This is a genomic window from Sutcliffiella cohnii (genome assembly GCF_002250055.1).
Classification (GTDB): Bacteria; Bacillota; Bacilli; order Bacillales; family Bacillaceae_I; genus Sutcliffiella; species Sutcliffiella cohnii.
In genome coordinates, this window is sequence record NZ_CP018866.1 from 1304559 (window position 1) to 1419901 (window position 115343).

Genomic DNA, 115343 nt, shown 5'->3' on the forward strand with positions numbered 1-115343 from the left:
GTATCGTTTTTGCAACTCGTTGCGTCAGGAGAAGTGAGAGAGGCGTATAGAAAGTACATTGGTCCGAATTTTCGTCATCATAACCCCTTTTTTCGCGGAGATGCTGATTCGCTTATGATTGCAATGGAAGAGAACGCTATTGAGAGTCCCCTCAAAATTCTTGAAGTAAAACGTGTTATAGAAGATGGTGAGATTGTTGCGGTTCACTCGCATATAAAACAGAATCAAGCTGATCTAGGTGCTGCAGTAGTACATATATTCCGTTTCGAAAACGAACTCATCGTAGAATTGTGGGATGTGGGGCAGCCTGTACCGGAAGATTCACCAAATGAAAATGGCGTATTTTAATTGTAATAATCCGTATTTTTTGAGAGGTGTAAAAAAGGATTGTTCCTATATTCTCCATAAGGTATTTCGGTATGCTAACTAAAGTCTTATTTCCAAAATTTGTGTGGACGAGGGACCTGTCCCTCCGTCCACAGCCCGCCTATGAATCGCGAATTATTCCCCCGTTAACATGTATGACTTGGCCGGTTACGTAATATGATTCTTCTGTTGCTAGATATACGAAGGCCGGAGCGATTTCGAAAGGTTGTGCGGCTCGCCCCATCGGGATATCTGTACCTAGTGTAGAAACATGATCTGCAGAGTATGTGCTAACAGTTAGCGGAGTCCATGCAGGACCTGGTGCAACTGCGTTTACACGAATCCCTTTGTCTACCAATGACAAAGCCATTGTGCGAGTGAACGAAACGACCGCGCCTTTCGAAGTAGCATAATCAATAACGTTTTTATCCCCTTCGTATGCCACCCTTGAAGCAGTACTAATAATGGAGCTTCCTTTTTTTAAATAGGGGAGGGAAGCTTTTGTCATGTAAAACAACGGGTACACATTCGTTCGAAACGTATCATCGAGCTGTTCATTTGATACATCCATAATATCTTCCGTAAAAGGCTGTACAGCAGCATTATGAACGACAATATCCAAACGTCCATATTTATTTATCGTCTGATTTACCGCAAATTCAGATGTTGATGGATTTCGTAAATCTCCTCGAATAAGTAGACAGCTGACTCCGAACTTTTCAACGTATTGCTTTGTTTCATTCGCATCATAATCCTCATTCAGATAGACAATAGTAATGTTTGCGCCTTCTTTTGCATAGGCTACAGCAACTGCACGACCTATCCCGCTATCTCCACCGGTTATAAGAGCTATTTTTCCTTGAAGTTTCCCACTACCTTTAAATCCAGCATAATCATAAATTGGTCTAGGATACATTTTCCACTCTAAGCCAGGTGCCTCTTCTTGGTGTTGAGGAGGAAAAGCAATCGGCTGCTTTACCACCTTTTTTTTATAACCAATGTACGGGTAAACTGGATAATTTCGATCCATTTTAAACATCCTTTCACACTATATTATATCGGTAAAAAATAAACCGATTCCCTTCTTATTTCTACATAAAGCAATTTAAGTATAGTTTATGATACATAGACAATTGTCGTGTATGTAGGTTACAGAATATTATTTGGACTATATACAAAGAGTGAAGTTAGTTGTTTTTACATAAACTAAATCTACTGAAGGAAACACCTATTTTTGTTATACTAGTATATTAGTTATTACTGTTATAGGTAGTTATTATGAAAAGGAGGAGAAAAGATGGAATTTATTGATAAGAAGCTTTTATCTTATGGGATGGATCCAACAATAGCTGAATATTTAACTATGATAATAATGATACTTTTTATCGCGCTCATATCTGTCATAGCGAATTTTATAACGAAAAAAATAATAATAAGAGTTATTACACACTTTGTGACGAATAACAAATTCACCTGGGACGATATGCTTTTGGAACGAAAGGTTTTTCATAGGATATCTCATGTGGTTCCGGCGATTATTATTTATTTCTTCGCATCGGCATTTTCTGATTATGAAACTGTTATCCAAAAACTAGCGGTAACGTATATTATTATTGTAGCTTTAGTAGTAATTATTAGCTTATTTAATGCGCTGAATGATATATATCAAACGTTTGAAATTTCGAAGACGAGACCGATAAAGGGATACATACAAGTAGCTAACATAGTGATCGTCATTCTAGGTGTTATTTTAGTCATCTCAAACCTAATCGGACAAAGTCCTCTTATTTTATTAAGCGGGATTGGAGCATTGTCAGCTGTACTTTTGTTAGTCTTTCGGGATTCGTTATTAGGACTTGTCGCAGGAATTCAGTTAACTTCAAACGATATGGTACGTGTTGGAGACTGGATTGAAATGCCTAAGTATGAGGCCGATGGTGATATAATTGATATTTCCTTAAATACGGTAAAGGTGCAAAATTGGGATAAGACAATAACGACCATTCCAAGTTACGCTTTAATTTCCGACTCCTTTAAAAACTGGAGAGGAATGCAAAATGCAGGTGGACGTCGCATTAAACGGTCAATCTTTATCGATACTGGTAGTATTGCTTTTTGTGATGAACCGATGATTGAGAAGTTTAAACATATCCACTATCTTTCCGAGTACATCGAACAAAAGGAAAAAGAAATAGAGGAATACAATATTAAAAACGAGATTAATAGAAACAACCGAGTGAATGGTCGTGCTCTTACCAATATAGGAGTCTTTAGAGCCTATATTAATAATTACTTGAAAAATCACCCTGGTATTGAGCAAAATATGACGATGATTGTAAGACAGCTCGCTCCAAGCGAATTCGGATTACCAATTGAAATTTATGCATTTACGAACGATATTCAATGGAATAATTATGAATCCATCCAATCCGATATTTTTGACCATCTCCTCGCCGTGGCACCAGAATTCGGACTTCGCATATTCCAAAACCCTTCAGGTAGCGACCTAAAAGGAATATTTATGGACACTGGGACAGGTCCCTTGTCCACACAATTTTTACCAAATCGAGATTAAAGAGCGTTATTTTTACGTTATAGAATAGTTAATTGTTATGAAAGGGAGAGTAGATTAAGTTACTCTTCTCTTTTTTATGCATCGGTGACGAACCCGTCCATAATTAAGGCTATGTATCTAGTATTAATAGGAGGAATAACCCTAGTTACAATATTTTAACTATTATAAAATTTAGTAGAATCAAAAAATACTAAATTTTTCCTAGGGGGTTATTATGAAAACGAAGAAGTTATTATCCATCACACTTGCTACATCGTTAGCGTTAGGAGCTTTAAGTGTTCCAGTTTTTGCACAACAACCGGCCGCTCAACACGAAATAGTAAAAAATCCGTTAGATAATAAGGTAATCAATAAAATCAACGTTGATAACATTTACAACATGATTGATTACTTGCAACAAACTCCTAGAGTAGCCTCCACACCAGAGGAATTTGCAGCAGTTCAGTATATAAAAGACCAGTTTGAATCGTATGGCTATGACGTGGAAATTCAAGAATTTGAATATTTTGGTTACACAACACCGCATACAGTTGACCTACTAATAGATGGGACAAGCCTAAGTCCACTTGCGTTCACCTATACTCCTAGTGGGGATGTTCAAGCACCGTTAGAATATGTTGGACTAGCAACACCGGATGAGTTGGAAGGAAAAGATTTATCTGGAAAAATTGCACTAGTACAGCGCGGTTCTATTCCTTTTGGTTAAAAAGTAATTAATGCTGCTGAAAAGGGTGCAGTAGGTGTTATTATCTTTAATAATGCTGCTGGTACGATAAATGGTACCCTCGGTGGAGCTGACGATCGTTTCGTACCTACTGTCTCTATAACGCAAGCGCAAGGAAACAACCTAGTTTCAAAGCTTAATAATGGAGAAACAGTACAAGCTTCTTTAAAAGTTTTAGGAGCATCTGCGGGACTTCGTTCATCACATAATGTTATTGCCTCCAAGCTACCTACTAATAAAAACAGGGACAATGGAAATGTAATCACGTTAACATCTCATCATGATTCAGTGCCAGGTGCACCTGGTGCAAATGATAACGCTTCTGGTACAGCAATGGTACTTGAGTTAGCAAGAGTATTTAAAAATTTACCAACTGATACAGAAATCCGTTTCATTACATTTGGTGCGGAAGAATTGGGATTACTTGGGTCGAGACACTATGTACGAGATCTACCCCAAGAAGAACTGGACCGTATTGTGGCGAACTTCAATCTTGACATGGTCGGTAGCCGCGACGCAGGAAGCCTTGTCATGAATACAATTGACGGGCAACCGAATTTAGTAACAGAATTATCCCAAGCATCAAGCTTACGTCTAAATGGTGAGCCGACAAGATTTGGACGCGGAGGAAGCAGTGACCACGTTCCATTTGGAGAGGCAGGCATTCCAGCAGCGTTGTTTATTCATAGTCCATTAGAGCCTTGGTACCATACACCGCAAGACACGATTGATAAAATTAGCAAAGAAAAACTTCAAGATGTAGCGGAAATCGTCGGGACGGCCATTTATGATTATGCTCGCTTTGACAACCAAACGCCAAAGCAACCGCAAAGAGCAAGTAAGCAAAACGTGCCTCAACAAATGTACTTTGAAGAGAGTGTAGAATAAACATAAAGAACCAGCTCATTTGGCTGGTTCTTTTTAATTTATATGAACTAATACAAGTAATTTCATTGTTGAGGCTCATCAATACTATATTTAGATTGTTCATTAGCTTTATAACGATTTAAATATAGTATTAGGTATGCCTTGTAAATATAACACGGTTCGTATTGCTCCTAAAACGATTGCTTATGTAACGGACCCCTATACATGCTAGTACTCAGCAGCTAGTGTATAATCTCCAATAATTAAGTTAATGCCACTTTCCCTATTATGATACCTTTCGTAATCTAATACCTCCAGGCAACAGAGCAAGCTGAATGAAAATCAAACCAGCAACTCCTACTCCAAAGAAAATGATCCCCATGATATAAGAAGATACATAATGCCCAATGATTAATCCTAAGCCTCCCCCAAGCATAGCGATATGATACGTTAAACCATTCATCGCCATGTAAGCCCCTTTAGCATCATCCTTTATGAGAGTTGCTAGCATCGTTTGGCGAATCGGTACTGTGAGTAATTCCCCAAATGTAAAAAGGACAGTTGCCATAATGAGAACGTATGGTGATTTGCTAAAGGCTAAAATAGCAAAACCAATGGCATAAATGATGATACCGTTTTGAAGAATGGATTCGTTCTTAAAACGGGAAAATAGCTTTTCTGTCTTCAGCCCTAACATAACGACTAGAGCTGTATTAATAATAATGATGATACTGACCATCCTTAAGCCGTCCAGTGAGATGGAAGCGAAGCTCATGAAAAACTCCGATTGTAAACGAACAGCTATATATTTATCTAACTGAAATTCTAGTGTTAATATAAGAATAGAACCAGCACTGAAAAGAAGGAAACGAAAATCTTTTAAAATCTTTATATAGCTTGTGAGCATAGAAGTGAAGCTGATTGTTTTTTTAGCAATTTCTCTTTTTACCGGTACTTCATGAACCATGAACAGGATGACGAATAGGGTAATGATACTGAAGATAGAGAAGCCTATCAGTAAAGCAAATTTATAATGTTTAAAAAATAAACCTCCAAGTACAGCACCGATAGCAATGGCAATGTTTCCAGACCAGTACATGATATTATAAATATAAGGGCGGGTCTCTTTTGTGCTCGCATCGACAATCATCGCTTCTGCCGCTGGGTTCATCATCCCGATACTTATGCTACTTAATAGAAACATAGCAAATGTTACCCATGCACTCTCCAACCAAGGTGAGTTAGCAATCGCCATGAAAATAAACGAGAACACTTGTAGGAATTGTGCGGTCACCATTATTTTTTTTCGGCCAATGTAGTCCGATAAATGGCCTGCGTAAAAACCGACAAGAAGAGATACGAGAACATTAAGGATTAATAATGTACCTGTAATAGATGGTCCAATTCGCTCCGCAAAATAGATCGCCATAAAAGGAATGATACTCATGGCAGCTATATCGGTGATAAAATCCGTAACGACACGAATTTTTATATTTGGATGTAATTGTTGAAACTTCATTCGGAGTTCAGCCCCTTTTCCTATACATTAGATAACCGCCGCTAATCGCGACTCAGCAAACTTTTTAATAAAGGTATATAACATTCTCTATACGCATGAAGGTTTAAACCTTTTATAAGTTGAAAATAACATGATAAAAACTAGCAAAAAAGCGAAATTAAAATAAATTCTTTTCATATTTTGGAGGAAACATGAAGCTAATAGAGCATTACGTATTGTTAAGAAGTGCCTTCTCACAAGTGAAAGAAGGAGAAATGGTAGAGGCGATGACAGAGGAAATTTCCTCAATATTGTCTTGTACGTTTAGGAACGCACAGCTTCTATTAAAAAGGATGGAACAAGAACAATGGATTACGTGGAAAAGTAGGAGAGGAAGAGGGAGGAAGGCGACGTTAAGTTTTCATCTTTCTCTTAGAGATAGCGCCTTAACACGATTAAAGGAATTAATAGATAAGCAGAATATTCAAGCGTGTCTCGATTATATTCATCATACGAACTTGCCTACAAGTATCCGAGAAGAACTAACCCTCTATTTGAAGAATTACTTTGGTTATAAACAAGATAGTAGTGGACGTAATGATATGTTACGACTTCCATTAAAACAGGAAATTTATACTTTGGATCCGAGTCTCGTTTCTACTGCAGATGAAGCCCATCTCGTTACACAAATATTTGATCCGTTAGTAATCTATCATGAGAAAAATCAAACGTTTGAACCACATTTAGTGTACGGATGGAAAGTGAAGGACGATGGGAAAAGGTGGATCTTTTATATACAAAAAGGAATCGTGTTTCACAACGGCAGAACTTTATGTGCAAAGGACGTTATCTATACTTTTTCTCGATTAAAAGATGGGTCAGGAAATTATCCGTACTTTTTCCAGCATATACTTGAGATAAAAGAAATAAATGAGCTTGTCTTAGAAATAACATTCTCACAGCCAACCTATCAATTTTTGCATCATATAGGTTCATTTTATGCCTCCATTCTTCCATATGACATTGGTTTTATAGAAGAAAGTCCGATTGGTACAGGGCCTTTTAAAGTAGAAATGAGAAATGAAAACATAGTCCGGTTAGAGGCAAATCTAGCTTACTTTCAAGGACGTCCCTTCCTAGATAAAGTAGAGCTTTTGAAAACGGAGATGGATATACATATGCTCGATACGTTGGAGAAAAAAGCGGATTTTGATACATCTTCGAGCATTGAATTTATAGAGAAAGGAAGCAACTTCTTACTTGTAAACTTACAGAAGGTTGGCCCTCTTCAAAATAGAGAAAATAGAGAAGTTCTTTATGCACTTGTAGATCAAAGAGCGGATGACAGTTGAGCTAGGTGGATCCCGTCATTCACCAGCATATGGGATTGTCCCGACAGAAAGAAATCGTAATACCTCTCCCCATTTACATAACGTCCTTTTAACGGAAATGAGGATTACGATTGGTGTGTTAAACTTTCCGTCCCTAGTGGCGGATATAGAATGGGTGAAGACTCGAGCAAAGGAAAAGGGTGTAATAGTGGAAGTAATACCGGTTGAATTATCTACTATTTATGATGTAGATTCTCTCCTAACGTTTGATGCATTTTACACAGGCGAAACGTTTGAGAACAATTTATTCTCAAGTCTTCTCGTTTTTTATTATGGCCAAAATAGTGTACTTCGAAATTACATATCCAGTGACTGGAAAGCGATGCTAGATTCGGAGTATGCTCAAATCATGGCAATGGAAACGAAGGAAGAATCTACACTATTAGCACGTATTAGGTCAATTGAGACGCAATTGGTTGAACATAAACTACTCATTTTTACGTACCATACGAGCGAAAAGCAGACGTTCCGAAGCTACTTAAACGGAATCGCAATATCAGGTCTAGGCTGGCCGAATTTTCAACGAATTTGGTTTGAAAAGAATTCGAACAACTCGATGTATTGGAAGTGAAGAGATAAGATGTTGTGACATATCTTTATCCAAGCGAATAGTTGAAAATGTCCCATAAGTTAAAGAGCGCCATAGCCATTCTAAAGGTCGTAACGCAAATATTAGTGGAAAATTAACAAAGGACAGAGGGACAGGTTTATAATCCTGTCCCTCCGTCCACTATAGATCGTTGAGGATGCGTTTCCATGTTTCGGAGGGAACCATACCGTTTGCTTCGATAGTGCCGTCGCTTTTGATGTAAAATTCAAGGCGATTTGGTATGGCTTTGAGACTATTTTCAATAGACTTGTATCTGTCCGTTAAAAAGTGGATGCGTTGATTTGTGGAACCAATCCACGGTCGGTCCTTATCGGGCTTATCGATTTCGAACGGTCCGTCAATAAACAGGTCGGTTGCACTTAATAAATCTTCCCAGCCAGGCTTATTCATTTCCGTTAACTGCTCTTTATAGTAGCCGCTAAATGTCATAACAGATAAACTGGCCGCTTGCGCTCGTTTTGCTAATACACTTAACGCTTCAGCTTGTTCAAACGGCTCTCCACCTAAAAGGGTAATCCCTTCAATATCGTGCTCATGCTTACTTTTCAAAATTTCTTCCCATAAAAGTTCCACAGAAGTAGGTGTTCCTTTGTTCGGATTCCACGTCCAAGGAACACCACATCCTTTACAATGAATCGGACAGCCTTGTACCCATATACATGCTCTTTTCCCAGGCCCTTCGGAAGTTGTGTACGGCAAAAAACGATGTAAAATAACTTCCATTAGTAATCGACAATCCTTCCTGAAATGGACTCCTTCTTTCTAGATGGAGAAGAATTAGGTTTGTTTTGTTCTTCGTCGTTACTAGGTTCAGCAGATGTAGGAGCTTGCTTTTTTACATTCCCAAACGTTATATACGGTTTTGCTTTTGCGATAATGTGTGGCTTCATATTCGTTTCCTCAATTAAATGTTCAAGAGATTGAAACGCTCCGACTCTTTCACGAATTTGAACAATTTGTCTCGCTAAAATATTTCCGATGTAAGGGTGTGAAGCAATTTCTTGTAAACTAGCTTTATTAACATTAAAAGTAAAAGGGACTTTTTTATCCGCTACTGGAAGTTCCGCCTTAACTTTTTTTACATTTTTAATGTTAGTAAGCGGCTGTTCTTCTGTCGGAAAAGGATAATGTGTCTTCACCCGATATGGTGGTGTTGGTTGTAAAGGATCATTCATAATTCTTACTGCTAAAATACGTAAATACTCTCTTCTTGCTTGGAAAGCGTGTACCCACGCAAAGACCCAACCACCAAGCACGAGCATTATCGAAATATCGAATGTCGTAGAGTTGATATCATAGCTTGAAAAATAAAAGAAGTATTGCGCCATTAAAATAAAATAAATTGCTCCATAGAAAAGCCATTTTTTCTTGTTTGCACGAATTCCTATATATATAAAACTAATAAATCCTGTAAGCAAAAATGGGCCAAATAACCAATTCATCCACATCGAATGTCTATATTCCCACTTCCGTCCAAAAGGGGTAATTGGATCCATATTTATCTACTCCCTCTTTAGATGACTACGTTTGTGAACATTTTCCTGTTGTTCTACTTTAGTCTCATAATACTCTTCTGTAAAGCTTGAATCAACCGTTGTAGCATCGGCTAATCTTTCAATCAATTCGACGTAATTAAGGCATTCTTCGCCCTTCATCCCAATCGTTTTCACACGAATTTCTCCAGTTGGGGTAATTTCAAACTTTATTTTTTTACTCATTGTAGAGCTTCTCCTTTACTTGAAAAGTCAACTGAATAGTGTTATCATCCGTCGTATTTTCATGCTCTAAAATTAACCCTTCCTGTCTAGCGCGGGCAATTAATTTTTCATAAGTGCGGTTTTGGACGAGTCGTACATACTCTTTTTGCACGTCTTGTAAAAATTCTTGTGCTTCTTCTGTTGACACACTTTCATTAAAAATCCCACTAAACGTACCATTTTCTTGTTGTTGGAATGCCATTTGAATGTCCCCGATGGAAGAATGAAAAGATTCTTCATTGAGATCTACGTTACAGCCAAAGCTTTTTAATGATTCTTCTAGCAAAATTTCATCCTTCATATTAGTCTCGATTTTGTACAAAACTCCTTCTTCCACTTTTTCTCTTAGTGCAAAACTAACAGCCGAACTTGCAGCACCTAGCGCAAGCGGAACTAGGACAACAGATAAACTCATAACATAACCCTCGCTTTCCTATTAAAAATCTAACGTTCTTCCTCCACGGGAACGGTAAATGTCTTCATCTCCAGGTATTTCTTTCGGTTCTTCCTGTTCCACAACATGGCTATAATCTGCTCGATCATCTTGAAGAGTCGCAGCAACAGCTCGAACATTTGCCCATTCCCGAATGGAACGGATTTGCTCCGATTGAGTAATCGACAATGGAACGGTTCTTTCAATCGCCTTTAAAATATCTTCTTCATTAATAGAGCGCTTTTCCGAATATGCTTCGAACAGTCCAGAAATAACAGCTTGCTCAATTTCTGCTCCGATGAAACCTTCCGAAACGTTGGCTAGTTTTTCGTATGTTTCATCTCTAAGCTGGAAATTTCCTTTTACTTTATCAGATTTTAAACGTTTCTCAATGTGAATTTTAAAAATTTCTTTTCGTTCTTTATGAGTAGGAAGATCGACAAAGAAAATTTCATCGAAGCGACCTTTTCTAAGTAACTCAGGAGGTAATGCTCGAATATTATTTGCGGTGGCAACTAAGAAAACAGGCTTCGTTTTTTCTTGCATCCACGTTAGTAACGTACCGAAAATACGTGTAGAAGTACCACTATCACCACTAGAATTCGTACCACCTAACCCTTTTTCAATTTCATCAATCCAAAGTATAGAAGGGGAGATCGCTTCTGCCGTTTCAATCGCTTTCCGCATATTTTCTTCACTGCTACCTACTAATCCACTGAAAATTTTCCCCATATCTAGTTTTAAAAGGGGTAGCTTCCATAAGGAACTAACAGACTTAGCAATTAAACTTTTCCCACAACCAGGTACTCCCGTAATTAACAAGCCTTTAGGAGCGGGAAGACCGTATTCACTAGCAGATTCTAACCAGGAATTGTCACGTTTTCTTAACCAACGCTTTATGTTTTCCAATCCACCGATATCTTCCATACTCGGATCTTGCGGAATGTACTCTAGTAAACCGTTCTTTTTAATAATTTGTTGCTTTTCAGCAAGCACATGACCAACTGTATTAATATCTAGTTTGCCATCATGAACCATCGACAATGCGAATGCATTTTCTGCTTCTTGTATCGTAAGGCCTAATGCTGCTTTAATAAGCTTTTCTTCTTCTTCATCGTTTAAGTTGATCTGAATTCGAGAGTTATTTTTATTAACCTCAATCATTTGGTGTAACACTTTTTTTATTTCATCATATGTAGGCAATCCATAATCCACAATTATAATATCTTTTTGCAATTCTAAAGGAATAGAGAAAGTAGGTGCGACAAAAATAACGTTTTTCGGTACAGGACTGTTCACCAACACAGATACAAGATCTCTAATACGGCGAACAATATTAAAGTCAGGATTTCTATTTTCCCCACCTAAATAAATATGAAAATCTTTCAAAATAAATACAGAAGGCTCTTCCGTTTTTTCAATCTGATCAAGAGCAGGTAGGGGTTGCTTCGTATTATGCTTTCCTTTCCCATCCTCATCAACTAACCCTTCCGTTACACTCCACGTATACACTTTACGTGTCGTTTTAATTAACTCAGGATTATAACAAACCTCTTTAATATCACGAATAAGACGATCCTCTTCCCAAGTCGTTATCGACAAAAAAGAAAATCGAGCCCGTAAATAATTCGCTAACAGAACAGAGAAATTTTCCTTCATCTAACATACACCTCATCAATCCTACATTGGTAAAATATTCATGCCTATATTTTATCACAAATGGGACAGAGGGACAGGTCCCTTGTCCTCACATTTTTTTCCAGTTCAACAAAGTCACATAGGTTTGCACGCTAGTTAGTTGCTTTATTTTTAGACTTCCCAGAAAATTTTATAAAATAAACCACGAAAACATTCTAGCTATCTAGTAAATGTATTAGAATGGATAATAGGAGGATGTTGAAGGGGGGTGGGTACTTTGGTTAACAGTGTGTAACAAAGATATCCAAAAGTAAGAACTTTATAAGTTGTAAATATAACAATCTGAAAGACCATGTATTCAATCAATTATTGAGGAGGTTCAATCATGAAACAAATTACCGTTATTGGAGCCGGGGTAATGGGCCATGGAATCGCACAAGTTTATGCTACTGCAGGACATAATGTTGTTTTGTATGATACCCAAAAACATGCATTAGAAAATGCTCTTAAAGCTATTAGAAAAAGTTTGGAATCGTTCTTTGAAATAGGAATGATTGCGTATAATGATATAGATGAAATAGTTAATAGAATTAGAACAACAACAGATTTAGAGGATGCTGTCAGAGAAAGCGATTTCATTACGGAGGTAGTTCCAGAAATATTAGAATTAAAACAAGCATTATACGAACAAATTGAATCCATTTGTAAACCAGAGACGATTATTGCCTCGAATACATCGACTTTTCCATTATCGACGTTGACTGCCAATGCCCAAAAAAAGAACCGGATGATCATTACACATTTCTTTAATCCTGGGCAAATTGTTCCACTTGTGGAGGTTGTGAAACAAGATATAACTGCCAAACACGTAATAGACGAAACGGTTCAACTTTTAAAAGAAGCGGGGAAGACACCTGTTATTTTACAAAAAGAAATACCTGGGTTCATTGCAAATCGACTACAAGCCGCCGTTGTCCGAGAAGCATTTTCTTTAGTTGAACGGGGAGTTGCTTCAATTGAGGATATAGATTTAGCTATTACACATGGGCCAGGGTTTAGGTGGGCTTTTGTCGGTCCGATAGAAACTACCGATTTTGGAGGTTTAGATACGTGGCAGAGAGTCTTAGATCAACTATGTCCAAACCTCGATGATCGGAAATCAGCTCCAGATGTAATTAATAATATGGTTGCGAATGGACAGTTGGGAGTGAAATCTGGAAAAGGACTTTATGAATACAATCCGGACACTGTATTGGAACGAATCGAAGAGAGAGACCGCAATTTTTTAAAACTATTACAATTAAAGAGTGTGGAATAGGGGATAGGTTTGTCGTCAAGTCCACACGGAAATGATTTTAGTAACTTCTTTTCCTTGAGGTAGGTATGGAGTTATTTAAATAGTAAGGGAGACTTAAAATGACACTACATATAAGTAGAGAATCAAATAAAAATGATAAGCAATATATTGACGACGAACTTTACAAGTTCAATTTAAAACACTTTCCAGAAGATTTGGGAGGTAGATATGAAGAAATCAATCTTATCCTTAAGGATGAAAACGGCAACGTTCGTGGTGGAATCCTAAGCGCAGTATGTTGGAATTGGTTGGAAATTTATACATTCTTTTTAGATGAGGATATTCGACACTCTGGGTATGGGACTAAATTATTATTAGAGTTAGAGAAAATTGCTGTAGATAAAAAATGTGATTTCATAAAAGTAGATACGTTGAGCTTTCAGGCGTTAGAGTTTTATAAAAAGAATGGATATGAAGTGTTTGGTAGCATAGATAATGTAGGTAGAGATTTTACGCATTATTATTTAAAGAAGGGATTGGATGTTAAATCATAAATGCTATACAAAGAAAGGCATAATGTAGCCCTCTGTTAAGTAAAAATATCACAAAGTTAAATATATAAAATAACCTGTTAAGAAAATTCCGCAACTTGTTAAGTAAATCAGAGGATCTGTTAAGAAAATTTCGCAGCTTGTTAAGTAAATCAAAAGATCTGTTAAGAAAATTTCGTAATTTGTTAAGTAAATCAAACAGCCTGTTAAGAAAACTTTACAACTTGATAAGTAAATTAGACCACCTGTCAAGAAAACCAAATTTTAATCAAAGGGACAAGAGCATTAATCAATTATTATTTCCTAGAAAATGTAATCAGCCAGCAAAACGTAGCTAATAAAAAAGGGGTGAGTCACTCACCCCTTACAAAAATTGCTTGCAATTAACGAAACGTCTTAACCTCAACTGTATGTTTCAGCAATTCATCCCGATTCACGTCATAACCAATCCCTGGTTTCGTCGGTACTTGCAAAATTCCATCCTGAACGGTTACTTCTGGTTCGATAATATCTTTCTCCCAATATCGAGAGGAAGCTGCGGTGTCACCAGGAAGTGTAAAGTTTGCTAGACTAGTAATCGCGATGTTATGAGCTCGCCCGACTCCAGATTCTAGCATGCCTCCACACCACATCGCGATATTTTCTTGAACGCACAAGTCATGAATTCGCTTTGCTTCGGATAAGCCGCCAACTCTACCAATCTTCAAATTTATAATGCGTCCACTACCGAGTTCGATTGCTTTTCTTGCATCATCGTAACAATGAATACTTTCATCTAAGCAAATAGGTGTTTTTATTTCTTTTTGTAGTTTCGCATGGTCAATTAAATCACCAGCGGCTAAAGGTTGTTCAATCATCATTAAATTGTACGGATCTAACTTCTTTAATGTCTCGATATCGTCCAGTGTATAAGCCGAATTCGCATCCACCATTAATGGTATGTCAGGGAAATGTTCACGGACTTTGTCGATAACTTCTACATCTTTTCCAGGCTTGATTTTCACTTTAATTCGCTTATAACCTTCTTCGGTTTTCTCTCGAATATTTTCTAAAAGAGTCTCGATATACTCTTCAATTCCGAGGCTAATTCCGACTTCAATCGAAGACTTCACGCCCCCAAGTGCTTCTGATAGAGAAATACCTTTTGATTTTGCATATAAATCCCATACAGCACCTTCAATAGCCGACTTCGCTAAATGGTTTCGTTTAAAAACGGAAAACAGTTCATGTACTTCATCAGGATGTTCTATATCTTTTTTTAGAATCATAGGGATGAGGAACTTATTCAGCATAATCCAACTAGATTCTGTAAACTCTTCGATATATAACGGGCTTTCCGATGCTGTACACTCGCCCCAACCTGATAACCCATCTTCATTTTTTACTTCTACTAAAAGAAAAAGACGATCATGTTCGGTTCCAAAACTCGTTGTAAAAGGATTTTTCATACGCATATTTATTTTATAAACAATAATTTCATCTATTTTCAAAAATATCTCTCCATTCTCCTTTAACTCTTAAACTATTACATTGGCCCCCAATTTATCATCATCGCAATAACGATAAAGATAATCCCAATCACATACCAAATTAACACAAGTGGAATAGCGAACTTAATCCATTTCGTCCAAGGAATCCCTGCAATTGCTAAGTTAGCCATCAGCACACCAGATAGGGGGGTGATAATATTAGTAAACCCATCTCCCATCGTATAAGCTTGAACAACTACTTGACGAGGAATGTCCATAATATCCGCAAGTGGTGTCATAATTGGCATGACGATTGCAGCTTGCCCACTTCCTGAAGAAACGATTAGATTAAATAATCCATTTCCGATTAACATAGCAATCGCACCCATCGTACTAGAAAATGGTTCTAACATAATAGCCATTCCGTGTACAACTGTATCTAAAACCATTCCGTTTTCTAAAATAACAACAATCGATCTTGCCATCCCGATAATTAATGCACCGTAAACAACAGCTTTAGCACCATTCATAAATTCAGATACCATTTTATTGGCACCCATCTTACTAAGAATCGCTGTACCTGCAGCAATCATAATAAAAATAGCAGCCATTTCATTTGTAGACCAGTTCAGTTGGAACACACCATATACATATGTACCGATACCGATGACTAGTAAAGCAATTACAAGCTTATGTGTTGAAGTTAAAACGCTAGATACGGCTTCCATACTTTTTTCATCAAGTTTAGGAAAACGATTTTCACCTAAAATACTATTCTCTGGATTTTTCTTCACTCGATTAGCATACCAGAGTACATACGCAAGTGTTCCAGCAAGTACCGTAATATAAATAACCATTCGCAACCCAATTCCTGAGAATAATGGAAGCTGTGCAATTTGCTGTGCAAACCCAGTTGTTAAAGGATCTAAAAATCCGATTGCAAAACCAGCATAGGCTCCTAAGTAGATAATAGAGACACCGACAATCGCATCCATTTTCATCGCTCTTGCTAAAATAATCCCAATTGGAATAAAGGCGATAACAGCATTAACGATAATTCCTAATCCTCCAAAAACAGAGAATAATGTTGCAACGATAATAATTAAAAGCCATTCTTTGTTTTTCGTTTTATGAATTGTTTTCATAATTAAAGTGTCAATCGCTCCAGTACTTTCAATTACTCGGAACGTTCCACCAATAATCAATACTAGAAAAATTAACGGTGCGCCACCAATCATCCCTTCCTGAATGGACCGGAAGATAGCTATTAAACTAGCAGGCTGTTGATCAATCGTCTCATAACTATTTGGAACAATTACTGATATCCCATTATCTGCAGTTTCTCGTTCAAACGCCCCCGCTGGAATAATATAAGTAAGTAGTGCTGCGATAACTAAAATGCCAAATAAAATAACATAGGCATCAGGTAATTCCCTTTTTTTCTTCTGTTGTACTACTACTTTTTCCTCATTTAACTTTGGTGGTTCACTCATAATGTTTCCCTCCCTGATTGTCTAAAAATATTTCTATAAAACTTGAAAATAATTATTATGAAGTCTATACTTTAAATCAATATAAAATATTGTGAAAACTTCGAAAAGGTGAAAAAATGAAATATTATTATGCCGATAAAACAAAAGAAAAATTACCGTTCCTTACAAAAGGGTTAAAAAAAGTAGCAAACCATTTATTAGAGGATCCAATGGTATTTGCCACGCATCCAGCTAAAAAAGTAGGAAGTATAATCGGGGTTAGTGAAACGATGGTTATTCGGTTTTGTAACCAAATAGGCTATTCGGGATATAGTGACTTACAAAAAGAAGTTCGTGAAAATTTATTAAATTTAAGTAGAGATGCATATCATCAAAAAGAAACCGAAAATATAGAATCTAAAAAATTTCTTCATAGCATGTTGGATGATCTTTCTTTATTAAAACAAAATATCGACCGTATAGACGAAGCGGCTATGGGGGAAGCGATTGAGCTAATCATCGACAGTGAAAAAATATTAGTCGTAGGATATTATCATTCCTTTTCATTCGCACATTGGTTTTCCTATAATTTGAATTTAGTAAAAGGCAATGCTGACCTTTATCGACCTGAAAATGACGCTGATCTACTAGATTTCCTTCCTGAAAATTCTTGTCTCATTATTTTTTCATTTTATCGTTACGCATTAGATACAATTCGAATTGCAGAGGCAGCGAAGAGTAAAGGAATTAAAATTGTCGCCATTACAGATTCATGGACATCACCGATAACGGAATTTGCAGATATCGTCATATCATTATTTACGAGTGATCATAAAACGTTATTGAACAAAGGACCTGTTACGATCTCTTTTATGAATTCGATGTTATTTGAAGTGATTAAAAGAATGGAGGGACATGGAAAAATACAACCAACCTACAAATATTTTATAAAGGACGGAGAAAATTAATGGGGAATACGTTAGAACAACGAGTACAAGAAACATTTGACTACCTTCATAAACATCCAGAAATAAGCTGGGAAGAAAAAGAAACAACGAACTATATTAAGAGTTTGTTAGAAAACAGTGGGTGTAAAGTTACGGTTTTTGACGATTGTACTGGAGTAATTGGAGAATATGGAAATTTTAATAGCGATTTACCGGTAGTTGGTGTACGAGCAGATATTGATGCGTTATGGCAAGAAGTAAATGGTGAATTTCAAGCTAATCATTCATGTGGCCATGATGCGCATATGGCCATCGTTTTAGGTGTATTATGGAAACTGGAACAAGAACTAGAGTTAAAGGATAAAGTGGCGATTAAGTTTATTTTTCAACCAGCAGAAGAAACGGGAACTGGTGCACTTCAAATGATAGAAAAACAAGTAGTGGCAGATGTTGATTATTTGTTTGGTGTTCACTTGCGTCCGGAACAAGAACTGAAAATGGGGCAAGCATCACCTGTCATTGTGCATGGTGCATCTAAAATGTATAGTGCTACCATTAAAGGTGATGGCGATGCCCATGGCGCAAGACCTCATTTAAATCATAATGCAATTGAAATCGGGGCACAAATTGTAAACATGATCAGCCAAATTCATTTAGATCCACGTGTTCCACATTCGGTTAAAATGACAAATTTTCATGCAGGTGGTAAAAGTACGAACATCATCCCGGGAAACGCATCGTTCGCTCTTGATTTAAGAGCGCAATCGAATGAGTTAATCGAACAATTAGAAAGAAAAGTGAAAAACATCTTTCACTCCATTCAAGAATTGTACGATGTAGAGATTAAAATTACGAGCGAAAACGGGCTCCCTGCAGCCGAAACGAATGAGGAAGCAATTTCTATTATGAAAAAGGCAATCTCTGAAACACTAGGTGAAGAAAATACGATGCCATCACTAGTTACACCAGGTGGAGATGATTTTCATTTTTACACGATTAAGAAGCCTTCATTAAAAGCTACGATGCTCGGACTAGGCTGTGACCTAACACCAGGCCTTCATCACCCGTACATGACCTTTAACAAAGAAGCCCTACAAAACGGCGTTGACATTTTGTCCAGGGCAATACTAAACACTTATAAAATTTAATGAGGACGGAGGGACTGTCCCTCGCTCACATATTTTTTTCCATCCTAACAGAAAAAACTTCCAAAAAGTACCACTTTTCTTCTTAACGGAGCAAAGTAGGTGCTTTTTTGTGGTAGTAAAAGGGGTTCTCACCTTTCAAAAAGTAATAGGGACGAATACTTGGAATAAGGCTACCCTATAACGGAAACAAAAACTTTTTATCTCTTATAAAAAAAGAATAAGATTCATCTTCTCACTATTCCTGGTGGGGAACAAAATCTATGTTTCTTTCCGCACTCTGTAAAATAAAAAATAATATCGATTAATATGCCACATACAATGTGATAATTGTAAGATGCAAGACCTCATTTTAATTGAAGGGATTTCAAGCCCTACGAAAAAACACTTACCGATAACAGGAAGCAAATGGTAAGTACGTTAGAATAGAAATGTGAAAGATTTTCTCATAAACTAATATTATAAGTAGAAAGAAGGGAACGAGTTGATTCAACTAAACACGACGTTCAAAGCGTATAGTGTGTTTTTAGTTAGCATCTTTCTCATGGGCCTTGGAATTAGTCTCGTTACATTAGCTCATTTAGGCACAACGGCGATCACGAGCACGCCGTACGTACTTAGCCTTTTCACCACACTCAGTTTTGGCATGTACACAATGTTGTTCAACACGATGTATGTACTTATTCAAATACTTCTACTAAAAGGAGATTTTCCGAAAATACAGTATTTACAATTATTAGTCGGTCCTGTATTAGGCTACTCCATAGATTTCAGGTCCCCATATATTTCATTAATTGAAAAACCAAATTACTTTTTCCAATTAACGATGGTATTAGTCGGCTGTGTCATTATAGCTTTCAGTATCGTAATCCAACTAAAAGCAAACGTTGTAAATAACCCAGCAGAAGGTGTAGTAAAAGCAATTGCGTTTAAAGTGAACAAAAACTTTGGAACTATTAAAATATGTTTCGATGTCAGTTTAGTATTGATAGCAGTAATTATATCGGTTGTGGCGCTAGGAAGTATTAGCGGAATACGAGAAGGAACCGTCATTTCGGCCGTTTTCATTGGCCTACTTGTCAAAAGGATGCAAAATCTTTCAAATAGAAATATTAGGAGAAGAGCCTCTGCCCATTATCAATAATATAAGGAAGATTAAACACTATCGTGTCCGGGAATAATAGATATAAAAAATAGAATAGGAGTGTAGTTGTGAAGCGGTTTATTTTACTAGTAGTAATTGTGTTTCTCGGTTATGTTTCGAAGCCGTTATGGGAAGAACCAGTTCAACAACTAATTCCTTCATCGATATGGGATTCGGTTCATCAGACGGTCGAACAGGTAAAAGAAGATCCTAACGTAAATATTATAATAGATAATCTTACTGAGCGATTTAATTCACTACTAGAAGATTTTGATACTAAACAATTAGAATCGAATGATACAAATATAGCAACGCCGGAATTATTAGAACCAACTGAAGAAATGTTTAGTATTCATAATATTGAGTTGGGAGATTCAAGAGCAGAAGTGGAGCAAATTATAGGTCATAGCCCGAAGCGCAGCACGCTAAATGAATATGGTGTGCATTGGGATGCTTATCACGAAAACTATCAAAATTTTATAATGGTTGCATATGATGAGGAAGATATTGTTCGCGGCCTTTATACAAATCAAGACTTGATTGCCTCTTCAACAGAGATAATGTTAGGCAGCTCGATGGAATTAGTTCGAGAACAGCTCGGTAAGCCGGAAACAATCATACCATATCGTTTGTTTCATTACGCTATTAATAGTAATGGTGAATATGATGTTTTTCACCTCGACAACAGCTACGTCACGATTTTTTATGACCAACACGAAAATGATACCGTTACTGCGATTAAAATTATAGATGAAGAACTGGAACGTGGCAAAAATACTTTATACTCTGAACCTAGCGAGCAACTACAGGTAGGTTTTGAATATCAGTTGTTTGACTTAACAAATGCTACAAGAAGTAATCATAATTTACCTCTTTTATCTTGGGATGATCAAGTGAAAGAAACGGCTAGGAAGCATAGTATGGACATGGCAGAAAATCAATATTTCAGTCATACCAATTTAAAAGGACAATCCCCATTTGATCGAATGGAGGAAGACAACATTCCATATACGACAGCAGGGGAAAACTTAGCATACGGCCAAATAAGTAGCATATTTGCCCACGAAGGATTAATGAATTCATTAGGACATAGAAAAAATATCCTCCAAGAAAGATTCCGAAAGTTAGGCGTCGGAGTGGCATTTAATAATGAATCACAGCCATACTATACAAAAAAATACTTTAGTAATTGATGGGACAGAGGGACAGGTTCCTTGTCCACACATTTTTTTCCAATTGATAAGAAAAAAGAAAAACTAAACGCTATAAAAACAAAAGTACTACTTCTAATTAAAAAAGTAGTACTTTTATTTAATTAGCATAGTTAGTCTTTGAAAAGAAAGCCCATACACAAAAAAATTAACTACCTAACGACCGTCAAAACCTATTAATAAAACCTCTTAAACCCTTCAAAATGTTTTTTCCAATAAGAGTCATTTAAATTAGTAATAACAACGCCGCTGTTAGAAGCGTGGATGAATTCGTTGTTGCCAATATAGATTCCAACATGGGAAATACCAGCTTTATACGTTCCTTCAAAGAAAACTAAGTCTCCAACTTCAGGTGTAGTGACATAATGGGAGCGCATATGGTAGCCTTCGCTTGAGTAGCGGTTAATATTTAATCCTGCTTCTCTATATGCGTAGTAAATGAATCCACTGCAGTCAAAACCAGCTGGTGTAGCGCCACCCCAAAGGTATTTAGCTCCTAGTTGGCTTCTAGCTGTACTAATTAACTTATCGACATTGTATTTAACCTCACTTGGTGGAGTTTCAACTTTAGGAGTTTCTACTTTCGCTCCATCGCCGATATTAAGCTTTTGACCAATATGAATTAGATCTGATTTCAAGTTGTTCCATTTTTTAAGGTTTGCAACCGTAACCTTATATTCGAGTGCAATTCGAGACAAAGTGTCACCAGACTTTACTGTATAAACAGTAGCGGATTGAACCTTAGTTTCTTCAGGCTTCACTGTTTTCTCGGCAGTAGAGTTAGTAGGCTTCTCCGGTGTTGTTGTCGGTGTTGAAGTTGGTTTACTGACGACAAACACATTTCCGGGGAATATAATAGTAGAATTCAACTTATTCCACGTCATTAATTCATTAATAGAAATTTTATGTTTCAAGGCAATGCCACTTAATGTATCACCAGATTTTACAGTGTATGTAGATGATGTTGCTGTACTACTCTTTTGAGCTTCTTCTTTCTTTGCAGGCTGTGTACTAGTTGAATTGTTCGTTGATTTAACGTCTGTCTTAAGTACTTGATTTGGAAAAATAAGATCATTTGTTAAATTATTTAATGACTTCAATTGTGAAACAGACAAACTATGCTTTTGAGCAATCTTCCACAGTGAATCACCACTTTGTACTTTGTACGTGCTCGCCTCAGCATCTTGCGCACCTAGCAGCGCAGAGGCAATAAGTGCAGTCGTAGTTACGGTCAAGTATTTTTTCTTGTTACCCAACGTTTGTACCCCCATTTCCAATCTATCATTCTACTAAAACATTATACTATAGTCCTATCTTAATTTGTAGATTAATGTGGAATTGTAGGGATTGATAACCAATTATGGAGGTTGAAATACCTATGTTTTTTCATTATTTTCATTGAAGTAGAAATAATATAGGTATTTAGGGAGTGTTCGGTAGGGGTTGATAGACCTAGAGTTTACGTGTTTTTACCACGCGATAATTTTAATTAAGAGAAACTGTGAAAAAAGTACTGATTTTTACGGTTTGATTTGGAGAGTGGTGAGTATTTTCCACTAGACTATTTACGTAAGATTATGTCCAGAGTGCTATTTTTCAATCAAAATGTTGACTAATGTTTGTTTATATTTTTTGTTAACATTTTATTCATAAAAATATGGGAAAATAAAAGAGAGGAGTGAAGACATTGAAGCATCCAATTAAAATATTAACGATAGAAGATGATCCGAATATCGTGGAGTTAATTCAATTATATATGGAAAAAATGGGCTTTTCCTGCACGGCTGCTTATGACGGGGAGGAAGGTTTGGAAAAATTTTATAATGAGTCGCCTGACTGCATTCTATTAGATTTAATGCTACCGAAAATGAATGGCTGGGAAGTTTGTAAAATGATTCGTATCGAAAACAAACATGTTCCTATCATCATGCTAACAGGGAAAGGTGAGTCGTATGACATTGTTCAAGGCTTAGAAATGGGGGCAGACGATTATATCGTTAAACCGTTTGACCCAAATGTATTAATGGCACGGGTAAAATCAGTGTTAAGACGTACGATATTATCGGATAGTGAAAAAGGCAATCTCCAGTTTTCTAATATCGTTATTAACTTGAAGGAATATCGAGTGCTCATAGATGGCAAGCAAGTAACGCTGGCGCCAAGAGAAATGGAATTGTTCTATTACTTAGCGATGAATCCGAACCAAGTTATTTCTAGACAACAGCTATTAGACCGTATTTGGGGATATGAGTTTGATGGAGATCCAAGAACGGTTGATGTACATATAAAGCGAATTAGAGATAAGCTAGTAGCGAATAATGCCCATTGGTCGGTCATTACCATACGGGGCGTTGGCTATCGATTTGAGGAGAAAATCCATGCGTAAGAAAAACACTATCTTCTCTAAGCTTTTTATCAGTTATTCGTTTATTATCGTAACGTCTTTATTACTGTTTATTGGAGTGTTTTTTTATTTATTTCATTTAAATTTATATAAAAAATATGAAGATACGTTTCAACATCATTACGAACAATTAGCACCTCAGCTACAAAGTCATGAGAAGTTTGCTTTAATTAAAGACGAAACCGCGGAAAGCTTAAGTTATGCTTTCAATCAGCCGGATTATCATATTTATATTGTAGATGAAGAGCGCCGACAAATATACGGCCCTGATCCAGAGGGGACTTCTAATCAAGTGGAGGTTTCTGAGGAAATGATTCAGCAAGTGTTAGCAGGAGAAACAGTTTCAGAAGGAGGCTTTTACAATGGCGAACTTCGTTATATTGTCGCTTCTACGATAAATTCCAACGTACAAGGGATTCAAACACCGATTATGGTCATGATTTTTCATGACTTAACGCACGAATATCAACAAGTCATCTTCATGATTATATTAACATTCGTCATTTCGATTGTGTTTGCTGGCATCATTTTATGGTTTATTTCAAAAAAAATTACCGCGCCGTTAAGAGAGATGAATAGCATTTCAGCACATTACGCGAAAGGGGACTTTTCTAAATCTGTTCAATACGAATCCGATGATGAAATAGGACAGTTAGCAAAATCTTTTACGTATATGGCGAAAGAATTAAATCATTTAGAAACAAGACGTAAACAATATATTTCAAACGTTTCTCATGAGCTACGTTCTCCGTTAACATCGATAAAAGGATTTTTAATCGCATTGTTAGACGGGACAATTCCAGATCACCGACGGGCCTATTATTATGGATTAATGAAAGATGAAACAGAGCGAATGATTAAACTAGTGAATAACACATTAGATATGACTCAACTGGAAGAGGGTAATAGCAATATATTACTAACGGATTATAACCTTACGGAACAAATCAACCGTATCATTCATAAGCTAGAACCACACTTCACGAAAAAAGACTTGGACATACGTTTTCATTCGGACTATGAATACTATGTAAATGCAGATGAAGGTAGAATGGAACAAGTAATCGTAAATCTTTTACAAAATGCTGTCCAATTTTCCGAACATAATGCCCCAATTGATATACGGTTATCGAAAGAAGGGCAAGCTGTGAAAATTTCCGTCCAAGATTATGGAGAAGGGATAGAAGAAAGTAAATTAGATTTAATATGGAGAAGGTTTTATAAGGTAGATGAAGCACGAACGAATAAATCGGGAGCTGGCCTCGGATTAGCGATTGTAAAATCTATTTTAGATCTCCATGAGACAGATATTAAAGTTTGTAGCAAGCTAGGGGAGGGAACAACATTCTCGTTCGTCCTTCCGCTTAGTAAACAATATATCATTTCAAGGGCTATCGAATGAAAATCGGTAGTCTTTTTTATATAACTACTTTTGTTAACGTTTTGTTCATATTTACTTGGTATCATCTCAGAGGTAGACAAAATGGAAAGGAAGTAGAAATATGTATGAATTAAATTATATTGTACACATCGTTGGGGTTGTCCTATGGATTGGCTCTTTTATCGTATTAGGCTATTTACTAAAGACGATGACTAATAACAAAGTAGAGGATTATTCTCCTATTATTACTAAAATACAAAAGTGGGTAATGAGAGGGACGTTGCCAAGCTTAATTTTAATTGTTCTATCAGGTTCCTTCATGATTATGCAGTTTAACCGAGATGCGATGCCACTTTACTTATCGTTAATGGAAATGGGTGGAACGATGATCATCTTACTAACGATCATTTTTGTATCGATTTACAGTGTGAAACTAACGAAAAAATTAAAAGGCATTCCGATGAAAAAAGATAAATCACTCGGACAACTTACAAAAATGTACGCTAACTTTTTATTAATTTCAGCCGTATTAGGAATAGTGATTATTGTAGTTGTCGGCTTAAGAGTTTCATAGTTAGAGAGAGGAAGATTAAGGATGTTTTTAGCAATAAGAGAATTAAAGCATGCTAAATGGCGTTTTACTATGATTGGCATGATTTTAGTGTTAATTTCATGGCTTGTATTTATTTTATCAGGATTAGGTAATGGGCTTTCTTCGTTAAGTGCTGCTACTTTTAAAAATATGGATGCCCAATATGTAGCATTTGAAAAAGGTGCTCGGCATTCAATGTCTCGCTCAGTCGTCTCTGAAAACCTTGTTTCTGAGATGAAGGCACAGGAACATGTGGAAGATGCTGCCCCGATGGGAAGTCACGTAGCAGTTGTTTTAAAAGAAGGTAATGAAGCAGATAGTGAAAAAATAGACGTTTCGATATTAGGAGTTGACCCTGGATCCTTTTTAGAGCCGAAAATAATTGAAGGACAATCGTTAACGGAAGCGGAAAATTACGAGGTTATCGTAAATAATTCATTAATAGAAAAAGGAATTAAAATAGGTGATACATTAGAAATAGAAGGAACGACCGAAACGTTAAAAGTTATTGGGTTTGTAGAAGGAGAAACATTTAACCATTTACCTGCCATTTTTATATCCATTGATCAATGGCGTTCCATTCATTTTGCTGCTCCTGGGTCAGATATGGGTGTAGAATTACCTGTTAATGCCATTATGCTACAAGGTGATGGAATTGATCTGGACAAGCTTAATGATGTCATGAATGGAGTAGAAGTAGCTACGAAAAAAGAAGCAATTAATGGAATTCCAGGTTACACAGCTGAAAATGGAACGATTATGATGATGCTTGGATTTTTACTAGTTATTTCAGCATTTGTCATCGGTGTCTTCTTTTACGTTCTTACGTTGCAAAAAGCAAATCAATTTGGTGTGATGAAAGCAATCGGGGCGAATAATCGCTTTTTAGCAAAAGCGATTGTGTCACAAATTACATTATTAGCTAGTGTTAGTATTGGGATTGGGGTATTACTTACGTACGGAACAACAGCTATTTTTCCTTCGGGAATGCCGTTTGCGTTAGACCCTATGTTAGTGCTAACTTATGCCGTTGTTTTACTAGTCGTTTCAGTATTTAGCTCTCTCATCTCTGTACGAAAAATCACGAAAATTGATCCGTTACAAGCAATCGGGAGGGTGGAATAATGAGTGGAATTCAGTTTAAAAATGTTTCGAAATTTTATCAAGAAGGTACAGGCTCCAAGCTACAAATATTGGACAAAGTAACGTTATCTGTACAGCCAGGCGAACTCGTAGCGGTAATCGGTCCTTCCGGTTCGGGTAAAAGTACTTTCCTTTCCGTCGCAGGGGCGCTATTACAACCTTCGAGTGGGGAAGTAAATATAAATAATACAAACCTATCGGAATTATCTCCAAAGCAAGTGGCAGAATTGCGACTAGACCATATCGGTTTCATTTTACAAACTTCTAATCTAGTTCCTTACTTAAATGTTTTGGATCAATTACTAGTTGTGAAGAAAATGAAAGGGAAAATAACAACGGCAGACAAAGAGTTTGCGAAGGAACTTTTAGCAGGAGTTGGGCTAGAGAATAAACTAAAAAATTTTCCGGAGCATCTATCAGGAGGGGAACGTCAACGTACTGCGATTGCACGGGCTTTCATGAATGACCCAGACATCATCTTAGCGGACGAACCAACTGCTAGTTTAGATAGTAAGCGAGCTTTTGAAGTTGTCGAACTAATTGCCAATGGCGTAAAGACGAGGAGGAAAGCTGCTATCATGGTAACGCACGACGAGCGAATGCTACCTTATTGTGATCGTGTGTTTCGAATGAAAGATGGGAAGTTAGAACTAGCAGAGGTTTAATCTTTACAAACGGGGGAAAAGGTCCAATGTTCCAACAATTATTGGTGGAATGCGGAACCTTGCCCCTTAGTCTATTATTGAAATCCTCTCTATGGGAAAGCGAGGAAAAAAACTATTAAGTAGTAATATTATCTTCTTCTACTTTTCCCTTTAAAGCTTGTGAAAAAGAGGATAACATATATGCCATATGAACAACGCCTTCTTCAAAATCTTTTAATCGAATTGATTCATTAGGCGCGTGGGCTTTTGATTTTACCCAACCAACCCCTGTACTTACAATTGGAAGATTCAGTTGGTTTCCGAATTCGTACATCGGACCTGTGCCAGCAGAGTTTGGAGCTAGTACTGCTTCTTTTTCGTACACTTCTTTTGCTGTTTGTAACACATGGCGGATAAATGGATGATTAAAATCAGAACGGTATGCCTTTTGCCCATTTAACAATGTTACTTGTATATCCTCGAATCCATGTTTTAATAAATGTTTTTGAACCGCCTCAAATATAAGGTTTGGATCTTGTCCAGGTACTAAGCGGCAGTCCAGTTTTACTTTTGCGCTTTTCGGTAAAATGGTTTTTGCTCCTTCACCTGTATACCCACTTTCAATTCCACAAATAGTCATCGTAGGTTGAAATACCATCGCTTCTCTAGGGTCTATACCTTTTTCAGTTGTAATGAGTGGGCGCTTTAAACCGTAAAGCTTGCTCACCGCTTCTTCATTGAAAGGTAATCGTGACACCGCTTCGATTTCACTTTCTTTTGGCTTTTCGATTCCATCATAAAAACCTTCCACTAAAATATTATTTTGCTTATCTTTCATTGTTGCTAATGCTTGAACGAGACGCCAAGCTGCGTTATCTACATAGGCACCAACAGAGGAGTGCATATCAATATCGGCACCGATAGATGTAAGCTCCATATATGCCATTCCTTTAATTCCTGCTACCATATTTACTCGTTCTTGCTCATCTTTTGTTCCGAATTCCCAAATACACGCGTCGGCTTGGAAAAGATCTTTATATTTTGAGATATAAGGAGCTAAATTCGGACTGCCGATTTCTTCTTCACCCTCCACCATGAATTTAATATTACAAGGTAGTTCGCCAGCTACTTCTTTTAACACTTTAATGGCTGTTAAACGGGCAATAAAGTCTCCTTTATTATCAGAAACACCACGTGCAAACAATATTCCATCTTTAATGGTAGGTTCAAACGGTTCAGATTCCCATTCATTTAATGGCTCGGGTGGCTGTACATCATAGTGGTTATAAAATAAAAGTGTTTTCGATGAATCACCATTGCTCCCAGCAGGGAAAAAACCGTAAACAACAGGATTTCCACCTAGGTCATCTAAAGCTTTCGCTTCACCGCCAGCTTCCTCAATTAATTGACAAACCATTTCTACTGTCTCTGGAATCGCCTTATTTTGAGCGGAAATCGTCGGTAAACGTAAATAATCTTTTAGTGTTTCGATGGAACGATCTACTACCTCTTTAGTATAAGCTCTTAACTCCTTAAGTTGGACATTGCTCACAATGAAAACTCCCTTCGAAATAGTGTACCTTTATTTATTTCGAGATACGAAAGGAAAATCCTGTTTGGAGTTTAAATAAATATTTTAGGATGGAGATGTGTTTCGGGTACAGGCGTTGGTGAAAAAAATAGTGCAGGTGATAAATAAAATGAATGTGGTGATAAATAAAATGGATGCAGTGATAAATAAACGGAGTGCGGTGATAAATAAAAGGACCTCGGTGATAAATAAACGGAGTGCGGTGTTAAATAAACGGAGTGCGGTGATAAATAAAAGGAGCTCGGTGATAAATAAACGGAGTACGATGATAAATAAAATGGATGCAGTGATAAATAAACGGAGTGCGGTGATAAATAAAATGGATGCAGTGATAAATAAACGGAGTGCGGTGATAAATAAAATGAATGCAGTGATAAATAAATCGGGGTAGGTGATAAATAAAATGCTAAATACCCCACCAGTTAAGCCAGGGAGACTAATAGAGGGGTGGCGCTATGTCATTCCGATGCTAACTTCTTTTTAAATTAGTAGTGTGAAGTAGATGTTATTTTCTGAACTGCTAGTGGGATGTTCATTTTCTAAAAAATAGGTGGACGATCAGATCTGCCCTCTGTCCACCTACGTAGTATAAAAGGGGGCGCAGAGAAAGTGCTGACCCCCTAAGGACTTCTTTTATGGAGTAATCTTGATTCTACCTTCTACACTCGGAATAGGCTTGTTTGATTGTAGGGCTTCAATCAAGATGGTGCTTAACAATTCACCGCTGTCAAACTCTACATTTTCTAGTGAGAACATGGTATAGCCGTCTCCTCCGGCAGCGATGAAGTTATTCGTTGCAACGGAATACGTTTGTGTCAGATTGAGCGGTTCTCCATTGACAAGCACTTCAACCACGCGGCTACCAGCAGGCTTTTTCGGATCAAAAGTAAAGCTGATACCAGAAACGTGAAGGAAGCCCCCATTCTCACTAGGATAAAGACGTACAGAATGTTCAAGGCTAGCCAACACTTCTTCCCCTGTCAAAGTTGTTTTAACAAGAGTGTTATCAAATGGGAGAGTACTTAATACATGGTTTCTAGTAATATCGCCCACTTGGATGGAAGCACGTATTCCACCTCCGTTTGTTACAGCAATTTCTGTTCCAAGTTTGGAGCGCATCGCATCTGTGATAAGGTTTCCGAGATTTGTTTCCTTCGTTCTGACATCCGTTCTTTCCCCGTCAAGTTTTACAGAAGTAGTAGCGATTACTTCATTCAATTCTTTGTCAACCTGCTCCTTATAAGGCTGAAGAATTTCTACAATAGCTGGGTCCTCTGTTTTATCTTCACTGTCGCGATATAGGAACCCATTAACACCAACTAGGTTGCCATCATGAAAAATTAAATTAGTATGCCCTAACGCTTTTCCATGTTCAAATGCCTGTGTAACATAGCCATACTTATATTTAATCGGTGATTCAATCGTACTGTGGCTATGTCCGCCAAAGATGACATCGATGCCATCCACTTCATTTGCGATAGTTGTATCTGTATCCACCCCTGAATGGGAAATCCCGACAACAACATCCACTTCATTTTTTAGTTGTGCTACCATTTCCGTTGCTACCGTTACTTCATCCTCAAAAGTAATTCCTTCAATTCCCGCAGGATTTGTTTTTACAGCAGTATCGGTAGCGGTTAGACCAATCAGTGCAATTTTCTTGCCGTTTTTTTCAATAATAGTATAACTATCTAGGAATGGGCTGCCATCTTTTAATACATTTGCACTAATAAGTGGGAAGTTGAGCTCATCCCTTAAAGCTAAAAGCTGGTCTTGGCCGTAGTTGAAATCATGGTTTCCTGGAACCATCGCATCATAATTCATAGCATTCATCGCATCAACGGCTGCTTGTCCTCTATTAATATTGACATAGTTTGTTCCATGGAATGTATCGCCAAGATCGATTAAAAAAGTAGGGTTTTTTCTGCGTACCTTATTGGCAATTTCGTTAATTTTTGCTAAGCCTAATTCTTTGTTATTCTCGTTATACATAATTCTTCCATGTAGATCATTCGTATGGATGACAGTAATAAACTCAAACATCGTTTCGTATTGATGAAACATTGTTTGCATTTCATACTTTGTAACTGGTTTTTTAGGTTGGAAGGTCCGACTGTTTTTATCAATTAACCCTAATTCAGCAGCCGCAGAAAGCTCTTGATAATATGCCGGATTTATTGCTTGATAATCTTTAAATTCTTTTAATGTGTCCATAGAATAGGAGTCTCGGAGGTTAATAGAGCGAATTAAAAATACATAGGCTTGTTCACGCGTTACCTTATCATTTGGTCCAAAAGGAGTTTCGGTAATATCGGTTAAAATATTGGTGCGGATTGCTGCTTCTAAAAATGGTTTTAAATCAGCATCGACATCCGTGTAGGGAACCTCACCATCTTGCAAATCGATTCCGAGAGTGGTTACTAACTGCTTAATGAATTCCCCTTTTGTTACAGGCGCGTTCTCTTTCCAGCTAGCATCGGTGACACTTGGATTCCATAATCCTGAAATGCTGATCAAGACGGCTAAAACTACGACAACAAACTGTTTTAATCTTTTCATATAACCGCTCCTTTATTAAACTATTTGGTACAGTTTCTATTTTTTTAGAAAAATAGATTCTTTCGGTTAATATACCGTTAAAATTTTCGAACAATTTTGTAAACTTAAGAGGGTCAGAGCATCCTCTATTCCATACTCCCCTGAAAACAAAAAAACAACGCTTACGCTACGTAGCGAAAAAATTGTCATACGTTGCTAAAATTTAAGGATACACACTAACAATCATTATTAGTACATACTAGGGTTATAGAAGGAGATATGAGACAAGTAGAAACGAACTTTAGAATTTGATTCGGATTTTGTAACAATTTTCTTGGTCCCTCGTCTAAGGGATAGATTATTGGTTTGGAGTGGTTTGTTTGATTGAGAAAAAAGAACAGCAAATAGATGAACGGTATCTTAGAATGATTATGGAGGAACATGGTTCATCACTATTAAAACTTACATATTCTTATGTGAAAAACTGGAGTACTGCAGAGGATATCGTACAAGAAACTTTTATTAATTTTTCACAAAAATACAATCAATATAGAGGGGAATCAAGTTTGAAAACTTGGTTATTTCAAATTGCAGTCAATAAATCAAAAGATTTTCTAAAGAGTCCTAAAAACAAGTTAAGTCATCTAGGAATATCAATGGTTAATTTATATAGTAAGGAAAAAAATGCAGATGAAAAGTTAATAGAAATGGACGAATATCAAATTATTGCCAAATGTTTATTCAAGCTACCTATTAAATATAGAGAAGTTCTAACCCTTTTTTACTATGAAGATTTAACAATAGCTGAAATTTCAAGGATATTATCAATAAATGAATCAAATGTTAGGACACGGCTAAGTAGAGGAAGAGAAAAATTTAAAAAAATATATTTAAAGGAGGTAGAAGAAATTGAAGGAAAAGTTAGACAAACTAAAGACAGCATTGGATGAAACGGTATATAAAGATATCCAATTTAATAAAATAATGCAAGAAAAAACAATTAAGAAGATAAACAATAAACAACATAAAAAAACTATCTTACCTTACTTCGCGCTATCGGTAGCTCTTGCAATTCTATTCATTCTATCCCTTGGTTCAAATTTATTACCAAACAATAAAGAATTACTCGTTCTGGGAGACAAAAGTGAAAAAGAGGTTATAAATGCGAGTGAGAGTTTGAATTATTTATTTATAACTGAATTTGAGGAGTCAGACATTAATCTATTACTCGTTAATATTAATAAAATTACAAACAGTGTTAAATACATTTTCCTTCCAGATTCAATTTATGAGGGGAGCAAAATAAATGACATTACTAGTGAGGAAGTTTTTGAAGAAGTATTTGGTATAACTATCTATAAATCATTTAAGTTAGATCCTAGAACAATAGGTGAATTTGTGGAAAATAACAATGAATTAGAAATTATCAATGAATCTGATTTTATACATTCCAGTGACCAATTCAATAAAGGTGTAATAAAAATTTCTAGCGAGAATGAATTATTCGATTTTATCTCTATGATTAAAAAGGACCCTGAAGGGACAGAAGGTAGGAATAAAAGAATTATTTCAGTCTATAAAGAGCTTTTTAATAATGAAAACTTTCTATTAGAAGTATTACAACTAAAAACATTATCTGAGTTCGATAAAGTATTTTTGTTGGGTGAAAATTTTATGCCTCAAAATGATATTGTTTTTGAACCATATTATATTGAAGGGATGTACACTTCAAAAATAGGTGATTATGATTTAAAAATAATGAGAAAAGTATTTGGTAATTAATTTCTATAATTATAATATCTAATAACAAGAGGCGTAGCGGTAGATCTTGCTTAGATTCTAAAGGTAGTAGGGGAGAGTATAGGAACTGACTCCCCTTTCATGGCCTAAAGCTCACGAATTTGTTACCGTATAGCCCCATAAGGTAATACTGCATGAACTCCCTTTACACCATTGACTACTTGTGTTATTCGTAAGTCCACAGCAACACTTGCGAGGGCGGTAGCTTCTTCTTTAGAAATGCTGTATAAGTCTTTCATTAGCATAACCATCTCATCTAAAGCGACGGCAGCTGCCTCGTTTAAATCTTCGTTAAATCCAAACGTAACCCAACCTGAAGGTGTTTTTGCTCGCGGCATATTTAAATCCATATTCTCATGAACGATAAGCGTAATGTCGACTAAATCCATTGGGCATTCAATCGCGGTTCCAGAACTTTCTCCGTCTCCTTGTAGAGCATGTCCATCGCCAATCGAGAAAAGCGCACCATCAACGGAAATAGGTAGAAAGAGGCTACTACCTTTTCCTAACTCTTTACAGTCAATATTTCCACCGAAATAACCAGGAGGAGCAGTATGATGTACACCAGGTTCAGCGGGAGCAACTCCCATTAAGCCCATAAAAGGGGAAAGGCCGACATGAATATCTCGCTCACCAATTTTACAGCTTCCAGACATTGTTGCGGCATTTAACTTCCAATCTAGTTGTACTCTGTTACTGCCTACTATGCCTAATTTCTCATTTTGCCAGCTTTGGACGCCGCCAGCCCAATTTCGGCCATACCATCCTGGTACAAGTTCATTAGTGCGAACTTCTAATACCATTCCCGGCTTAGCTCCATCGATGGCAATTGGACCAAAGATAGGATGTCCTAGTTTTTCCTCTTTTTCTCTAGACTGAAAAATAGTCCTCTCTTTTCCTTCTGTTTCAGAATAGCCCCATTGAATATCAAGCGTCTTTAGTTGAATAGAATCGCCGGACTGAACGGTTAAAATAGGTTCATAATCCCTACTAAACGATCCGTGAATATTTTTAGAATCTAGTTCTATTTTATGTATCAAGTGTCTCCTCCTCCTTTGTTGTGTTTTTAATTATAACTATTTTCAGAAAAAAGGGAAGATGGAAAAGAGGAAGGGTGGGTGGAATCTTCAAGAATAGACCGCTACGAGAAAAAGTATGACTCCAAAATACTGAATTCGACAAAACAGAGAACTTAAATTAGGAATGGATATGATGGGGGAATATAGCGGTGAGATTATACATAGTTATCATTTTTATTAAATTATGGTATTTATATTAAGAATGATTATATGGAGGTAAGTAATGGGAAACGAAAATTGTGACATGATACAACGAAACGGTGTCAAAGAAAAGAAGTTAGAAGTAGTTGATGGGTACACGATAAAATACCATGCAAATGGAAAAACAATGTGGTCAAAAGGAAAAATGTTGGGTGATCAACCAGATGGCTATTGGGAATGGTATCGTGCAGTTGGAACGATAAAGCGTACAGGATACTTTGAAAATGGTGAGCCTGTAGGTGAATGGATTACCTACGATAGCAATGGTGAAATTTACAAAACAACTAATCGTGATAAAAAATAAAAAATGGGTCGAGGAGCAGGTCCCTTGACCCATCTTTTGATGAAAATTCCATTGACATGATAGTATTACCGTGCCTATAATACAAGCTTAGTGTGTAAACACAAGTATATGAATATGGAGTGTATGTATTGGAAAAGGAAAAGAATATTATCATCAAAGAAGTAACAGCAAACCCTGCTCCGCTTGGTTTAATGGGATTTGGTATGACAACCGTTTTGCTAAACATTCATAATGCAGGCTTTTTTGCATTGGATGCCATGATCCTAGGAATGGGAATATTTTTCGGTGGATTAGCACAAGTGATTGCCGGCATCATGGAATTTAAGAAAAATAATACATTCGGGACAACAGCCTTTACGTCCTATGGTTTTTTCTGGTTATCATTAGTTGCATTAAACATGATTCCGCTAATGGGCTATGGGGAAGCAGCTAGTTCCACATCAATGGCTGCGTATCTATTTATGTGGGGACTTTTCACGTTATTCATGTTTATCGGAACTTTACGTATAAATGTAGCCTTGCAAGTTGTTTTTGGAACACTTACCATCCTATTTTTCTTATTAGCAATTGGAAACTTCACAGGCTCTAGCTTAATTTTGACGATTGCTGGATATGAAGGGATTATTTGTGGTTTTACAGCGATCTATGCAGCTATGGCACAAGTGTTAAATGAAGTATACGGAAAAACCGTTTTACCAATTGGTGAAAAAAATTAATAGCTTAATAGTTATTTACTAAACGCTCTGGAACTTTATCTAGGGCGTTTTTTATATAAATACTAATACTTTTGAGTAAACGCGAGAAATGTCTTAATTAGCATAATTTCAACTCAACTCAAAAATCTTTCCCATTATGTATTGTATTAGCTCTCCTTGAATAAATATGTTTTAACAAATATGTGTGGAGTGATTCGTATGATTCTTGATGTCGAGAATGAAATGAAACGAATAATCAACATAGTTAAAAACGATCAATCAGCGAATGGGTCATGGGTTTATCCATTTGAAACTGGTATAAAGACGGATGCATGGATGATTATTTTATTACGGTCATTGGAAATAAATGATGAGGCGTTGATTCAGTCATTAGTCAGGCGGATTGTTAGTAAGCAAGAAGAAAATGGAGCATGGAAGCTTTTTGATGATGAGAAGAATGGAAACTTGACAGCAACTGTGGACGCCTATTATGCACTACTGTATTCAGGATATCACCAAAAGAATGACAAAGAAATGTTGGCTGCTAAACGCCAAATTTTAGCTTTAGGTGGAATAGAAAACGTCCATCTGTTTACGAAAATTATGTTAGCTTTAACAGGTCAGTATAAATGGCCTCGTTACTTCCCGCTACCTCCCGAAATAATCCTTTTCCCACTTTCTTTTCCAATTAATTATTTTGACATATCCGTTTTCGGACGAGCTAATCTTACCCCAATTTTGATTGTAGGTAATAAAAGATTTAGCTTAAAGACGACGCGAAGTCCTAATCTTCAAGATTTGTTTCAATCTAGGGAAAATGAACATCAGGATGATAACTTCTGGAATGAATCCGCCGAGTGGCGATCATTATCTACTTACATGCAGCAAGCTATTAAAAGTATGTTAAATTTCCCGGCAAACATTCGTGCTACAGCAATAAAACAAGCCGAAAAGTATATGATAGATAGATTAGAACCTGATGGCACATTTAGTAATTACTTTAGTTCGACCTTTTTAATGATTTTCGCATTACTTTCCCTTGATTATTCTAAAAGTCATCCTGTCATTCAAAAAGCGCTGACCGGATTAAAATCTATGACTACTCTCATTAATGGGCAAGTGCATATGCAATATACTACAGCAACTGTTTGGAATACGAATTTACTAAGCTACGCTTTACAGGAGGCTGGAGTTTCATTTGAGGATACTACCATTCAGAAAGCAAATCACTACCTTTTAAGCCGTCAGCATTACCGATATGGTGACTGGGCTATTCACAATCCGAATAGCCTACCAGGTGGTTGGGGCTTTTCCGATTTAAATACGATGCATCCCGATATTGATGATACGACTGCTTCCCTACGAGCCATTCACCGAGCCGTTAAGCACAACACGTCTTATCGTCATGCATGGGATAGAGGGATTAACTGGTTACTAACGATGCAAAATAACGACGGTGGCTGGCCAGCTTTCGAAAAGAATGTAAATAAGAAGTTGCTAACTTACTTACCTATTGAAGGTGGAGAGTATATTTTCCTCGATCCTTCTACTGCCGATTTAACTGGGAGGACATTGGAGTTTTTCGGGAACTTTACGAATTTAACGAGTAATCATTCTTCTATAAAAAATGGTGTGAAGTGGTTAAAACAAAACCAAGAAAAGGACGGCTCTTGGTACGGTCGGTGGGGGATTTGTTATATTTATGGGACATGGGCAGCGGTAACTGGCATGATTTCAGTCGGAGTATCTCCTAACGATCCTTCTATAATTCAGGCATTGAATTGGTTAAAAAGCATTCAAAATTCTGATGGTGGGTGGGGAGAGTCGTGTAACAGTGATATTTATAGAACATATATCCCACTAAACGCAAGTACAATCACACAAACTGCTTGGGCAGTAGATACATTAATCTCGGCATCTGAGAAAACAACATCCGAAATCGATGCAGGGATCCAGTTCTTACTCACTGCATCTAAAAAGGAAGACTGGACGAAACATTATCCAAAAGGGCAAGGACTGGCTGGCGAATTCTACATGCATTACCATAGTTACGATTATATCTTTTCATTGCTAGCACTGAGCCATTACCACAAGAAATATAAGTGAAGGTGGACAGAGGGACATCATTCCTTGTCCACACATTTTTTTCCAAATTCATGCAATTGTCCCATTACTTCCTTAATAGACCTTGCCCTCCGTATAAGATTGCTATATTTCATCAATATTTATTTCGAAGGCTCGTAATAATAAGTATAATATTTATGAATTAAATAGGAGTGTAGGGTTTCGGTTTCTAAAAAAATTTGGAGGACTTTCCTATTCTACCGTTCAGCATTTGAAACTTTTCTCTAGTACATCCGTATTAGATATATAGGTTTATTAAGGAGTGGTATTATGGGCAATATTTATTTATTTTCACTTATCGCGGGATTAGCCTCTGCGCTTGTGCTGATTCCGTTTACTAGTAACAAAACGAAGGAAAAAAAGGGGAAAAGGTCTAATCCGGGAGCGCTAGTAGTTGGAATAATTCTTATTATTTTTGCAATCTTTTCTTTCTATTATTTAACTAACCTTGATCGAAACTTCACTTCGTTATGGATATTAGCCATTCCAGTTACCCTTTTGGGGACATATTTCGCTTCTGGAAAGGAACGAATGGTTAAAGCGGTATTATTTTTAGGAAGTTTAGTTTTTGGGATTATTATTTTGTCAGCATTCCTCTTTAATGCGGATGAAAAATATGAAGTTGCGAAAATGGCGGAGAAGACAGAAATTGAAACGTTTGACGAAAAAGAGACGCCAGCAAGTGTTCCGCCTAAATTTGCTCGAAATAAGATGAAAAAGGCATTTGGACAAGTTCCAGACACGAGTTATTACGAACTCGGAAACTTGCAAATTCAAAAAGTTAACGGAGAGTATGTGTATATCGCACCTGTAGAATTTTCAGGGTTTTTCAAATGGGTGAATGGGAATACAACGCCAGGCTATTTTACGATTAGTGCTACTGACTCAAGCGACAATCCGAAATTTATGAAGGCGGAGATGGAGTATACACCATCGTCTTATTTTCATAAAAATCTTAAACGCCAAATAAGAATGCAATATCCGAATCATATTTTCTATGGAGATGTTCAATTAGAAATTGATGATGACGGCAAACCGTATTATATTCGATCTTACGGTCAATATATATCAGCAAGAAATGGTTTTGATGTAAAGGGGATTGTAATGGTAGACCCTCAAACAGGGGAAACAGAGGACTTTCTGTTAAAAGACATTCCAGCATTTATTGATGGGGCAGTGTCTCCAGAAGTTGTTAGCTTACAAAATAGCTATTATGGTAACTATATTCACGGTTTTTGGAATAGTCTATTCGGCAAAAGAGATGTAAGGCTGCCTTCTGATGAAGGAACAGAGGCAAATGTGAGTCCTATTTTTGATGAAAATGGAGATATGTATTATTTTACAGATTTCACAAGTCCGAAAGAGGGCGTAGATTCTATGCTAGGCTATTCTCTTACGAATTCAAGAACAGGGGAAGCAACTTTTTATACTGGTAATCTAGAAGCATCTTATATGGATTCTCAAGGTGCTTTGCAAATCATTGAAAAGAAATTTATTGAAAAGAAGTGGAACGGAGAAATGCCTGTCCTTTATAACTTCTACGGAGAAGCAAGCTGGTTAACGCCAGTACTCGATTCAAACGGCTTCCTCCAAAATTATTTCATTGTTTCCGCTGCGAACCCAGAAATTTCGGTGTACGCCAATACACCGAATGAAGCATTGAAGCTCTACAAAACGGCCTTGCAAAGAGGCGGGGGAACTGTTGATGGCAGCTCCAAAGCAGAGGAAAAGCAAGTAAGAGGAACCGTCATCCGAGTCTACAAGGAAAAGGTAGGCGATTTTACGACAATCACCTTCTTATTGGATAACAAGAAGAACTACGTCGTTTCATCTGAAAATAGCCCACTTGCAATCTACTTGGAAGAAGGCGATAAAGTGCAGGTCAACTATTTAGACACAGGTGAAATATTTATGCCGGTAAAAGAGATGGTAATTGAGGGGCTCTGATACTCCCACACCTAAAGGAGTGGGGTTCTAATTTACTTATATACTTCTCCAATGCTCTCACCGGAAGAATAATAAGTCTTCTAGTTACAACACAAAGGAACTCATATATGTTCAATTAGACTTTTACAACCAAAGAAACCTCTGTTTCTATTAGCGGTCGTGTCGGCTCATATCTAAACCGTTATTAAGTTTTTTATATACCTGTGCTAATGGGGGTTTTTCCTTTCTTTTTCAATCTTATTATTTCTAAGTCGTGCATTTTTCTAAATTTATGGAAGTGTTGTTCACATAGATCTCTATCTATTTCATCCAAGCTTTCCTTGCAGTTCATTAAAAGAAATGCTGAATATAAATCTCTTTGTATTTTACAGAAACCAAAGTTATTCCATCTTTCGTGCAATTTTTTCTTTTCATATGTATTAGTGAAATGATTGTATTGACTTGCTTTTATTAGTGTTGTGTTTACTTTATTTAATCTTATGCTTTTGTATTTAAGTTTGCGTTCTATAATGCTTAACAACATCGCAGGTGCTCGATTACTGATCGTTCTCCCGAACCTTTTCTTTTTATTGAATTTACCTTTCTCATTCACCGTTGTTTCTTTCGCTCTTCTTTGTAGTCCCTTAAAACTCATAGTTTCGACAAATATTACGTCACCCAAAGCAATGATGGAGTTAGCTAGCATCTCGTGATCCTGTTTTCTTTTGGCTCTATTCAGCCTCTGCAACTCTTTTAATTGACTCTTTTTTCTCATATATCGTTTTGAAAACAGCCATTTGTCTTTATTGCTAGTATCAAACGTACCGTCTTCTTTATATTTTAATGGATTGCTTGCTCTTCTACTTCTGTCCATGCTTCTTTGGATAATCCTTATCTGTTTATCTAGCTCGACAACACTAGGCGCAAGCTCCGTCAGCATAACTTTTGTTTCAGAACAGACTGCCACAGTAGAAGTCCCTATATCAATACCTACCCTTTTTTGAGTAGAACTATTATTTTTCATCCCTTTGGAGTTGTATTTTTTCGGAGGGGTGCCTTCGAGTACTAATTGAGCGTAGTATACATATTTATTCTTAATCCATTCTCTTTTAATTCTAACAAATTTAACTTTGTCTTCTAGTGCAAGATGGGCATAGACGTCTTTCTTTTTAACGATTGTTCTAAGAACTAGACCGTTCCAAAATATATTGTCATCCTTGTATCTGATACCTGTTGAATTAGACTTCCCTTCGACGGAATACATTTCACCGTACTTTTTGAAATGCACTTTTTTCCCTTGTATGTACATTATTTTTTCAAAAGCTTTGAAAGCTCTTGTGGCAATTTTTTGGCTGGTAAATGAATCTATATTCTTTTTAAATGCATGTTGCATCGGTTTCACAAACTCATGAATCGAATACTCGACTAATCCAAACTCCTTATTCAACTCTGAAAATAGCTTATTTCGCTTTTTGCCATTCTCCATCTTACAAACAACTCTATACTTTTTTGATTGTTTTAAAGCAGTATATCTTTTAAGCAGTTCTCTTAAGCACGCATTATACATACCCCTACATAACTCGAATCGCTTAGATAATTTATGTTCTTGATGCATTTCAGTTTTTATTCTTAACGTTAGAACATAGCTTGGAGTTTTAGATTTAGCCAACGCACTCCCCTCCTATAGGTATATTTTACTATACAAGAACGTGTATTCGCAACAAAAACCGAACAAAATATCTATCAGAAGACATACACATCACCTTTCATCCCACACCTAAAGGAGTGGGCTTTCCCGTTCAGAAGTTCTGTAAATGTAAACGCGGTAAACAAAACATTATTACACACCATAGGAAACCACTTGAAATGTACATGCTAATACAAAGACTGATAGTGTTACGAGCACTATCAGTCTTTTTTCTGTTTTGATTTCCAGTTACGTAAAAATGTGTGGATGCGGTATGTCCCTCTGTCCACCTATGGTCCACACGTTCATTCTGTTCACTAAAAGGACACAAATGAATTTATTAAACAAGGTATAATAAAAACTGTTTACTTAAATCGAAATGGAGAGTATGGAGAAAAACTACTCCATTTTAGACGGTAAAATAATGTTGTTATTTTTATTGCCATTTCCAAGTTTTAATAATGAAGGAGAAACCAAAATGAAAAAAGGGATTATTTTAACTAGTATATTGTTATTAGTGGCTATTATCTTCATCTGTGCAATTCCGTTCACGGTTACACCGCCAGAAGACACGAGGGTTATTTTAGAACATAATCATGAAACATATATTGCCCCGAGTTGCTTCCAACAGGCGGAAATTACTAATTATATTGAAGATAGTAATTTAAAAAAGGCAAAAGAGCTAGGATATGTAGAGGAATCTTCCTGTACTGAAACTGCTTTGGAGCCAGTTAAAAAACCTATTGTATGGAATGTATTAGTCAAATTAAATTTGATTGAATCTCCATGGAATTAACATGAGAAAGGGACAAGTGGATGCTTGTCCCATTTTTTGTGTCTCCGCTCCTGCTAACTTCCGCCAACCTAAACACCCATTACTCACTATTTATAAATTGAATATTCGGAAGATATGTTGAAAATATAATTCGGTGATTTTATACTAGCTAAGAAATCATTATTCAATGAGGAAGATGATGGATGAAATCAAAAGGAAATGTAAAAAAAGTAAGTAAACCAAATTTTTGGGGAGAAAGAGAAGACAAAGTTCCATTAGATTTGAAAGAAATGGTATACGACCAATATTATAGTCGAAACACGTTATATGTATATTGTGACAGTTCTTGCAGTAAAGTTAGTAGAGAAATGGCTGTTGCCTGTACGTATTTAAGGAATGGTTTAATAATTGTGAAAAATCAACTGGTGTATTCTCCAAAAGATGTTATTGGAAAAAATATATTTGGAGAACTAAAAGCAGTTATTTTTGGGCTGACGCATTTTAATAAGTATTTAGAGATTTTTCATGACAGCGTTACAATATACTCTGATGTAAATGATATTGAGAGACTATTATCAAATGAATTTAGCTTTAAAAAGACTCATTCTTTAAGAAAGTTGCACTCTGAACTAATAACTCTTTATGATCGAAAAAAAAGAGAAAACCCAAAAATAAGTTTAGAGATAAAGTATTTACCGATACATTATAAAAAGCATAACCCCTTTATGAAATCAGCCCATAATGCAAGTAAAGAATTGTTGAGAAGAAGTTGAGGAGGTTGGAGAATCAATGGATGAACAACAAATCAAACAAAAGGTGAAAGGTGTGTTCGGGAAAAATGCGCAACAATATGTAGCGAGTGAATCACATGCAAAGGGAAGCGATCTGCCGTTATTAGTCGAATGGCTTAATCCTAATTCCGACTGGGTAATGCTTGACATTGCAACTGGTGGAGGGCATGTTGCGAAGGCGCTTTCACCATATATAGGGACTGTTTTTTCCACTGATTTAACGGAGAAAATGCTTGCTAATACTGCAAAACATCTCAATAAAGAGTTCAAGAATATTTGGTATGTTATTGCTGATGCAGAAAAGCTACCGTTTCTTGAAGGTACTTTTGATTTAGTGACATGTCGAATTGCTCCTCATCACTTTCCAAATCCAGGTCTTTTTATAAATGAAGTAAGTAGAGTATTAAAGCCGGGTGGAAAATTCGTATTAATAGATAATGTTGCACCTGAGGAAGATGCACTTGATGAATTCATGAACATGGTAGAAAAATTAAGGGATGAGAGTCATGTAAGGGCACTAAAAGTAAGTGAGTGGAAACAGTTAATGACGGAAGCGGGCTTACAAGAAACGAAATCTATCAATCGCAAAAAAACGTTTCAATTCCCTTCTTGGGTGGCACGAACCACAAGTAGCCAAGAACAAATGGATCGGGTGGAGCAATATATCTTAAATGCTAGTAAAGAAATACAGGGTTATTTTTCAGTTAAAATCAATAAAGAAAACCGGGTGGAGTCTCACGAAATAGATGAATGGATGGTTTTGGCGGAAAAAAGCAGATAAGACTTATAAAAAGGCTAGCTCTCAATCAGAAGCTAGCCCAACTTTATGATTGCTGGAACCGTTGTCCCCCTATTTTCTTGTTCGTTCACTCTCTTTTCACAAATAATATTCTATATTATAATATACGTGAGAAGGGGGTGAAGAAAGTTGGAAGAACGTTTCGATAAAATGGAAAATATGTTGTCTCAACTGATCCAAATGGTAGGAAGCATGAAAGCAGAGCAGACTGAAATGAAAGCAGAACAGGCTGAAATGAAAGCAGAATTAACTGGGATGAAAGCAGAATTAACTGGGATGAAAGCAGAACAGACTGGAATGAAAGCAAATCAGGAAGAAATGAAGAAAGATATAGCCAAAATAAAAGCAGATCAAGAAGAGCTTAAAGATACTGTAAATATATTTAAACATGAAAACGAAGCTGCACATCAGAAAATGGAAGAAACGTTAAAGACGTTAGTGAGTGATCAAGATTTTATTTGGAAGAAAGCTGTGCAAAACGAACGTGACATTGCTAGGTATGTAAAGCAGCAAAACTAGGACAAGGTCTCGATCGGTAGTATCAAACTACAGTAAAACTACTTCAAAATATATTCCCCGACCTTTGTTCTATCATTTATATTGTGTTGAACAGAAAGAAACTTATTCCTACACGCGCTTAATTTCAACATCTATGTTTTCTATGAAAAGAGGATGTGAACGGGGGACAGAGACTCGTTCACTCATATTCTGGGAATATAGCATACTAGTTGTAATTGGAAACCTTTCACACATAACGGATAGATGTGTGACATTCATATACATACAAAAATCCCCTCGTCCACCTAGTAATAATATGAAATGTTTGCTAGTCTTATTGTTTCCATCATTATAGACAAAAAATAATCCACCCTTGAGCCATAAAAGCTAATTAAAAGTGAATTACGATTTGATTAATCGCTCCCTTGTCGTTTACTTTTTACCTCCTAAAAACTGTTCAACGAAAGCAATAAATTCCTTACTGTACTCCCAAAACATAAAATGCCCACCTAAAACTTTGACCGTAGCTTTTGGAGTGAGAGTGGTTAAGTAATTAGTGGCTGTTTTTGCCCAATGCTCCGCAATAACATAAAGAGTAGGGACAGATTCACTGCTTTCCTTAGCTTGCTTACGATAGTCAGAGAAAAGTCCCGAAGCGAATAAGTTTTGGGCAATATAGTACGGAGTGTTCAATGATTCATCAATAATCCAAGCAAATTCATCCTCGGTTAACTCGCGTTGGACCATAACATTACTTGCATACGAAGCAATAAATTCACGCTGACCTTTCGAATTTCTGAGAAAGTTTGTATAGGCTGCGGCTAAATCATCGAGAGGACCTTCTACCCAATCTTTGTCTTGCTTTATCGATAAAGATTTCGGTGGCATGTCAATAAAAACGAGCGAATGGATATTATCAGTCCCAAATTGGCGAATGTATTCCCATACGGTTAAACAACCGAAAGACCAACCAACAAGTATAGGATTTTCTACCTTTAGTGCCTTCAATACCTTTTGTAAATCTTCTCCGTGTGTAACGTAGTCGTTTCCATGAACTGTTATTGTAGAACGCCCATGGCTTCTCGGATCAATAACGATTGCCCGATGAGTTTTCGAAAAATGACGTACTTGCTCCGCGAAGACGTTAGAACTAAATGTAAACCCTGGAATAAATACAATAGGTTGTCCATCTCCTTCTTCCTGAACATACAATTCAATTCCTGAGTCGACTTCATCATACATTCCGTTACTAAGTTTCATTGAATTTTCCTCCTTATATGAGAACGTTCAATTACTCTAAAGATGTTTCTAAATTATATTCCGAAATGATAGTTTTCATGTTTACAAAAAAGTAAAGTAAGAAAATCGAAAAAAAATAAAGAGTAGTAGAAAAGGTTAGAAAAAATCATTTCACCTGAGACAAGTAAGCTTAATCCAGATATTGTGGGACAAAGGCTATAACCATTGCTGAAACTGGCAATTTTAGACGTTTCTTCCAACACAAGTATAGTAATTATAGAAGAAACAATAATTGGAAAAGACGTCTGGTTTTAAAGAGCGCTGAATGGACCAATTGACATGGAATGTAATGGATATTAAACTTTAGTGAAAAGTATGGAGAAGACAATACAGAAGAATAGAAAGAGGATTCATATGGTAGAAAATACGGAATTAAATAAGTTATATGACAGAAAGAAAATTGCGCAATATTGGCTATTAGGGGTTGTACTTATTACATATTGCAGCCTACAAATAAATAGATATTCTATTTTGATTAATATTGATTATTCTCTTCATGAAGTAATATCAGCCTTGGCAAATCTCATGTGGTTAATCCCCATTTTTTCCATCGTATATATTATTTTAACTGTTAAATATTTATTTAAAAGAAGGTTGAAACAGCGGCCAGCGATTGATCGATTGATCAACGACCTAATCATATTTATAGCAGTCTGTGGAATGAGTGGAATGATTGTTTATTATTTAGGTGAAGTATCAACATCAGGAGTTATAAAAATTGAGGAAAAAATAGTAGAAAATGATCAATATTATGTTGTCATAAATGAGAAAAAGATTAAGGTTACTAGTAACGAATTTCATTTAATTGATGAAAGTCAGGAATATTTGGGAAGTTATGTTTGGAATCAATTCACTCCCGATAAAGGGAAATTAACTAGAATAGGATATTAATAGATATGGGATGAAATTGGGTTGGGTGGAGTGAATGTCAATTGAAATACATAGAGTTTGGTGTCGGAAATAGATGGCTAGTAAGGACCGAAACGGAACGAGAAGATGGTTCAGAACATGAAGAGAGAGGGATTGTTCGACCTATTATTTTACAATCTATTTATCTCAAAATTTGGATTGGGAAGACGGTTTTCATTATCGATTCTACGGAAGGTTTTAAACGACAAAGAAAAAGGAAAGCTTCTTTGAAAGTGATTGTAGGTTTAGTAAGTAAATAAGGTAAAACCTAAATTAATACGTGTTTATTTGTTATAGCTGTATTTGATAAATCGACCGTAACCGGGGGATGTTCCATAACTCCAAATTACTTTCATACTAAATAATTTATATCTAAAAGTGTAAAAGTGCGACAGACACCTCACGTCCGTCGCACTGTATAATGCTGCCACTCCAAAGGGAGTAATGATTGATATTTTCGCTGCAAAAACCGATCATCTATTAAAAGGATAGTTCCAGTATCAGAATCGGAACGAATGAGCCTTCCACCGGCTTGAAGTACTTTGTTCATACCAGGGTATACGTAGGCGTAGTCAAATCCATTTTTCCCGATGAACTGGAAATAATCTTTAATAATGTCCCGTTCTACACCGATTTGTGGCAGGCCAACGCCCACGATGATCACGCCTTGAAGCCGTTCTCCTACTAAATCTACTCCTTCAGAAAAAATCCCACCTAAAACAGCAAAGCCTACTAATCGTTCTACATTATCCGCTTGGAACGATTCGAGGAACCTTTCTCGTTCACTTTCGGACATACCTACATCTTGTATAATAGTAGGAACATCAGGAGCTGTTACTATAAACTGTTCATAAACTGCCCTCATATACGCATATGAAGGGAAGAAAACTAAAAAATTGCCGGCCCTATTAGATAATATCTCTAACATAAACTGTATCATCGGACCCATCGTTCGCTCTCGATCGTGGTACTTTGTAGATAGTGGCTGTATAATTATTTCTGCATTTTCCCGTGGAAATGGGGAAGGGATGCTCATAACGTAATCTTCCGACCTTCCACCTAATAAGTTTTGGTAATAGTCTGTTGGTGATAAGGTAGCAGAAAAGAAAATAGTGGAACGGAAGCTTTTTCTCGTTTTTTGTAGAAGTTCGGATGGATCTAAACAAAACAGCTTCATCGTCACTTCACTTTTATTTACTTCTACATACGTAACAAACCGTTCATCATAAAGCTTCGAAATTTTCACAAACGATTGAGCAGCGAAATAGGTTTCTAACAGTATTTCATTCCCGTCACTTTGTTGAATTAACACCATTTCCGCTTCCTCGATAAACGTTTCTAACAGCTGAACAACTTCTTCATCTAATTCTTTTATTTGAAATGTTTCCTTCTTTTTTACCGACAATAAATAATCGTTTACTAATTTCGCTGCTTTCGAGAGTGTGTCATTCATCTTAGTGTAATCTCTTTTTATTTGAAGAAAACTAGCTTTGTTTATACTAGAGGAAAACATCTCGCGGCCTCTATCCACTAAATTATGAGCTTCATCAATAAGTAAAACCGTTTTTTTCTTCTGTTCATCCCACAGTCTTTTTAAGGAAACTTTCGGATCGAATATATAATTATAATCACAAATGACCACATCGGCAGAATAGGCTACATCCAGTGAATATTCAAAGGGACAAACGGAATGTTTTCGAGCGTATGCTTCTATTATTGTTCGTGTAATTAACTTTTCATTGGTTAAAATATCTAAAACTGCCTCATTTATTCTATCATAATACCCCTCTGAAAAAGGGCAATGCTCCTTCGAACAGTTCATTTCTTCTTGAAAGCATATTTTATCCTTTGCTGTTAATGTTACGACATTTATATGTAAACCTAAATCTATTAAGCGCTGGAACGCTTCTTCTGCAGCCGTTCTAGTAATAGTTCTCGCTGTTAAGTAGAAAATGCGCTCAACATGTTCTTCGCCAATTGCCTTTATAGACGGGAATATAGTTGATATTGTTTTTCCTATCCCGGTAGATGCTCTTGCAAATAAGTTTTTCTGATCAACGATAGATTTATAAACAGCCCCAGCTAGCTGCCGCTGCCCTGCTCGGTATTCTTGAAAGGGGAAAACTAATTGTTTACTCGTTTCATTTCGCTTTGTTAGATGAATTTTTCGTGCTTTCGCATATTTTCCATAAGTAATGATGACTTCTTCGACATAAGCGGTGAGCTCTTTGAACGACATGCTACGTTGAAACTGCTTCTTTACTTCTGTATGAACTTGAAAATACGTTAATTGTATCGTAATGGAGTCTAGCTCATTGTCTTTTGCATAAATAAATCCATAAAATATTGCTTGTGCCCAATGAACAGGGTGAGAAGTTTCCGTCATGTAATCAAGAGAATGGGCGGTTGACTTTATTTCATCAATAACGACAGAACCGTCTTCTTGAACGAGTAACCCGTCACACCGCCCGTCTACTTGAATGACAATATCTTCATAAAGAAATTCGGTTTGCACATACACTTCTTTTTGGTCATTTTCACCGTATGTTTTCTGTATTTTTTGATGGGCTTTCGTACCCTCTGTCATAGTAGTTGCAGTACGGAAACCAGTCTCGATGCTGCCAGATCGGAATACATACTCTACTAAACTTCTTACTGAAATATTAATTTTCATACATTTCACCCGTCCAAATCGTTTCTATTCCTTCTAGTTTAGCAGTTAATAGTAGGAAAGGGAATCTGGTTTAAAATGCATGGAATGGGAAAAAGGGGACGAACGGAAAGGAAAATCGTATACATATAAACTGGCAATTTAATTGGGTGGTCTTGGAACATTCACATTTATCAATGATATAATATTCTTAAAAAGAGCTAAAGGGGAGTTTCATATGCGTATTTTAGTTTTAGGGGCTGGAGGGATCGGCGGTTATTTCGGAGGTCGTTTAGTAGAAAAAGGAGAAGTCGTCACTTTTCTTGTTCGTTCAAAACGAAAACAACTGCTAGAGGAAAAAGGTTTAGTTATTCATAGTGTAAACGGTGACTTTACTTTTGCGCCAAAATTAATAACAAAGACTGATCAAACCGCGCCATTTGATATCGTATTATTTTCAACAAAAGCCTATCACTTAGAAGAAGCAATCAACGATGTGAAACCGTTTGTTGGCGAGAATACAGTGATTATTCCTTTATTAAACGGTGTAGCCCACCTATCTCCATTACAAGAAGCATTTGGTGAAAACGTGATAGGAGGCTTAAGCTTTATAGAAACGACATTAAATGAAGCAGGCGAAGTTGTACATACGAGTAAGTTTGACCGTCTTGTATTTGGCGAACTTGAACATATAGAAACAGATCGAATCCAACAAATTGCGGATACATTTAGTGGTACAAAAGCAAAATTTGTTATGAGTAACCAAATTAAAAAAGACATGTGGCATAAATATTTAATGATTACTACTATGTCAGGTGTGACGACACTTATGCGTGCACCAATGGGACCAATTCGAGATAGTGAAGGTGGCAAAGGCTTTATAAGAAGTTTATTACTAGAAGTAACAGAGATTATGAGAGCATGTAAAGCACCAATTGATGATAATATTGTCGAAGAGCAAATGAAATCAATAGACGGACTTTCTTATCAATTTAAAACTTCGATGCAGCGCGATATGGAAAAAGGTTTATTCATTGAAGGAGACCATTTACAAGGGCATTTAATGAAACTAGCAAAACAATACGACATCGAAGCACCGATTCTAAAAACGGTCTATCAAAATTTAAAAGTGTACGAAGAGATGATGTAGATTCTTATCTATGAAAAAAGGCTGCCTATGATGGTAGCCTTTAAACTTTTTTAGTAAAGAGAGAGGGGATTCATGAATCTTTTGAATCCCTTCGTTTCAGTTTTTATTATTCAACGGTTCTTTCAGGAGTTAAGGCACTAATTAACCCAATGACAGTGGGGGGAATGCTAGCAATTAGAAACCACCAGTTCCCAGTTGTAATAGATAAAACGGTAAAACTAATTAGGGATACGGCCACAATTGCGATTCCAAATTTGACTCTAGAAGGTTTTAACGGATTTTCCATACTCATATTTATGGATAAAATCATGCCTGTTATTCCCCAACTTGCCAAATGAACGGTTAACATTATCCCAAGAACCATCGCGACGTTCAATTCAATTCCAAATAACAATAGCGAAAAGAAAATGTAGACGCTAACAAGAGTGAAGTACCATGAGATTGAGCGCGCTTTTTGCCAAATATGTTCGTATAGTTCATCTAACCCACGATTTTTGTTCGCTAGACGTCTACCAAACCACCATCCCAAAATTCCAATTGTTGCACCACCGTATAATCCAATTAACCCTGCAATTTGTACCCCCATTACCCTTCTCCTCCTTCATCAAAGATAAATACCTCTTCAATTGTGCAATCAAATGCCTTTGAAATGTTATATGCTAGTTCAATGGATGGATTATATTTTCCTAATTCAATAGCAATGATTGATTGTCTAGAGACACCAACCCTCTTGGACAAATCTTCTTGCGTCATCTTTTTTGTTTTGCGCAATTCCTTTATCCGATTTTTCATTGTTTACTAACCTCCGACATTTTTTGTAAAGTTAACTTTACATTGAAGTATAAGTAAAGGATACTTTACATTCCGTGAGATGTCAAGGGAGGTTTACATTTTTATTAAAAATTACTAAGGTGATGAAGAGATGCTGTAGAATATTCTATCTTAAAGGCTGCATTTGCAAGCTTTTTATTTATAAAGAAAAGTAAGTAAGACAAATCTTCAAAATGACAAAAGGGACAGTATTCCTGCCCCTTTGCTCACGTCAGCCCCTTACTAAATTTAAACTTTTTAGGTGTAGTTCCAGTGTACTTTTTAAATACTTTCGTAAAATGACTTTGATCGTGAAAATTAAGCCAAGTGTAGATTTCCGATATTTCATATTCAGAATGTGTTAGAAGCTTTTTCGCCTCTTCCACTTTTAATTTAATAATATATTCAGTAATAGTCATACCTACCTCTTTTTTAAACAAGGCTGATAAATAGTTTTGGTGCATATTCACAACTTTCGCCAGCTGTCCTAACGTAATTTCTTCATAAAGGTGTTTAAAAATATAAGACTGACATTCGATAATAGGCGTACTGTACTTATGATGCTTTGCCTTGTTTACGCGATCTGTAAAGTCACATAGGGCTTCTCTTAAATATGTTTGCAACTCTAACGCATCCTTCATTTCTTCTAACCCTTGTATATATAAATCACTCATCGTGTAAGCCAACTCAGGGTGAAGACCTCCGTCAATGGCGTAACGCGTCGCTAATGTAATGGCGGATATAGCTAAGTTCTTTTCGCTCCTCAGATGGCTCTTCTTTGAAAGTATACCTGGTTTCCCTTCTGTATCAGGAACAACCAATCTTTTAATGAGCTCTTCTTTTCGCCCCTCTTTCACACATTGCATCAGTTTTTGTTCCCATTCATAGGAGGCATGAAAGGAGATTTCTTGTCTGTTTTTTGACACGTGTAAATCAGGGTTTTCTCCAATGATAATATTATTTGCCAAACTAGAATCCTTTTGAATAACGTCAGTAACGGAAAGTCGCTTCGAATAAAGGAGATTAGTAGCTAGAAGACCCGCATGGAGTAGAGTGAGCTTGTTAATCACTGGTAAAGAATCGTAGTATTCCTTTATGATATCTGCTGTTACTCTAACCTGAAAATCATTCAGCAACCCATTAATGGTTTCAAATGCAATAGGAGAGTAAACAGAAGGACCTAAAATCCAAGCACCTTCAAATTCATCATTATTACCAACTTTAATAGAGATAAAATTCTCGAGAAAGTTTGTGGTTCTTAAAACCGGGATATGCCATGGGTCACTGTAAATATCTAATTGTCGATATATTTCATCGTTTGATGGATATAACGGATTACCAGTAAAAATTGCCGGAAATCCTGTAATCATCTCAAAGTCCTTATTCATATAAAAAACAGGTATATGCACTGTTTCATGTATAAGCTTACTAAAGTATTCGATATCCCGTCTCGTTCCACTTTCCATATGTACCTCCAATTTTCACATTTGCATTTTAATAATTCTCTCATTGAAAACGCTTTAATAAAATTATATTTTTACCAAAAAAATTATTTATTTACAAAAATAATACTCTGAAAACGGTTAAAATTCAAATCAAGAAAGAGAAAAAAGTACTTAATAGGAGGTTCTTATGAATCGTAAAGAGACTATCCAACAACTTATCCAAGAATTAACGTTAGAAGAAAAAGCAGGGTTATGCTCTGGCTTAGACTTTTGGAATACAAAACCAGTGGAACGATTAGGAATACCTTCCGTAATGGTTACGGATGGACCACATGGATTACGAAAACAAAAACAAGGTGCTGATCATCTTGGACTTTTTGATAGTGTTCCAGCAACATGTTTTCCTTCTGCAGCGGGATTAGCAGGATCTTGGGATAGAGACCTTATTAACAAAGTAGGAGTAGCCTTAGGGGAAGAGTGCCAAGCAGAAGATGTGGCGGTACTTCTTGGACCAGGTGCTAACATTAAACGTTCTCCATTATGTGGACGTAACTTCGAATATTTTTCCGAGGATCCTTATCTTTCATCTGAGCTTGCAGCAAGTCACATTAATGGGGTACAAAGTCAAGGTGTCGGTACCTCCTTAAAGCACTTTGCCGCAAACAATCAAGAGCACCGTAGAATGTCAACTGATGCAGTAGTCGATGAGCGAACGCTTCGAGAAATTTACTTTGCTAGCTTTGAAGGTGCTGTGAAAAAAGCACAACCGTGGACGGTAATGTGTTCTTATAACCAAGTAAATGGAGAATTCGCCTCTGAAAATAAAACATTATTAACTGATATTTTGAAAAAACAGTGGGGACATGAAGGCTTTGTCGTGTCTGATTGGGGAGCTGTAAATGAAAGGGCCCACGCTTTAGAAGCAGGCTTGGAGCTAGAAATGCCTTCTAGTAATGGGGAAGGAGACAAAAAAATCGTCGAAGCGGTGAAAAACGGCAGTTTATCAGAAGAGGTTCTTAACGACGCAGTAGAAAGACTGCTAACGATTATTTTTAGATCGGTAGACGAGAAAAAGGAAAATGCAACATATGACAAAGAAGCTCATCACGCTCTAGCTAGACAAGTGGCTAGTGAAAGCATGGTACTTCTCAAAAACGAAGAGGAAATCCTTCCACTGAAAAAAGAAGGGAAGATTGCAGTACTTGGTGCATTTGCAAAACAGTCTAGATACCAAGGTGGAGGAAGCTCTCACGTCGTTCCTACTAAACTAGATAATGTGTTTGAGGAAATGGAGATATTAGCTGGAAAAGCGGATGTGTTTTATGCGGAAGGGTATAAGTTAGACTCAGACGACATTAATGAGCAGCTAATTTTAGAGGCGAAAGATCTTGCTATTCAGTCTGATGTAGCGGTAGTATTTGCTGGACTTCCAGATCGTTACGAATCAGAAGGTTATGACCGTACACATTTACACATTCCTGCGAATCATCAACGACTTATTGAAGCAGTTTCTGAAGTACAACCGAATGTCATTGTCGTTTTAAGTAATGGTGCGCCAATTGAGATGCCTTGGTTAGGGAATGTAAAAGGGTTGCTTGAAGGATATCTAGGAGGACAAGCATTTGGTGGGGCTGTAGCAGATGTTCTATTCGGAGAAGTAAATCCATCTGGTAAATTAGCGGAAACATTCCCGCAAAAACTTAGTCATAATCCATCTCACCTTAACTTCCCAGGAGAAGGTGACAAAGTAGAGTACAAAGAAGGAATTTTTGTTGGCTATCGCTATTACGATACGAAGGAAATTGAACCGTTATTCCCATTCGGTTACGGCTTAAGCTATACTACTTTTGATTATACGGCTATTTCAGTCGATAAAAAGGAATTAACAGACGAAGAAACAGTAGATGTTTATGTAACGGTGAAAAATAGTGGCACTGTTGCCGGTAAAGAAGTCGTTCAGCTATATGTACGCGATGTAGAAACAAGCGTTATTCGACCATCAAAAGAATTAAAAGGATTCGAAAAAGTTTCGCTGAAAGCAGGTGAAGAAACGACTATTACGTTTACCCTTGATAAACGCGCCTTTGCTTACTATAACGTTCAATTAAAGGATTGGCATGTGGAAACGGGTGTATTTGAGATTTTAGTAGGGAAATCCTCTACGGATATTGTGTTATCAGAAGAAGTGAATGTAGGATCTACTGTTTCCTTACCAGTTAGTTTCTCTAGAACATCAACGATAGGGGATATTATGGTTCATCCTCATGCTGGGCCAGTATTACAGGAAGCACTTGCTGAAATCAACAAAAATAGTCCTATGATGGAAGCAGTGGAAGCGGATCAATCAGAGATGATGGCGGCAATGATGAAATATATGCCACTTCGAACGCTCGTATCTTTCAATGAATCTTTCACAGAAGAAATGCTCACTAATTTACTAAAAAAATTAAACGATGCCGTTTCTCAAGTTGTAGCTCACTAATAGTTATGAATGCTCCAGACCAATGAACCTATTGGTTTGGGGCTCCATTAAAGAAAAAAAGGTTGAAAAGGAGGCTTTACAATGGGAGCAATTAGAAAGGAAGAGGTTGTAGATACACCTGTAGAAGCGAAAATTGGGTTTGTAGAGAAAATGGGTTATGGTTTTGGTGACTTAGCAAGTAATCTAGTATTTGCAGCAGTGTCAACTTTCCTAGTCTTCTACTATACGGATGTAGCTGGTGCCTCTGCAGCTGCGGTTGGTACAATTATTCTTCTATCAAGACTATTGGATGGGTTTACAGACATTGGAATGGGAGCGATTGTTGACAAAACAAATTCAAAGCATGGAAAAGCAAGACCATGGTTATTATGGCTAGCAATACCATTTACGATATCTGCCATTATGATGTTCACTGTTCCTGATTTAGGTTCAGTAGGTATGTTAATTTATATTGCGATTACTTATAACGTTGTTCATATCATTTACACAGGTATTAATATTCCTTACGGTGTATTAAATGCACGTATGACACAAGACAGCTATCAACGAGCTACCTTAAATATTTTTCGAATGTTTTCCGCACTTATAGCTACTTCTATTGTTATTTTCTTTACGATTCCTCTTGTAGAAGCTTTTGGGGGAGGAAAAACAGGTTGGACGGTAACCTTCACTATTTTCGGTATCCTTGCAGGTATTCTGTTCCTTATTACCTTTTTAACAACAAAGGAACGTGTAACAGCTGTAAATGCTGAACAATCTAACGTTCCAATAAAAAAAGGTGTTAAGGCTTTATTCAAGAATAAATATTGGGCGCTAATGGTAGTGTTTTTACTAGTTTCATACACTGGAATGGGGCTTGGTGGTGGACTTAATGTTTACTATGCACAATATATTCTTGAAAATACTGCGTTAGTTGGACCACTTGGTTTAGCCGGTTTATTCCCTTTAATGATTGGCTTACTATTTGTAGCTCCTATTATAAAGAAATTCGGTAAACGTAATGTTATTATATTTGGATTGATCTTTGGATTAATTGGAACCGCTATCATTCTCGTTGACCCAACAAACTTCACACTAGTATTAGTCGGCTCTATTGTCCGTGGGATTGGTTCTGTTCCAATGGCAGCTTCTATCTTTGCCATGCTAGCCGACACAATCGAATATGGAGAATGGAAAACGGGCCTAAGAACAGAAGGTTTAGTGTATAGCGCGGGAAGTTTTGGTACGAAAGTTGGGATGGGACTTGGTGCAGCGGCAATGGGATGGGCCTTATCACTCGGTGGTTATGTTGGAGGAGCTGCGGAGCAAACTGATTCTGCAACTTCCATGATTATCTTCTTATTCGTTTGGGCACCTGCAATTATTTCAGTACTACAAATTATCATTCTTAATTTCTATAAGCTAGATAAAATCTACCAACAAATCCTAGCAGACTTACAAGCACGAAAAGATTCATAAAATTTAGAGTTTGGACCACCATATAACCAGTTAAAGCCCGTTTGCCTTCAATTTTAGGCGGACGGGCTGTCTTTATTCCCTTGTGTTCACTCGAATTTTAAAATTATTATCCGACTTAAATTGATCCAAACAGTCCTTACAAATGCAAGATTTCCCTAATTGATATTCTTGGATAAGATCAAAAATTTCTTTCGGAAAAAATTCATAACCACACCAGCAATCTCCGTTTTTATTACAGTTATTCATTCCGCTACAAATTGGACATTCTTTTTGTTTATTAAGTTTTTTTGCCAATTGCTTTTATCCTCTCTTTGAGAAATAATTAATCTCTTTATAAATGCAGTAATAATCAAAGTTTAAATATGGTTACTAATAATATCAAGCATTTATCTTTCAGAAGGTCTCCACTGTTTGTATTATTACTTTGTCTGATAAGGCCTTAAAGAATAAGTTTTTAGTCCTATAGGGTAGAAAAGTAATGATACAAGTTCACGAAGACAATTCTAAATTTATAATTTTATAACGTTATGTCTAGATGTTATTTGATTAATGTTACAGAACGTCTAATGAAACAAGTCTGAAAATTATTTATTATTTGACTATTCTCTTTTGCAAAATGAATCTTTGGTATTAGAATAATATAATCACGTGGGGGGTGGTTAGAAAAGGTTATATGGTCAACCTTTTTTTGAAAGCGCTACCAATTATTTGGTGGTTAAGTCCAATCATTTTTTCTTTAATAGATTTCTACTTCAGTATTACAGTAAATAATCCCTTGCCTTAGTATGTGGCCAAAAATAGGAGGAGTTAAAATGAGTAAAAAATATTCACCTGTAAATTCCCAGGAATCTCCACGTTTTAGTGGTATAAAAACATTTATGAGGTTACCTCATGTAAAAACTGAAGAAAATATAGATTTTGCGGTTGTTGGAGTCCCTTTTGACACTGGTGGAAGTTTCGCAGTAGGAACTAGATTTGGACCAGAAGCAGTTCGTTCAATGTCTTCTTTGTTAAGACCTTATAATCCAAGCTTGTCAGTGGATATATTTGAACATTGCTCAGGGGTAGATTACGGAGACCTTGTAGTTAACCCTGGATATATTGAGGACTCTTATAAGTTAATAGAAGAACAACTTAATCTTCTGTTAAAAAATGATGTTGTTCCGATAATGATTGGTGGAGACCATTCAATATCCTTGCCTATTTTGAGGGCGATGGCGGATAGATATGGCCCAGTAAGTCTAGTACACTTTGATTCGCATAGTGATACATGGGATTCGTATTTTGGTAGAAAGTATACTCACGGTACTGTGTTTCGAAGAGCTGTAGAGGAGAACTTAGTGAATTCAGAAAAGTCTATTCAAATCGGAATGAGAGGTAGTTTGTATAATCCAGATGACATCTCTGATGCTGAGAATTTAGGATATCAGGTCATACCAACTACTTCCTTAAAAAAGATTACTGCGGATCAATTAGGAGAAATTATACACGAAAGAGTGGGGAATAATCCTGTCTATGTAAGCTTTGATATAGACTTCCTTGATCCTGCATATGCACCAGGTACTGGTACTCCCGAAATAGGAGGGTTTACAACTTTTGAAGCTCAGGAGTTTGTTAGACAGTTGAATGGATTAAACTTAATAGGATTTGATTGTGTAGAAGTTTTACCGGACAGAGACATTACTAGAGTAACAAGTATTGCTGCTGCAAATATTTGTTACGAATTTATCTCCCTAGTTGCTTCAAATAAACGAGGAAATATACCAGTACCCAATAAGTCGAATTATACTTTCTAATTAAGTGACCTACAAAATATATTATAATTTTTTAGTTTTATTATTCTAATTGGGGGTTGTTAAATGCTACTAAAAGAAAAAGCTGTACAGCCGGTAAGTTTAAAAGCGGAATTAGGTCAACAAGTATATTATAAAAATTTATTAAAATCGTTTTTTTGTTTAGTTTTAGGAGGACTCATCTTTTTTGTTCCGCTCCAAATAGGTGAGAATGATACGAATATTTTATTTGGACTTATTGTTAACTTTATTGTAGACAACTTAGGTGCAATATGGTTTTGGACTGTTGTAGGAATTATATTTTTAAATGCTGTTGGTTTTATGTATAGTAGGTATATTTTAAAGAAAAATAATTGGATTAAAAATCTATATAAATCAGATTCAATATTGTTAGGGATTATATATGTTGTTGCAGCTGTTTACTCAATTATGTTTGCCTTCCAATTTGGTCCTGAGATGATTATTGGACCTTATACTGGAGGAGTTATAATTAATGATATTGCACTTCCAGTTGGCATAATTGTAGCTTTAGGGGGTATGTTTGTTGTTTTCTTCATATCGTTTGGTGGTTTACAGTTTGTAGGAACTTTGCTTGAACCAATTATGCGTCCACTTTTTAAAATTCCAGGTAATGCTGCACTTGATACGGTTTCTTCTTTTTTTGGGGCATCATCGGTAGGAGCCTATATAACTAGTAAACTATACAAGGAAAATGTGTACACGAAAAAAGAAGCAGCTACAATTGCTACTAGCTTTTGTGTCGTAAGTATTGGATTTGCTGCTTTGGTAGCGAATACTGTAGGGTTATTACCAATGTTTACTACTGTATTTCTAGTAGCATTTCTAACCGTGCTTATAATAGCAGCCATTATAGTGCGAATACCACCATTATCTAGAAAACCAGACGTGTACTATAACGGACAAATACAAACAGAAGAAGATAGAAAAACTAATATAAAATATAATGTTCAATTATTTAGAAATGCAGTTAACAGAGCTGTTAATAGATCATATCAAGCAGAATCAATTGGAAAGGAACTAATGAAGGGATTTTTGGAAGGTGCAAGTTTAGTACCGAAGATACTATGTTTAATAACTGCTGTAGGTTTAACAGGGTTAATTCTGGTTGAATATACACCTATATTTACATGGTTAGGAATTCCTATGGTCCCTATATTGACTTTGTTTGGAGTACCAGATGCACAAGCAATTGCTGCATCAACTATTGTAGGTATTACAGAGATGTACTTGCCAGTGCTATTAATTGCTGATGCAGGGGTAAGTGTTGGGGCTGCATTTTTTATTGCTGTATTAAGCTTAGTTCAAATTATTTTCTTTGCAGAGACTGCAGTAATAATCTTAGCTACAGGTGTTCCGATTACTGCAAAGGAACTTGTAATTATCTTTTTTCAAAGAACAATTATAGCAATTCCAATTATTGCATTATTTATGCATCTACTTATTTAGTTAAATTAAGAATATTTTTCTATACAAATTTCCTGAAAAAATCCCCAGATAAGAACACACCTCCTAGAAAATGGGGTGTGTATTTTTATTGCTAATTTTTACTATGAAACTATTATCTTTATAGGTTACGAGTATCTCTTATGTAACATTATAATAAAACTCTCATCAATACTCTCAACTTTTACGTGTCCTACCCTCTATTCTTAAAAGTTCTTCTCTGCTTTTGGTCAAAAATATGTAATTGTAATTAAGGTAAAAGTCTAAGGGATTTGTTATATGGAGATGCTATATTTTCGTCAGCAGAATCTGCTACAGCCATTAAACATTTTGCATAATGGGTAAGAAACAGTAATCAATGGCGAAAATGTTCGGAATTTTGGTTAGGCAGAGGAAGAATCGGATAAAAATAGTTTCTCAATAAATTTTTCGAATCAAAATATGAAATCATTGTGGTCTGTCACTTGACCGATAAAGGTGTATTCGGTCAGGGGCAGGCTTGTTCTTTATCGAGTGAATTATTCCATTTTACGGAAAACCCACTCTGTTCATGGTATAATATTTTGTGCAAAAACTTATTCTAGGTGGCATTCCTCCATGGCAGACTCCTTTGAACTGAACCTCACGACATCAAGATCTCCAGAAAGGCATGTTTTTTTTCGAAACTAATGAGAAAGGATATTTACTATGTACCTTTATTTATGGATTGTGTTTGTTGGGTTTATTTTGTTACACACATTGCCGCTATTATCTCGTAAAAATAGAACGAGATGGAAAATTACTCAAGCCATTTTAGTTACCTCTTCCGTTTTACTAGCAGTACTTGCAATTGAATTTTTAATTATTCCCCCGTTGATTCCTATTATTTTTGTTATAGTTGTCAGCTTTCTTACCGACAAATCTACCTACACAAAAAGAGGACTTATTATCGCTGGCATTGTGCTACTTTTTATTGCTGGTGGAGCTTTTTACTTATTTCATGACGATCCCAACTATGTAGAAAATTACATAAAAAACAACCCGGAATTAGCTTCTATGCATGTAAGTGTGAATGGCGAAGTGATTGTGAGTCAGGAGAGCGATGTTAAACGACCTTTAGCGAGTGTTGTAAAGACAATTGTTGCGATTGCGTATGCCAATGAAGTGGTGGAGGGCACCATAGATTCGGAAGAACGTATTCCGTTAGATGAGTTAGAAAAATATCATCTTGCTAATACAGACGGTGGGGCACATCCAGCTTGGCTAAACGAAATGCGAGAAGCTGGAAAAATCATAAACAATGAAGTCAGTTTACAGGAAGTAGCAAAGGGAATGATTAGATATAGTTCCAATGCAAATACCGATTTTCTATTGGAAAAGCTAGGTGAAGCGTCCATTAATAGAGTCGTAGAGGAGTTAGAGTTGGAAAATCACGACCCTATTTTTCCTATCGTGGCATCTTTGTTAGCTGCAGAATATATAAATGATCAGCATGGTGGAGGTTTGAGCAATCAACAATTAGAGGAAATGCTTCAATCTATGACGCTAGAAGAGTACAGAGAGCTTGCTTGGGATATTCATAACGTATTGAAGAAGGGAGGGGCAGCATTTTTCGATGGTACTGTTTCCATCCCAATGGAGCTACAAAAAATATGGTCTAACCGATTACCAAACGCGACAGTAGAAGACTATGGAAAGGTAATGGGAGCGATTTCTAATGATACGGCAACTCTTCCAGGAGGAGAAGGCATTCTTCGTGAAATAATGGAGTGGCCAATGGAGCTACATGCTTCCAACCGAGAAAAGTATGCACACTTCGGAGCGAAAGGTGGTTCTACTGCATTTGTTTTAAACCAAGCTCTTTATATTGAAGACAAAAACGGAAAGAAAATCGAAGTTATTATTTTTACAGAGGGATTTAACTTTATTGAATTTATTAAAATGAACCGAAGTATGAACTCGTTCTTACTTAAAGTTCTTAATGAAAGATAGAGTTTAAGGTTCAACAACGTGGTGGAAGTGGTTAAATAATAGCGGAAACTCGCTTTATATGGTGTGTTTCCGCTATTTGTGTATACGAGTTTCCTGTTCAGTCAATCATATATTAGTAGGCAATACCTACACGAGATTTAATATAATCGCTTGATTCAATCTGGTTATATGTAAATTCAGCTGTATCCGGTACAGAAATTTCAGCCCCGTTCTCCGGTAAATAATTGCGTTCTACACGATATTCACCTATTTTTTCTCCGTCCGGTAAATACGTAGGACAAACAATGGTCCAGTCGAGTGTTGACTCTTTAAGGATATCGTAAACTTTATGATGTTCTTCTGCTGCACGGGTTGACTTACGCTTTGATTCACTTGATAGATAACGAAGAGTATTAGGGGTAGTTCTACTTTGAAGGATACCTGCAGTTCCAACAGTTATAATGCGTTTAATCCCTTCGTTTTCCATTGTCTCGATAATTAGAGGCATGCTTTCTGATAGAGTGTCGGTGCCATCCGTATTTAGTGCACTAATAACTACATCAATTCCATGCATTACCCGTACGATATCATCTTTATTTAACACATTCCCTTGAATGATCGTTAAATTATCATTGTTTATTTGTATTTTTTCGGGGGTGCGAACTAATACAGTAACACGATGATTGTCTTGAAGAGCATATGTAACTATTAAACTTCCAACTCGCCCTGTTGCACCTAAAACTAAAATATTCAAGAGGGAACCTCCTTTAGCAAATATTAATATTTTTCTGTAAAAGTAGCAGATTTACCTATTTCTTCTTTCCAACACTCCGGGTTTCACTTTAGCCCATCTCACATACATTCCGTGCCCCTCATAACCGTTGTGGCTAATTGTGTAACCACCATCCTGTGCTTCATAAAACCTTTGCCCTGTTTCTAAGCTACGTGTAACCCACCCTTGATTACATATCATATTTTCTACACAATACCTTTGTGCTTCTGCCATATTCTTAAACACCTTACGTGGTTTATCTTGCCTACTAAACAAAACGATTGCTTTAACTTTCTCCATAATATTTCTCCTTTTGTTCTTAATGGTCTTAAGGTTACTCAATTGTATCCCATTGAGGATTCCAAACTACTTCCCATAAGTGACCATCTGGGTCTTGAAAGTGACCAGAATATCCACCCCAGAAAGTGTCGTGTGCGGGATCAGTTATAGTTGCTCCTGCCTGTTTTGCTTGTTCCATTATATCGTCAACTTCGGCTTTACTATTAACATTGTGACCTAAAGTAAATTCGGTAGTGCTTGGTGCAGATAAGGTAACTTTTGCTTCATGAGCAATATCTTTTCGATTCCAAATGGCAAGTTTTAATCCAGGTTGTAACTCGAAAAAAGCAACTGCGCCATTTTCAAATTCTTCACCGACTATGCCATTTGTGGGAAGGCCAAGACCATCACGATAGAAAACCAAAGATTTTTCTAAATTATCTACACCTAAAGTAATTACAGTAACTCGGGGCTTCATAAATGGCATCTCCTAAACTATATTGTTTAAGTTAATTATAACAACAATTAGTTATTAGGAAAAAATATATTTGATAAAGAGTACAACGTTTTTGAGATGGATTTGCGTGCACGCATATATTTGTAGCATTACTAAAAGTGTGTGCTTGACGATCCTGTCCAATTGTAATAGGAAATTTCTTTGGATAAAAATAACGACTAATCAAAATACTATACATTGGAGAATACATACATGGGGTGTGACGCATCATAAAAGCGTAACGGATAGTAGATGTAAATAAAAAGGAGGTAAGAAATATGAAGAAAGTGAAGTTGATTATGGGTTTATTAGTTGTATTAATGGTAATGTCCTTATCTACTAGTGCATTAGGAGCTGAGAATCCTGCACCTACGAAAGACATTGTTGATACAGCATTAGAAGCAGGTGAGTTTAAAACATTAGCAGCAGCTTTAGAAAAGGCTGGATTAGTGAACGCGCTAAAAGGTGATGGTCCTTTTACCGTTTTCGCACCGACTGATGCGGCTTTTGAAAAACTGCTAAAAGAATTAAACGTAACACCTGAGCAATTATTAGAAAGAGAAGACCTAGCAACAATTCTTCAATACCATGTAGTACCTGGTAAAGTCATGTCACGTGATTTAAAAGAAGGAATGAAGGCAAAAACACTTGCTACTAAAGAAGTAACTTTCTCTCTTAATCCAGCACGTGTAAATAATGCCAACATTGTGAAACCGGATATTCAGGCTTCGAACGGTGTTATACATGTCATTGATACGGTTTTAATACCTGCAAATTAATCGATATAAAGACTGAGTTCGTACTTATGGTACAGTTCAGTCTTTTCTTTCTTAAAGTGGTAAATACTATTGTTTGCACTCATTTAGAGATTATACATCATGAAGCAAGAAAGATGATTTGCATATATTCTTACTTAAATTCCAAAAAATGTGTGGACGAGGGACCGGTCCCTCTGTCCCAAACTGTTTCTTTTTTCCTAATTTTATAATAATAGGTTGAATTTTTGTTTTTATTGTATTAATATAATAAAGCAACTTAATATGACACTCTTATCGAGAGCAGGCAGAGGGATTTGGCCCGATGAAGCCCGGCAACCGGTCGTAATACCATTGTGAGATGGGGCAACTAACAATTATGTTAGTAGCCTAGGATTTTCCATTGTGACACGGTGCTAATTCCAACAGAAAGATACTATTTTTCTGAGAGATAAGAGGTACGGACTTTTACATAAATGTGCCTCTTTTCTATTGCTTAGAAAAGGGGCTTTTTGTTTGGAACAGGTCGGTAAATAAGTAGGTGTCTGTTACTAATAAACCAAGTAAACATATCGTTTTACTTATTAAGAGGAGGGGATTCGTTAAACTTATTTTTTGAAATCATCTTAATGAGGAGAACAGAAGGAGGATTTTTACATGAATACAAAAAAGGTTTTATTAGGTATTGCAAGTTTAGTAGTTGCTATTAGTTTATTTTTAACAGGATGTGCTACTGGAACAGTAAATGAGCTTACCCAAAATGTGAGTGGGGACCCTGTTAATGGTGGAGATTTCATTATCGGAAGCACCGGTTCACCTACTATTTTTAATTCCTTATATTCCGTTGATACAACAAGTAGTGCTATTCAGGGGTTTCTTTTTAACGGATTAGTAAAAACAAATACTAGTTTAGAGTTTGAAGGAGACTTAGCAGAGGACTGGGCTGTTTCAGAAGATGGCTTAACTTGGACCTTTCACTTGAAAGAAGGGGTGAAATTTCATGACGGTGAAGAATTAACCGCTGAAGATGTTGTATTTACATATAGCATTCCACTACATGACGATTACGCAGGTGCGCGTGCATCTGACTTTGAACAAATTAAGGACATACAGGCTGTTGATCCGTATACAGTACAAATTACACTAACAGAAAAATATGCACCATTTTTATCAACGATGAGTTATCACATTTTACCGAAACATATTTTAGAAGATGTGCCGATTGGCGATTTGGCGGAACATCCATTTAACACGAAAGAGCCGATTGGAACTGGTCCATTCACGTTTGTTGAATGGAAAGATGGAGAGTACATAAAAGTCGAAGCAAATGAAGACTATTTCGACGGTCGCCCTAATTTTGATTCTATCGTTTACAAAATTGTTCCAGATGCGAACTCGTTAATGGTTCAACTGCAAACAGGAGATATTCATCACATTGCTGTTCAATCAGAAGATCTTATGCTTGCTCAAGATTTAGAAGCACAAGGACTCATTCAGTTGCAATCTGGCCTTGGATTATCGTACACGTATATCGGATGGAATCAAAAAAATCCATTATTCCAAGATAAAAAAGTACGCCAAGCATTAACGCACGCTTTAAATAGAGAAGTAATTGTAGAAAGTGTGTTAGAAGGTGATGGTCAGCTTGCGAATTCTACAGCAAGTCCAGTTAGTTGGTCTTACACAGAAGATGTACCTGTATTTGATTACGACCTAGAAGCAGCTAAAGCTTTATTGGCAGAAGCGGGTTGGGAAGATACAGATGGAGATGGCATTCTTGATAAAGATGGAGAGAAATTCAAATTCACATTAAATGTGAACCAAGGTAATAAAGCCCGTGAACAAATCGCGGTAATTGCGCAAGAACAATTAAAAGAGGTTGGTATTGAAGTCAACATAAAAGTGCTAGAGTGGAGTGCGTTTGTTAGTGCAAATATGGCACATGAGTACGATGCATGTATTAATGGATGGAGTTTAGGGGTAGACCCAGATCAAACGGATTACTTTCACTCGAAGCATAGAGAACAAGGGTTAAATTATACGCAACACAGTAATCCAGAGGTTGATCAATTACTAGAGGAAAATGTAAAAATCCTAGACGATGAAAAAAGATTGGAAGTTTTACACGAACTATACCAACAAATCTCGGAAGACCAACCGTATACATTTTTATACTATCCAAACGTACATTATGCATTACCAATAAACTTAGGTGGATTTGAATTTCATCCAAGTAACGGTTTTTATAACATAAAAAACTGGTGGTTGGCGGAGTAATTTAGATTACACGTCTAAAAAAACAGGAGGCGAATGCTAGCCTCCTGTTTTTTGTATAATCTTATTTACCGTTCACAAGTAATAACGAAAAACTCCCCTGTTCTCATCGAAACTGTTCGTGTCGGAGGACCACTTATTCTTTGACTACAGAATACATCAATCGTCGTTAATCCACAAAAAGCCCTAACGTATTGGTTTCGTCCTAAATTGACGTCGGGTAATCTTCTCGTTGGCGCTCCTATAATAGGTAAGCAAAACACAACACCAATTTCTCCTGGGCGTAAAATCTCTTCACTAGCTCTTGATGTCCTAGTTCTGCCTTCTTCATCCACGATCGTAATATAATGTCCAGGAGTGAGAGTAGAAAGACTATCTATTAAAGACTGTCTAATAGTATTGATGATATTTTCTTGCATATTTTTTAACCTCCCTTATTTTCATAAGATAGAGTATGCATTTACTAGAGTGAATGATAGGGCATGGAAGTATGTTGGCATATAAATCAACATTTATCTATGAAAAAGTGAAGTAGATTAATAGTATGTAAAATTAAAACGCCAAGCAAAAAAGAAAACCAAAACTAATAGTCTTGGTTAACAGCTTCACTTAAAAGAAGAATATCTTTATATATTTCATTCCTAATGCAAGGGTCAGGGCAACGATAATACTCATCAACTAGTTTAGTTAATTCGTATAGAATAATAGAATATACACCGTCTAGGCACTTTGTCATGGTGACCACCTTTATTAAATAGTACGAAAGTAATTATATCTAAAAAAATAGAAATGTCATAGTATGTGTGACTAATTTTTTTGTCGCTTCATTTACTTCCAGACAATTTTCATGAGCTAATCGTTATCAATGATCGGCGATACCCGGTAGAAGGGGTAGTAGCTAAGCAGCAACTTGCTATGTTCCATAAACTAGATCATTTGTTAATTCTATTATTTTTATAAAATACTAAAATTATATTTGCAAAGTAATGCTAATGATAGTAATATTCTTTCATATAAAAAAATAAGCGGATGAAAGTTATGGGAGAGAGCAATCGAAGCCACCGAAGGAGCAAGTTTCAAAAAATACCCTTGAAACCAATCTCTCAGGTAGAAGGACCACAACTGGACGCGCCTCTGGAGAGCGTGTAAGAAGTACACCACCAAAGGGGAAAGCTTTATTGTTTTATCAATAAAGTCAAACTTTCAGGTATAAGGACAGAGCAGGGTGAAGTTACAAGGCATCTTACTGTCCTTTTTTGCTTGTACAAAAAAGGAGAGAATATTGTATGTTGGAACAACTAATGAAAAACCTCAATGATGTATTATGGGGTGCGCCGTTGATCATCTTTTGTGTGGCTGTAGGAGTGTATTTTACAGTTCGTAGTAATTTCCTACAAATTCGTCACGTGAAAGAAATGGGAAAACTATTATTTAACGGAAAAAGCTCAGCTGAAGGAGTATCTTCCTTCCAGGCATTATCTTTAGCATTATCAGCCCGTATTGGGGTTGGTAACATTTCAGGAACTGCAATGGCGATTTTCTACGGAGGTCCAGGAGCAGTTTTCTGGATGTGGGTCATTGCCTTTGTCGGTGCAGCGTCCGCGTTCGTCGAGTCAACGCTAGCGCAAATTTATAAAGAAAAAAAAGACGGAGAATACCGTGGAGGTCCTGCTTATTATATTGAAAAAGGTCTAGGTTGGAAATGGTATGCTGTTATTTTTTCCATCGCAAGTTTAATCGCGATGGCCATCCTGATGCCTGGGGTGCAATCGAACTCGATCGGGATTGCGATTGACAATGCCTTTTCGATTGATAAGAAGGTTACTGGGATTGTTCTCATTATTATATTAGGTTTAATTATATTCGGTGGAATTAAACGTATCGCGAATGTTACCCAAGTTGTCATTCCGTTTATGGGGATGGGGTATATATTAGTCACACTTTCTATTATTATCGTTAACATAAGCAAGGTTCCAGAAGTGTTTTCCTTAATCTTTTCAAGTGCCTTCGGTGCTGATACGATATTCGGCGGAATTATCGGTTCTGCGATTGCATGGGGAGTAAAACGTGGTCTTTATGCGAGCGAAGCCGGGCAAGGAACAGGTGCTCACACAGCAGCTGCTGCGGAAGTTTCTCACCCTGTTAAACAAGGACTGGTACAAGCTTTTTCTATTTATATCGGAATCTTCCTAGTTTGTACATCCACCGCTTTGATGATTTTATTCACAGGCGCATACAACACGATGGACGAAGGAACGGGAGAATATGTTGTACAAAACATTACTGGCGTAGAAGAAGGGACAGGCTACACGCAAGTAGCAGTAGAATCTGTCTTCCCTACATTCGGTTCACCATTTATCGCAATCGCACTATTTTTCTTCGCCTTCACTACGATTATGGCGTATTACTATATAGCGGAAACGAATCTTGCCTATCTTGTTAATCAAAGATTTAGCAAAATCGCGTCTACCATTTTAAAACTAGTCCTTCTTGCCGCGACTTATTACGGTACTGTAAAAGAATCAGGTTTAGCTTGGACACTCGGGGATATCGGTCTTGGAATAATGGTATGGCTCAACTTAATCGCCATTCTATTGCTATCTAAACCAGCTTTACTAGCGTTAAAAGACTATGAAAGACAGAAAAAACAAGGCCTTGACCCAACCTTTAATTCTACGAAACTAGGAATTAAAAACGCAGACTTTTGGGCTGATGGGTATGAACAAACTGAGGATAAAAAAGAAGAACAGAAAGTATCATAATAGAAGAAAGCCGCCCTGTGGTTAATGGGGCGGTTTTCATTTAACTTTAAGCTTATTATTAAAAAAGGTGTTGTTCAGGCCTCTAGCATAAAAAGTAACCCCTACCTATTTAAAGTTTCCTGTTTTCGTGTTCATAAATTATTAATGATAAAAACATCCCCTTTGGTGAAACTATTAATAGGTGATTTGGGATGGAAACTAAAAAAAACTATTATATTCCAGTTGTTAGGAAGTTCTGGTATTGCCATGTATTCGCTTTTTTGTGGTTCTTATTTTCGGTTTTTATTTCTTTACCTTGGATAAAAGAATTAGGACAAGTAATTGGAATAATTCCTTCGATTATAATAATCGCTGGAATTGCCTATTTACCTGGATATTTAAATGCATTTTTGGTATTTAGTCTTTTCTTTGATAATCAACCAAAATTTAAGGTACACGATCCAACAGAGCCCGTTTCCATTTTTATTTCCTGTAAAAATGAGGAAAAGGGAATTAGTGATACCATACGTCATATTGCTAAACAAGATTATAAAGGAGATATGAACATTATTGTAATTGATAATGCATCGACAGACCTAACTAGTAGTGTGGCATTAAAAGCGGGTCAGGAATATAATCTTGATTTAAAGGTTATATATGAAGAAAAACCGGGTAAAAATTTTGCCCTTAACCGAGCATTAGCCATGGTTGATACCCCTTTAATTATTACTCTTGATGCAGACACTATCTTAACGAAACCAGCTGTTCGGTTACTAGTAAGTAGATTATTATCAGCTCCAAACGAAATTTGCGCTGTTGCAGGTTCTGTACTTGTTCGAAATAGTCGTAAAAATTTTTGGACTAGAATTCAGGAATGGGATTATTTTTTAGGTATTGCTTCAATAAAAAGACTACAAGGATTTTACCAAGGAACATTAGTAGCCCAAGGAGCATTTAGTTTGTATAAAAGGGAAGCCCTTGAAAAACTCGGAGGTTGGGATGATGCAATAGGGGAAGATATCGTGCTAACGTGGCAGATGTTACAAATTAATTGTAAAGTATATTTTGAGCCTCTTGCAGTTGCATTTACAGATGTTCCTGAAACATTAGTTCATTTCGTAAGACAAAGAAGTAGATGGGCAAGAGGAATGATAGAAGCTTTTAAAAGAGTAAAACCTTGGAATCAACCCTCTATATTCACAAAGTACCTTACCGGAACAAATCTTATTTTCCCTTACTTAGATGTTGTATACACCTTTGTTTGGATTCCAGGGCTGATATTGGCCATTTTTGGCTATTACTATATCGTTGGTGCGACGATACTTTTTGTTTTACCGTTAGCACTATTAACGAACTATACAATGTATCATTATCAACGAAAAGTATTTGATAGGTTAGGGTTAAAGATTAGAAAAAATATATTTGGTTTCTTTGCGTATGTATTAACGTATCAAATGTTTATGTCCCCCATATCAGTTTTGGGATATGCACAAGAATTTTTGCAGTTAAAAAGAGTTTGGAAATAAGTTTATGATTCATGAAGTTAGGTGTATTAGAGATTATGGATTAACCGAAACAGGCTATAATGGCCTTTTCTTCCATAGTCTCTACAAGTTACTCTCCTTCGATTAATAGTGACAGACATTACTTTTTCTTGTTAAACTGATAGTAGTAAAGGTACATTCAGTCGAAGGAGATATGCAGATGAGAGAGGTAGCGAGTAAGAATGGTAGTGTAGAAAAAGCATTACAAGTTATTGAATGCTTTGATTTAAAAAATCCATCTTTAACATTGGACGAGCTTTCGAAAAAGTCGGGGTTCTCAAAGCCAACAGTCTTCCGCATGATTTCCTCACTTGAAAAGTTTAGATATATAAAACGAGTCAATCAGGACGGACAATTGAAGTTCCAGCTTGGTATGGCCTTTTTAGAAAAAAGTCAAATTGTAAACAGCCATTTTGATATTCGGGAGCTAGCCAAACAAGAAATGCTATTGCTTCGAAATGAAACCGGTTTATCGGTTCAATTAGCTATCCGGGATGGAAACGAAGCCGTCTATATTGAACAATTTGAAGCTTTATCGGCATTTCGTGTCTTTCCGCAGGTAGGGAGAAGAGTTCCCTTATATGCAGCGGCCTGTCCACGGGTTTTATTAGCGTTTATCCGAGACGAAGAGCAAAAGGCTATTTTAGATAGTTATACGTATACGCCGTTCACCCCACACACCAAAATAAATTACGACATGATTTTTTCTGAACTAGGAGATATAAGAGAAAAAGGTTATGCAGTTAGTAAGGGAGAGTTACATGAAGGAACAGCTGCGATTGCTGTGCCAATTTTTGATATTAATAACAATGTAATGGCTGCATTAAGTGTGATTGGTATTGACCGTGAATTTAACAATCAGTTAGAATCACATGTTGCTAGATTAAAAGACTGTGCCAGGAACATACATGAAAAGTTACATTAATAAATCCACGTTACAGGTTGTCCAGATTGGGTAGCCTGTTTTTATTTGTTTTTATAGAAAATTTTAAAAATTGAATGAAATTTAGTAAATGATAGTGTACAATAAGAACAATATTTTTAATTATGAAACAATTATTTCACATAATGAAATGGAGGTAGTGTTTATGAATCTACAAACATCTACGAATCATCCTGTTACAGGAACTGGTAAGCTCAGTAGAGGATTAGGTTTTGTTGACTTATGGAGTGTTGGTGTTGGAGCGTTAATCGGGGGAGGAATTTTCACGGTTATCGGTCCGGCAGTTGCACAAGCAGGACCTGCGTTGTTTGTGGCTTTTTTAATTGCAGGTGTTATTGCAATTCTTTCAAGTTTGAGTTACGCAGAACTAGCTTCAAATTGGCCATATGAGGGTGCGTCCTATGCATACTCTAAGTTTGCTTTCACCCCGATACATAAGGATTTAGGTAGACTAATGGCATTATGGTGTTCAGGTCTTTACTTCTTATCCTTTGCATTTGCAGCAGGGGCAGTAAACCTAGGTTTTGCAGGTTATTTTAATTTTCTTTTCCCGTCACTATCACCAACTCTAGTTGCGCCAGTAGTGTCAATCGCTATTACGGGATTGTTGCTAATTGGAATTAAAACTACTGGTAAAGTTAATACGATTTTCTCTATTATTCAGGTGATTGCTTTATTTGCGATTGCGATTATTACTATTTTCCACAATCCAACAGGCCCATTCATGCACAGCGACTTTTTACCAAATGGATGGACTGGTGTTTTTGCAGCAACTGCATTAATTGCTTTTGGACAAATGCAAGTAGAGGCTGTGTTAACTCTTGGTGAGGAAGCGAAAAAACCAAGACGGAATCTTCCTTTAGCGCAAGTGTCTGCACTAGTGACAGTAGTTGTTTTATATTGTTTGACAGGATTTGGAGTTGTATCTGCAGCAGACCCAAGTGCATTAGCTGCATCAACAGCACCATTATCACTCGCAGTTGAAACAGTGTTACCTGGAGTTGGTGCCGTATTAATTGCCATTGCAGCACTTACTGCTACTGGAACATCAACAGTTGGTTGTTTATTAGGATCGTCGAGAATGATATTCGCAGCTGCAAGGGAGAAAGCTGTTCCTGGCTTTTTAGGAAAAGTAAATCCGAAGACACACGTTCCTGTAGCAGCAACTGTGTTTACTGGAATTATTGCGTTAGGCACCACTCTCATGAGTACAATGGGATACGGGCAAGCCATCTCTATAGCGGTCGGTGCAGCTGTATTTGCAAACTGGCTCATGATGGGGCTTATGAACATTGCACTTATTGTTGTAAGGGTAAAACAACCCCATTTAAAACCATTATTTCGTTACCCGGTAAATATAAAAAACATTCCGGTGCTCGCGATTGTTGCGGCGATTGCATCATTCTGGATTTTAACATATATCCAGCCAATTCCATTGTTAATTGGAATAAGTTGGTTGGTACTAATCACGGCATTTTATTTCTTTTATTCAAGAAGCCGTTGGGAGTACTTAGATGAAAGGGACATGGAAAACATCACAAAAGACTAACAGGAGATGAGAAAGATGAAAAGTGTTTGGTTACAAGAAAATAAATGGGAAGATGTAGAAGGTTATTTACAAAATAAAAAGACGATAATTGTTCCAGTTGGAAGTGTCGAACAACACGCAAAGCATTTACCACTCGGAACCGACTCCTTTGTGGCGCTTCGGGTAGCAGAAGAAGTGGGGCAAAAAACAAATACATTAGTTGCTCCACCGAACTGGGTTGGCTGGGCGCCCCATCATATGGCGTTTCCAGGAACGATAACGTTACGTCCAGAAACATTAACAAATCTTGTGTACGATATTTGCAAAAGCCTTGTCTACCATGGCTTCGAAAAAATCATTATTTTAAATGGTCACCGTGAAGCAAATCTACCACCACTAAAAATTGCGATTACAAAGCTTCGAAATGAAACGGGTGCCTTTCTAGCAATAGCTGATCCATTCTATATAGCAGATCAAATTGCTAGAGAAATCAAGGTATCCGAACCTGGTGGGGTAGGCCATGCTGCAGAGATGGAAACATCACATATGTACTATTTGTACCCAGACTTATGTGATCCTTCAAAAGCTGTAAAGAATATACACAACAAACACCCATTCTTACAGCATGATCCGTTCGTTGAAGGTGATACCGTTTTTGTCCCAAGCGATGTTGGTACATATCGTGAAGGAGCGAAGAATATTGGAGTCGTAGGCGACCCAACAGTTTCCACAAAGGAAAACGGTGAAATTTATCATCATGCATTAGTGAAAAACTTAATAGAACTTGTGCGATATTGTGAGGAAGAAGTAACGGTGGAAGTGAGAAAGCGTGAAATACCGCTTTAAGGTGACTTTCATACAGTAAACTGTACTCTATTAGGGACACCTTAATTAAGGGACGTCCTCAATATGTTTTCCGGTTGTTTGATGTTGTAAGAAAAGATGTGCCTGGCTTAAATGAAAAATAGATTACAAAGAGCGCTGCGCTTATACGCGGCGTTTTTTGATGGGGTGAGAATGGTTTAAATACTTATAAGTCTATTTTTGTACTAAATGAGCAAGGATGATCAATAAAAATAAATTAATAAACATTTTTTTAAGAAAGGTTGTGACATAGTGAAAAGTGAAAGCAAAACCCCAAAAAAATACGGCCCCATTAGCTATCTTTCTCTATTAATAGGACTCATTTGTTTTTTTATTGTTTTTGTAACACCAACAAGAATAGCGAATATCGGGAGCACAATAGGGGATTATATGACGATTTTTCTAACAAGTACTGGCATAATTTTGTTAATCGTTGGACTAAAAAGGAAGACAGAAAAGAATGGACTCGCTATTCTTGGATTAATTCTGTCTTCCTCACTATTTATATTTTGGATAATAACGATCATTTTATTATTTACAGGTGCCATTGAGTTTGCACCGTAATACAGATACTTCTTTACGGTTTCATAAAAATGGTAATCTCTATCACGCGAGAGTTCCAAGGATCTTATTAACCCGTTCCTGCTCTTCATTCTTATTCAAGTATTCAAAAAATCCAAGCTGATTCCCCCACGGGTCTGTAAAGGTACCCCATTTGACTGGTACTTCTGGTCTGGAGTGTATGTCAAAACTAGGAACCTTTAACATTTTAACAAGTCTATCTCTTTCCGCTTCTATATTAGAAACGCCAAATCGAAGTGGACCACTACCATCAGCGGGAGTTCCCTCCGCGACCTGCAACCAACATCCTGGAAGGAGTTCCCACTCTGCAAATCCTTCGTGTGGAATAAAGTCTGGTTTCCTATTTAACAGTGTTTCGTACCATTTTTGTCCTTCTTTCATGTTAGAAACTCTTATTTGAGTAGTCATTTCGAAATTCATTCTATCGCTCCTATATGTATAATTGAACGCAAAACAAGGTATTGCGTCGATAGCTGTTTTTTTTTGCGATACGGACTCCTTTATTGATGATGTATAAAAGTATGTGTAAGTCCTTTTGCTAGACAAATAAAAAAGGACAAAGTACTCTCTGAGTTATCACCACAATAACCTTTGAGAGGAGTACTTTATCCATGTCTCATTTTAACACAGATAAATTAGATTTAGCCACTATCTTAAAAATCTCCATGCAGGATCTCCTAAAGGAGAAAATAGAAACTATCTTGCGTGAGGAAATCAAGAGTGTACTAGAGAACGAACCTGTCGGAGAAGGAAATTCGCGTAACGGATACTATCCGAGGACTCTCGACACCATGTATGGCCGCGTTGAAGATTTGGCTGTTCCCCGTGATCGTAAGGGAGAGTTCACAACTAATATGTTTGAGCCTTATCAGAGGCGAATGGTTGCAGTAGATGAGCTCGTTGTTCAACTTTATCAACACGGGGTTGGAGTCCGTCAGGTAGGGAGCATCTTGAAAAACTTGCTTGGGGAACAATATTCCCCTGGCACCATATCGAATATCACATCTGCCGTGATGGAGGATGTGATTGAATGGCAGAACCGCCCTTTAAAGGAGCGCTATTGTGCTTTATTTCTTGATGCTTTATTTGTAAAGATTCGTAGAGATACAGTAGCCAAAGAAGCTGTCTATATTGTTCTAGGAATTACTCCGGAAGGCCACAGGGAAATCCTTGGTTTTTATGTAGGAGGAATAGAATCTTCAAATGGTTGGAAGGAAATCCTCCAGGACCTGCGCAACAGAGGAGTACAGGAAGTACTGCTAGGCGTTTTTGACGGACTGACTGGTCTCGAAGAGGCATTTCGTTCCATCTTTCCAAAAGCTGATGTTCAACGTTGTGTAATACACAAGGTCCGTTCCACTATGAATAAAGCACGTAAGAAGGATCAAGCTGAGCTAAGTACTGATTTTAAAAAAGTCTATACATCAAGCACATACGAAGAAGCTGAGAAAGCGTTCGGAGAGCTCAGGGAGAAATGGAAAAAGCGCTACAGTCGAGAAATAGCTTCTTGGGAAGAAGACCTTCCAGTACTCTTAACCTTTTTACGCTACCCTGAGGATGTCCAAAAGTACATCTACACTACAAATCTTATTGAGCGTACCATTAAGGAAATCCGCAAGAGGTTAAAAACCATGAATAGCCTGCCTAACATTGAAGCAGCTGAAAAGATTACGTACCTGACCTCTATCGACTATAACGAGCGCTGGTCAAGAAGAAAACTAAGTGGATTCGGCCTAGCTCATGATCAAATATTAAAAATGTTTGAGGAGCGGTATCCCAAAGCCTAAAAGTGGAGGATTCAGGCAGCCGCGGCTGCCTGAATCCTCCACTAACAAAGACATATAACTCATTGAGTACAAATGCTTACACATAATTATTGACAGTACCCCTTTATTTGCGGTACTCCGATTTTAATTGCGATACGGACTCCTTTATTTGCGGTAATCCGATTTTAATTGCGATATGGACTCCTTTAATTGCGATACGCTCCAAATTATTTACGATACTACGGTACCAGTTATACCCGTTCAAAAACATGAAAATGTAATCCATAAGGATCGGCTACCATGATGCTTTTCTCACTGTATTCTTTCGTGATTGTACAACCATTTGTTAATAAGAGCTCCTTAGCAACCGTAAATTCTTTTACAGCAACCTCAAAAAAGACTCGATTTGCTGCGCTCTCTTCCACGAAAATATGTTGCCCACCGAAAGAGAGCTTCGTTTCTGAATCGTTGGAGAAGACGTTCATCATGCCTAAAATATTAGTATAAAAATCAATAGCTTTCGGTGAGTCGTTTACTTGAATAGCTATATTGTTCGTCAATTCGAACTCCGATTTTTTATTGATATTTCTCGTTGGACGATAACCTTTCTGACCAGAAGGAAGTAAGTCAAATAAATACCAAACGGAGCAAAATTCATCGCCAGGTCCGAAAGGGGCATTGGCGACATGAAAAATCTTCCCGTCTGCATCCTTTTGAAAGGTAGAAACACCTGGATATTGATAGCCGTCTTTCATGAAGCCTAAGTCTTCCTTAAAAGTGGTACCAATCGTAGAAATCATCGGGAATTGCCATCTACGTTCTGCCGCAAACGCATCTTGAACGGTTGGTGCATCAGGAGTTGCCACAACAAATGCAGCTTTTTCAATGATGTGATGGTAGACCCCATTAAAGCCGTCTGCCCACATCGTGCAATACGAGCAAGATTTCCCCATGTTCTGAATAACAATTAATTCATCCTTATCGCCGAATAAATCAAGTAAATTTACTTCTCGATTCATTGAATCTAGGAATTGATAATTTTTCATCTCGTTACGAGGTACAGATTTCCTCATTTCCATTAACTTCATTTTCTTTTCATAGATTTCTTTTTCCAATGCTTCGATTTCACTTAATAATTCGATTTTTTCCATTAGACTTCTTCTCCTTTATTTACAAATTGGACAATTTCTAATTGATTCCCGGAATTATCTTCTATGATGAAAAAATAACCTGGTGGACAAGGCTGTGGTTCGTCGAAAAGCAGTTTAACGCCTTTTTCACGAAGTTGATGAAAATCGTCCTGAATATTACTGGATTGTATAGCTAGTAATACGTTAGAAGAGGAGGGAAGAGTTGTAGCATCTCCTTTTTCTAAAATGAAGGGAAGACCATGATGTGTTAACTGAATAATCGTATCGCCATACTTTTTCTCCACTGTAAAATCTAGTATGTTCGTATAAAACTCTACCGCTTTCTCTAAATCGTTCACTTTAATCGTTAATACACAAACTTGATTTAACATTTCAAAGCCCCTTTACAAAATGATTACCATAAAATTATCATGAATAGCCTGTTTAATTTTCTTCTTGTTTGCGCTTTTTCGTATCAAATAGTAGTTTTGGTAAATTGATTAAGATAGGTGGATCATATGGCAATGGTTCTCTTAAAACAACTTCTGTAAACGATGTTGAATGAAGTTGTGTATCAACAGTATTTTCTGCTATACCTCTTAACGCATGAGATAGAACAAAATAATGTTTAGGATTCACTCCTTTTGCGATTGCAGCGGAAAGAACATAATACTTCCCCTTCGGAACGTTAGAAAATGTGCAGATTGATTCGCGATAATCGAAGGCAGTTCCGACAACGGGCGCTTGGTCAGGTATTGGTCTAGGAAAAAGTCCAACGAAAATTATTCCTTTAAAATCTGGTGGAGCTTTTACTTCGCATGTCACAGAGGGGGCTAATGCTTCTAATGGTTGCAGGATGGTAGAAGAATCATAGTCGTGAACGAACCGATGTAACGGCTCGATATTTTTTTGAAATTGCTTTGGTGATAATCCAACGAACTGTTTAAATTTAGAGCTAAATGTCCCTGTACTACGAAATCCGGCCTTTAGTACAGCTTTCAGAATCGAATCGGACGAATTTACTAATCGTTGCTTCCCAGCTTCAATTCGTAAGGCAGATAAATAGTGGCGAGGCGGAATTCCTGTCACTTCTTTGAAAACTCTACTAAAATGATAAGGGCTATAGCCAACATGTAGCGCAATTCCTTCTGACGTAATTTCTTTATCTAAATGTTCTTTCATATATTCAATTGCCTGTATGATAATTTTCGTTTTTTCGTTTGTCATAACGAGTCACCTTTTAACTATTATTCTATCTCCATAAATTTCTACACATTTCAGTTAAAAACCTCTTTTCGGAAAATTGAAAGGAAAAAATTTAAATATAGCGCATGGGCAGTTTTTGCTATATTGTTCCTTAAGTACTATTCCATTAGTATGGTAAAATAACATTAGCAATTTACTAGACCAATAGAGGTGTCCCGATGACTAAATCGACCTATTTTTATACATTTTTAGAACCTGTTTCAAAAGAGTTAGCATTTGTAGCGCGAGAGTTAGAGAACAGTGTGTTTACTAGCCCGCGGACGATGTTGACGCATGCTAGGGTGTTTGTAGAAAACATTTTGCAACAAGTAATGAAGCTAGAAAAGTTAAAAGAAGAGCCTCGGATGACATTAAAAGAACGACTAGATATATTAAGTGATCACGGCATATTAACTGCTGAAGTGAGTGAAGCGTTACATCAAGTACGTCAGTTAGGAAACCAAGCAGCGCATGATGCAAGAATGTTTCGGTTTTCTGAAGCACTTCTATCGTGGGAGGCACTTTTTAAAGTAGTTAAGTGGTACGTTGAGGTGTACGCTCCCTTATCCATCGAAGTCCCAGACTACCAAGATCCAGCCTCTCCAAAAGAAGAAAAAAAGTATGACATATCCGAGCTAGAAGCGCGGTTAAAGGGATTAGAAGAATTGCTTAAAGCGTCGATGCAAAAAGGAGAGAACAATGCCGAAAAAGAAGTGGCAGATTCAACGGAAGCAGCTCCTTTAAAATTCGAAGAGCCTGGAATTACGACTATCCGAAAGATTAGCTATAAAGGAGACAAGGTTGAGGTTCCTTATTTCCTTCGTGATGCTTTCCTTTTACCACAACGTTTCCCTAAGTCTGAAATGTTCCTAATTAGACTAGGAGCAGAACAACAAGCACGGATTATGAGTGAGTTGCCTAGTGATATAGAAAACTTACACAAACACGTGAAACGTTACACCGAAGAAAACGACAGAAGATTCTTTTACGAATTAAAAGACTTTATTGCGGAAGAGAAGGTCCGTAGAGAAGTAGTATTACAACGTCAAGGAGAACTATTGCTGTTTTACAAAGTAGAACATTTGGTTCTTACTAATAAATTGAAGGAAATTCCTCTCACAACAGAAGCTTTTAAAGGTGTCCCGAGTCTAATCCGTCAACTTAACGAAGATGGAATGCATACAGTTGGCCAACTTCCGAAAGAGCTTGTAATTTTAGGGAAGTACAAAAATGTCGGGGTTGTGAATGTTGGGAAGTTGTTTGAGCAGTTGGGGGAGTATAGTAAAAATTAATAAAATATTAGTTTTCAATATTTGTGAGGAAGACATCGTCTCGAATTTCCAAAAAATGTGTGGACGAGGAACCTGTCCCTCTGTCCCACCGATAATGAAGTAGGTTATAATGGAAGGATGTCCTTATTAATGTTAGAAGGTGAGTACAATCGATGTTGTTGAAACGCGGGTGAGAGGTTTTATAGAAGATATTCAGCACCCGAAACAAAAGAAGAAGTTGAATATAAATGATCTAGAGCTTCAGTTACGAAGGCTACTAGATGATTATTTTGAAATAGATGGGTATACGTTATTTTGTCGTGCGATTGAAACGTTGCAAGGAGAAGGAATGCTAACGCCTTTACAAAATAACCAATATAATGGAAGAATTCCGTCTTTACCTTTATATTACTGGGTTAATAAAAAAGTGTTAGAAGTAAAATGGGACCGTCTTGAGATGATGAAGCTAAGTGATACGTTCGATTTTTCTTATTATGAACGGTATCCCGTCTGGCAAACGCCCGAGGAGTGGGATCGAATTCGGAAATTACACGACTTTCTCCAATCAAGTGAGGAACGGGAAATGGTGTCAGTAGAAGAAAGAAGCTTAGAGCTATTTGGGCATGAAAAATTCTTATTAGATGCTGATAGTTTTCCAGAGGGCGTAGGATTTCTAGCTAGAATTGGTGTTTCAGAGGAAAGGCTCAAAATGGTGCACTACGGGGAGCCTTTTGTATTTTGGCTAAAACAAGGAACAGAAATAAAAGATATTCAGCGAGTCCTCATTGTAGAAAATCTATCTTTCTTCCATACTTCTATTCAATTATTGGAGAAAAATCAATTAGATTATGAACCGGAGCTAATCATTTATGGGGAAGGAACAAAAATTGAACGTAGTTTTTCTTTTTTCTTCAAAATGTTCCCGCCCCAAAACTACCTTTTCTATTATGCAGGAGATATAGATGCTTCTGGATACGGAATTCTCATAAGACTAATTGAAAAATATCCAGATTACACGATGCAGCCTGCACTAAAAATTTACCGTAAAATGCTTGAATGCGCTGATCAAAAGAACGAGCAGAAAAGTGGCCAAACACAGAACAGTCACTACCGTAATTCTTTTTTTCAATGGTTTACGGAAGAGGAACAAGAACAGTTAATGAGTTTATGGCAGGAGAATAAGCGTATACCACAAGAAGTGCTGACAATAGAAACGTGGAGGAGATGGATGTGAACGAATCATGGGAAGGTTTTGCCCAGCGAATGCAACGACTAAATCCATTGTTTGAGCTTGGAAGAGGAATGGATGTTGGGGAGTTAAAGCCTCATATTCAAACGATTCTCATGCAAGTGCTTCTCCTCATCTTTTATAGAGAATTAAATGATGATGACAATAGACGAAAATCAGATATTAAATATATGGTGGAAGAGTCTATTAAACATATGAAGCTATTAGCAGATGACAAGCAAATCGAGCGGATCACAAGTGGTCTACTATACCAAGGAAAAGAAGAGTATAGTAAGCCTTTTGAAGCATTATATTACGATGAAATAAGACAATCTTGGGAAACACAAGTTTTTCGCTATGTCACGATGGATGAATTATATACGAACTTAGAGATGGGCGGACAAATTGTTTATAAGCTGACAGATGTCGCGCAAGAAATGATTTTTATGAGTAGAGAGATGGCCGAGGAATTTTCCATCACCATTGAACAGCTGTATAGTATGCAGTTAATTAAAAACGGTAATTTTCGAAAAGCTACGCGTAACCTCGATCACCTAATTTCACGGGTAAACCGCTTAATGGCAAATGAATTCTCTTTTCAAAAGGAAATGACGAACAATCCTAAAATTTTATTAATGGAAGCGGAAATGCAAAGAGCAGACAATCGCATCGAGATTGAGAAGCAATTTGAAGAAGAAAAAAATCACTTCCGTACCATTTCTAGCATGATTGAAAAAACGAAACGAAGAAATGAAGAAGATGATTCTTTACAAAAGGAGCTCATTCTTCTGCAAGAAAAAATCGGCCATACACGGCAATTACATGATCGTTTTGCTAAGCTTGTTATTCAAAATATTTCCTACGAAATGAAATTAAAGGTAGAAAATCCATCCCTCTTTTGGGAAAACAGCTTAGTTTCGTTCCGAGAGCATTTTTATGAAAACTGGGTACTAATAGAAGGTGTTCAATCTTTCACCGCCATTGAACGGATACTGTCACCTTTATTTTCACCAAAGAATGATTTTATTTTGCCACTTGATTGGATTTGGGGAGAACAAGAATTTAATGAAATCCAAACAAATGAGGTAGAAGTAGAGGATGAGGTAGAGGAAAATACGACTAGGAAGCGAGTGACCGACTGGAATTCTGTCATTTCTGCCTGGAGTTATGTGTTTCAATATCTACAAACGTATAAAGAGTTTTCCTTAACTAATTTAGCTGAGCTACCACAAGAAGTACAAAATCTATGGTTTGAAGAATCCGAAACGATTGATCTATGGATGATGTTTGATAAAAAGCCATTGAAGGTTCAAGTGCTGCATCGAAAGGAAGAAACATTGAGTGATGAGCGGGAAATTCTTCTTTATAAACTAATGCAGGAATATCCGCAATTTCAAGTGTTTGAAGGATCAAAATTATATACAGAGTTCGACCATCTAGCTGAACCATTTCAGTGGAATCGAATGAAAATTACTCCATTTAAAATATGTGTAGAGGAGGGGAAATGATGAATGCAGAAACAGTAAAAAAAGCCTCCGCTGTCTATTTCACCTTATTAAAAGAAAAAGTAATCGACGAATCTAGTGAACATTTTCAAACGTATTTTGAACCAGAAGTGCGACAGACGGTTCTTTTATTAGCAGACGAATCAGGTACATATATCATTGAAGCCCCAAAGCGTATTCATTTAGTTGTGCAGCCGACAGGTTCTACGTTTGCGACGAATTTTACTCATATGAAAGACAAGCATAAGCAAGTGGAAACAAAGAAGCACTTTCATCTAATGAGTGTAATTATCATGGCCTTTTTAGCTACGATCGACCGCAACCAAGCAGCAAAAATTCGTACGAAGCGGGAAGGGATTAGCTATTATGCGTTAGAAAGACAAGTAAACGACCTTATTTTGAATTGGGAAAGCATTCTCAAATCGGAGCCTACATACGGAGAAGAAAAACGCATTGACATGAAGGACGTTGTGACAACGTGGAAGTTCATGGAGGTTGACACAGATGATTATGGCTTAAAAAAAGGAAATAGACGGACGCGAATTGGGTTAATTGCTAGCAGTATGCGGTTATTAGAGACGGAAGGGTTAATCGTCATTCTTGACCGCGACGATATTCCAAAGGCAATTCCAAAGCAAGAGCTTTTTGAACGGATAGAATACTTGTACCACGACTATGATCGCTACGAACTATTTAAGAAATTAATGACAACAGAGGAGGAAGAGCATGCCGAGAATACATCGAATTAGAATTGTTGGCCTGAAGTACGATGGCATGCAAAAGCAATATAAAGATACTACCTTTAACTTTCATAATGATGATACGTCCACAAACGGTCTCATTGCGATGATGAATGGTGGCGGAAAAGGAGTGTTTCTACAAACCATTTTCCAAATTCTTAAGCCAGGAACTTCATGGGGGAAACAAAACAATCGTTATTATCAACAATTTTTCTTTAATAATAAAGAACAATTTATTCCGTATACGTTTCATGTGCTCATTCAATGGGAGTTAGACGGAGCAGACCGTCGCCATCTCATTACAGGGGGAATGTTCTCTGCAGAACAACGAATCTCGATGAGTGAGGAAAGTGGTAACGAAACGAAAACATTAGAGCAAGAGGCAAAGATTATTCCTGATATTAGATTTTACACGAAAGAGCTCGAGCGAAAAGAAGAAGCAGCTCTAGAACATATTCCACTATACAAAGACGGTGAGGTAGTGGAAACGGAGAGTCTTACCGATTATTTAAAATGGAATGGCTATGACGTTTACCGAGATACGAAAAAACACTACCGAATTCTTGATACGTACGGTATTAACCGTAAAGATTGGGATATTTTAAAAGAAATTAACAAGGACGAAGGTGGAGTTGGTAAATACTTTGAGGGAGCAGAGGATGATCATTCCTTGTTCCAAAAACGTATTATTCCAACTGTTAGCCAAGTGCTCCAACGTACAGAACATCAAAAAAATGATCTAGTGGAAATTTTTAAGAGCCAAGCTAGCATTGCAAAGGATCTACCAGTTTTACTAAAAAGAGAGCAAGCGCATAAAGAGTTTCTAGAAGATATAGTACCGTTTGAAGAGCATGTAGCAATTGGAGTCGACCATAAAGAGGTAATAAATCGCAGTACAACAGAAGGTAGACAGCTGCTCGGTGCGTTAGAGTTTGTTTTGCAAAAGGAAGAGGAAGACCAGCTTGCTTTAGAGAAAGACATGGAGAACTTAAACGTAAAGCAGGAAGATCTACGCTTTCAAAGAGACAATCTCGAATATGCAAAAGCCCACCGCGAAGTGATGAATTGGGAGAAGAAATTAATAGAAGAAAAAGAGAAACATAGCTCCCTTCAAGAAATCGTCACGGAAAAACTGGAACGAAAAGAACAGTTAACTTTTCACCTTTTGTTGAAAGAGTGGAGCGAAAACGAACAAACAATAAGTGTTCTTACGCAGCAAATTGCAAAATTAGAACAAAATAGTGGCTTAGCAGAAGTGAATCAAAGAATGGATGAAATTAAAGTCGAAGCTACGAAAGAATGGGAGCAGGCGTCTACTACATTACAAGAAGCTGTTACACAATATTTCGGTTATCAAAAATTCTTGAGGAAAAAAGAAAAAGAGCTTTCTAGAGTAGATAAACAAAAGACGACAGAGATAGCTAAGCTTAGCACCGAAATTGATTTCCTATACACACAAATACACGCGTTTGAAGTGAAGGAAGCTGAACTGATTAAACAATTCGGCGACCGCCTAACGTATGATTTACAAGGCTTAAAGGAAAATTTCCTCAAACAAATCGAGGATAAGAAGACTAGTTTAGAAGATTTAAAAGAGAAAGATAAAAAATCTAGTAAAAAACAAAATGAGCTAGCAACTTCACACGGTACACTTGGCCAATCGATTACCTATTTAGAGAAAAAAATAGAAGAATTAAAGGTATCAAAAGAAAAGCAAGATGGAAGAGAAGCGAAACTAGCGGATAAACTATACGGTTTACTAGATGACGTCACAGTGCCGTTTACTAACTCTCTTTTATCGAAATATACGATCCAAATAGAAGAGATGCTTAGTCAAAACAAGCAACAAAGTGAACTTTTGAAAAAAGAACTGTGGGAAACACAAATCGACCACTCTTTAAATGACGAGCCCTTCTGGATTCCGAATAAAGATGTGAAGGAATTAAAAGAATGGATTGATGAGAAAACGGGCATTGATGTGTTTTATGGAACACAATTTCTGCAATCATTAACTGCTGATCAGTTGGAGAAATATACGTCCACCTATCCACTTCTTCCGTACGGCTTAGTCGTAAATGGCCAACAATGGGAAAAAGTGAACCAGCAAGTATTAGCAGGTAGAATGTATAAAAGTCCAGTCCCGATATTTTTACGAGAAGAAATGACGGACGAGAAACAAGCTAGCTCTTTTGTCATTATCAATGGGAATGAAAAAGAGCTAGTAACAAATAAAAACAACTTCACGAACTGGAAAATAGAGATTGCTAAACAGCTAGAAGAAAAGAAAGAAACGCTAAGTGAAATGGATAAAACGGAAGCAACTCTTCGACACATTTTAAAAGAGATGGACCGCTTTTTATCTAGAGAGCTTTCCAGTGATATCGAAAAAGCTTTAACTCAAGAGACGAACGCACTATCAACGAAGAAAACAGAATTACAAGACGTTATTGTCCAAGAGGAAAAGGAAAAAGAATTACAGCTTCAGTTGAAAGAACAGTTAGATAAAACAGCAGATAAACTCGAGAAGCTGACAAAAGATGTTGGATCGCTCGAGGAGTTCGAAAAAGAAAAAACAGTACATCAAGAAAATAAACGAGTGAAGCAAGAAAAAGAGAAACAAAAGGAAACGTTAAGTAAAGAGCAACAAGAACTGAATATAGAGCACCAACAAATTGTTGAACTACAAAGTAAGTGGAATCAAACATATGTGGAATGGAAGCTTACGACCGAACAAAATATTAAACAGGCACAAGAGCTACTCGTTCTTCAAGCTAAAAAAGAAACGGAACAAAAGCAACAGCTAAAAATCGAGAAAAAGCTTGCCACTCAAAAGGAAGACTGGAAAGAAGCACCAGTACCTGAGGAACCGGTAAGCATAGTAGAAAGTATGCATCAAACTGCCCAAAAGGAAGCAAAAGCAGCTGAAAAAGAAGAACGAGCTCAAGGAACAGCTGTAACAGTAGCAGAAACATCTCTACAGCATGCGACGGAACAACGTACGAAAGCAAGTAAAAAGATAGCAAAACATGAAAAACATCCAGAAGAATGGGAAGACCTTGATCTTGAAGTAAAAGAAGTGGAAATTAAAGACCAAACGAAACAAACGAAAGACGAAATCAAGAGGGTTGAAAAGCGTCAAAAAGAAACAGAAACGAACATCGCGGGTTATGAAGGCGATATTTTAACGTTATCTGTTATTTTAAAAGAGGAAGCTTCCGCATTTACGGACGAAGAAGTCGAAATAATAAAAAGTCAAGGCAAAGCATGTATTTTAACCTGGTGTGAGCAGCATCAAGCTATTCAAGAAGAAGGGCAAGAAAAGCATGCGAAAATTGACCAAGCATTAAGAAACTTAAAGCTACTCATAGAAGGTAAAGATTGGGAGATTCGCTTTAAAAATGAAGTGTTGACGACACTTGATCATATGGACACAAGACACTATTCCCATATTCAAAGCATCGTTAAAAACATGAAACGTTTTTCACAAAGTGGATTAGAGCAATTAGAGCGCGACAAAGAACGAGCAGAAAAAGCGCAAAACTTCTGGGCTAGTCGTGCAAGTATGAAAGTGATGAGCATTTCAGAGGCAATCCGTTCAATGATTGCGAAAATGAAATTGAAAAACGAACGAGGAACATTCCCACTCGTCCAGCTGAAAGAAGATATTTTACCGAAAAAGGTGGAGGACATCGAGCCACTTCTAAAGCAGCACTTTGTTTCGGCCATTAACAAAATTACGAAACAATTTGATATGATTGATGACAATAATCGTGCGTTAGACAATGAAATAAAGCAACTCATTAGTGATGAACAAATTTTATTCGTATCGCTACGAAATCGATATCCAGAGTTACTCGTTTACAATATGCGTACAGATAATGCCTTCATGTACGGGAAACCACTGAAGGAACATTATTCAACGTGGCAAACGATCAACCAAGGATCGAAAACGAAATCCGATGGAAGTGGTGGACAAAAGCTATCAGCCCGCATGGTCATGATGATGATGCTACTTTCCGTGAAAGGCGAAACAGATCAAAGTTGGGTACCGTTAGTTTGTGATAACCCATTCGGCCAAGCGGCATCTGCCCATGTTCTGGACCCAATCTTCGCTGTTGCGGAAAAACTAAAGTTCCAATTTATCGTCGTCACACCACCTGAACTCGTCAAAACAGAGATCAGTCAACGATTTGAAGCCTACTATAAACTAGACTTCATCCGCGAAAAAGGAAAAGAAATCGTCTCCGACACGATTGTTCCTGCTTTTCGGATATATCAGGGGGAGGAAGTAGGTAGTGAGGTGTAAGGCGAACTAGATAGTCTTCCTTAGGAATATTGGTTTCAAACCCGAGCCTAATCATAAGTCGAATATCAATAGAGCCAATGCTTTGAGATAATCAAAGTATTGGCTTGTTTTTTTTGACTACCGTATCTTTTAAAAACAAAAAATAACGCACCCTTGAGCCGCACAGCTTAACAGGGTGAGTCGTATTTGATCCACAATGCTGACTCCCTTGAATATGGACTGATAGTGTTACCAGCATTATCAGTCCTTATATATATGTTGTTTTATACGGGAGCGTCGCCGGTACATTTATTAGAAACGAAACTACAATTTCCAAAAATGTGTGGACGCTGAACCTGTTTTGATTAGTTAAAACGCAAAATAGGTTTAATGGCTACACCTTTTTTAGAGTCTTCAAATGCTTCGTTAATTTGTTCAAATTCATAGTATTTAACTAATTTATCAATTGGGAATCGGCCTGCTTTGTAATATTCTACAAGCTGAGGAATAAATACACGGGGAACTGCATCTCCTTCAATGACTCCCATCATAGTTTTTCCTTCTGCCATAATATCATTATGCACATCAATGTTCATTTCAGGGGTTACCCCAACAATCGCTGCTTTTCCTAACGGGCGTAATGCTTGTAAACATTGGCGAACAACAGGAGGTACCCCAGTTGTATCGACAGCATAGTTTGTACCGCCATTTGTAATCGCCTTAATTTCCTTGACAACATCAACTTGTGATCCATTTAAAGCATGAGTTGCACCAAGTTCTTTTGCTAATTCTAAACGACTTTCGTGTATGTCTACGGCAATGATTTGTTTGCATCCAGTGATTTTTGCAGCCATGATTGCACTTAATCCCACAGCACCTGCACCATAAATAGCAATGGTCGAACTAAATTCCGGTTGTAGGCTATTTAATACAGTTCCTGCACCTGTTTGAATCCCACAGCCTAACGGACCGAGTAATGTAAGATCGACGTCTTTATCTACTTTTACTACATTGCGTTCATGAACAACAGCATATGTACCAAAGGAGGATTGTCCAAAGAATGTAGAGAGTTCCTGCCCATTATGGCTTAGACGATGGGAAAAGTCATTAGCAACGCCACCAAAGTTTAGGTCATTAAAAGTTTCACAAACAGTTGGGTGACCAGTCAAACAGTTTTGGCAATGACCGCAGTGTGCGAATGAAAGTACGACATGATCTCCTTCTTCTAGGGTAGTAACACCTTGACCAAGTCGCTCAATAATACCTGCACCTTCATGTCCTAATACGGCTGGCAATGGGGCAATAGCTGCATCACGAGCAACAGCATCTGTATGACACACACCAGTAGCTACAATTTTTACTAATACTTCATTCATTTTCGGCTCAGCTAATTCTACCTCTTCAATCCTAAACACTTGTCCTTTTCCATGTGTAACGGCAGCTTTTATTTTCATTTAAAACGAACTCCTTTATATTATCTGTTCCTTTTATCTTTTGTTTTAATCATAAATAAATACTGAAAAAATTTCACGAGGGGACAGGTCAAAAACCGCTGAAAAGGTCCGACTAAAAATCGTTACGGAATTAAGGTCATATGCAAAAGGGTAATCTTCTTAATACCATTAAAAACTTACCCTTTTGATTGCTTAAAGGTAAATGGCTAAACGAATCGGGGTTTGAGCAAATAAAGTTGTGCTGCGAGATTTAATACTACTTCAGATAGGGGGATGCTTATTTATGACACATTACTTTTAATGCTAGCATTTGCTAGTGTATCGTTTAAAAAAATAACCCACCCTTGAGCCGCACAGCTTAACAGGGTGAGTTGTTTTGACCACAACGGTGACTGAAGGGAAATTACTATTGTGTGGACTGATAGTGTTACCAGCGCTATCAGTATTATATATATTGTTTTATTACGATTTTAAACTAGAAACGAAACTACAATTTCCAGAAATTGTGTGGACGCGGAACCTGTCCCTCTGTCCCACCTTAATGAATATCTTGAATAACCTTTTCCAAGAATTCACCCATTCGCTTAACAGCTGGCTCAGAGAAGTCAAAGCTAACGCCAGTTTCTTCGTAAATAGCTGCGATCGATTGATTGTAGTCGGCACCTGCACCTTTTTTAAATGCTTCAACAGCTGCCTTTGGATCTTTTTGATAGTTCTCTAGTAATTGTAAAGAACCTAGCATCGAGATAGAGTATTCAATGTTATAGAAAGGAACTTGGAAATAATGAAGGGTGCCTACCCAGCTCATCCCAATTGCCTCCTCAAACCCAGAAGTATCAACAGGGTTTAAGCCATAACGTTTGGAGATTTCAAAGTACTTTTCGTCACGCTCTTTCGCAGTATGATTAGGATTCGTATACATCCAATGCTGGAAGAGATCACCTGACAACGGACCGAATAACATCGTAAATGCGCGCTTTAACTCTTCACGTTGTGCACTCTTAAAATCTTCCTCTTCTTTATACAAACGATCAAGCTTGTCTAATAAGAGTAATTCCATCCCGTGAGAATACAGTTCCGCAACTTCCATTCGGTGTTGGTAGTCTTCAATAGGACCGTTCTCCGAAAACTGAAGGTACCCATTCACCGCGTGTCCCATTTCATGAATTAACGCGATGAGAGAGAAAAACGATGGACTAAAGTTTGCGAAAACAAACGTATCCCCTGAAACAGGTAAAGAGGTACAGAAACCACCTGGGCTTTTTCCTTTTCGGTCGCCAAGATCTAGTAACCCTTTTTCTCTCATATAATCGAAACGTTCTCCAAAGTATGGATCTGTATCCTTTAACATCTCAGAAACGCCATCCATAAGCGTAGAAACTTCGGAGTATGGAGGGTTTTTCATTAATTTAGCTGTGTTATCCCAAGGGCGATATGTATCCACACCAAGCTTCGACTTAAAAACATCTGCGAGACGATTCCAAGCTGGGATAATATGTTTCTCAACATTTTCATGGAAATCATAACAATCTTGGACCGTATACTCACGATTTTTCACGACAAACATGTAATCACGATAATTTTCAAAGCCTGCATTTAAAGCGATTTGGTGGCGTAGTTGAACGAGCTCGTCCATAATTGCATCCATCTCGGGCTTAATTTGTTTAATCGCTGAGCCCATCGCGCGATATGCTTTTTCTCGCACATCTCTGTCTAACGAATCGAGTTGGGATTGGATATAAGGAAACGGTTTTTCTTCGCCTTCCCATTCAACGGTTAATCCGCCCATAATTTCACTATATTTAGTATTAAGTTCTTGTTCTTTTACCATTAAAGGAATGTTCTCTTCTCTGAACAGTTTAACTTTCGACTCTCGAACTCTTCGCATCAAACCGTAACGTTTTTCATCTAACTCTTTTACATAAGGAGACTCACAAAATTTTTCATTCAGTTTAGCCTCATATTTCATTAAAAGTGGTTGAATGTTTTGCTGATCGTGAAGGAAAGTTGCCTTAATTTCCTCATCTTCTGTGTTCCGGTAGAAGTCGACTCGGTGACCTGTTAACGCCTCCGAAAGTTTTACATCTAAATCCTTTTCATCTTTTAACCACTCTTCTAGGTCAGAAGCGGATTCGATTGGGGCATCTAGTAAACTTTGAAGTTGAGCCTCGACCCCTGCTACATCTTGTAAATTAATTAGTTCTTTATAATATTTATGACCTAAATTTTGACTCATGAAAACTCCCCTTCCCCTTTTTTAACAATTTTAACTATTTCAATAATAATATTATAGAAACTTAGTTCTAAAATCTAGTTTTTTTGAAAAAAGGTGGAAAGAACAGGAGTAGCGATACGTATTCAAGAAGGAGAAATGCTATTTTTGTAGAAAATCTTAAACTAAAAGGTTGGTTACTTTTAATAAAATAAACCATTTAAGTTAAAATATATGGAGGTTGCTATCAGTGGGCAATTTAGAGATAAGAAGAGGGGAGTGTTACTTGTTGACAAACAGTAAAAAGAATTTAAAGGTTAATGAGTATGTAAGTAATGAAAAAAAGTGGCGGGAAGAAATGGAAAAATTGAGAACAATCATAATAGACTGTGGGTTGACCGAAGAATGGAAGTGGCGCAAACCTTGTTACACATTTCAGGAAAGTAATGTCGTGATCATTCAAGGGTTTAAAGAATATTGTGCGCTTATGTTTTTTAAAGGTGTATTGCTAAAGGATGCGAAAGGGGTCCTAATCAAACTTGGAGAGAATTCACAGGCACAACGCCAGATTCGGTTCACCGAGGTTCGAGAAATTGATGAGATGGAACACATAATAAAATCCTATATTAATGAGGCTATAGATGTCGAAAAGGCCGGCTTGGAAGTGAATTTCAAAGAAAAAACAGACTTAATAATTCCTGAAGAGCTTCAAAATAAATTTGATAAAATTCCTATCTTGAAAACAGCTTTTCAAGCATTGACTCCCGGACGGCAAAGAGCATATGTTATTTATTTTTCACAGGCTAAACAATCGAAAACTCGAGAAACAAGGGTTGAAAAATATATTCAGCAAATCCTCGATGGCAAGGGGTTACATGATTGATGTTTCATAGTGATATCATGTCATTGCATTGACACTCAATGGGACTGTGATGATGTTTTTTATTTAAGGGAAATACTTTTAATTAACCTAGTTCATAACGATATATAGGAGGGCATTATGAATCCAAGAGAAAATATAGAAGTCACGAAATTAATTGAAACGCTCCCTGAGCCTATTCAAGAAATAACGAATAACCTAAGAGAGCTTGTGTTTAAGTCCTCTCCAGAAATTATTGAAGAGGTCAAATGGTCTAAACCGAGCTACACACAAAATGGACTAGTATGTTATTTAGCCGCAGCTAAAAAACATGTGAACCTAGGGTTTTATCGAGGTTCAGACCTTTCTGACAAGGACGGTGTGCTTCAAGGAACAGGTAAACAAATGCGTCATATACAGGTGAAAAAAGTAGAGGACATTAAGCAGGATTTGTTTATTTCTATGATTCAAGAGGCAATTGAACTTAATCAATAACCTCTCAGCTTTTAATTCTATTTTTTAAATAATTTATAGTTTTAATTGAAAGGTATAAATTGAAGCTAAGAGGTGAATTTTTATGAGCGAAATTAGTAATAAAGAAATGTATAAGCAAATGGATGAAGAACGGATTAAAAAGGCATTTAAAAATGGTAATTTCAATGATGCCTTTGTATTGTTCAAATATTCAGTTCTTACTAAAGACGAATTTAGCAAATTACAGCAGTTAAGCACTAAATACGGTGCATTTAACGAACAAATGAAAGTATATTTAAAGGAAGAAGAAATGGAAAAAATAGAGGAAGCATTTAGAAATCATAAAGACAAAGAAGCTGAAGTTTTATTTGAGTTTTCTAAACACCTGTCAGAGAAGGACTTTTATAAAATGAAGCTCAAATGTAGTGCTCCGAAAAATGACAAGATGGAGTTTACATAGGAGCAAGTCGGAGATGTGTGGGGGAATGTTTTAGAACAAATTAAGAATGAAATATCTTCTCCTTCATTTGATACTTGGTTTAAACAGACAAATGGTGAATTAGTGGATGGAGTATTAGTTATTAATTGTGCGAACAGCTTTCAGTTGGATTGGTTAGAAGCAAGGTACAGTGATCTGATTTCAAAGGTTACCGAAAAAATAGTAGGCACTAAATATGACCTTCGATTCGTAGAAATAAAGAGTTGATGGAGAAAACTGTTTGAATGATAATAAGGCTGGATTCTAGTCGGACAGGTACTCAACTTGGATAGGGCTATATATTGTTCAGCAACTTGTTAACAAACATGGTGGAAAAGCAGTAGTTACTGTCCATGAGAATGAATTTATTATGCAGATTCCGTTTAAGAAGAGGAATTAGTGACAGTGGGATTAGATTTTACTACTCCAACACAAATGTTGATTTTAAAAGTAAGTTCAATATATAATATAAGAAAGATCGAGTGCTGGAACACTCGATCCATGTAACTACTTGCCGCCAGAAGAGCGGCTGACCTTAGAAATAGATGAAAGTACAAGAGAAGTAACCGCTATCATTCGGTCAATGGGCGGTTATTTCTCTTTCTTATTGGTGACAAGTGTGATTATGGCTATTACCGCTGTCAAGGATGTCACAATAAACATACCGAAATGAAATAGCAAATGCATAGCTTCATAAGTCACCATTAATACCACCTCCGTTTCGAAAGGAGATGGTCAACCGCCCATCTGCATTATGTAGTTACATCTAAATTATAACGAACGTACATTCTTATTGTCTAGAAAAATTAATAGAGAGATGTGTATGTATTAATGCAGCTATTACATTAATTTCTTAAAAAATTCTCCTTGAGCAACGCAACAGATAGGGTTAGTCGTTCCACAAACTTAAATATTTCCTTGAAAAAAATGGAGTAGGGGACATTTCTCGCTCTTCTTTTTCTGTTCGCAAAATGCTTTAATGGAAATATGGATGGGGAAAATATAAATTGAGGTAAGAGGTGCATATATGGGGTTACAGTTTAAAGAGGCTACAGAAGCAGAGATAGAGGAAATTTATGAACTAGCAGGCGAGAACCGTAAAGAAGCAACGAACCATGATTCGGAAGATAATAGACAAAAAATGATTGAAGCGTATGAGCATTCTGCAAAATATAATGCCTATTTCCTTTGCTTAATGGATGGTGAAACACTTCTCGGTTGGATTCAAATCGATAAAGCGATTGAATATTTAACGGGAGAAGAAATTGGCTGGATTAATGACCTATATGTAAAAATGCCTTACAGAGGGAATGGTTACTCCAAATTATTGATAGAAGAAGCTATAAAAGAATTTAGAAACTTAGGATATAGTGATGTAAGACTAAACGTTTATGCACATAACGAAAAAGCAATGGCATTGTATGAGAAAATGGGATTTAAAGATGTTAGTAAGTTTATGAAAATATCAATATAAAAAAACAATCCACCCTTGCGCTGAAAAGCTTATGAGGGTGGATTCATTCATGAAAAGTTTGCACAGAAAGCCTGTGCCCTTGAGCCACTATCTCCCAACAATTTCAAAAACAGAGCCTTGATTATAATCGGTCACCCTCATTGAGCCGTAAACTCCTAAATATAGCTTAGTTTGAGAGAGATTGGTTCCTAGGCTAGTATAATGAGCTGCCTTGTCTCCAAAATCATAATCCGTTTCAATAATGCTATAGTCATTTTCTATTGAATCGCTTCTAACTCTAGTGTAACCTAAAAACCCTTGACCAGGACCTTGATCAATTCCTTTCCGAGCAAAGTCTGAAAAAACAACGCTTCCCTTTAATGCTGGAATGTCATTTCCCATATAAGCTTGAACTCCAGTAAGTGCTGTTCCTCCAAGCTTATCACGTCTTGGTTCTTCATGGTAATAACTAGTTAAAGGCTGAAGTCGTTTTCCTGTCATTTTAATAGCTTCATTATAAAAGGCAATTGTTTTTTTACTCAAGTCGGAATCTTCCGAGCAATCCTCCACAATGGGAGTAGGTAAATTCCCTTCCCAGCCTCGCCAGCCGAGATTAATAAACCCTTTTTGATTCCATTTTGTATTTGGAATAGAAGCTTGAACAAGTTGTGTGACTGGGATTGGTTTATAATTCATATAGGCAAAGATGGACTCTATCAAAGCCTGCCCGACCTGGCCTACATATTTAATATAATGATTATAATTTCGTTGATAAGAAATTCCTGGGATGTTGCGCACTCCTTTTGCTGTTACAGTTAATGTTTCTTGAATTGGTACCGGAAGTTCATGAAAACGTGTCACGGCAGGTGGTTGCTGGATGCTTGTCATCATACTTACATCGATTTCAATAATTTTCCCCGCAATTTCTAAATCTTTTTGAGCAAGATTATACGGATCAAAACCCGAACCACCATCTCCAGTTGTTAACACAAGTTTCCCCGTTTCTGGTGAAAAATTTAAACTATTGACGCCGTTATGATTATAAAAAGGTCTTCTTAAATTAAGTAAAGTTCGTCGTTTTGTTGGTTGCCCGTTCGATTGAACTATCCATTCTTCCACCGTATCGATATGGTCGTATTCGGTTTCTCTATTCTTCCACTGTAAATTTAACGTATTAGGGTCACAATGGTCCGGTTCAAAGGAATCGTGTGGAGCACCTGGACCTTGTGTACCTGCCACGGAATAATGAAGATAAAACAGTCCGTTATAATAAAATTGAGGATGAAACGCTAACCCGAGTAAGCCTCGCTCGTCATAACCGCCATTCGAAGTACCAAGGTCTAAGACTTGCTGGCGTATATCTAAAAAAGTTCGGACATCTCCGTTTCCAACAAAAAAAATCTCTCCGACTTGAGAGGCGATAAATAATCGTTCCACTGAGTCGCCAGGAAGAATTGCAGTTTTCAAGACCGTAGGCAAATTTATTCCATTCAAAATAGGTCGCAAGCCAACCTTCACTTTATTCAACCCCCTCACACTCCCATCATTTTTCCATCAATAAATATATGAACAATAATGAAGGAATAGTCCGTTTTAGGGTGTACTCTTCATGAAAGTAAACAAGTGAATAAATTTCATTCTCGCTGCATTTATCATTAATGGGGGTGTCTTATGCGTAAGGGTGAGGTGGAAGAAGTAGCCTTAAAAGTGGGCGGTTTTTCTCAAACGAAGAAGCTAGTAATCGGTGCGCTATTAGGAGCAATAGCTTTTATGCTACAATCTGCAGGAATTTTCGCTGGGATAGGTTATCTATTCAGCATGATGAGTACGGCTCCACTAGTAATTGCGAGTTTACTATCATTAAAAATTGGGACCATGACTTATTTCGTTACTATTTTTCTATTAGCGATGTTTCAACCAAGTGAACTATGGGTGTTTCCATTTACGACAGGTTTATTAGGATTAGCTCTAGGAGTGGGTCTCAAGTACTTAAGAAGGAGCATATTCATTATTCCATTTGCTGCTATATGTTTGTCTCTAGGAATCATTATCTTACTATATGGATTTAAATTTCCGATATTGGGACCTTCCGTAACAACAAACTTTAGTGGTGTCGTTATTTTAGCAATTTTGGTATTTTCCTTGTTGTATAGTTGGTTATGGCAGTTCGTAAGTCTCTTTATTATAAAACTTCTAAAAAGAATTCTTCCTCGACCATAATAAGAAGATCAAGAGGGGCACGTTAGTCCTAGTAGGGACATTCTTCAATATTAGAGAAATTCTTGAAAGTTAGCGCCGAAACCGTTATTCTAAAAGGAAAGAAGAGTATGAAGTGAGGATTATTTGAATGCAAATAAATAGAAATGATATCTGCCCATGCGGCAGTGGGAGAAAATATAAAAAGTGTTGTATGCAAAAAGACAATATTATAGATTTACATAGCTTAAAAGAGAAACGTTTTTATGAAGAGAAGCATGTGTTAACTACTAAAGTAATCCGTTTTTTATATGAGAACTTAAGCAGACAAGATGTAGAGGATTATGAAAGAGTTTTTGAGGAGAGAACAAATAACAAGATAGAACGTCAGCGTAGAGACACGTTGTTTCCCTTTTTTCTAGTATTTATCCAAGTATACAATAACGGCCTTCGTGGTATGGAGTGGTTTTACAAAGAGCAAGCTAACGGTTTAGTCCGAGAGCAGAAAGAGCTTGCTAAAGTGTGGACAGATCTAAACTTCCAGCTAATTCAGGTGATAGAAGTAAACGACAATTATTATACGATGTGGGACGTAATGACAAATGAAAAGTATATCGTTCCAATTGTAGAAACGAATGTTCCAAATAATTTAACTATAGGCTATGGAACAATTGCACTATTGGAAGAGTTTAATGGAAAACATTATTTTAACGGGGTAAGAGTATTCACTGATTATAAATATGTTCTACGGGTAAAAGCAAAAGTGAAAAAAATAATGAAAGAAGAAAATCTTTCGTATGGAGAGGTAATGAGGAAATATACTCTAGAGTTAATGACCTTACTAGTAAATAATGAGAAGCCTTTCGAATATAAAAAAGAGGATATACCTTTATTAAGAGAGTTACACTTAGAACATCTACCGTTTTACACAGCGGATTTCGTCGATTTCTATAAAGAAAAAACAAAAGGAAAGAAAGGAAACACAGTTCGTAAATACTTTACGAGCTTATGTGATTTGAATCTAGTTTTAAAGGAAAACGGGTTCGTAGATTTACGAGATCTTGATATGGAAGACTGGAACAAAGTATTAACACTAGACTATTTCAACATGTTTGAGACAATGACGAAGAAACAAATAACCGACATGATCAGTACGTTAAAATTATTCTTTCAATGGTTAAAGCAAAAAGGGAAAAGTACAGATGCAATGGAAAATACAGCAGCGTTCCTTACAGAAGAGGAAAATCAGTTGATAAAAGCTGTCGAATTACCTTATGTTTATGACCCTAGTATTGTTTTTCGAAAAATGCTAAGTGGAAAAATATCTGATGGCGGCAAAACGGTAGAAGGTTTGTTTCAAATAATCAGGAAAAATAAACAGAGCTTTCGTGTGCAATTGTTGAAATCAAATAACAGAGATTTACCCGGAAAGGAATTTACTGTCGCATGTGGTGAACACATGATGAGGTCCATAGAGGTTGGAATTATTTTTTCAGGGGCAATAAGTAAAGGAAACATAAACATGTGGGAAATGTTGAAGATTGAATTTGCATACCCTCGTAGTGTCGAAGCTTTTTTATAGTAGCGACAGTGTGAATTTTGTATTAATGTAGCTTTTGCTAGCCGTTTAGGGAATTATAAAAGTGGAAAGTTTTGGATAACTACTAACAAGCTTGTCAAAAAACAAGAAAGGCCGATACACTTTAATTTGAATCGGCCTTTTTATATTGCTCGTTATAGTTTCTATTCGCTTCGTCTTTAAATTGTTCAAGATTATCTAACCGCAAGTGATAATCCGCTTTTTCAAATATACTAACTCCATATTCAAATACTCTAATTGGAGCTGACACATTTTTCACACCGTACACATGAGGCTTATTTAAATGACCATAGCTTGTAATAGAACTACCGTATATACCTTCACCGTTATTTTTTTTATATTGTTCTAGATAACTTTCAAAATCAAAACCACTTCGTTCAAAGTATGTGACTCCTACTCTATTTAATTCCATATCATAATGTTTTTTTATGATTTCATTTACTTCTTTTGCAATGTGAAAATCTGCCTCTAATTCTTTTTCAATATCTATTTCTTCACTGATAACTGAATAATTGATCGTGGGATTAATACTCCCATAAGTAACTGAAGTTAAACTAGGTCCTCGTATACCTTCTGGTGAAAAATCAAGATATCCGTTGAACTCATTGTCTTTTCTATATTTATTCATCACTTCAAATATTTCTTGTCGTATCCAAAATGTTTTACTATCAAATGTGTCCCGAATAGAATTGTTTTGTTGGTCAATCGAAAGTTGGATCATAAAACTTGGGTCTCTTTCGTCGTAAAATACCCCGATGAAATCTCCTTCCTCTACGCCATTAGTACTTCGACTAGATTTATAAACATAACCATTAGAAATCACTAAATCGTGAGAGTTCGTTAAATAATCAATAAATTGTTCTTTTATTTCTGGGTATTCTTTTTTTGTGTTTTTTATAATATTTCCTACCGCACTAATTAATAGTATGAACGTTATAAAAATAAAAAAAGGTTTATATTTCAAATTATCATCACTTCTCTTCTTAGTAACTTTTGGATTGGATATGCAGTTCTTCATATTTAATTTCTATCACTTGAAGAAAATTCCTTTGTTAAATACATTATAACAAAACAATAGCTTCCTATAGTAGTAACAAACTCATCCAGTAAGCTATAATTAATAGAAACAAAGGACAAAACGAAACATATTAAAAAATGGGTGATCATGATGTATGAAGGTAAACGCATTTTAATAATTGAAGATGATCAAGAGATTAGTAGGCTACTCTCTGTAATTTTAGAAAAAGCGAATATGGAACCTGTCGCAGCCTATTCAGGTACAGAAGGTTTGTTGCAGATACAAAACAATATGTTTGATTTAATTTTATTGGATTTGATGCTACCGGGCAAAAGTGGGGAGGAACTTATAGGAGAGATTAGAGAAATGAGTTCCGTACCGATTATTGTCATTTCAGCCAAAGTCGATATCGAAAATAAAGTGCAAGTGTTGAAAATGGGTGCAGATGATTATATAACGAAACCGTTTCATCAAGAAGAAGTGATGGCCCGAGTGGAAGTACAATTACGAAAAGCAAACACACAACCGGAACAGTCAGCGGAAATAGGTTGGCGTGAGCTTAAAATGAATACGGAAAAACGGTCTGTAAAATTAAAAGAGAAAGAGCTCCAGCTGACGATTGCTGAGTTTGATATTTTAACCTATTTCATGAACAATCCCGAGCGTGCCCTTTCTAAAAAAGAAATATATGAAAGTATTTGGAAGGGGACTTATTATGGTGATGATAATACGATTAGCGTTCACGTCTCGAACCTCCGTAAGAAAATTTCCGAAATTACGACGGAAGAATATATAAAGACCATTTGGGGAGTAGGTTTTATGCTTACGTGACTCTTACCTTTACGATTTCTTTATGATTTGCTTAAAGGATTTTAAAGACTTCTAAGCTAAACTGGAAATAACAACGAATATAGTTAAGGGAGTCGAAAAGATGAGTACGATCATTCAGACACGTCAATTGACGAAAAAGTATAGGGAACAAGAGGTTCTGAAACCGCTTGATTTCTCAGTGGAAAAAGGGGAAATCTGTGCATTAATTGGAAAGAATGGTGCTGGCAAATCGACGTTATTCAAAGTTCTTGCAGGCCAAATAATGCCGACAAGTGGGGAGGTTCTCCTTTTTGGAAAATCTGGTAAAGAGATAGAGCGAGAGAAAAAAAGAATGGGTTTTATGATTGAAACACCTGCGTTTTTCCCGGATTTTACGGCAGTTCAAAATCTAGAATATTTTCGGATTCAACGTGGTGTTGTGGACAAGAAACGTATGTATGAAGTTCTAGAAATTGTAGGTCTTGCAAAAGAAAAGAAGAAACGATTTAAAGATTATTCCATGGGGATGAAGCAACGATTAGGGATAGCTTTATGTCTCTTAAGTAACCCCGATTGTTTAGTGCTGGATGAGCCAATCAATGGATTAGATGTGGAGGGGATTATCGAAATCCGGACATTATTGAGGAAGCTCAATCAGGAAAAACATATTACGATATTAATTTCTAGTCATATTTTAACGGAATTGAAATTGGTAGCAACTCGGTTTGTATTTATAAAAGATGGTGTAATCTTCGATGATTTAAGCAAAGACGCTCTAGAAGAGAAGAGTAGGAAACAAATTGTCCTAACGGTTGATAATTCAGTGAAAGTGGCACAACTTTTAGACCGAGCATATGGGGATATAGAGTTTAAAGTCCTTCCTAATCACGTCATCTCTATCCAAAATCATATAGAGAGCAGTGGAGAAATTAATCGCCTTTTAGTTGATAATGGTGTGATGGTGAAGGAGTTTCGCATTGAAGCTCTGAATTTAGAAGAATACTTCTTAGGATTAGTGGAGGAAAGTAACAATGATTAATTATATGAAAAGCGAATATTATCGTCTTCTCCGTAAAAAAGGCGTGCATTTTACAAGTGTCATATGTTTATTGTTGATCGTTGTGGCTGCCACTGTTCTTCAATATTTAGACAAAGTGGACCCTACTTTCCCGTATGCTACTAGTAATTATTTTTATTCCAATGTCATTGCCTTAGGTTTAATCATCATCATCATAGGGTTCATTTTTAATTCGGCTCTCACAAGCAAAGATGATATGTCGTTGATAAAACAAACTGTTTCTTTCGGCATTTCACGGGGTACAATTTTCTGGTCTAAGCTCATCTTAACGTTAAGCTATTTTGTACTTATTTGTGTCATTGGTATGTTTTTAATGATTGCCTTAGGGGAGAGCTTACTAATTACGGATAATCATTCAGTCCATAATTTTCTGATAGCGAGTGTAAATATGGCTCCACTTGTTTTAAGTGGATTTATTTTAACCCATGTGTTAAAAGTGATGAAAGTTCGAGACGTTTATATCTTTATCCTACTATTATTTATATATGGATTCTCTAGTAATCTTGTCCGGATGTTGTTCCGTCCGTTTCAAGGCTTGAGCGATGTCTATAAATATATGCCTAATACGTTATTTAACGATAACCTTGGAAACTATATAGTGGAAGCAGTCCCATTCAGTTACGAATATTGGGTGATCGGCATCGGAATTTCACTGTTTGTTTTATTCATCGGAGCAAATAGATTCGCTAAACAAAACATCGATTGATTAGAAGGGATGAATGAAAGTGAATAGCTGGTTGATTATCATAATCTTAGGTTTCCTGCTGATGGTTTCCGTCTCCAAGCTTCTACTGTTCCATTGGGATATTAGAAGGATGACAAAACAATTAGAGGAAATCAGTGAAAATTTCGGGACAAATGAATTAGTTCGTACAAATACTCATAATAAAAACTTGAGTAGATTTGCGACGAAAATCAACCAGCTCATTCAATTATACAAACAGAACCAACAGTCTGTCGAAAGAAGAGAAATGGAACTAAAGCAAGAAATCACCAATATCTCCCATGATTTACGAACTCCTTTAACATCGATCAAAGGATTTTCAGAGCTTTTAACAGATCCGTCTATTTCAGAAGGGGAAAAGAAAGAATTCCTAGAGATTATCCAGAAGAAAATCGATAATCTCACGATGATTGTAGATTTATTTTATGAACTATCACAACTTGATTCCTCTGACAAGAAATTGACGATGGAGAAACAGTCTCTAGATCAAATTGTTGTAGAATCAATGCTAATGTTCTATGAAGATTTTGAGAAAGAGCAATTACAGGTACAATTGGTTGAGGAGAGTGTACCTCCTATTCTTGCTGACAACAAAGCAACCGTTCGGATTGTAACGAACATCATTCAAAATGCTTTAACTTATGCCAAAAGCTATTTAAAAATAAGTTTTGTTGAGGAAGAGGAATACATTAGGTTAAGGGCAGTAAATGATGTGGAGAAGATTGATGCTGCGAAACTCCAACAGATTTTTAATCGAACTTATAGGCTGGATTCTAGTCGTACGGGTACACATCTTGGATTGGGGCTTCATATTGTTCAGCAACTTGTTAATAAACAGGGTGGAAAAGCAGTAGCTAATGTACGTGATAATGAATTTATTATGGAAGTGTCGTTTCGGAAGTGGGATTAGGAGTGAACGAGAGGGTAGGATCATTGTTCACACATTTTTAAAAGCGATGTCAAAAAAGTGTGGAACGTTTTCCTGTCCCTTTGTTCACCATTCATCCGTTAGCAAATTATGGTTGTTTAATAATTTGTTTAAATCTATAATAGGTTTGTAGTACAAAAATTGAATAGAAACTTTTATGGTGCTTTTTTAGAAAGCTTAATTGGGAAGTTCGGTTAAAATCCGACGCGGTCCCGCCACTGTAACGCGGAGCAACTTATCGTATCCACTGATTTTTATGAAAATTGGGAAGGGGATAAGCTTGTGGTGAAGCGAAGCCAGGAGACCAGCCATTCAAGTACTCTAGTAATCTCACGAGGATGGGAAGGAGAAGATATGATCTTGTATGACTATTTACATATGACACAGATGTGTCTTATTTGTGTAAAACATCTTCCCTTCAACAAAAAGAAGGGAAGGTGTTTTTTTATTGTTTAAAAAGCTGAATACCAACTAGATCCCACTACATAGTAATTCGTCACATCAATAATTATCACCACACCAACGTCAGGAGAAGAAAAAATCTTTAAATAGGGAGAGAGAAGCTTGTTACATTCATTTTTCAAAAAAAGTATAGCAACGATACTTAGCATTCTACTAATCTTTTCGTTATTTCATCCTATTGCTGCAACCGCTAGTGAAAAGGACACCATTAACATTTCCGTTCGAATTGAGAGTTGGGACAAAACAGTAGCGCCTTTAACTACTATTGAACTGGCCCCTTACGATATAACAAGAACGGTCGGAAACAATAAAGTTGGTAATTGGCATCTTACGAATGACCAACCTTTAGCCATTCATGCCATCATTAAAGCGCTTGAACTACAAGGTCTAGACGTAACCAAAAAATCTGTTATTGACGTTGGCTATCAAGGTAACTATATCGCTGGTGTGAATAATGTATATGAATTTGATTACGGTTTTACATCAGGCTGGATGTATAAAGTAAATGGTGTTTCTCCTTCTGTTGGAGTAGGAACTTACGAACTATCTAACAACGATATCGTAGAGTTATATTATATCGGGGATATGATGAATCATCATTTCGGAAAAATTGCTGCTTCTGCTACGGAAGTAAAAGAAGGGGATGAAGTTACTTTTACGGTGACAGGAGAGCCAGCTAACTGGGGAACTCCACCACCTGATGAAGCGATAGCAGATGCAACCATTTTAATTAATGGAGAAAAAAGTGAATTTAAGACAGATCAAAATGGAAGGGCTTCCATTCCGTTAACGAATGTAGGTACGTATTGGGTTACAGCAGAAAAGTTTGGAGCAAATTCCTATAATATGATTCGCCCGACGCCTATTAAAGTAGTCGTAACAGAAAAACTACCTTTGGTCCAAGCAATTGATCCAGTGGAATCAGTGGAAGTACCGTTTGGGACGAGTAAGGAAGATGCACTCCTTCATTTAACACCAACTACGAATCTAACAGATAGTAAAGGCAATAAGCACGAAGTCCAACTTTCGTGGTCTATTGATGGATTTAACTCAACTCAATCAGGAGAATATACGGCAACCGGGACTTTTTCTTTACCGGCAAACATAGAGCAAGGAAGTGTAGCTTTACTCGTCACAACTGTTGTAAAAGTGGCAGAACAAGCAACACCACCAGCCCCACAACGTGAATTGCCAGAAATAAGTACGTGGGCAACGCAAATTTCCAAGTGGATACTAAAAAATACAGACTTTTCACAGCATGACAACTTTAATGACTGGGACGCAATTGCTTTAGCGAGAAGTGGGCATTCCGTTCCAGAGCAATATTACGGGACATTAGTTGATTACGTAACAGAAAGAGAAGGGAACTTCCGTTTAGTTACCGATTACGAAAGAATGGCCATCGCGGTTGCTGCCATTGGAAAAGACCCTACAGATGTAGCTGGGTATAATTTTATTGAAAAAATATATAATCACGAGCGACTGACGAACCAAGGTACGAACGGTGTAACATATGCCTTGATTGCGCTAGATACATTCTCATATGAAATACCAGAGGACGCGCTTTGGAATCGTGATAGTTTAGTAGATTGGTTGTTGGACCAACAAAATGATGACGGAGGATTTCCTCTTGCAAAAGGATCTATAAGTGATGTAGATGTCACAGCAATGACCTTACAAGCATTATCTAACTATCAAACAGATGAAAGAGTACAAACGGCAACAGAACGTGCAGTCGCATGGCTGGCAGAAACGCAATTATCAAATGGTGGCTATAAGCTTTGGGGAGTAGAAAATAGTGAGAGTGTCTCTCAAGTTATTATTGCTCTTTCTAGTCTGAAAATTGAAGTAGAAGATGGGCAGTTCATTAAACCAGAAGGAGATTTATTATCAGCACTTTACGCATATGCGAACGAAGATGGTGGAATGGCTCACACTTTAGGAGATGAAAGTAACTATATGGCTTCCCATCAAGCACTTATGGCTTTGGCGGCCTATGAGAGAAATAAAAATGGGAAGGCCTCACTTTATAACATGCAAGACGTTCATGAGGAAGAAGAAGTCGAATCAAACCCGAGAGATGACAAAGAAGAGGAGAAACCAGGTAAAGAACAACCAAAACCAGAACAACAGCCTGAAGGAAAACAGCAAGAGGAAGCTCCAAAAAATAACGCCAATAACGAAAATAAAGAAGAAGGAAAGAAAGAATCGAACAAAGCTGGAAGCAATACAGGTGATGTGAAAAATAAACTTCCAAAAACAGCTACATCCATTTACCAGTTCTTACTTCTTGGTTTTGCCTTACTCCTTATCGGTACATTCCTATATCGATTACAAGCAAGAAAAGGGTAAACATTACAAAGAAAGGGAGGAGACTTCTCCTTTCTTTCCTTAATTTTTAGGAGGGTTGTCATGACAAGAAAAAAGTTAATCATTTTTAGCATTCTCTTATTAGCTGCCTTAACTACAGTTATTAGTTTAGAAGTTATCTCGAAAAATTCTGCTCTTGAAGCTACTGTGGAACAAAAACTGGATGATCCGCAAGTAGTAGTAGGTGAGGATGTTGTTCAAGGGTTTAAAAAGGAAACGGGACTTGCCGCGAAAGAGAACCGAAAAGTAGAAGTGGAAGAAGAGGCAGAGCAAGAAGCAAACGTTGCTACGAGCGAGTCGTTTGAAGCTGATACGGTTTTGGACCAACCGTCAAGCCCTTCTGTCAATACATCATCTACTGAAAGTCAAGAGACGAAAACAAACCGATCCAAAGCAACTAGTACAACACCAAAGTCACAAGAAAAGAAAAATAGTCAAACTACCGAAAATAAACAAGTGACAGAGAAATCGAAGCAAGAAAAAAATAGTGCGTATAAGGAAGATAAAAAGGAAGATAAAAAGGAAGATAAAAAAGAAGAGAAAAAGCAAGAGCCTGCTCCCCCTCCTGAAACCGTCCTTTTAACGATAATAGGTTCGCCAGACATTGGAACGATACTAGCAACGGTAGAAGTCGAGATAGTAAATAATGATACAGTACTAGAAGTGTTAAAACGCGAAACCCGAGCTCGGCAAATCCATATGGAATTCCGCGGTAGAGGGGCGACTGCTTATGTAGAAGGAATTAATAATTTATATGAATTCGATAGAGGACCTGGCAGTGGTTGGATGTACAGTATTAACGGAAAGTTTCCGAATCGAAGCGCTGGTATATGGCCAGTAAAAGCAGGAGAACATATCCGATGGCTTTATACAGAAGACTTAGGTAAAGATATTGGTGGCGGAGTAGATGATGGGCTTTGGGATGGAGAGGACTAACATGCAAACTAGTTTTACAACTCTTCATCCGATACTTCTATTTTTCTACTTTTCCGTTATTTTTTTTTCTAGCATGATATTGAAGCATCCTGTTTATTTGCTGTTTCTGCTTGTCGGTATTATCCTGTTGAATATTTCCTTAGATAAGGGAAAAAAATTAAAGAAATATTGGAAAGGGTACGTGCTCCTTTCTAGTGTCATCATTTTATTAAACCCACTTTTTTCAAGTAGAGGCGCAACCATTTTACTTTATGCATGGGATCGTCCGGTGACGTTAGAATCAATTGTATATGGTGCAACGCTTAGTTTATCGTTGTTGTGTATTTTGATCACTTTTGTTGCGTTCAATCTAGTAATTACCCCAACGAAATTTTTATATTTGTTTGGCAGAATAGCGCCAAAAAGTGCGTTTATTATAACAATTTCCCTACGCTTTCTCCCGCTTCTTTATCGAAGGCTAAAAGAAATAACGACAGTACAACAAATTCAAGGTAATTTACGTAAAGATTTAAGAAAAAAACAACGACTAACAGCAAGAATGGAGATGCTTCATACGTTAGTTTCTTGGTCGTTAGAGGAAGCGCTAGAAACGGCCAGTTCGATGAGGGCACGTGGATATGGTGTCCAGAAGAATAGAAGTAGTGCGGTATTATACAGACTTGAATCAAGAGATTTATATGTAGGAAGCTACCTATTTATATTAGCTGCATTCGTATGCATAGGTGTCGTGCTAGGGAGTATTTCATATGAAATCTATCCTACGCTACCCCCAATCATTATTACACCAGCATTTCTAGTTCATCTAACATGCTTTAGCTTATTTGTCTTAATCCCAACAGTAATGAACGGAAGGGAGTGGATATATTGGTACAGTACAAAATCGAAAATGTGAGCTTTGCATACCCGAATAGTGATCAACCCTCCTTAACTAGTGTCTCCTTTGAAGTAGAAGAAGGAGATTTTGTCGTGCTTTGTGGTCCATCTGGTTCTGGAAAAACAACCTTATTACGACATTTGAAGATGGAGGTACGTCCAGTAGGTACTTTGTCTGGATCTATATTTTATAATGGAAAAGGATTAGAAGAGATAGAGAGTACTAGATTAGTGGAAGAAATAGGAATAGTTTTTCAAGACCCTGACAATCAACTTGTGATGAATACCGTATGGCAAGAATTAGTGTTTGCGATGGAAAATTTAGCGTATTCCAGTGAGAAAATTCAACGCCGACTTGCAGAAGTAGTTCAATTTTTCGGAATGGAAGAGTGGTTACACATACCCGTTCATCAGTTATCTGGAGGACAAAAGCAACTCGTAAATGTAGCGGCAGTGATGGCGCTCCGTCCAAAAGTTTTATTGTTAGATGAACCGACCGCCCAATTAGACCCTATTGCCACACGAGATTTTTTACAATTACTCGTCAGAATTAATGAAGAGTTTTCTACTACCATCGTGATGAGCGAACATCGATTGGATGAAACACTTCCTATTGCTAATAAAGTAGTATTTTTAAAAAATGGTAGCGTTTGTTATGCAAATCATCCGGCAGTAGTACTACAGCATATTTGGGACGAGCAAAAAGACTCCGTTTCATATATACCAGCGATAAGTCGTTTTTATTTTGAAGTGAATAGTGACCCCCATCATGCATTACCTTTAACCGTAAAGGAGGCAAAGCGTTGGTGGAAGGCAAGTGGTCTGTCGTTTACTAGTGGCGATTTACATAAAAAGGACAACTCTGTGCAAGAAGAGGTACTCTTTCAGTGTAAAAACATCGTATTTCAGTATGAAAAAGACACTCCGCCTATTTTGAAAAATCTTTCACTTTCTGTACAAAAGGGAGAACTATTTATGCTGTTCGGTGGGAACGGTTCTGGTAAGTCGACATTTTTACAAAGTATTGCAGGTGCCATTACACCACAAAGAGGAAAGATGAAACTTTTAGGTAGGGATACTCGAAAAATACCGACACAGGAAAAATCTACCTTAGTAGCATACGTTCATCAAAATCCAGCGCTATACTTTACGAAAGAAACGGTGAAAAATCAATTAGACGATCGAATAGAACGATTACCAAATATAGATGAAGCGGTCCCTCGGTTAGCGGAATTAGTGAGCGTATTCGAGTTGAAAGACGTGTTACATAAACATCCGTTTGATATTAGTGGAGGGCAACAACAAAAAGTGGTGCTAGCATTAGCATTATTAGCGAACCCAGCCTTACTATTATTAGATGAGCCGACAAAAGGGTTAGACCCTGTTTCAAAGCTTAGGTTAAGCAACTGGTTAAAAGGTGTTAGAGAAAAAGGGACTACTATTATAATGGTAAGCCACGATGTAGAATTTGCTGCTTTGAATGCAACAAAGTGTGGCATGCTTTTTGACGGACAAATACATTCAGTGGAGGAGAAATTACAATTTTTACGAGAAAATTTCTTTTATACGACTTCATTTAATCGGGCGTTTGGAGAAGAGTGCCCGAATGCTATTACAGAAAAGGATGTTACCATTCAATGGCCAACACGAATAAAGTATTATACGTAGGAAGTATACTCGTCACTTGTTTCGTTCTAGCCGTCGTTCTCTGGTCAGAAAAATATTATTTACCTTTAAGCTTTATCATGATAGGGCTCGCGATGCTTCCTTTTTTCGTCCGATTTGAAAATAGAGAGATTAAGGCAGAAGAAGTGGTGTTAATTGCGATGCTTGCTTCGATTGCGGCGGTTAGTAGAGTGCCGTTCGCTTCTTTACCGAGTGTACAACCAACCTCATTTGTTATTATGATGGCAGGATTAGTGTTTGGAGCAGAAGTTGGTTTTTTAGTTGGAAGTATTGCGGCAATTGTATCTAATATTTTTTTAGGCCAAGGTCCGTGGACACCTTGGCAAATGTTCAGCTGGGGCATGATTGGCTTTACAGCTGGCTTGTTAAGAAACACAGTGTTTCTAAAAAGTTTTTGGGGAAAAAATGTCTTTGGGTTTGTGTGGGGATTCTTGTTTGGGTGGATTATGAATCTATGGTTCGTATTAGGCTTCTTTGAAGAGCTTTCCTGGAAAGTGTTCGCATCGGCCTACATTGCCAGTTTCTATTTTGACCTCGCCCACGCTCTATCCAACGTATTTTTCATCACCATATTCTCGGCCGTCTGGCTAAAAATACTTCATCGAGTAAAAATCAAATACGGCGTCTTATAGGTAAAGGGGGCGAACGTAATATTTTGCTGTCCCCTTAATCCAAAAGGAAGACCGATTCATTTTATTGAATCGGTCTTTTTATACTGCTCGTTATAATTTCTTTTCGCTTCGTTTTTAAATTGATCAAGACTATCTAACCGCAAGCGATATTCCATTTTTTCAAATCTACTAACTCCATATTCAAACACTCTAATTGGAGCAGACACATTTTTCACACCGTACACATGAGGCTTATTTAAATGACCATAGCTTGTAATAGAACTACCGTATATACCTTCACCGTTATTTTTTATATATTGTTCTAGGTAACTTTCAAAATCAAAACCATTTCGTTCAAAGTATGTGACTCCTACTCTATTTAATTCCATATCATAATGTTTTTTTATGATTTCATTTACTTCTTTTGCAATGTGAAAATCTGTCTCTAATTCTTTTTCAATATCTATTTCTTCACTGATAACTGAATAATTGATCGTGGGATTAATACTCCCATAAGTAACTGAAGTTAAACTAGGTCCTCGTATACCTTCTGGTGAAAAATCAAGATATCCGTTGAACTCATTGTCTTTTCTATATTTATTCATAACTTCAAATATTTCTTGTCGTATCCAAAATGTTTTACTATCAAATGTATCTCTAAACGAATGATCATGTTGATTGATAGAAAGTTGGATCATAAAACTTGGGTCTCTTTCGTCGTAAAATACCCCAATGAAATCTCCTTCCTCTACGCCATTAGTACTTCGACTAGATTTATAAACATAACCATTAAATATCAATAAATCGTGAGTACTCGTTAAATATTCAATAAATTGTTCTTTTATTTCTGGGTATTCTTTTTTTGTGTTTTTAATAATGTTTCCTACCGCACTCATTAGTAGTATGAACGCTATAAAAATAAAAAAAGATTTATATTTCAAATTACCGTAGTTGTTAATTCTTTAAAGATTGAGAAACAATATTAATAATTTGGGCGAGTACTTCGTGACTTGTAGCATTAAAAAATGAAACGAAAGCAAGGTAATGAACGTACTATTATTAGGGAGTGAGGCTTAAGTTGAAAGGTACTAATCGTATGTTACTATTCATCATAGTATATAGCATCGTTTTAATGTTCAATGCTGTGCTAGTAATTTTTTCTCCTCACCAATTCGTACGGGTTGTTTCGTTATTTGGTGTAGTCATCGCGTCTCTAACAATAGGTGCATTTACAAGAGAGTTTTTTATTCTAAAAGGAGCCCGTAAAGGAATAAATAAATGAAAAAGAGGCTCAACCTTACAATGAGCACGAAAATATTAAGAAATAGAAATGCAAATACATAAATCTGTGAGGTAGGACGAGGGAACAGAAATCGTACACACAGAAATATTAGAGAAGAAAGAAGTGGTTATTCTATGCAAATTAATAGACCGTCAAAATCCATAAATGAAATACCCTTTTCCGTCCTTGATCTTGCATCGATTGTGCAAGGGGGGACGCCTAGCCAATCTTTCCAACATTCGCTAGAGTTAGCACAGTTAACGGAAAAACTAGGCTATAAACGATACTGGTTAGCGGAGCACCACAATATGCCCGGTATAGCAAGCTCTGCAACATCTTTAGTAATTGGCCATGTAGCCGCGCATACTTCGACTATTCGGGTAGGGGCAGGTGGAATCATGCTTCCTAACCATTCGCCACTCTTAATCGCGGAGCAATTCGGAACGCTCGAAGCGATGTTTCCAGGCCGGATTGATTTAGGATTAGGTCGTGCACCAGGAACGGACCAACGAACAGCTCATGCCCTCCGTGGAGCAAACTACAACAATGGCGTTGAGTTTCCAGAACAATTAGAGCAACTGCAAGCCTATTTTGAAGGTTCGGCACCGGTACGAGCAATCCCTGGTGAAGGAGCGAATATCCCGATTTGGTTGTTAGGTTCTAGTGGATTTAGTGCAAGATTATCGGCACAACTTGGGATGCCGTTTGCTTTCGCTAGTCATTTTTCACCTGAAAACACAATACCCGCTCTAAAATTGTATTACGAGAACTTCCGACCGTCAGAGGATTATCAAGAGCCTTACGCAATGGTAGCAGTAAACGTCATAGCAGCAGATACGGATGAGGAAGCAGAATTACTTGCCACTTCGATCAAACAAAGCTTCCTAAACATGATGAGAAACACACCAACACAATTACAACCACCAGTAGAGAATTTGGATGAGCTCATGAGCCCATACGAAAAGGCGATTTTAGAAAAACAATTAGGTTCCACAATTATTGGAAGTCCAATCACCGTAAAGAAAAAGCTGCAATCTTTCTTAGATGAAACAAAGGTAGATGAAATAATGGTGAGCACAATGGTTTATGACCACAACGCTCGACTCTACTCCCACCAACTCGTGGCTGAAATAACAAAACGGTAAAACGTATTGGGGTATTTCTAAATAACAAGTGAAAAAGAGATAAAAAACTCTTTTGTAAAAGGGAAGCGTTTCTTCACCAGGAAGAAACGCTTTTTGGGGTGAGAATATGTACCAAGGAAAGATACTAATCTAGGAGAAGACCAAGCTATTCAGTAATACCACCAAACGCTTAAATAACTCAACTTTTTATTAAACAATGAATGGTAGTAGTAGAATTAGGAAACCTAATACTGGAATAAAAAATCTTAAAGAGGTTTGTAATGAAAAAGAGACGAAATAAAAGAAATCAGCATTTCGCTTTGGTAGTAGGTATTATATTAATAAGTTTCTTCAATAAATCTATTCGCGATATACCTAAGTATTATAAAAGTCTCCTTTATGTTAGTTCATTTAATTTGATTTATTATTATCTTTGTAAAAGACATCTCGTTTGGGAGTTTATTCCGACTGGGGTTAACTGGTTAATTATTAGAATAGCGCATGTGATAATAGTAACTCCATTATTAGTAGTTATATTTTTATCAAAAATGCCAGTAACATTTTTTAAGAAATGTATACATCTATTAAGGTCGGTTTTTATCGCTACTGTTGTGGAATTTTTTGCTCACAAGAAACAATTAATCCTCTACGCTCATGGTTGGAATATTTATTGGTCCAGTTTATTATACGGAAAGATGTTTATGTACAGCTATTTATTCACTAGAAAACCTTTAACTACACTGTTTCTATCTTTATGCTCCACTGTTTTTTTAATATTTAAATTCAAAGTGCCGTTAAAACGGAAGCATATTTCCGAGTACTTTAAGCCATTTACTGACCTTTATTACCATACGTTTATCGAGGATTTATTTAGTCGTAAAAGACGGAAAATATTATGAGATTAAATGAGGGAACATAAGCTATATGTCCAAAAATGTTAACAACAATTGAAAAAATGTGTAAACCACTAATTCCAATCCCCTTGTTAATACTCTCCATTCCGCCTTTATATCTTCCTTCTAAACCAAAAAATAAAAGGCCGGGTACCATAATCAAAAGAGGTACTTGGCCTTTCGAAACAGCTATGAATGTTAACTTACACGTGCCTGCAATGTTGCCTTTTCGGCTAATCTTACCCTCTTCATTTGTCTTCGAAGGACGAAAAAATAGGCCAAGAATGCGATGATGATGCTTAAAGCACTTAATAGAAAAACGGCTTTGAAACCTGCTTGAAGGGAAATAAAACCTAACGCAATTGCTCCGCCACCGCTACCCAAGTCTTTTGCTGTAAAAAACGTCGAGTTCCCTGCACCTCTTCGATCAGGGGGGCAAAGTTTAATCATAACAGCATTTAAAGCGGGCTCCACAAAACCTAATCCTAATCCATAGAGGACACCTGAAATAATAAAACCTCCGAGTGTAGATGCATAGGCTAACACGACAAATGAGCCGGCCATGATAAATAAACCAGGGATAATGACGTAGGAACTACCATATTTATCTGCTAATTTCCCACCAACAATTCTTGTGAACAATAGAGCAAAGGAATACACCGTAAAATATAAACCGATATCAACAATCCCTAAAGATAGCGCAAAGGTTGGAATGAAGGTTAACGCTGCACCCATCGCAACATAGACAAATGCCGTTACCAACCCAGTTGGAAGAGCAGTTTTCTCAAAGAGTAGTTCCGAGATTTTACGTTTTTGTTTTGATTTTACAAAAGCATTCGGATTTCGTTTTTCATACGTAATAAAAAGGCTACAAACAATGGAGATCAAACCAATCAAACCGGCTACAATAAAAAGTACTTGGTAATTAAACTGTTGAATCAAATAAATACTTAAAGCTGGTCCAATGGCCGTCGCTAGTGTATTGGATAAACCGTAATAACCGATCCCTTCTCCTAACCGTTTTTTTGGAACAATATCTGAAATAACAGTTCCGGCAGCATTCGTCGTAGCGCTGAATCCTATTCCGTGTAAACTACGCATTATCAATAGTAGACTAATAGAAAATGCAACAACATAGGAAAGGGTAATAAATGCGGCTACGATAGCACCAATAATGAGCACAATTCTACGACTCTTCTCATCTGATAATTTACCAAAATAAGGTCTAAAAAGTATGGCTACAAACATGAAAAAACCGAAAAGCATCCCGGAAATCGAATTATCGCCGCCGAGATGAATCGCGTATAACGGGAGTGCTGTCATTAACATATTGTTTGAAATCTGTGTTGACATGGCATAACTAAACGTTAAAAAATAATCTTTCGTCCATAATTTTTCTACAGTACTTTGTTGTTCCAGCAAATAATATCCTTCTTTCTATATATAGTAATGTGATAATAGTATTTGATTATTATAGTACGAAAGTTAAAAAGAATCAAAAAATAAAACGGATGAAGGGGAAAGAAAGTCGAGGACATGGAAATTGATAGTTTCGTGTGAGTTTAACTTGAAACATCATTTGCGAACACAATTTTATAAGTATAACATTGTTAGAAGTTAATTTAGAACCAATTGCTCCTTCCAATTTAGTTCATACAATCCATAGAAAAACTCTTGTACTAGCTGGTAGCATTTCTTTAAGATGAAGAAACGCTTTTTTTCGATTTTGTCGAGTTCTATATTCCCTGTCCTTTGTTTACTACCGTTTATTCAAACAAATCTAACTATTGACTAGACACCATTTAGTGTCATATAATAATGACACTAAATGGTGTCTTATTTTTTGGAGGTGGGAGGATGTTGGAAAATACTTGCCGAAAGGATGACGTGTATGTAGCGATTGCGGATCCAACAAGGCGTAAAATCATACGTTTGTTGGCAGATGCGGAGGAGCTACCTCTATACGAATTAACTGCGCAATTTGACATGGGGCGTACCGCTGTATCCAAACATTTGGCGGTCCTTAAAAAAGCAAATTTAGTTACGAACCGCAAATTTGGTCGAGAAACAAGGTATCGATTAAACGCAGCTCCCTTACAAGAAGTAAAAGACTGGTTATCCTTCTATGAGAAGTTTTGGAATGAAAGAGCGATGTTACTAAAAAATATATTGGAGGAATAAAGTATGGCAGATTTATCATTAGATTTTCAATTTAAAAGCCCGATTAATAAAGTGTGGGACGCATTAACCCATTCGGATACGCTCGCACAATGGGTGATGGAAAATAATTTTAGACCAATTGTAGGATACAAATGCCAGTTCCGAAACCCGGAAATAGGGTTAATTGTAGAAAGTGAAGTATTGGTAGTAGAAAAGCCTTTTAAGCTATCTTACACA

The 115343-nt window shown here is 36.9% G+C and carries 103 protein-coding genes, 1 pseudogene and 4 riboswitches (2 of these 108 cut by a window edge); of the genes and pseudogenes, 68 read left to right on the forward strand and 36 right to left on the reverse strand.

Features of this window, described 5'->3' with window-relative positions; genetic code table 11:
- Nucleotides 1-348, forward strand: partial view of a nuclear transport factor 2 family protein gene (locus tag BC6307_RS06250; RefSeq protein WP_066410683.1) — the 3' portion only. It extends 27 nt beyond the left edge of the window; the window shows 348 of its 375 coding nt (coding positions 28-375); its start codon lies beyond the left edge, outside the window; it ends in the stop codon at nt 346-348.
- 139 nt (nt 349-487) lie between these two features.
- Here the strand turns inward: BC6307_RS06250 and BC6307_RS06255 are convergent, their stop codons facing one another.
- On the reverse strand, nt 488-1396 hold the full coding sequence (locus BC6307_RS06255) for an SDR family oxidoreductase (protein ID WP_066410682.1): 909 nt from the start codon (nt 1394-1396) through the stop codon (nt 488-490).
- Between the two features lie 267 nt (nt 1397-1663).
- Here BC6307_RS06255 and BC6307_RS06260 point away from each other — a divergent pair, with 267 nt between their 5' ends.
- Both BC6307_RS06260 and BC6307_RS25695 read left to right on the forward strand, forming a co-directional pair.
- On the forward strand, nt 1664-2941 hold the full coding sequence (locus BC6307_RS06260; RefSeq protein ID WP_066410680.1) for a mechanosensitive ion channel family protein: 1278 nt from the start codon (nt 1664-1666) through the stop codon (nt 2939-2941).
- Nucleotides 2942-3155: 214 nt separating this feature from the next.
- Nucleotides 3156-4553 (forward strand): annotated as a pseudogene (locus BC6307_RS25695) (M28 family peptidase).
- Nucleotides 4554-4818: 265 nt separating this feature from the next.
- On the opposite strand, the gene BC6307_RS06270 reads toward BC6307_RS25695, so the two are convergent.
- Nucleotides 4819-6051, reverse strand: coding sequence for an MDR family MFS transporter (locus BC6307_RS06270; RefSeq protein WP_066410678.1), 1233 nt, complete (start codon nt 6049-6051; stop codon nt 4819-4821).
- A gap of 191 nt (nt 6052-6242) precedes the next feature.
- Here BC6307_RS06270 and BC6307_RS06275 point away from each other — a divergent pair, with 191 nt between their 5' ends.
- Both BC6307_RS06275 and BC6307_RS06280 read left to right on the forward strand, forming a co-directional pair.
- Nucleotides 6243-7382 carry an ABC transporter substrate-binding protein gene (locus BC6307_RS06275; RefSeq protein ID WP_066410676.1) on the forward strand — a complete coding sequence of 380 codons (1140 nt, stop codon included), beginning with the start codon at nt 6243-6245 and terminating at the stop codon, nt 7380-7382.
- Nucleotides 7372-7992 carry a periplasmic substrate-binding domain-containing protein gene (locus BC6307_RS06280; RefSeq protein ID WP_066410673.1) on the forward strand — a complete coding sequence of 207 codons (621 nt, stop codon included), beginning with the start codon at nt 7372-7374 and terminating at the stop codon, nt 7990-7992. The genes BC6307_RS06275 and BC6307_RS06280 overlap by 11 nt, the downstream gene beginning before the upstream one ends.
- 159 nt (nt 7993-8151) lie before the next feature.
- On the opposite strand, the gene BC6307_RS06285 is transcribed toward BC6307_RS06280, so the two are convergent.
- The 5 genes from BC6307_RS06285 to BC6307_RS06305 are packed head-to-tail and all read right to left on the reverse strand — an operon-like array spanning nt 8152 to nt 11880.
- Nucleotides 8152-8754, reverse strand: a complete 603-nt coding sequence (locus tag BC6307_RS06285) for a 4Fe-4S single cluster domain-containing protein (RefSeq protein WP_066410671.1) — start codon at nt 8752-8754, stop codon at nt 8152-8154.
- Nucleotides 8754-9527 carry a ComEA family DNA-binding protein gene (locus BC6307_RS06290; RefSeq protein ID WP_066410670.1) on the reverse strand — a complete coding sequence of 258 codons (774 nt, stop codon included), beginning with the start codon at nt 9525-9527 and terminating at the stop codon, nt 8754-8756. The genes BC6307_RS06285 and BC6307_RS06290 overlap by 1 nt, the downstream gene beginning before the upstream one ends.
- 6 nt (nt 9528-9533) lie before the next feature.
- Nucleotides 9534-9749, reverse strand: a complete 216-nt coding sequence (locus tag BC6307_RS06295) for a DUF2997 domain-containing protein (protein WP_066410669.1) — start codon at nt 9747-9749, stop codon at nt 9534-9536.
- Nucleotides 9742-10203 (reverse strand): hypothetical protein, encoded by a 462-nt coding sequence (locus BC6307_RS06300; RefSeq protein WP_066410668.1) that lies wholly within the window; start codon nt 10201-10203, stop codon nt 9742-9744. The genes BC6307_RS06295 and BC6307_RS06300 overlap by 8 nt, the downstream gene beginning before the upstream one ends.
- A 21-nt stretch (nt 10204-10224) precedes the next feature.
- Nucleotides 10225-11880 carry an AAA family ATPase gene (locus BC6307_RS06305; protein ID WP_066410666.1) on the reverse strand — a complete coding sequence of 552 codons (1656 nt, stop codon included), beginning with the start codon at nt 11878-11880 and terminating at the stop codon, nt 10225-10227.
- Between the two features lie 364 nt (nt 11881-12244).
- Between BC6307_RS06305 and BC6307_RS06310 the strand changes: the two genes are divergently transcribed.
- Entirely contained in the window at nt 12245-13177 is a 933-nt protein-coding gene (locus BC6307_RS06310) for a 3-hydroxyacyl-CoA dehydrogenase family protein (RefSeq protein ID WP_174522349.1), read from the forward strand.
- Between the two features lie 98 nt (nt 13178-13275).
- Nucleotides 13276-13710 carry a GNAT family N-acetyltransferase gene (locus tag BC6307_RS06315; protein WP_066410663.1) on the forward strand — a complete coding sequence of 145 codons (435 nt, stop codon included), beginning with the start codon at nt 13276-13278 and terminating at the stop codon, nt 13708-13710.
- Nucleotides 13711-14090: 380 nt separating this feature from the next.
- On the opposite strand, the gene menC is transcribed toward BC6307_RS06315, so the two are convergent.
- Nucleotides 14091-15197, reverse strand: a complete 1107-nt coding sequence (menC, locus tag BC6307_RS06320; RefSeq protein WP_066410662.1) for an o-succinylbenzoate synthase — start codon at nt 15195-15197, stop codon at nt 14091-14093.
- 35 nt (nt 15198-15232) lie between these two features.
- On the reverse strand, nt 15233-16669 hold the full coding sequence (locus BC6307_RS06325; RefSeq protein WP_066410660.1) for a YfcC family protein: 1437 nt from the start codon (nt 16667-16669) through the stop codon (nt 15233-15235).
- A gap of 116 nt (nt 16670-16785) precedes the next feature.
- On the opposite strand from BC6307_RS06325, the gene BC6307_RS06330 reads away from it, so the two are divergent.
- The 4 genes from BC6307_RS06330 to BC6307_RS06345 all read left to right on the forward strand — a co-directional run bounded on the left by BC6307_RS06330 (nt 16786) and on the right by BC6307_RS06345 (nt 21077).
- Nucleotides 16786-17616, forward strand: coding sequence for a MurR/RpiR family transcriptional regulator (locus tag BC6307_RS06330; protein ID WP_066410659.1), 831 nt, complete (start codon nt 16786-16788; stop codon nt 17614-17616).
- Nucleotides 17616-18743, forward strand: a complete 1128-nt coding sequence (locus BC6307_RS06335; protein WP_066410658.1) for a M20 peptidase aminoacylase family protein — start codon at nt 17616-17618, stop codon at nt 18741-18743. Before BC6307_RS06330 ends, BC6307_RS06335 begins: the two co-directional genes overlap by 1 nt.
- Nucleotides 18744-19224: 481 nt before the next feature.
- The gene (locus tag BC6307_RS06340; RefSeq protein ID WP_235858021.1) at nt 19225-19884 is read left to right on the forward strand and encodes a YczE/YyaS/YitT family protein; all 660 of its coding nucleotides are present in this window, start codon (nt 19225-19227) and stop codon (nt 19882-19884) included.
- Between the two features lie 68 nt (nt 19885-19952).
- Nucleotides 19953-21077, forward strand: coding sequence for a CAP domain-containing protein (locus BC6307_RS06345; protein ID WP_066410657.1), 1125 nt, complete (start codon nt 19953-19955; stop codon nt 21075-21077).
- Nucleotides 21078-21271: 194 nt separating this feature from the next.
- Here the strand turns inward: BC6307_RS06345 and BC6307_RS06350 are convergent, their stop codons facing one another.
- Nucleotides 21272-22351, reverse strand: coding sequence for a C40 family peptidase (locus BC6307_RS06350; RefSeq protein WP_066410656.1), 1080 nt, complete (start codon nt 22349-22351; stop codon nt 21272-21274).
- A 422-nt stretch (nt 22352-22773) separates the two neighbouring features.
- On the opposite strand from BC6307_RS06350, the gene BC6307_RS06355 reads away from it, so the two are divergent.
- From BC6307_RS06355 to BC6307_RS06375, 5 genes are all read left to right on the forward strand, one after another.
- On the forward strand, nt 22774-23481 hold the full coding sequence (locus tag BC6307_RS06355; RefSeq protein WP_333482928.1) for a response regulator transcription factor: 708 nt from the start codon (nt 22774-22776) through the stop codon (nt 23479-23481).
- Complete coding sequence (locus BC6307_RS06360; RefSeq protein WP_066410654.1) at nt 23474-24901, forward strand: sensor histidine kinase; 1428 nt, start codon at nt 23474-23476, stop codon at nt 24899-24901. The genes BC6307_RS06355 and BC6307_RS06360 overlap by 8 nt, the downstream gene beginning before the upstream one ends.
- 100 nt (nt 24902-25001) lie before the next feature.
- Nucleotides 25002-25454 (forward strand): hypothetical protein, encoded by a 453-nt coding sequence (locus tag BC6307_RS06365; protein ID WP_066410652.1) that lies wholly within the window; start codon nt 25002-25004, stop codon nt 25452-25454.
- A 21-nt stretch (nt 25455-25475) separates the two neighbouring features.
- Nucleotides 25476-26597 carry an ABC transporter permease gene (locus BC6307_RS06370; protein WP_066410650.1) on the forward strand — a complete coding sequence of 374 codons (1122 nt, stop codon included), beginning with the start codon at nt 25476-25478 and terminating at the stop codon, nt 26595-26597.
- The gene (locus BC6307_RS06375) at nt 26597-27280 is read left to right on the forward strand and encodes an ABC transporter ATP-binding protein (protein ID WP_066410648.1); all 684 of its coding nucleotides are present in this window, start codon (nt 26597-26599) and stop codon (nt 27278-27280) included. Before BC6307_RS06370 ends, BC6307_RS06375 begins: the two co-directional genes overlap by 1 nt.
- A 115-nt stretch (nt 27281-27395) precedes the next feature.
- Here BC6307_RS06375 and BC6307_RS06380 read toward each other — a convergent pair whose 3' ends face one another.
- A complete protein-coding gene (locus BC6307_RS06380; protein WP_066410646.1) occupies nt 27396-28811 on the reverse strand; it encodes a M20/M25/M40 family metallo-hydrolase in 1416 nt (471 codons plus the stop codon).
- 672 nt (nt 28812-29483) lie between these two features.
- A complete protein-coding gene (locus tag BC6307_RS06390; protein WP_066410640.1) occupies nt 29484-31409 on the reverse strand; it encodes a 5'-nucleotidase C-terminal domain-containing protein in 1926 nt (641 codons plus the stop codon).
- 359 nt (nt 31410-31768) lie between these two features.
- Here BC6307_RS06390 and BC6307_RS06395 point away from each other — a divergent pair, with 359 nt between their 5' ends.
- Together BC6307_RS06395 and BC6307_RS06400 are read left to right on the forward strand one after the other, a co-directional pair.
- Entirely contained in the window at nt 31769-32338 is a 570-nt protein-coding gene (locus tag BC6307_RS06395; RefSeq protein WP_066410639.1) for a sigma-70 family RNA polymerase sigma factor, read from the forward strand.
- Entirely contained in the window at nt 32298-33170 is an 873-nt protein-coding gene (locus tag BC6307_RS06400; protein ID WP_066410638.1) for a hypothetical protein, read from the forward strand. Before BC6307_RS06395 ends, BC6307_RS06400 begins: the two co-directional genes overlap by 41 nt.
- Nucleotides 33171-33292: 122 nt before the next feature.
- On the opposite strand, the gene BC6307_RS06405 is transcribed toward BC6307_RS06400, so the two are convergent.
- Nucleotides 33293-34228, reverse strand: coding sequence for an acetamidase/formamidase family protein (locus BC6307_RS06405; RefSeq protein WP_066410636.1), 936 nt, complete (start codon nt 34226-34228; stop codon nt 33293-33295).
- Between the two features lie 262 nt (nt 34229-34490).
- On the opposite strand from BC6307_RS06405, the gene BC6307_RS06410 reads away from it, so the two are divergent.
- The 4 genes from BC6307_RS06410 (at nt 34491) to BC6307_RS06425 (ending at nt 39538) form a co-directional block, all read left to right on the forward strand.
- Nucleotides 34491-34772 carry a toxin-antitoxin system YwqK family antitoxin gene (locus tag BC6307_RS06410; RefSeq protein WP_066410634.1) on the forward strand — a complete coding sequence of 94 codons (282 nt, stop codon included), beginning with the start codon at nt 34491-34493 and terminating at the stop codon, nt 34770-34772.
- A gap of 128 nt (nt 34773-34900) precedes the next feature.
- Complete coding sequence (locus BC6307_RS06415; RefSeq protein WP_066410633.1) at nt 34901-35488, forward strand: acetate uptake transporter; 588 nt, start codon at nt 34901-34903, stop codon at nt 35486-35488.
- Nucleotides 35489-35686: 198 nt separating this feature from the next.
- The gene (gene shc / locus BC6307_RS06420) at nt 35687-37573 is read left to right on the forward strand and encodes a squalene--hopene cyclase (RefSeq protein WP_066410632.1); all 1887 of its coding nucleotides are present in this window, start codon (nt 35687-35689) and stop codon (nt 37571-37573) included.
- A 288-nt stretch (nt 37574-37861) separates the two neighbouring features.
- Entirely contained in the window at nt 37862-39538 is a 1677-nt protein-coding gene (locus BC6307_RS06425; RefSeq protein ID WP_066410629.1) for a hypothetical protein, read from the forward strand.
- A 193-nt stretch (nt 39539-39731) separates the two neighbouring features.
- On the opposite strand, the gene BC6307_RS06430 is transcribed toward BC6307_RS06425, so the two are convergent.
- Nucleotides 39732-41186: a transposase gene (locus BC6307_RS06430; RefSeq protein ID WP_094366086.1), complete on the reverse strand. Its 1455-nt coding sequence runs from the start codon at nt 41184-41186 to the stop codon at nt 39732-39734.
- Nucleotides 41187-41592: 406 nt separating this feature from the next.
- On the opposite strand from BC6307_RS06430, the gene BC6307_RS06435 reads away from it, so the two are divergent.
- From BC6307_RS06435 to BC6307_RS06450, 4 genes are all read left to right on the forward strand, one after another.
- Nucleotides 41593-42000 carry a hypothetical protein gene (locus tag BC6307_RS06435; RefSeq protein WP_066417055.1) on the forward strand — a complete coding sequence of 136 codons (408 nt, stop codon included), beginning with the start codon at nt 41593-41595 and terminating at the stop codon, nt 41998-42000.
- Between the two features lie 182 nt (nt 42001-42182).
- On the forward strand, nt 42183-42752 hold the full coding sequence (locus BC6307_RS06440; protein ID WP_066417056.1) for a hypothetical protein: 570 nt from the start codon (nt 42183-42185) through the stop codon (nt 42750-42752).
- 16 nt (nt 42753-42768) lie between these two features.
- Complete coding sequence (locus BC6307_RS06445) at nt 42769-43551, forward strand: class I SAM-dependent methyltransferase (protein ID WP_066417061.1); 783 nt, start codon at nt 42769-42771, stop codon at nt 43549-43551.
- 147 nt (nt 43552-43698) lie between these two features.
- Complete coding sequence (locus tag BC6307_RS06450) at nt 43699-44088, forward strand: hypothetical protein (RefSeq protein WP_066417063.1); 390 nt, start codon at nt 43699-43701, stop codon at nt 44086-44088.
- A 411-nt stretch (nt 44089-44499) separates the two neighbouring features.
- Here the strand turns inward: BC6307_RS06450 and BC6307_RS06455 are convergent, their stop codons facing one another.
- Nucleotides 44500-45327 (reverse strand): alpha/beta fold hydrolase, encoded by an 828-nt coding sequence (locus BC6307_RS06455; RefSeq protein ID WP_066417066.1) that lies wholly within the window; start codon nt 45325-45327, stop codon nt 44500-44502.
- Nucleotides 45328-45720: 393 nt separating this feature from the next.
- Here BC6307_RS06455 and BC6307_RS06460 point away from each other — a divergent pair, with 393 nt between their 5' ends.
- Together BC6307_RS06460 and BC6307_RS06465 are read left to right on the forward strand one after the other, a co-directional pair.
- Complete coding sequence (locus BC6307_RS06460) at nt 45721-46257, forward strand: hypothetical protein (RefSeq protein WP_066417072.1); 537 nt, start codon at nt 45721-45723, stop codon at nt 46255-46257.
- Nucleotides 46258-46298: 41 nt separating this feature from the next.
- Nucleotides 46299-46535: a DUF3977 family protein gene (locus tag BC6307_RS06465; protein WP_066417076.1), complete on the forward strand. Its 237-nt coding sequence runs from the start codon at nt 46299-46301 to the stop codon at nt 46533-46535.
- 140 nt (nt 46536-46675) lie between these two features.
- Here the strand turns inward: BC6307_RS06465 and BC6307_RS06470 are convergent, their stop codons facing one another.
- Complete coding sequence (locus tag BC6307_RS06470; RefSeq protein ID WP_066417079.1) at nt 46676-48949, reverse strand: ATP-dependent DNA helicase; 2274 nt, start codon at nt 48947-48949, stop codon at nt 46676-46678.
- A gap of 214 nt (nt 48950-49163) precedes the next feature.
- On the opposite strand from BC6307_RS06470, the gene BC6307_RS06475 reads away from it, so the two are divergent.
- Nucleotides 49164-50075: a ketopantoate reductase family protein gene (locus tag BC6307_RS06475; RefSeq protein WP_066417082.1), complete on the forward strand. Its 912-nt coding sequence runs from the start codon at nt 49164-49166 to the stop codon at nt 50073-50075.
- A gap of 106 nt (nt 50076-50181) precedes the next feature.
- Here the strand turns inward: BC6307_RS06475 and BC6307_RS06480 are convergent, their stop codons facing one another.
- From BC6307_RS06480 to BC6307_RS06490, 3 genes are all read right to left on the reverse strand, one after another.
- Nucleotides 50182-50661 (reverse strand): hypothetical protein, encoded by a 480-nt coding sequence (locus BC6307_RS06480; RefSeq protein ID WP_066417084.1) that lies wholly within the window; start codon nt 50659-50661, stop codon nt 50182-50184.
- Nucleotides 50661-50867 (reverse strand): helix-turn-helix transcriptional regulator, encoded by a 207-nt coding sequence (locus tag BC6307_RS06485; protein ID WP_066417087.1) that lies wholly within the window; start codon nt 50865-50867, stop codon nt 50661-50663. Before BC6307_RS06485 ends, BC6307_RS06480 begins: the two co-directional genes overlap by 1 nt.
- 245 nt (nt 50868-51112) lie before the next feature.
- Nucleotides 51113-52351 carry a helix-turn-helix domain-containing protein gene (locus BC6307_RS06490; protein WP_066417089.1) on the reverse strand — a complete coding sequence of 413 codons (1239 nt, stop codon included), beginning with the start codon at nt 52349-52351 and terminating at the stop codon, nt 51113-51115.
- A 166-nt stretch (nt 52352-52517) separates the two neighbouring features.
- Here BC6307_RS06490 and BC6307_RS06495 point away from each other — a divergent pair, with 166 nt between their 5' ends.
- Both BC6307_RS06495 and BC6307_RS06500 read left to right on the forward strand, forming a co-directional pair.
- Complete coding sequence (locus BC6307_RS06495) at nt 52518-54812, forward strand: beta-glucosidase family protein (RefSeq protein ID WP_066417090.1); 2295 nt, start codon at nt 52518-52520, stop codon at nt 54810-54812.
- A gap of 81 nt (nt 54813-54893) precedes the next feature.
- Complete coding sequence (locus BC6307_RS06500; protein ID WP_066417092.1) at nt 54894-56270, forward strand: MFS transporter; 1377 nt, start codon at nt 54894-54896, stop codon at nt 56268-56270.
- 72 nt (nt 56271-56342) lie between these two features.
- Here the strand turns inward: BC6307_RS06500 and BC6307_RS06505 are convergent, their stop codons facing one another.
- Nucleotides 56343-56564 (reverse strand): cysteine-rich CWC family protein, encoded by a 222-nt coding sequence (locus BC6307_RS06505; RefSeq protein WP_066417094.1) that lies wholly within the window; start codon nt 56562-56564, stop codon nt 56343-56345.
- Between the two features lie 518 nt (nt 56565-57082).
- Between BC6307_RS06505 and speB the strand changes: the two genes are divergently transcribed.
- The 3 genes from speB (at nt 57083) to BC6307_RS06520 (ending at nt 61498) form a co-directional block, all read left to right on the forward strand.
- Complete coding sequence (gene speB, locus BC6307_RS06510; RefSeq protein WP_066417096.1) at nt 57083-58066, forward strand: agmatinase; 984 nt, start codon at nt 57083-57085, stop codon at nt 58064-58066.
- 63 nt (nt 58067-58129) lie between these two features.
- Nucleotides 58130-59530 (forward strand): YjiH family protein, encoded by a 1401-nt coding sequence (locus BC6307_RS06515; RefSeq protein WP_066417099.1) that lies wholly within the window; start codon nt 58130-58132, stop codon nt 59528-59530.
- Between the two features lie 684 nt (nt 59531-60214).
- The gene (locus BC6307_RS06520; RefSeq protein ID WP_066417102.1) at nt 60215-61498 is read left to right on the forward strand and encodes a serine hydrolase; all 1284 of its coding nucleotides are present in this window, start codon (nt 60215-60217) and stop codon (nt 61496-61498) included.
- A 112-nt stretch (nt 61499-61610) separates the two neighbouring features.
- On the opposite strand, the gene BC6307_RS06525 is transcribed toward BC6307_RS06520, so the two are convergent.
- The 3 genes from BC6307_RS06525 to BC6307_RS06535 are packed head-to-tail and all read right to left on the reverse strand — an operon-like array spanning nt 61611 to nt 63006.
- Nucleotides 61611-62231, reverse strand: coding sequence for an NAD(P)-dependent oxidoreductase (locus BC6307_RS06525; protein WP_066417104.1), 621 nt, complete (start codon nt 62229-62231; stop codon nt 61611-61613).
- A gap of 51 nt (nt 62232-62282) precedes the next feature.
- Entirely contained in the window at nt 62283-62549 is a 267-nt protein-coding gene (locus BC6307_RS06530; protein WP_066417106.1) for a hypothetical protein, read from the reverse strand.
- Nucleotides 62550-62583: 34 nt separating this feature from the next.
- Nucleotides 62584-63006 (reverse strand): VOC family protein, encoded by a 423-nt coding sequence (locus tag BC6307_RS06535; RefSeq protein WP_066417109.1) that lies wholly within the window; start codon nt 63004-63006, stop codon nt 62584-62586.
- Between the two features lie 296 nt (nt 63007-63302).
- On the opposite strand from BC6307_RS06535, the gene BC6307_RS06540 reads away from it, so the two are divergent.
- Together BC6307_RS06540 and BC6307_RS06545 are read left to right on the forward strand one after the other, a co-directional pair.
- Complete coding sequence (locus BC6307_RS06540; RefSeq protein WP_084380477.1) at nt 63303-63803, forward strand: fasciclin domain-containing protein; 501 nt, start codon at nt 63303-63305, stop codon at nt 63801-63803.
- Nucleotides 63804-64070: 267 nt separating this feature from the next.
- A riboswitch (SAM riboswitch) is annotated at nt 64071-64237 on the forward strand.
- A gap of 199 nt (nt 64238-64436) precedes the next feature.
- Entirely contained in the window at nt 64437-66056 is a 1620-nt protein-coding gene (locus BC6307_RS06545; protein ID WP_066417115.1) for a peptide-binding protein, read from the forward strand.
- Between the two features lie 65 nt (nt 66057-66121).
- On the opposite strand, the gene BC6307_RS06550 is transcribed toward BC6307_RS06545, so the two are convergent.
- Together BC6307_RS06550 and BC6307_RS25000 are read right to left on the reverse strand one after the other, a co-directional pair.
- Complete coding sequence (locus BC6307_RS06550) at nt 66122-66472, reverse strand: hypothetical protein (protein ID WP_066417118.1); 351 nt, start codon at nt 66470-66472, stop codon at nt 66122-66124.
- A gap of 164 nt (nt 66473-66636) precedes the next feature.
- Nucleotides 66637-66789 carry a hypothetical protein gene (locus tag BC6307_RS25000; protein ID WP_169714874.1) on the reverse strand — a complete coding sequence of 51 codons (153 nt, stop codon included), beginning with the start codon at nt 66787-66789 and terminating at the stop codon, nt 66637-66639.
- Between the two features lie 293 nt (nt 66790-67082).
- Nucleotides 67083-67182, forward strand: a riboswitch (glycine riboswitch).
- 3 nt (nt 67183-67185) lie between these two features.
- Nucleotides 67186-67274, forward strand: a riboswitch (glycine riboswitch).
- 65 nt (nt 67275-67339) lie between these two features.
- On the opposite strand from BC6307_RS25000, the gene BC6307_RS06555 reads away from it, so the two are divergent.
- The 6 genes from BC6307_RS06555 to BC6307_RS25005 all read left to right on the forward strand — a co-directional run bounded on the left by BC6307_RS06555 (nt 67340) and on the right by BC6307_RS25005 (nt 74237).
- Complete coding sequence (locus BC6307_RS06555) at nt 67340-68815, forward strand: alanine/glycine:cation symporter family protein (protein ID WP_066417121.1); 1476 nt, start codon at nt 67340-67342, stop codon at nt 68813-68815.
- A 191-nt stretch (nt 68816-69006) separates the two neighbouring features.
- Nucleotides 69007-70320 (forward strand): glycosyltransferase family 2 protein, encoded by a 1314-nt coding sequence (locus tag BC6307_RS06560; RefSeq protein ID WP_066417123.1) that lies wholly within the window; start codon nt 69007-69009, stop codon nt 70318-70320.
- A 178-nt stretch (nt 70321-70498) separates the two neighbouring features.
- A complete protein-coding gene (locus tag BC6307_RS06565; RefSeq protein ID WP_066417126.1) occupies nt 70499-71263 on the forward strand; it encodes an IclR family transcriptional regulator in 765 nt (254 codons plus the stop codon).
- Between the two features lie 163 nt (nt 71264-71426).
- Nucleotides 71427-72830, forward strand: coding sequence for an APC family permease (locus tag BC6307_RS06570; RefSeq protein WP_066417128.1), 1404 nt, complete (start codon nt 71427-71429; stop codon nt 72828-72830).
- Between the two features lie 15 nt (nt 72831-72845).
- On the forward strand, nt 72846-73655 hold the full coding sequence (locus BC6307_RS06575; RefSeq protein WP_066417129.1) for a creatininase family protein: 810 nt from the start codon (nt 72846-72848) through the stop codon (nt 73653-73655).
- 270 nt (nt 73656-73925) lie between these two features.
- A complete protein-coding gene (locus tag BC6307_RS25005; protein ID WP_066417130.1) occupies nt 73926-74237 on the forward strand; it encodes a hypothetical protein in 312 nt (103 codons plus the stop codon).
- A gap of 42 nt (nt 74238-74279) precedes the next feature.
- Here BC6307_RS25005 and BC6307_RS06585 read toward each other — a convergent pair whose 3' ends face one another.
- A complete protein-coding gene (locus BC6307_RS06585) occupies nt 74280-74675 on the reverse strand; it encodes a VOC family protein (RefSeq protein ID WP_066417131.1) in 396 nt (131 codons plus the stop codon).
- A 191-nt stretch (nt 74676-74866) separates the two neighbouring features.
- Between BC6307_RS06585 and BC6307_RS06590 the strand changes: the two genes are divergently transcribed.
- Entirely contained in the window at nt 74867-76042 is a 1176-nt protein-coding gene (locus tag BC6307_RS06590; RefSeq protein ID WP_094366035.1) for an IS256 family transposase, read from the forward strand.
- A 230-nt stretch (nt 76043-76272) separates the two neighbouring features.
- Here BC6307_RS06590 and BC6307_RS06595 read toward each other — a convergent pair whose 3' ends face one another.
- From BC6307_RS06595 to BC6307_RS06605, 3 genes are read right to left on the reverse strand one after another with little or no spacing between them, the layout of a single operon-like run.
- Nucleotides 76273-77172 carry a DUF899 family protein gene (locus BC6307_RS06595; protein ID WP_066420023.1) on the reverse strand — a complete coding sequence of 300 codons (900 nt, stop codon included), beginning with the start codon at nt 77170-77172 and terminating at the stop codon, nt 76273-76275.
- A complete protein-coding gene (locus BC6307_RS06600) occupies nt 77172-77543 on the reverse strand; it encodes a VOC family protein (RefSeq protein WP_066420021.1) in 372 nt (123 codons plus the stop codon). The genes BC6307_RS06595 and BC6307_RS06600 overlap by 1 nt, the downstream gene beginning before the upstream one ends.
- A gap of 52 nt (nt 77544-77595) precedes the next feature.
- A complete protein-coding gene (locus tag BC6307_RS06605) occupies nt 77596-78378 on the reverse strand; it encodes a helix-turn-helix domain-containing protein (protein ID WP_066420020.1) in 783 nt (260 codons plus the stop codon).
- Between the two features lie 197 nt (nt 78379-78575).
- Between BC6307_RS06605 and BC6307_RS06610 the strand changes: the two genes are divergently transcribed.
- The 5 genes from BC6307_RS06610 to BC6307_RS06630 all read left to right on the forward strand — a co-directional run bounded on the left by BC6307_RS06610 (nt 78576) and on the right by BC6307_RS06630 (nt 87446).
- Nucleotides 78576-79688: a DUF4145 domain-containing protein gene (locus BC6307_RS06610; RefSeq protein WP_066420012.1), complete on the forward strand. Its 1113-nt coding sequence runs from the start codon at nt 78576-78578 to the stop codon at nt 79686-79688.
- 139 nt (nt 79689-79827) lie between these two features.
- Nucleotides 79828-80901, forward strand: coding sequence for a Wadjet anti-phage system protein JetD domain-containing protein (locus BC6307_RS06615; protein WP_066420010.1), 1074 nt, complete (start codon nt 79828-79830; stop codon nt 80899-80901).
- The gene (locus BC6307_RS06620; RefSeq protein ID WP_235858251.1) at nt 80892-82403 is read left to right on the forward strand and encodes a hypothetical protein; all 1512 of its coding nucleotides are present in this window, start codon (nt 80892-80894) and stop codon (nt 82401-82403) included. Before BC6307_RS06615 ends, BC6307_RS06620 begins: the two co-directional genes overlap by 10 nt.
- Entirely contained in the window at nt 82400-83149 is a 750-nt protein-coding gene (locus tag BC6307_RS06625) for a DUF6063 family protein (RefSeq protein WP_235858250.1), read from the forward strand. Before BC6307_RS06620 ends, BC6307_RS06625 begins: the two co-directional genes overlap by 4 nt.
- Nucleotides 83127-87446 (forward strand): coiled-coil domain-containing protein, encoded by a 4320-nt coding sequence (locus BC6307_RS06630; protein WP_066420006.1) that lies wholly within the window; start codon nt 83127-83129, stop codon nt 87444-87446. Before BC6307_RS06625 ends, BC6307_RS06630 begins: the two co-directional genes overlap by 23 nt.
- A 344-nt stretch (nt 87447-87790) precedes the next feature.
- Here the strand turns inward: BC6307_RS06630 and BC6307_RS06635 are convergent, their stop codons facing one another.
- A complete protein-coding gene (locus BC6307_RS06635; RefSeq protein ID WP_066420005.1) occupies nt 87791-88879 on the reverse strand; it encodes an NAD(P)-dependent alcohol dehydrogenase in 1089 nt (362 codons plus the stop codon).
- A 538-nt stretch (nt 88880-89417) separates the two neighbouring features.
- Nucleotides 89418-91115 (reverse strand): M3 family oligoendopeptidase, encoded by a 1698-nt coding sequence (locus tag BC6307_RS06640; RefSeq protein ID WP_066420003.1) that lies wholly within the window; start codon nt 91113-91115, stop codon nt 89418-89420.
- A gap of 265 nt (nt 91116-91380) precedes the next feature.
- On the opposite strand from BC6307_RS06640, the gene BC6307_RS06645 reads away from it, so the two are divergent.
- From BC6307_RS06645 to BC6307_RS06660, 4 genes are all read left to right on the forward strand, one after another.
- Complete coding sequence (locus BC6307_RS06645) at nt 91381-91974, forward strand: YdeI/OmpD-associated family protein (protein WP_066420024.1); 594 nt, start codon at nt 91381-91383, stop codon at nt 91972-91974.
- Between the two features lie 117 nt (nt 91975-92091).
- A complete protein-coding gene (locus tag BC6307_RS06650) occupies nt 92092-92445 on the forward strand; it encodes a DUF1801 domain-containing protein (protein WP_066420001.1) in 354 nt (117 codons plus the stop codon).
- An 82-nt stretch (nt 92446-92527) separates the two neighbouring features.
- Nucleotides 92528-92884 (forward strand): hypothetical protein, encoded by a 357-nt coding sequence (locus tag BC6307_RS06655; protein WP_066419999.1) that lies wholly within the window; start codon nt 92528-92530, stop codon nt 92882-92884.
- A 15-nt stretch (nt 92885-92899) separates the two neighbouring features.
- Complete coding sequence (locus BC6307_RS06660; protein ID WP_066419998.1) at nt 92900-93130, forward strand: DnaA N-terminal domain-containing protein; 231 nt, start codon at nt 92900-92902, stop codon at nt 93128-93130.
- 363 nt (nt 93131-93493) lie between these two features.
- Here BC6307_RS06660 and BC6307_RS25490 read toward each other — a convergent pair whose 3' ends face one another.
- On the reverse strand, nt 93494-93607 hold the full coding sequence (locus BC6307_RS25490; RefSeq protein WP_268874288.1) for a putative holin-like toxin: 114 nt from the start codon (nt 93605-93607) through the stop codon (nt 93494-93496).
- Between the two features lie 322 nt (nt 93608-93929).
- On the opposite strand from BC6307_RS25490, the gene BC6307_RS06665 reads away from it, so the two are divergent.
- A complete protein-coding gene (locus BC6307_RS06665; RefSeq protein ID WP_066419996.1) occupies nt 93930-94376 on the forward strand; it encodes a GNAT family N-acetyltransferase in 447 nt (148 codons plus the stop codon).
- Nucleotides 94377-94463: 87 nt separating this feature from the next.
- Here BC6307_RS06665 and BC6307_RS06670 read toward each other — a convergent pair whose 3' ends face one another.
- Nucleotides 94464-95882, reverse strand: a complete 1419-nt coding sequence (locus BC6307_RS06670) for a PQQ-dependent sugar dehydrogenase (RefSeq protein ID WP_066419994.1) — start codon at nt 95880-95882, stop codon at nt 94464-94466.
- A 144-nt stretch (nt 95883-96026) separates the two neighbouring features.
- Here BC6307_RS06670 and BC6307_RS06675 point away from each other — a divergent pair, with 144 nt between their 5' ends.
- Together BC6307_RS06675 and BC6307_RS06680 are read left to right on the forward strand one after the other, a co-directional pair.
- Nucleotides 96027-96575 carry a hypothetical protein gene (locus tag BC6307_RS06675; RefSeq protein WP_066419993.1) on the forward strand — a complete coding sequence of 183 codons (549 nt, stop codon included), beginning with the start codon at nt 96027-96029 and terminating at the stop codon, nt 96573-96575.
- A gap of 127 nt (nt 96576-96702) precedes the next feature.
- Complete coding sequence (locus tag BC6307_RS06680; protein WP_084380663.1) at nt 96703-98133, forward strand: SEC-C metal-binding domain-containing protein; 1431 nt, start codon at nt 96703-96705, stop codon at nt 98131-98133.
- Nucleotides 98134-98254: 121 nt separating this feature from the next.
- On the opposite strand, the gene BC6307_RS06685 is transcribed toward BC6307_RS06680, so the two are convergent.
- Complete coding sequence (locus BC6307_RS06685) at nt 98255-99115, reverse strand: hypothetical protein (protein ID WP_094366088.1); 861 nt, start codon at nt 99113-99115, stop codon at nt 98255-98257.
- A gap of 204 nt (nt 99116-99319) precedes the next feature.
- Here BC6307_RS06685 and BC6307_RS06690 point away from each other — a divergent pair, with 204 nt between their 5' ends.
- From BC6307_RS06690 to BC6307_RS06730, 9 genes are all read left to right on the forward strand, one after another.
- The gene (locus BC6307_RS06690) at nt 99320-100000 is read left to right on the forward strand and encodes a response regulator transcription factor (protein WP_066421040.1); all 681 of its coding nucleotides are present in this window, start codon (nt 99320-99322) and stop codon (nt 99998-100000) included.
- 100 nt (nt 100001-100100) lie between these two features.
- Nucleotides 100101-101018, forward strand: a complete 918-nt coding sequence (locus tag BC6307_RS06695; RefSeq protein ID WP_066421041.1) for an ABC transporter ATP-binding protein — start codon at nt 100101-100103, stop codon at nt 101016-101018.
- Nucleotides 101011-101763, forward strand: coding sequence for a hypothetical protein (locus BC6307_RS06700; RefSeq protein ID WP_066421044.1), 753 nt, complete (start codon nt 101011-101013; stop codon nt 101761-101763). The genes BC6307_RS06695 and BC6307_RS06700 overlap by 8 nt, the downstream gene beginning before the upstream one ends.
- A gap of 109 nt (nt 101764-101872) precedes the next feature.
- Nucleotides 101873-102691 carry a sensor histidine kinase gene (locus BC6307_RS06705; protein WP_235858316.1) on the forward strand — a complete coding sequence of 273 codons (819 nt, stop codon included), beginning with the start codon at nt 101873-101875 and terminating at the stop codon, nt 102689-102691.
- Nucleotides 102692-102850: 159 nt separating this feature from the next.
- Nucleotides 102851-103036, forward strand: a riboswitch (cobalamin riboswitch).
- Nucleotides 103037-103273: 237 nt separating this feature from the next.
- Entirely contained in the window at nt 103274-105523 is a 2250-nt protein-coding gene (locus BC6307_RS06710; protein WP_066421047.1) for a DUF4430 domain-containing protein, read from the forward strand.
- Nucleotides 105524-105583: 60 nt separating this feature from the next.
- Nucleotides 105584-106477, forward strand: coding sequence for a DUF4430 domain-containing protein (locus tag BC6307_RS06715; protein ID WP_066421050.1), 894 nt, complete (start codon nt 105584-105586; stop codon nt 106475-106477).
- Nucleotide 106478: 1 nt separating this feature from the next.
- On the forward strand, nt 106479-107369 hold the full coding sequence (locus BC6307_RS06720; RefSeq protein WP_066421053.1) for an energy-coupling factor transporter transmembrane component T: 891 nt from the start codon (nt 106479-106481) through the stop codon (nt 107367-107369).
- On the forward strand, nt 107342-109018 hold the full coding sequence (locus BC6307_RS06725) for an ABC transporter ATP-binding protein (protein WP_066421056.1): 1677 nt from the start codon (nt 107342-107344) through the stop codon (nt 109016-109018). The genes BC6307_RS06720 and BC6307_RS06725 overlap by 28 nt, the downstream gene beginning before the upstream one ends.
- A complete protein-coding gene (locus BC6307_RS06730) occupies nt 108988-109668 on the forward strand; it encodes an ECF transporter S component (RefSeq protein WP_084380731.1) in 681 nt (226 codons plus the stop codon). The genes BC6307_RS06725 and BC6307_RS06730 overlap by 31 nt, the downstream gene beginning before the upstream one ends.
- A 56-nt stretch (nt 109669-109724) precedes the next feature.
- On the opposite strand, the gene BC6307_RS06735 is transcribed toward BC6307_RS06730, so the two are convergent.
- Nucleotides 109725-110543: a hypothetical protein gene (locus tag BC6307_RS06735; RefSeq protein ID WP_094366090.1), complete on the reverse strand. Its 819-nt coding sequence runs from the start codon at nt 110541-110543 to the stop codon at nt 109725-109727.
- 182 nt (nt 110544-110725) lie between these two features.
- On the opposite strand from BC6307_RS06735, the gene BC6307_RS06740 reads away from it, so the two are divergent.
- Both BC6307_RS06740 and BC6307_RS06745 read left to right on the forward strand, forming a co-directional pair.
- On the forward strand, nt 110726-110929 hold the full coding sequence (locus BC6307_RS06740) for a hypothetical protein (RefSeq protein WP_066415970.1): 204 nt from the start codon (nt 110726-110728) through the stop codon (nt 110927-110929).
- Between the two features lie 134 nt (nt 110930-111063).
- The gene (locus tag BC6307_RS06745) at nt 111064-112074 is read left to right on the forward strand and encodes an LLM class flavin-dependent oxidoreductase (protein WP_066415969.1); all 1011 of its coding nucleotides are present in this window, start codon (nt 111064-111066) and stop codon (nt 112072-112074) included.
- A gap of 1070 nt (nt 112075-113144) precedes the next feature.
- Here the strand turns inward: BC6307_RS06745 and BC6307_RS06755 are convergent.
- Complete coding sequence (locus BC6307_RS06755; RefSeq protein ID WP_066415963.1) at nt 113145-114368, reverse strand: MFS transporter; 1224 nt, start codon at nt 114366-114368, stop codon at nt 113145-113147.
- 435 nt (nt 114369-114803) lie between these two features.
- Here BC6307_RS06755 and BC6307_RS06760 point away from each other — a divergent pair, with 435 nt between their 5' ends.
- On the forward strand, nt 114804-115127 hold the full coding sequence (locus BC6307_RS06760; protein WP_412766317.1) for an ArsR/SmtB family transcription factor: 324 nt from the start codon (nt 114804-114806) through the stop codon (nt 115125-115127).
- Nucleotides 115128-115130: 3 nt separating this feature from the next.
- On the forward strand, nt 115131-115343 hold the 5' portion of the coding sequence (locus tag BC6307_RS06765; protein WP_066415959.1) for an SRPBCC family protein. Its footprint extends 180 nt past the window's final position; 213 of the gene's 393 nt are visible here — the first part of the coding sequence; the start codon lies at nt 115131-115133; the stop codon falls past the right edge of the window.

Bases quoted from the DNA above. Each gene is read 5' to 3' on its own strand.
- BC6307_RS06520 (WP_066417102.1), top strand. From the start codon at position 60,215: ATGTACCTTTATTTATGGATTGTGTTTGTTGGGTTTATTTTGTTACAC.
- BC6307_RS06290 (WP_066410670.1), bottom strand. From the start codon at position 9,527: ATGGATCCAATTACCCCTTTTGGACGGAAGTGGGAATATAGACATTCG.
- BC6307_RS06270 (WP_066410678.1), bottom strand. From the start codon at position 6,051: ATGAAGTTTCAACAATTACATCCAAATATAAAAATTCGTGTCGTTACG.
- BC6307_RS06690 (WP_066421040.1), top strand. From the start codon at position 99,320: ATGTATGAAGGTAAACGCATTTTAATAATTGAAGATGATCAAGAGATT.
- BC6307_RS06590 (WP_094366035.1), top strand. From the start codon at position 74,867: ATGTCTCATTTTAACACAGATAAATTAGATTTAGCCACTATCTTAAAA.
- BC6307_RS06540 (WP_084380477.1), top strand. From the start codon at position 63,303: ATGAAGAAAGTGAAGTTGATTATGGGTTTATTAGTTGTATTAATGGTA.
- BC6307_RS06570 (WP_066417128.1), top strand. From the start codon at position 71,427: ATGAATCTACAAACATCTACGAATCATCCTGTTACAGGAACTGGTAAG.
- BC6307_RS06435 (WP_066417055.1), top strand. From the start codon at position 41,593: ATGGAGAAAAACTACTCCATTTTAGACGGTAAAATAATGTTGTTATTT.
- BC6307_RS06365 (WP_066410652.1), top strand. From the start codon at position 25,002: ATGTATGAATTAAATTATATTGTACACATCGTTGGGGTTGTCCTATGG.
- BC6307_RS06425 (WP_066410629.1), top strand. From the start codon at position 37,862: ATGGGCAATATTTATTTATTTTCACTTATCGCGGGATTAGCCTCTGCG.
- BC6307_RS06545 (WP_066417115.1), top strand. From the start codon at position 64,437: ATGAATACAAAAAAGGTTTTATTAGGTATTGCAAGTTTAGTAGTTGCT.
- BC6307_RS06410 (WP_066410634.1), top strand. From the start codon at position 34,491: ATGGGAAACGAAAATTGTGACATGATACAACGAAACGGTGTCAAAGAA.
- BC6307_RS06285 (WP_066410671.1), bottom strand. From the start codon at position 8,754: ATGGAAGTTATTTTACATCGTTTTTTGCCGTACACAACTTCCGAAGGG.
- BC6307_RS06275 (WP_066410676.1), top strand. From the start codon at position 6,243: ATGAAGCTAATAGAGCATTACGTATTGTTAAGAAGTGCCTTCTCACAA.
- BC6307_RS06315 (WP_066410663.1), top strand. From the start codon at position 13,276: ATGACACTACATATAAGTAGAGAATCAAATAAAAATGATAAGCAATAT.
- BC6307_RS06305 (WP_066410666.1), bottom strand. From the start codon at position 11,880: ATGAAGGAAAATTTCTCTGTTCTGTTAGCGAATTATTTACGGGCTCGA.
- BC6307_RS06675 (WP_066419993.1), top strand. From the start codon at position 96,027: ATGCGTAAGGGTGAGGTGGAAGAAGTAGCCTTAAAAGTGGGCGGTTTT.
- BC6307_RS06560 (WP_066417123.1), top strand. From the start codon at position 69,007: ATGGAAACTAAAAAAAACTATTATATTCCAGTTGTTAGGAAGTTCTGG.
- BC6307_RS06605 (WP_066420020.1), bottom strand. From the start codon at position 78,378: ATGACAAACGAAAAAACGAAAATTATCATACAGGCAATTGAATATATG.
- BC6307_RS06325 (WP_066410660.1), bottom strand. From the start codon at position 16,669: ATGAGTGAACCACCAAAGTTAAATGAGGAAAAAGTAGTAGTACAACAG.
- BC6307_RS06625 (WP_235858250.1), top strand. From the start codon at position 82,400: ATGATGAATGCAGAAACAGTAAAAAAAGCCTCCGCTGTCTATTTCACC.
- shc (WP_066410632.1), top strand. From the start codon at position 35,687: ATGATTCTTGATGTCGAGAATGAAATGAAACGAATAATCAACATAGTT.
- BC6307_RS06310 (WP_174522349.1), top strand. From the start codon at position 12,245: ATGAAACAAATTACCGTTATTGGAGCCGGGGTAATGGGCCATGGAATC.
- BC6307_RS06300 (WP_066410668.1), bottom strand. From the start codon at position 10,203: ATGAGTTTATCTGTTGTCCTAGTTCCGCTTGCGCTAGGTGCTGCAAGT.
- BC6307_RS06370 (WP_066410650.1), top strand. From the start codon at position 25,476: ATGTTTTTAGCAATAAGAGAATTAAAGCATGCTAAATGGCGTTTTACT.
- BC6307_RS06390 (WP_066410640.1), bottom strand. From the start codon at position 31,409: ATGAAAAGATTAAAACAGTTTGTTGTCGTAGTTTTAGCCGTCTTGATC.
- BC6307_RS06485 (WP_066417087.1), bottom strand. From the start codon at position 50,867: ATGAAAAATCGGATAAAGGAATTGCGCAAAACAAAAAAGATGACGCAA.
- BC6307_RS06620 (WP_235858251.1), top strand. From the start codon at position 80,892: ATGGATGTGAACGAATCATGGGAAGGTTTTGCCCAGCGAATGCAACGA.
- BC6307_RS06480 (WP_066417084.1), bottom strand. From the start codon at position 50,661: ATGGGGGTACAAATTGCAGGGTTAATTGGATTATACGGTGGTGCAACA.
- BC6307_RS06630 (WP_066420006.1), top strand. From the start codon at position 83,127: ATGCCGAGAATACATCGAATTAGAATTGTTGGCCTGAAGTACGATGGC.
- BC6307_RS06715 (WP_066421050.1), top strand. From the start codon at position 105,584: ATGACAAGAAAAAAGTTAATCATTTTTAGCATTCTCTTATTAGCTGCC.
- BC6307_RS06460 (WP_066417072.1), top strand. From the start codon at position 45,721: ATGGTAGAAAATACGGAATTAAATAAGTTATATGACAGAAAGAAAATT.
- BC6307_RS06530 (WP_066417106.1), bottom strand. From the start codon at position 62,549: ATGGAGAAAGTTAAAGCAATCGTTTTGTTTAGTAGGCAAGATAAACCA.
- BC6307_RS06600 (WP_066420021.1), bottom strand. From the start codon at position 77,543: ATGTTAAATCAAGTTTGTGTATTAACGATTAAAGTGAACGATTTAGAG.
- BC6307_RS06360 (WP_066410654.1), top strand. From the start codon at position 23,474: ATGCGTAAGAAAAACACTATCTTCTCTAAGCTTTTTATCAGTTATTCG.
- BC6307_RS06640 (WP_066420003.1), bottom strand. From the start codon at position 91,115: ATGAGTCAAAATTTAGGTCATAAATATTATAAAGAACTAATTAATTTA.
- BC6307_RS06565 (WP_066417126.1), top strand. From the start codon at position 70,499: ATGAGAGAGGTAGCGAGTAAGAATGGTAGTGTAGAAAAAGCATTACAA.
- BC6307_RS06730 (WP_084380731.1), top strand. From the start codon at position 108,988: ATGGCCAACACGAATAAAGTATTATACGTAGGAAGTATACTCGTCACT.
- BC6307_RS06255 (WP_066410682.1), bottom strand. From the start codon at position 1,396: ATGGATCGAAATTATCCAGTTTACCCGTACATTGGTTATAAAAAAAAG.
- BC6307_RS06700 (WP_066421044.1), top strand. From the start codon at position 101,011: ATGATTAATTATATGAAAAGCGAATATTATCGTCTTCTCCGTAAAAAA.
- BC6307_RS06445 (WP_066417061.1), top strand. From the start codon at position 42,769: ATGGATGAACAACAAATCAAACAAAAGGTGAAAGGTGTGTTCGGGAAA.
- BC6307_RS06555 (WP_066417121.1), top strand. From the start codon at position 67,340: ATGTTGGAACAACTAATGAAAAACCTCAATGATGTATTATGGGGTGCG.
- BC6307_RS06665 (WP_066419996.1), top strand. From the start codon at position 93,930: ATGGGGTTACAGTTTAAAGAGGCTACAGAAGCAGAGATAGAGGAAATT.
- BC6307_RS06495 (WP_066417090.1), top strand. From the start codon at position 52,518: ATGAATCGTAAAGAGACTATCCAACAACTTATCCAAGAATTAACGTTA.
- BC6307_RS06515 (WP_066417099.1), top strand. From the start codon at position 58,130: ATGCTACTAAAAGAAAAAGCTGTACAGCCGGTAAGTTTAAAAGCGGAA.
- BC6307_RS06695 (WP_066421041.1), top strand. From the start codon at position 100,101: ATGAGTACGATCATTCAGACACGTCAATTGACGAAAAAGTATAGGGAA.
- BC6307_RS06535 (WP_066417109.1), bottom strand. From the start codon at position 63,006: ATGAAGCCCCGAGTTACTGTAATTACTTTAGGTGTAGATAATTTAGAA.
- BC6307_RS06720 (WP_066421053.1), top strand. From the start codon at position 106,479: ATGCAAACTAGTTTTACAACTCTTCATCCGATACTTCTATTTTTCTAC.
- BC6307_RS25000 (WP_169714874.1), bottom strand. From the start codon at position 66,789: ATGACAAAGTGCCTAGACGGTGTATATTCTATTATTCTATACGAATTA.
- BC6307_RS06500 (WP_066417092.1), top strand. From the start codon at position 54,894: ATGGGAGCAATTAGAAAGGAAGAGGTTGTAGATACACCTGTAGAAGCG.
- BC6307_RS06635 (WP_066420005.1), bottom strand. From the start codon at position 88,879: ATGAAAATAAAAGCTGCCGTTACACATGGAAAAGGACAAGTGTTTAGG.
- BC6307_RS06735 (WP_094366090.1), bottom strand. From the start codon at position 110,543: ATGAGTGCGGTAGGAAACATTATTAAAAACACAAAAAAAGAATACCCA.
- BC6307_RS06760 (WP_412766317.1), top strand. From the start codon at position 114,804: ATGTTGGAAAATACTTGCCGAAAGGATGACGTGTATGTAGCGATTGCG.
- BC6307_RS06610 (WP_066420012.1), top strand. From the start codon at position 78,576: ATGACTAAATCGACCTATTTTTATACATTTTTAGAACCTGTTTCAAAA.
- BC6307_RS06680 (WP_084380663.1), top strand. From the start codon at position 96,703: ATGCAAATAAATAGAAATGATATCTGCCCATGCGGCAGTGGGAGAAAA.
- BC6307_RS06595 (WP_066420023.1), bottom strand. From the start codon at position 77,172: ATGGAAAAAATCGAATTATTAAGTGAAATCGAAGCATTGGAAAAAGAA.
- BC6307_RS06655 (WP_066419999.1), top strand. From the start codon at position 92,528: ATGAGCGAAATTAGTAATAAAGAAATGTATAAGCAAATGGATGAAGAA.
- BC6307_RS06745 (WP_066415969.1), top strand. From the start codon at position 111,064: ATGCAAATTAATAGACCGTCAAAATCCATAAATGAAATACCCTTTTCC.
- BC6307_RS06470 (WP_066417079.1), bottom strand. From the start codon at position 48,949: ATGAAAATTAATATTTCAGTAAGAAGTTTAGTAGAGTATGTATTCCGA.
- BC6307_RS06295 (WP_066410669.1), bottom strand. From the start codon at position 9,749: ATGAGTAAAAAAATAAAGTTTGAAATTACCCCAACTGGAGAAATTCGT.
- BC6307_RS06585 (WP_066417131.1), bottom strand. From the start codon at position 74,675: ATGAATTTCGAAATGACTACTCAAATAAGAGTTTCTAACATGAAAGAA.
- BC6307_RS06455 (WP_066417066.1), bottom strand. From the start codon at position 45,327: ATGAAACTTAGTAACGGAATGTATGATGAAGTCGACTCAGGAATTGAA.
- BC6307_RS06575 (WP_066417129.1), top strand. From the start codon at position 72,846: ATGAAAAGTGTTTGGTTACAAGAAAATAAATGGGAAGATGTAGAAGGT.
- BC6307_RS06550 (WP_066417118.1), bottom strand. From the start codon at position 66,472: ATGCAAGAAAATATCATCAATACTATTAGACAGTCTTTAATAGATAGT.
- BC6307_RS06490 (WP_066417089.1), bottom strand. From the start codon at position 52,351: ATGGAAAGTGGAACGAGACGGGATATCGAATACTTTAGTAAGCTTATA.
- BC6307_RS06335 (WP_066410658.1), top strand. From the start codon at position 17,616: ATGGGGAATACGTTAGAACAACGAGTACAAGAAACATTTGACTACCTT.
- BC6307_RS06375 (WP_066410648.1), top strand. From the start codon at position 26,597: ATGAGTGGAATTCAGTTTAAAAATGTTTCGAAATTTTATCAAGAAGGT.
- BC6307_RS06280 (WP_066410673.1), top strand. From the start codon at position 7,372: ATGACAGTTGAGCTAGGTGGATCCCGTCATTCACCAGCATATGGGATT.
- BC6307_RS06705 (WP_235858316.1), top strand. From the start codon at position 101,873: ATGACAAAACAATTAGAGGAAATCAGTGAAAATTTCGGGACAAATGAA.
- BC6307_RS06475 (WP_066417082.1), top strand. From the start codon at position 49,164: ATGCGTATTTTAGTTTTAGGGGCTGGAGGGATCGGCGGTTATTTCGGA.
- BC6307_RS06650 (WP_066420001.1), top strand. From the start codon at position 92,092: ATGAATCCAAGAGAAAATATAGAAGTCACGAAATTAATTGAAACGCTC.
- speB (WP_066417096.1), top strand. From the start codon at position 57,083: ATGAGTAAAAAATATTCACCTGTAAATTCCCAGGAATCTCCACGTTTT.
- BC6307_RS06330 (WP_066410659.1), top strand. From the start codon at position 16,786: ATGAAATATTATTATGCCGATAAAACAAAAGAAAAATTACCGTTCCTT.
- BC6307_RS25490 (WP_268874288.1), bottom strand. From the start codon at position 93,607: ATGGTGACTTATGAAGCTATGCATTTGCTATTTCATTTCGGTATGTTT.
- BC6307_RS06440 (WP_066417056.1), top strand. From the start codon at position 42,183: ATGAAATCAAAAGGAAATGTAAAAAAAGTAAGTAAACCAAATTTTTGG.
- BC6307_RS06260 (WP_066410680.1), top strand. From the start codon at position 1,664: ATGGAATTTATTGATAAGAAGCTTTTATCTTATGGGATGGATCCAACA.